Source organism: Priestia sp. SRI_019 (genome assembly GCF_057586255.1).
The window spans coordinates 1,380,658-1,496,000 of sequence record NZ_JBYCZN010000002.1; the positions used below are offsets into that span (position 1 = coordinate 1,380,658).

The window sequence follows — 115,343 nt, forward strand, 5'->3', positions numbered from 1 at the left end:
CCTTAACTTCTTTTTTATTAGAATTCCGAAAATTCCCCTGCCTATGCATATCCCTACAACCGACTGTCGTTCTCCTCTAAAAAAACATAAAAAACCGGCAACCACTTTTGCTGGTTGCCGGTTTAACTTTAACTTATTTATTCTCTACAAAACGTCTCTTTCGTATAAAAAAGAATATGAAATATCAAGGAATATATAGTGCATATTATCAATCGGATACGAAAAAGTCCGGATATTCTCACCTGTTTCAATATCATTATACAAATCTGATAATATGCCTTTTTTTTCATAGCTCATTCGAATAATATTCTCAAGAAAATATGGGCGCCAGCTCCAATTTTTCTTTACATATTCAGGTTCAAGAATCCAATCCTCGTTTTTCTTTACATAGTTAGAAGACTTTTGAAATCCGTTTTCATCGCAGATGTAAAGGCGAAAACACACGTTGGATAGTTCTTCTGCAATAACAGGCAGCATATCGTCATACGTTTCTAGCTTTCTGCACTTTGTCATTACCTGCTGCATTTTATCTTGAAAGCGTTCTGTCAGCTGGTAAACAGCAAGCAGCTTTTTCTTTTCGTGAGCGATATACATTTCAAAACGTTCCTTTAGTTTATCCTTTAAGATGTTCGGATCGACAAGTTCAGCAGCCGGCTTATGTAAATAATAACCTTGAAAATACCTGCCTCCGTTTCTCCATGCATATTGCAGCTGATAGGAGGCTTCTATATCTTCGTATAGAAGCGTAGCACCCATTTTTCTTGCTAACAGAGATAAAGAATACAATACGTCTTGATACGACTGCGCCATGTCCGTTTGTCTCAGAATATGTAAATCTACTTTTAAGATATCTGGTGAAAGCAACCCAATCCTGTCTAGATTACTACTTTCTTTTCCTATATTATCAATTGCAATCTTAATACCATATGTTTGATAATACTTTAGTAAGTGTTGAAGTGATTCCAAATCTCCACTAAAATTGTGTTCTGTAATTTCGAGAACAATTCGATCAAGCGATAATCCTTTATTTTCGAAAAGTTGCAATAATTCCAGCAAGGATTCTCCATGATCGTTCATTAATAAATTAGGGTTCTGATTAATAAAAATTAAAAATTGTTCTTCCTGGGTCAACATATGCTCGAGCGCTTGCGTTAAAACAGCATAATCAACTTCTATGCGATATTCATCCGGAATCGCATCATCATGAAAGAATGGGCCGAGACTTTCAATTTCCCCTTCATTTTGAAACCTCGCCAACACTTCATAGCCAATTACTCTATGTCCATCTGCACTAAAAATTGCTTGATAATACGGAAGAGTTTTCTCTATGTTTGTTAATACATCTAACGGGTCCACTCAACTCTCCCCTCTCCTTGTTCACTTTACGTTAGTATAATACGAATAGCATAATTTTGCTAGCCCTTCTCGGTTTGCTTTGTACTTTTTAGTGCGTATCCAACCTTAAAAAGGATGCTGATTTAGCCACTGTCCCCCGTCCATTGTGATGCATTCCCCATTGATATAAGATGCTTCATCGGAGAATAAGAAACTGGCTAATCCTGCTATTTCCTCAGGAGTTCCAAGGCGTCCTAGTGGTACAGAATTCAATGTACGCGCTTTCATTTTTTCTGACTCAAACAATTTATCGGCTCCTCCTGTTCGCTCGATCGGCCCTGGTGCAATCGCATTTACCCGTATACCATATTTCTTTCCCCACTCGACCGCGAGCGTGCGCGTCATGGTTAAAACTCCTGACTTGGCACAAGCTGAATGAATAACACCTGCTCCTGCATTCCAGGCATATGTAGCCACAATGTTTGTAATGGCCCCTTTTGTACCTTTATCGATCCAATATTTTCCTACTGCGGAACTGCAATAAAATGTACCATTTAATACGATATTAATTACGCTGTTCCATCCGTTAATGGATAAGTCTTCAGCTGCACATATAAAATTGCCTGCAGCGTTATTAACTAAAAAATCAATTTGGCCAAATGCCTTGTCCGTTTCTTGAACCATTCGTTCCACATCTTCTGGATTGCGTACATCCATTACCACTGAAAGTACCTGTCCATCAAACGTTTTAATTTCATTTTCTGTCTCTTGTAATCGATCGGCTGACCTGCCTGTGATTACCACATGAGCACCTTGTTCTGAAAATCGCTTCGCCATGTGTTTTCCCATTCCACTTGAACCGCCAGTAACAATTACGACCTTGTTCTTCAATTTATATTCCTCCCCAAAACATAAGTGTTTTACAACTATCATTTTACTATTTTTTCTGAATAAAGTGAAACTTTTATCCATTTAACTTAAAAGCAGACTTCTCGTTGTGATGATAAAAAAAACAATGCTATAATGAAGACTTGAAAACTATAAGGAATAGGTTGATTTTGCATGAAAAAGACGTATACAAGACGATCTTTTTTGAAAGGACTAGCGTCTATTTCGTTAGGGTCTTTGCTCACCACGTCTTTTGGGTATACATATGCCAAATATATTGAGCCTAGACGTCTGCAAATTGTTCGTCATACAATTACTTCTAAAAACATTCCGAAAAGCTTTGACGGAATAAAAATTTTACAATTTAGTGATATTCATCTTGGACTCTCTTATGATTTATTACAACTGGAACAGCTTATGGTGACCATAAATAATTTGAAGCCTACTATTATATTATTTACCGGAGATTTAATGGATGTACCTAATGAATACCCGCATCCAGAAAGAATTCCCCCGATTTTACAGAGGCTTCAGGCCCCTCTTGGAAAATATGCCATATATGGTAATCATGATCACGGGGGATATGGAACAAATATCTACAAACAAGCCATTGAAGACGCAGGATTTAGACTTTTAGTAAATGAAGTTGACACGGTTTCCATGCCCGATAAAAGCTACATTCATATTTGTGGACTCGATGATATTATGCTTGGGAACCCACAATATGAAGGAACGCTAGGGCAATTACAGCCGGATATCTTTTCTATTGCTATGATTCATGAACCTGACGTTGCTGTCAAAGCAGCTCCTTTTCCAGTAGATCTTCAGCTCTCCGGCCATAGTCATGGAGGCCAAATTCAAATTCCTTTTTACGGTCCTTTGATTACACCGCCCTTTGGGACGGTTTACCCCGAAGGAATGTACGAAGTTGGAGATTCTAAAATGAAGCTTTATGTGAATAGAGGCTTAGGAACCACTCGCATTCCTTTTCGTTTTTTAGCTACGCCTGAAATTACGCTTTTCACCTTGCAATCAACATAAAAACGCCCTGTAAGGGCGTTTTTATGTTTTTTGTCTTTTTTTAGCTGATCATGACCGCCTAATTCTAGTCTTAAAGAAATAAACCAGGCTCAAAAGCTTCCGTTCAGCCATACACTACAAAGACAACTGACAAGGAGGTTAAATTATGTACTATCAATATCCCTATACAGGATATCGTAATATTCCAAATGGTGACGAGCGCTTTTTTGGATTTCCTTTTGTTGCTGGCTTAGCTGGTGGGCTGCTTGGCGGACTAGCTGTTGGCGGTTTTGGAGGCAGACCTGGGTGCTGTCCACCACCTTATCCTTATCCAGTTCCGTTTTACGGCGGTGGATTTCCTGGAGGAGGCTACCCTGGTGCCGGCTATGGAGGCGGTGCTCCTGTTTATAACACATACTACGGACCTGGATACGGTCCTGTTGGTCCCATTCCTAGATAATAACATGACTAAAAAGCCGAGTCTTCGGCTTTTTTTATGTTATTCTTGATCGCCGCAAAGAGCATATTGACAAAAGATCTCTTGACTGTTAATAGAGAGCTCATGTTCTTTTTTTATGACGTAATGATAATTCCCTTCTTGGTCTTGTTCTCGTGCTTTTACATTATCAGCAAGCATAACTTCAAGCCACTTCCACACCCTTTTTTTCAAATGTGTATCCAAGATAGGAAATAAAATTTCTACTCGTTTCACCATGTTTCTTGTCATCATATCTGCAGATGAAAAGAAAAACTTTTCCTGTTTATTATGATGAAAATAATAGATTCGGCTATGCTCTAAAAATCGTCCGACAATGCTTCTTACTCTTATATTCTCACTAACGCCTTGAATTTGAGGGCGCAAGCAGCACGCTCCTCTAACAATGAGTTCGATTGTCACACCAGCTATAGAAGCTTCATATAGCTTCATAATTAAAACCTTATCCGTCAATGAATTCATTTTCCCAATGATTCTTCCATTTCCATACCTTCTGTGATAATGGATTTCCTGATCAATGAGATGCAAAAAATCGTTTCTTATATCAAATGGTGCAACGGATAAATGATGATATACTGGTTTTTGCGTATAGCCACTTAAGTAATTAAAAAAATTGGCCGCATCTATCCCGATGTTTAGGTTGACAGTAAAAAGACTTATATCCGTATAGATCTTTGCCGTCGCATCGTTGTAATTCCCAGTACCAAGATGAACAAATCGTTTAATATGCTCTCCTTCTCTTCTCACCACGAGCGTAATTTTACCATGCGTTTTTAAATGAGTCATTCCATATATCACGTGGCACCCTGCCCGCTCTAGCTCTTTAGCCCATTGCACATTATTCTCTTCATCAAACCTCGCTTTTAGTTCAACTAGTACCGTCACTTGCTTACCTTTTGCAGCCGCTCGTTTTAATGCTTTAATAACGGGAGAATCTCCGCTTACCCTGTATAACGTTTGCTTAATAGCAAGCACATTTTCATCGTCTGCTGCACGGTTAACAAAATCAAGTACCGGCTTAAATGATTCATAAGGATGGTGAAGCAAAATATCTCTTTGCATTATTTGGTCGAAAACATTTTGATCGGGATGTAACTCTGTTGTAAGCTGAGGAATAAAGGCTTTTTCAGCCAACTCTTCATGCGTAGATTTAAGTAATCTATAAAACGAAAATAAACTGGTTAAATCCAGCTGTCCTTCGATCTCATACACATCTTCATCGTCAATTTCAAGTACTGACTTTAAATACGCTAGTACACCCTGATCATATGGATTCTTAATCTCAAGCCGAACAGCCGCTCCCCATTTTCGCTTCTGTAACTCTTCTTCAATTTCTTTTAGTAAATCCTGAGCGTCTTCTTCGTGAATAGTCATATCTGCGTTGCGGGTAATTCGAAATTGAGAAACGGAAGAAACGCAGTATCCCTTAAACAACTTTTTAATAAAATAGACAATTACATCCTCTAGCAATACAAATAGACGGGTAGAATCTGACGTGGCTATTTCAATGTAGCGCGTTAGCATCGAAGGTACTTGAACGATAGCTAATTTTCCTTTTACCTCGGCAATTTGCTTCTCATCATTTAAATTTTCTGAAAGGACGACTGCTAAGTTCAAGCTTTTATTCATCAACATAGGAAACGGGCGGTAGGCATCAATGGCTATAGGAGTTAAGACGGGAAAGATTTGCTCGTCAAAATACTGTTCAAGCTTATCTAGATTTAATTTCTCCAGCTTTTCAACCGTAATGATTTCCACGCCGTATTTCTGTAATTCGGGAAGAAGTGTGTGAATATACGTATCATACTGCTGCTTGACTAGATCGTGGTTTTGTTTGGAGATAGAAAATAGCTGCTGTTTAGGAGTTAAGCCTGCTTTGTTCTCAGGTTTGCTAAATCCAGCTTTCACTTGATCTTTTAATCCGGCTACCCGAATCATAAAAAACTCATCCAGATTTGAACTGAAAATTCCTAGAAATTTAAACCGCTCAAGCAAAGGGTTTTTCTTATCTACTGCTTCTTCCAGCACCCGCTTATTAAAAGCCAGCCAGCTCAATTCACGATTATTGTAATAAGCTGAATCAGCCACTTGTATGGTTTGCTTATAAGTGCGATTACTTTCTAACATTAGCCTCACCTTCCAGGATAATGGATTTAATCTAGTTAGCTATACTGAATATTCTAACCGATTCAGCGTTATTCTAAAGCTTAGTAAATTCAAGAACAATATTTTTTTTCACTACTTTTTCTAGATGCTTTTTCTGTTTTTCAGCCTGATATTGTTCAGGACGAAAGGTTTTTGTACATAATAGTTTAATCGTAACTGTGTTTTCATCGCTTTTCATGTCAATATGTTGAACAACATTTCGCTTTGTTGCATGTAAACCGTCAGCTATTTTTAAAACCGCACCGAGCAGCTGGACTTTTTTTTGTTCTTCTTTTGTTAACCACTTTTTAAAAGGAGCAACATATTGCCTAAAAGAAGACTTCCCTTTATATGAAGAAACAAGTGCGAGCTTTAAACGTTCTATATGTGAAATACCATCAATTGTACGATTAGCAAGCACATAAAACGTATGCTGGCTGCTTGATTCCGCATCAATATACTTTCCTATATCATACACTTGCGCAGCTCTTATAAGAAGCGCTAAGTCATCCTCTTTTAAATCAACCGGCCCCTGCTCCCTAAAATGCTGAAACATCATAATAGCTGTGCGCGTAAGCTGTTTGACGTAATCTTTACTTACTTCAAACTCTTCCATTATTTCTTGAAAACTTTGCTGTATGACATCGGGGTACATTGGCTGGATATTAGCATCAGACGCTTCCTTAAATAACACCCCTTCTCTTAAGCCTTTGCGGCTTAAGATGAAGCGAGTCGCGTTCACTGTTTCATATAATGATTGAAATACTTCAATCGCTGGCAAAATTGTATCCGCACGATCTTTTGACAAGCGGTCTAGCTTTTGAAGATTGTGATAAGACAATAAGCCTATAGCAGATTTCACATGCAATATATCAGCTAAATTCATTTCATATTGATGCAGACCGGCGAGAGGATAGTGGATAAAACCTTGATGCACTTGCACCATACTTCTTGCACTTCCTCCAATTGCTACAATCGGAACTTGGCGATTTAAAAGCCACGGGACAGTATGGAAATGCCGGATTACAAAATTGCGGATTTTCATTTTTTCTTCTGCAGTGGGGATATTGCCTTTGACGAACTGCAGACGCAGAGATAAGGCACCGAACGGAAAGCTGTGGCACTCCACTAACTCTCGATTGCGAAAATACGTAACTTCCGTACTTCCCCCTCCAATGTCAATTGTAATGGCTTCTTCGATCGAAGTGGAATGAATAACGGCAACAAAGCCGTAGTACGCTTCTTCATATTCAGACAATAGTTGAATAGAAAAGTCGGTTTCTTTTTTTACAAGCGCTAGAACTTCTTTTGCATTAGCCGCTTGACGGATCGTAGCTGTGGCCACACAGGTAACGTGCGGGAGCTGCTGATGCTTGGTAATAACTCCAAACGTTTTAAGCGTATCAAGCAAGGTATATATTCCTTTAGCTGTTAACACTCCTTCTTTACTTAAATAATTTCGAAGCCGTGCAGCTACTTTCACGTTTTCAATTTGCTTAAACCCTCTGCCTTTTTTGTATTCATAAATAACAAGGCGTATCGTATTTGAACCTATATCAATCAGTCCATGCTTATAAGTCAATGTAATTTCAACACCTTTTTCAAAATAACTTTATGCTCACAAAGGTCACTTTTACTTTTTTCAATCGTATACTGTTACAATATAGTCATACATCAAAGGAGCGAAGCTAATGATATATATAGTAAAGCACGGTGAAACCTGGCAAAGCGTTTCAGGTGACTACCGGATTCCGGTTGAAGACCTGTGGATGGCTAATCCTTTTGTAAGCCATAGCACGCTGAAGCCTGGGCAAGTAATCATCATTCCAAACCTCCCTGATAAAGAGCTCATTCCTTACACAATCCACGTGTTTATTGCTGAAAAACAGCTTGAATTACGAAAAAATAATATCGTACAAAAAGTCTATCCCATTGCAGCAGGAAAAATGCTGAGCGCAACACCTACTGGAGACTTTGTTATCGTTAACCGGGAGCCAAACCCCGGGGGGCCTTTTGGCACTATGTGGCTAAGCTTGTCTAAAAAGTCATATGGCATTCACGGAACAAATGATCCAAGTTCTATTGGAAAAGCCGTATCCAAAGGGTGCATTCGCATGTATAATGCCCAAGTAAATGAGCTAGCTCAAATTGTGCCAAATGGTACTGGTGTTTATATTCGCCCTTCTCGACGAATGGCTCAATAGTTCAGGATTTACTAATTAATGATTGTTTAACTGTGCGAGCAGCATTTTTTAAAATAGAAAGTATAGCGTGCTGTTCCACTTTACTTGTATAAGGAAGCGTAACAAAACAAACCCTATACATAGGAAATTTCATTAATTACCAAAATACTTCTTCGTGTAATTATTTTCAAATGGGACAAGACACGCTATAATGAACGTATCAGCTTTCAGCTTATAGGTTGAACAGCTGATATGATAGAAAGGGAGTGAACGTATGTCTCAAGCAAATGGACAAGGCTCTTTGACCCCGTCTGTATCTGAGATTGCACAAGCTATTTTCACTGTAAATCGTCACGCAAAAGCTGCTCCTGATCCTAAGCAGTTATATACGTTAAAGAAAATTGCATTAGATCAACTAATTTTAGAAGGAAAAGCAAAAAAAGAAGGACTTCACTTTTCGCCAAACCCTGGTAAAAGTCAACAAAAATCAGATGTACTTGTATCAGTTGGAGACTACTTTTTCCATATGCCTCCAAAGAAAGAAGACTTCAAAGAGTTATCACACCTCGGCCATTTAAACCATCAGTATCGAAATCCCAAAACGACTATGTCATTATCTTATGCAAAGCGCTTATTATCTAAATATACGGGTCATCTCATACAGCCGGCCAAAAGCCCTGTTTCGACTCCAAGAAAACGGCAAGCACCTGTGTTTAAACCGCTGGGTAAAAGTTATTTTTAAAAAAAAGTGCCTGAAGTGGAGCAATCTGCGTTCAGGCACTTTTTTGTGATTCTACAAAATATAGAGATCGATCAACTCAACAAGCTCTCCGATTTCTGGCTTACTTACTTGTCCTTCCGCTCCTACCATCTTTCCTTTGTGACGTAAATCTTCTGTGATAAGAGAAGAGAAGATAATGACTGGAAGTATAGAAAGCTGAGGATTTTCTTTCACTTTTTTAGTTAAATGATGCCCATCCATTTGCGGCATTTCTATGTCTGTAATAAGCAGCTGGACTTGATCACTGATTTCCATTCCTTCATCGATCACCGAGCTTAGATAGTGCCATGCTTCCTCACCGTTCTCAAAAAATTCCGTGTTCTCATAACCCGCTTGTGCAAGAGTATCTTCAATCATTCGGCGCAGCAGCGGCGAGTCTTCAGCCACGACAATCTTTTTATTAGAGCGTTCCCTAGCCCCTAGCTTTTTTATTTTCGACTGATTAATACCCGCATCAGGGTTCACGTCAGAAATCAACTTTTCAAAGTCTAACAGCAGAATCATTTGACCGTTTAATTTCACCACTCCAGTAATCTGCGTTTCCAAACCTTGATACAAATCCGAAGGCTTCTCAATTTCTTTCCAAGAAATACGGTGAATTTGCGTCACTGCATGGGTATGAAAGACAATTTTTTGCTGATTGAACTCTGTAACAATTAACTTATCTTTTTCCGGCGTATTTGAAGGTTCCATTTTCAACGCTTTTGCTATGTCAACGACAGGAAGTACTTCCCCTCTTAGTTCTATAATACCTTCTATGTAAGAATGCGCATTTGGAACAGGTGTAATAGATACGGGATTAATAATCTCTCTAACTTTTACTACATTGATGCCAAACCAAACATTTCCTATCTCAAATTCGACAATTTCCAGTTCGTTTGTACCACTTTCCAACAGTATTCCTTTATCTCGATTCATATCACTTACTCCTCTCATCTCACCTGCTTATCTAATAGTCCATATTTCCTATTATAGTGACCGCCTCTTATATCCGTAAAGAAAAATTTTCTTATTTTGTTATCCTTTTTCCCTAAAACATATACATAAAATATTGTTTTACGAATTAACAGAATATTATATACTATATAAAAACATGAGCGTTGATCCCTTTCGTCTTATCCTCTGCTCAGTTTTTTAATTGCTCTGCTTTACTTCTCTATACTAGCTTATGAACTTGAGTCAAACGACTACTCCTATTCAAACGAGGTGTAATTTATGAACAGAGGATTACAAAAAGAAGAAACAAAAAAACGCATCCAAAAAGCAGCTATCTCTTTATTCCAACAGCAGGGATATCAAAAAACGACTGTGTCTCAAATTACCCATGAAGCGGGTGTAGCAAAGGGAACATTTTTTAATTACTTTAAAACAAAAGAAGAAGTTCTTCACTACCTTGGAATTAATTTTACAAACCGTATCTCCTATAAATTAGAACAGCTCCTCCAAACCGAAGAATCAACTGCTGCCATTGTTAAACAACTGTTTTTATTACTAGCACAATCAAACGAAGAAGCGAACCCTCACCTAATCCGTTCTTGGTTTCATATTGCTATTACCAACAGTTCCTTTCAACAATCTGAAATTCTTCAAATTGAAAAAATGCGCGCTCATTTTACAAAAGTTTTTCAAACAGGACAAGACCGAGGCGAACTTATAGTCGATATCCCTGCCGAAGAAATGGCTTCTATTGCTATACTTAATTTTTTTGGCACACTTCTCTACTGGTGTACCAACCAACCCGACTCTACTGCCCTTCAAGAAAGAATAGACAAGTCGGTTACTCTTCTATTTAGAGGGTTTCTTATTCATTCCTAAAAGCCTGTTCACAAATTTTCAACAAGAAATCGAAGATAGCTGTGGACTCTACAGCCAAAACGGTTTATACTACACAAAGTGAATGAATAATCTTAAAAGAAGGTGTTCGTAATATGAAAGGCTCCGTCATTCTTTTTAATGACGATAATGAAATGACCATTATTGAAAACGTAGAAGAAGCTGTATATCAAGATATTAAAGAACAAGAAGGCTCTGATCACTGCGTTGTAACATTGGACGATCATGAAGTTGATTTTGGCTACGTTTCCCCCGTTTATTGGCGTGAAGGCCAAATACACACTGACTAATATACAAGACCTGCATATATATGCAGGTCTTTTTATGCGCTTATTTTTTTGAATCTAGAATTGAACGTAAAGCAAGGAACCTCTGATTTCCTAACACATACCTTAGCACATTCGCAGCTAAAAACAGGGTTAACAACTATATAGAAAGGGTACATTTCAAGTAATAGAAGCTGCGTTTTATTTTAAAAAAGGAGGTTTATGTTATGAGTTCTTATCGAAAAAATATGAATCACTATCCTCACTCATCTCAGTACACACCTTACCAACACTATTACGCGAAAGAAGCTGATCGTATTTTAACGGCTATGAGTACAAACTTTAATAAACAGCATTTGAAATCTCTTATCGACGATGCGTTAGATAACAGAGACGAAGAACAATTTTATGAACTAACAACTGCTTATAATAAGCTATATAACACCTAACTTAAAACCACTATTTGCAAAATGCGCAAATAGTGGTTTTTTACCTATTTTCATTGTGATAAAATGAGTTGAAAATACGCGGAAGGATTTGAAACCATGGAGCATTTAATCAATAAACGTGTCAAAGAAATTGAACTATCAGGAATACGTACATTTTATAATATGGTCTCACAATACCAAGATGTTTTATCCCTCACAATTGGACAACCTGACTTCTTAACACCACAGCATGTAAAAGAAGCGGCAAAATCTGCAATTGATGATAACCAAACTTCTTATACCCACAATGCTGGAACAATAGAACTGCGCGAGGCAGCAGCTCAATTTGTCAAAGAAAAATATGACTTGCACTATAACCCAGCTGATGAAGTGATTGTGACCATTGGAGCTAGCCAAGCAATTGATATTGCTCTTCGCACCATTTTAGAAGAAGATTCCGAAGTTATTTTACCTGGACCTGTTTACCCAGGATACGAACCGCTTATCCGGTTAAACGGCGCTAAACCTGTACATATTGATACAACCGAAACAGGATTTCGACTAACAGCGGATTTAATCCAACAACATTTGACGTCTAAAACAAGATGCGTCATCTTACCTTATCCGTCTAATCCTACAGGCGTGACGTTGTCACAGCAAGAATTAGAAGAAATTGCTGCTCTTTTAAGCGATAAAAATATTTTTGTACTATCTGATGAAATATACAGCGAGCTCGTTTTTGATAAAAAACATCAGTCCATTGCCTCCATTTCCTCTATGAGAGAGAAAACAATTGTTATTAACGGAGTATCAAAGTCTCATTCCATGACGGGCTGGCGAATTGGCCTTTTATTTGCTCCTTCTTATTTAGCCAAACATATTTTAAAAGTTCATCAATACAACGTGAGCTGTGCTTCTTCTGTCTCTCAAGCAGCTGCACTCGAAGCACTGACAGCAGGTAAAAACGATGCGGTGGATATGAAAAAAGAATACGAACAAAGGCTGAATTATGTGTATGATCGATTAGTAAACATGGGATTTGACGTAGAAAAGCCGACTGGTGCTTTTTATATCTTCCCTTCTATTCAGAACTTCCACAGCAATTCATTTGATTTTGCCCTGGAGTTAGTAAAAGAAGCAGGTGTTGCACTAGTACCCGGCAGCGCTTTTTCTTCCCACGGTGAAGGATATGTACGCCTGTCGTATGCGTATTCCATGAACACACTGCGTGAAGCCTGTGATCGAATTGAAGCTTATCTTACATCTCGTCAATCACGCTAAGCCGATGGTAAGAAGTGTATGCATTTTTTTCTGAGTGATAGCACATAAGAGCGGGTATACTAGAAGCATATAAATTGACTTCAATAGTGTATCATTATAAAATGTGCATCGATTCACTAAAGAAATACATACTTTTAACGGAGGTTTTTATTATGACAAAAGATTTTTTTGATGTGGTAAATGAACGTACATCGATTCGAGAATATGACTCTTCAGCTAAATTAAGCAAAGAAGAATTAACGGAACTTTTAGAAGCAACAGTGAAGTCACCATCAGCTTGGAACTTACAGCACTGGCATTTCGTTGTTATTACAGACCAAGATGCGAAAGAACGTCTACTTCCAATTGCTTATAACCAAAAACAAATTACAGAAGCAGGCGCTGTAGTAGCTGTCTTAGGTGATTTAGAAGCCAATAAAAATGTAGATGACGTGTACAACCCACTAGTCGAAGCAGGTCACATGACAGAAGACGTTAAAAACATTTTGTCAGGACAAATTAACGGCGCTTATAAAAATGGTGCTTTTGCCCGCGATGCCGCGTTTACGAATGCTTCTCTTGCATCTATGACATTCATGCTTGCAGCAAAAGCAAAAGGATATGACACATGTTCAATGGGCGGATTTAACGCACAAAAATTTGTAGAAGAGTTTAAAATTGAGGATCGATACATTCCAGTTATGCTTATTTCAGTTGGAAAAGCAGCTAAAGAAGCACATGCTAGCGATCGTTTACCATTAGATCAAGTTACAACTTGGATTTAACAAAAAACCCTGCAGCTGCAGGGTTTTTCTATGTAACTAAATGGATTTAACCATGCCTCCGTCGATTAGAAATGACTGGCCCGTCATATATGAATTCGCTCCTGAGACAAAGAAAGCAACGGCTTTAGCAAACTCTTCAGGCTGACCGTAGCGCTTAAGAGGAATTTGGTTTCTCATCTCTTCTTCAATTTCTGAAACGCCTACTCCCAATTTTTCAGCACGAATGGTATCTAGCTCTTTCACTCGGTCTGTTGCAATTCTTCCTGGCGCAACCGTGTTGATTAAGATACCGTCCTCTGCCAACTCTGAAGCAAGGGTTTTGGTGAGCCCTACAATTCCTGTACGGAATGTATTGGATAGAATCAGCCCAGGGATTGGCTCTTTAATGGAAGAAGAAGCAATATTGACAATACGTCCTCCGCCCTTTTTCATAACGGGCACTACCTCACGGATAATACGAATATAGCTGAGGAGATTTAACTCAAATGCATGCTTCCAATCATCATCTGTTAACGAAAGGAAGTTCCCAGCTTTAGGACCTCCTGTATTATTAATTAAAATATCAATGGTTCCAAACTTATCTACTGTATATTGAATAACATCTTGAATGTCTTGAGTTTTCGTGACATCTGCCGTTTTATGTAACACTTGTCCGCTTCCAAGATATGAAATCTCTTCTGCTACTTGAATTAGTTTCTCTTCTGAGCGACTTGCAATCATAACGTTTGCGCCTTCTTCAGCAAGTCTGGCAGCAATCGCTTTACCAAGCCCTTGGCTGGCCGCAAATACAAGCGCTGTTTTTCCTTTTAATTCAACATCCATTTCTTTCACCTCGTCTAATAGTTCGAATCTTTTTAACTTTATCACGTTCTCGTCAAATTCTTCAATAAATATGAAATAGTTTCTTTTTTCCATATGGTATACTTAATTATCTGAAAATTTTTTCTAAAGGAGGCAAAAAAGCAGTGTATAAAAAGCAATGCTTTGTCTTTCATCAAAATAAGCCTGTAACATGTACATTACGATCATATACATCAAGCGACTTCGATGAGTTGATTCGGATTCAAGAAGAAAGTTTTCCCCCTCCTTTCCCTTCTGAATTATTATGGAGCAAAGATCAGTTAAATAACCATGTTTCCCTTTTTCCCGATGGAGCGCTATGCGTGGAGATAGACGGAACAATATGCGGATCTATCACAAGCACGATTGTTTCAGTGGAAGGAAATGCGGCTCACACATGGGATGAAGTAACAGGAAGCGGATATATTCATACGCACGACCCTTCTGGTAATACGCTTTATGTAGTGGACGTATGCGTCACTCCTTCGCATCGATCGATGGGGCTTGGGAAGCTTCTTTTGCAGTCTTTATATGAAGTCGTGATTCACTACAAGTTAGAAAGGCTGCTCGGCGGATGCCGCATCCCTGGATACGCATCAGTGTCTTCCTTATACACGCCCGTTGAATACATGAACCTTGTATCAGCCGGAACTCTCTACGACCCGGTTATGACCTTTTTAATGCGCTGTGGCAGAACGCCTATTGGTCTCGCAGCAAACTATATTGAAGATGAAGATTCACACAACTACGCCGTACTAATGGAATGGAAAAATCCATTTTATACGGCTATTCAAAAAGAGGCTGGGACAAAGGTATTTTAGCCCAAGTAAAAAACGAACCATTAATCAACATGTTTGATTAGTGGTTCGTTTTTTTGTGATGGTGAATATAGTTTTATCTGTTTCGTTCCTTCTAGCAGTTGATTGGGTTCATTTCGTTATGTCTCAACCTCTTTTTAGATTATTGAACTTCTTCAATGCTCCACTCTAGTTCTTTATGAGTGAGAACAAGATGCGCCTGCAATTTACTCATCTCTTTGTGCTCAAACCGATCGTTATACATTTCATTCATATCGTCAAAATCACCGATTGTATACAAAGGAATTTTAATATCTTTACGGGATTGAACCATATGTTCGAAATCAATAAACAAACCGTCATTCGTTAAAGTAAGAAGCGTATTTGCTAACACGAGCGGCAATATTGGATACTCTAACTTCTTCCTTCTAAATACAAATCTTTTTTGCTTAATTTCTGACATTTTTAACGGAATGATTCGGCTTAAAATATGCTTCATATCATATACATCTCGAAAATAGATTTTGTTATAAAATCCATCATCATGAGCTAAATAAACAAATTGATTACCGAGTTTATTATTAAATGGTGAATTGAGCGGTTTTTTTAAATGACCTAAATACAGCAGCGCTGCAATATCTTGAGGTTCTAACAAATCCAACGAAGATATATCCTCAAAATCAATCCAACAAAAGTCACCATAATTATAAACATCATCTTCTGCTAAAAGATGAATTTGTTCTTCTTCTACGTAGTCCATATGGGTTTGGTAGTGGTAATCACTGTCTTCAAAACCATGCTTTAACAATAATATATTTGCAAGCGGCGTAGGAAGGGAATGATAAAACTCTTTAAATTCAATTCCATATGTAATAAAGCATTTTTTATTTACATGGCCATTAATATAAACGATATCTCTTATTTCATCTGCTTTACTCAACCGTTCTAACCACCTTATTGATTGATTCTGTGATCGATATGTAACCGTTCTACTGATTTATATATTATACTTCTAAAATAAACAATGTGTAAATATATATTGTTGGCAATTTCTTTTGTATTCACTGCCTCTTCTACTGATCATTTTATTTGATAGAAAAGAAAGGTATAGAGCTGATTGTGAATGTGGTAGAATGTGTGTATCTTATTAATTAGCATGTATAAACACGGAGGTATACAAAATGGATGTCCGCCATTTGCATTATTTAACAGAAGTGGCTAAACATAAAAATTTCACAAGAGCTTCTGAAGCCCTGCATATTTCTCAACCTTCTCTCAGTAAAATGGTTAAATCATTAGAAGAAGAGCTCGGCACCCCTTTGTTTGATCGCGCTGGCAAACAAGTTCAGCTTACCGATGCAGGAATAATCGTGTACGAGCAAGCTGAAAGCATTTTATCTTCTCTCCGAGATTTATCGGATTCCCTCTATGATTTAATGCATTTAAAAAGAGGAACCATCAAAATAGGTATTCCCCCTATTATTGGTACATTGTTTTTTCCTACTATCATTAAAGCATTTCGAGAGCAATACCCTGAGATTCATATTCAATTAGTGGAATATGGAGCTAAAAGAATGCAAAAATTTGTGGAACAAGGAGAAGTGGATGTGGGCGTAGTTTTACTTCCAGTTGATGAAAACATGTTTTTTACGACTCCTTTAGCTCGAGAAACACTGCAGCTTGTTGTGCATAAATCTCATCCGTTGGCTCAGCATTCTACGATTTCATTAAAAGAGTTAAAAGACGAAACGCTTATTTCCTTTCATGAAGACTTCACCATGCATGAAATGGTCTATAACGAATGTTTAAAAAATGGATTTACACCTAATATTGCTTTTAAAAGCTCTCAGTGGGACTTCATTGGAGAGCTGGTAGCTGCTAATCTCGGCATTGCTCTTTTCCCTTATTCATTATGTGAAAAGCTTGATTTGGAGCATATGAAAGTAATTAATCTCGAGAATGCTATTCCATGGGAAATTGCTTTAATCGTTAAAAAAGATCGCTATATCTCTTATGCTACACAGGCTTTTATTGATTATATTAAAAGTACAGTTTAACAAAGCTGAGACAAAAGTAGTTTAATTAAAAATTCGAATGAGTTTGATTCTTGATAGAAAATCAAACTCGTTCGGATTTTTTTCATGGCGGTGTAACAAGTCATTCATACTAAATCATTTATCCTATTGGTTCGTTTTGAGATGGAATTAATTTAGGCATGTCTCCATCTCTTTTTTTGATTGCCTTTTATTAAATAATTGCACCTTATATTTCACAAACTCTTTTTTGAAAAGGTTACCAACGCATTTGTAAAGAGATTTCTTTCAACTATAACTAAAAAGAATAGTTATCATAGTTATTATATATTTCATATTATAGTCGTTTTTTTGTAAGATAAGTATGTAGCATTCATTTACTTAAGTTGTATCCCCATTTGCAAAATCCAAATAGTTTCTCTTTTCCCATGATGGAGTCGTCTTTTCAGCATAGACGACTCCATTATTGTCTCAACAAACTAGGAATGAATGAATAAAAACATAAATAAAGGAGGCTAATCATGAAATTGATTATGGTGATTTTACAGATTTTATTACTAACGGCTCTGTTTTTAATAGGAGAAAGTATTTCACAGTGGTTTGACCTCCCAGTGCCAGGTAGTATCATCGGATTTTTCTTACTGTTTTTCTTACTGTACTTTAAAGTAATTAAATTAAGCTGGGTTGAACAAGGTGGAACACTGTTAGTGGGAGAACTATTATTATTTTTCATACCAGCCGTCGTTGGACTCATCAATTATGGAGATGTATTGATGCATTTTGGAATCCAGATTGTGATTATTATCACAATCAGTACAATTATTGTGATGTCTATAACGGGAATCATTGCAGAACATATTTCAAGAAGAAAGGAAGGTTCGCTAAAATGACATTACTCACATGGATTGCTCTTCCGCTTACACTGCTCGTTTATGTCGGCACAAAAGTGCTCTATAAAAAATATAAGTCTATGCTAGTTTCCCCTATTTTACTAGCCCCCATTCTTTTAATTGGCATCTTATTAGTAACGAATGGCTCTTATGATCATTATAAGCAAGGTGCCAGTGCTATTAGCTTTATGCTAGGACCAGCAACCGTTGCTTTTGCTGTTCCTATGTTTAAGTATTTTGATTTACTCAAAAAACATCGTGTTGAAATCAGCTTAAGCGTAGGGCTCGGCACGTTTGCTGCCATGATATCTTCCATGCTGTTAGCATTAGTGTTTCATTTACAATCAACGCTGGTTCATAGCTTGATTCCAAGATCGGTTACGATTCCTATTGCCGTGAATGTATCTCAGACGCTAGGAGGAGATCCAAATATCACCATTATGTTTGTGATTATAACCGGTGTAGTAGGATGTATGGTCGCTCCAAAACTGATTAAGCTCCTCGCACTGCACTCTTCTTTGGCAAGAGGTCTTCTTTTAGGAGTAGCTTCTCATGGGACAGGTACAGCAAGAGCTTTTGAATTTGGAAAAATTGAAGGTACTTTTTCTAGCCTTGGCATGATCGTAGCAGCACTTCTTACAATGCTGTTTGCGAATATGCTTCTGCCTACTATTTTCGCTTAAAAGATAAAAAAGGTGTGATCATATATGATCACACCTTTTTATTATCCAATATGAAAAGTTGATTTTACGAACTCAATAACTTCTTCCGTAGAAGACATTGATAGAATTGTATCTAAATGAGGTTCGATATCAGCTTTTGATAATTGACGGATTTGAGAACGAGCTTTCAGAATAGATGTTGCACTCATTGAGAATTCATCTAAGCCTAAACCTAAAAGAATTGGGATTGCAATCTCATCTCCTGCCATCTCTCCGCACATGCCTACCCATTTACCTTCTTTGTGAGCCGCTTTGATTACCATATTCACCAAGCGAAGAATCGCTGGGTTATACGGTTGATATAAATAAGACACGCGCTCATTCATGCGGTCAGCTGCAAGCGTGTATTGAATTAAATCGTTTGTTCCGATAGAGAAGAAATCTACTTCTTTAGCAAATAAATCTGCGATTACCGCTGAGGAAGGAATCTCTACCATCATCCCTACTTCGATGTCTTCCGAAACTTGTACGCCTTCTTGTTGAAGTTTAGCTTTTTCTTCTAAAAGAATAGCTTTTGCTTGACGGAACTCATCAACAGTAGCAATCATAGGAAACATAATTTTCAGATTACCGTATACGCTTGCACGTAGAAGCGCACGAAGCTGTGTACGGAACATGTCTTGCATCTCTAGACATAAGCGAATAGCACGGAATCCTAAGAATGGGTTCATTTCTTTTGGTAGATTTAAATAAGGAAGCTCTTTGTCTCCACCAATGTCAAGAGTACGAACAACCACTGGTTTACCTTCCATACGTTCAAGAACTGTTTTATAAGAAGTAAACTGCTCTTCTTCTGTCGGAAGCTCTTCGCGGCCCATATATAAGAATTCTGTACGATAAAGGCCAACGCCTTCCCCGCCGTTTTCTAATACGCCTTTTACATCTTCTGGTGTACCAATGTTAGCTGCAAGTTCAACGTGATGATCATCAGCTGAAACCGTTTTTTCATTTACAAGCTTAGCCCACTCAGCTTTTTGTTCTGCATACTCAGCGGCTTTTTTCTCGTAAGCTTTTACTGTTTCTTCGCTTGGATCAACGATAACTTCGCCATCTAAACCATCAACAATTACTAATACGCCGTTTTGAATGTCTTCCATAACTGTTTTTGTACCTACAACAGCTGGAATCTCCATTGAACGCGCCATAATTGCTGAGTGAGAAGTACGTCCGCCAATATCTGTTGTAAATCCTTTTACGAACTTACGATTTAACTGTGCTGTATCAGACGGCGTTAAATCTTCTGCGATAATGACAACTTCTTCTGAAATTAAGCTTGGATTTGAAACGTTTACACCTAAAAGATGAGCTAATACACGTTTTGTTACGTCACGGATATCAGCAGCACGTTCTTTCATATATTCATTGTCCATTGACTCAAACATATTAATAAACATTGCCGCTACTTCATCAAGTGCATGTTCAGCGTTTACATTTTCATTTGTAATTTTATCTTTAATTGGATTAATAAGTTCAGGATCGCTTAGAACTAATAAGTGAGCTTCAAAGATTTCTGCTTTGTCATCTCCAAGTTCTTTACGAGCGTGCTCTCTAATAATTTCAAGTTCTGATTTTGACTTTTCTAGCGCAGCTTCTAGACGTGCTACTTCTGCTTCAACTTCAGTTACTGATTTTTTTTCAACGGTTAATTCTGGATTTTCTAGACGAAATGCTTTAGCAATAGCAATGCCGCTAGAAGCGGCAATGCCTTGAATTTCCTTTGTCATTATTCGCCTAATCCTTCTTTGCTCATTGTATCTTCAAGAGCAGCAAGTGCATCTGCTTCGTCAGAACCTTCTGCAGAGATAGTGATTGTAGCGCCTTTTTGAATACCTAAAGACATAACGCCCATGATTGATTTTAAGTTTACAGTTTTACCGTTGAATTCTAAGTTGATATCAGAATCAAATTTGCTTGCTGCTTGTACTAAAGTTGTTGCTGGACGTGCGTGAATTCCTGAGTCTGCTGTTACTGTAAATGTTTTTTGTGCCATGTTAAATCAATCTCCTTTTTACTTTGAAATGTTAATAATATTTGCTTCTTGTTGAGAAACTTGGCCCTGCTTTAAGATATCAATTTTTTCATCAGCTTGTAAATTCGTGAAAATGATCGGCGTAATCGTCGATGGCGCATTTTCTTTTACAAAGTCTAAATCAATTTTCAATAGAGGCTGTCCTTTTTTCACTTCATCGCCTTGGGCAACTAAAGCTTCAAAACCTTCGCCTTTTAAATTAACTGTATCAATACCAACGTGAATTAAAATTTCACGTCCAGTCGTTGATTCAATACCTAAAGCATGTTTCGTCGGGAATAAGTTTACTATTTTTCCGTCCACTGGCGCAACTACTGTGCCTGTTTTCGGAATAATTGCAAAACCGTCACCCATTAATTTTTGTGAAAATACCTGATCTGGTACTTCCGATAAAGGTACCAATTCTCCCTCAATCGGTGAAACAATATCATTACCATTATCGCTTCCTACTTCAGATGTTGCAACAGGTTTTTCAATTGTTTTTGTCTCTTCTTTTGTGACAACCGGCGTTTTGCCATTCATAATGTCTTGAATTTGACCTTTTAACGTGTCAGATTTCGGACCGAAAATAGCTTGAATATTGTTACCAACTTCAAGAACACCAGCTGCTCCAAGTTTTTTCAAGCGGTCTTTATCAACGTGACCCACATCATCTACTGAAACACGTAAACGCGTAATACAAGCATCTAAATGTGTAATATTTTCTCTACCGCCAAGTGCAGCTAAAACATTTGTTGGAAGCTCTGCTGCTTCTACTTTCTCATCATCTGCACCTTCTTCTTTATCTTCGCGTCCCGGTGTTTTTAAGTTAAATTTACGGATTGCAAAGCGGAAACCGAAGTAGTAGATAACTGCTAGAACTAAACCTACTGGAATAACTAGCCACCATGCTGTACGGTTTTGTAGAACCCCGAATAGAATGTAGTCAATGACTCCCCCGGAGAACGTCATACCGATTTTAACATTTAATAATTGCATAACCATAAACGACAAACCAGCAAATACTGCGTGGATTGCAAATAGTATTGGCGCTACGAATAAGAATGAGAACTCAAGCGGCTCTGTAATACCCGTTAAGAAAGATGTTAAAGCAGCTGAACCCATAATACCAGCTACATATTTTTTGTTTTCAGGACGAGCTTCGTGATAAATTGCAAGAGCTGCTGCTGGTAATCCGAACATCATGAACGGGAATTTACCAACTTGGAATGTTCCTGCTGTTAAAGGCACGCCATCTTTTAATTGTGCAAAGAAAATACGTTGATCCCCGTGAACCACATTACCTGCTTTATCTACATATTGCCCAAATTCAAACCAGAAAGGTGAATAGAAAATATGATGTAGCCCAAATGGAATTAATGAACGTTCAATTAACCCAAAGATAAATGCTGATAAGGTTAAGTTTGAATCAATCATATTTGTTGAGAAAGTGTTCAGACCACTTTGAATTACTGGCCATACTACTACCATAATTAACCCTACGATAATAGCTGAAACTCCAGTTACAATTGGAACAAAACGTTTTCCAGCAAAGAAACCTAAATATGCTGGTAAATCAATATTAAAGAATCGATTATACATTGAAGCTGCAAGTACCCCGATGATAATACCACCGAATACTCCCGTTTGCAGTGTATGAATACCTAGTACACTTGCATATGCTGGGCTTTCCTTCAATAACTTGCTAAATTCTACTGCGTCTAATGTATCTAACCCTTTTACTGTACCCATTGTTACGTTCATAATTAAATAACCAACAATGGCCGCAATTCCTGCTACTCCATCACCGCCAGCTAATCCAACGGCTACCCCAACGGCAAACAATAGCGGTAAATTACCAAAAATAATGTCGCCGGCATTAGCCATTACGTGAGCAATGAGCTGGAACCAATCTGCATTTAAGGCTGGTAATAAGTCTAATAATGTTTCATTTTGAAACGCTGTACCGAAGCCTAATAAAATACCTGCTGCCGGTAAAATCGCAACCGGTAGCATAAGTGCTTTACCAACTTTTTGTAAGACGCCAAAAAGCTTTTTGAACATGGCGTTTACCCCCTTTTATATACTTAGTGTGCAACAAGCTATTTATTTGATACGTGAATCATTAACGCGCTTTCATAAAACGTTTTCTTTAACTAGAAAACTCATTACATCTCCTTGTGTCCTGAAGCCTAAGCTTTAAATGATTGCGCTTTCTTATAACAAAAAAAGGCATGAGGAAAAAGAAACGATAAATGGATACACTCATCCAATTACACATCGCTTCATTTCTCACTCATGCCTGATCGTATCAGTAACACGTATTGAAATGATTTTATAAATCCGTTTTTGTTATAAGTCGCTGCAGATGCATCGTTAAGTAAACGGCTTCTGCTTCATACACAGGTAAATGTAACGCTTGCTGCATTACTTTTATCACTTTCCAAGACACATTGTAACACAGGGGATATTCTTCTTTCAATAGCAAAGCAATTTTTTTTGGCTCTTCTATTTTTTCTCCTGTTTTTACTCGATCAATCGCAAAATGCAAATGACGAATCAATCTCATATAGTGCACAGATTCTTTGTCTACCTGCAGATGAAGCGATTCTTCAATCACATTAATAATCGTTTGAATAAGCTGCGAGTCTTGATTCACTTCAAGCAGGTTTTTTTCAGTCAGCGCACTGTGGATATGAAGCGCAATAAAACCAATCTCTCCTACTGGAAGCTGCACGCCTATTTTGCGACTAATAATTTCTACCACTTCAGACGCGATCGTATATTCCTCTGGATATAAAGCTTTTGTTTCAAGTAAAAATGGATTTTTAAGCCCCATTCCCTGCTGAAAACGTTTTATCGCAAACGCGATATGATCCGTCAATGAAATGTGTATATGCTCATTCAAAGGAATGTTAACACGCTTTTGAATGTGCGTTACAATATCATTCATCATTTCAATCACGTCTTCATCCACTTGCGCTAAAAGCTGCTTGTACTGTTCTTGCTCTTCTTCACTCTTTAACAAAAACATTTTCTCCACGGCTTTTGCATTGATTTCATCGCCTTTTTTCTTATTGAACCCTATTCCTTTCCCAATTAGCACAACTTCATCATAGGTAAGGTGTTTAGCAATTAATACATTATTATTAAGTACCTTTTCTACAAAAAAGGACTCTTTCACGAATCCTTCACTCCCCTGTTTCGGCTTTCTATTATTTGCTTTCCTATCTTACAAATAATACGCATAACCGTCAATTCATTTTTCTTTGTTTCAAATATTATTGAACTAAACTATTTGAGTTACGTATTATCTTAGTAGTTCTTCGCTGGAAACGCAACGTCTTTTTTGCTCGTCCCATAACAATTTTTCATAATAAAGTTTTGAAGCATAACGCTCAGAATGAATGCACCCGCTTGTAGAAGCGTAAAAAGAACAAGTGAAGTGGTAATAGATACCAGCAAAACCCCGTAGTGAATCAGCAAAATATCTACTATACGCAGCCCTGCTATAATCATTCCAGCTCCCACAAAAAATTCTTTAGCTACACTCCAAACGAGGAGAATCGTAACAATACAAACGTAAATCATCGTTGCATTTACGGAATCATGAGTAGCCGACGCAAACCATCCTGTATAAAACCAATTATTATGAAAATATGCTAACAGCATAAACATAATAGTAGAAGTAATGGCGAGCATTCCGAGAAAAAATGTAGCGTAATGCACAAATATCATATACCGTTCTGTTAGCCATACATACCAAATCTTTGAAATGCTAAAGCCTATAGTCATTAAAGCGCCTGTATAAACTGTTTTCCACCAGTGATGTGTATAAATATCCCAGTGTAAAAATAATTCTTCAACCCCCATAAACATAGCTGAAATAATTAAAATATAGCGAAATTTTAATTGATAAGCAGCTACCACCATAGCCATGATTGGAAAAGCAAACGCTTGAGAAGTTAAGGACCCAAACAAATTATCAAAATATTCATTGGTCATAAAATCAGGATCGTAATTGTAACTTTCAAACAACACAAATACAACATACTCTAGTACATAAGCCATTCCAATGATAAAGAAAAGCAAAACGACTAGCTTTTTATCTTTTTTACGTATGAATACCGTAAGCAAAACGGCTGTGCTGATAATAATCAATGCAAAAAAAGCAGTATAATGAGGCATAGACGTCTCCCTTTTACGACCTAATTATTACTTAGAGTAAGACGTTTTAGCCAAATTATACATAGCTAGCTTCTATTCAAAAGAGCTTGAGACATAACTACATCAATTCAATCTAAAGGCGAACAAACGGGATACATGAGATAGTATGGATCGCTTTTTACACGGCAGTTGAGTTCCGTGCAAGACTTCGCTTTCCGCAGGCGGCCGCTGAGCCTCCTCGTCGCTTACGCTTCTTCTGCGGGGTCACACTTCTTCCGCTTTTCCCGCAGGAGTCTTTGCCTTAGACTTTAATCTACAGTTAGAAGCCACCATATAAATGAAACCTACGTTCACTCTACTAATGAAAAGATCCGAACGATGAATCGTTCGGATCTTCCTTCAACTAACATACTTTTGTTTCAGCCTCTTTTAACTCTTCAGCTTATAAAAACTGGAATGGTATCTATTATCCTTCAATCATTTTTGAAAGGTTAGCCATTTCGATAGCTGATGCTGCAGCTTCCCATCCTTTATTTCCTGCTTTTGTTCCTGCACGTTCAATTGCTTGCTCAATTGTTTCAGTCGTTAATACACCAAAGATAATTGGCACGCCTGTTTGTAAGCTTTGAGATGCAACGCCTTTTGCTACTTCATTACATACAAAATCAAAGTGTGGAGTAGCTCCTCGAATAACGGTTCCTAGCGTAATCACTGCATCATATTTTTTAGATTCAGCTAATTTTTTGGCGATTAATGGGATTTCATAAGCGCCCGGCACCCAAGCCACGTCTACGTCTTCATCAGCTACGCCGTGACGTTTGAGCGCATCTTCTGCTCCACTAAGTAAACGGCCTGTAATAAATTCATTAAAACGCCCTACCACGATTCCAATTTTTAATCCTGTGCCTACTAAATTTCCTTCATATAAATGATTCATCTTTTGTTCCTCCTGCTAGTAGTAATATATAGTTATTTACATTTCTTTTCATGAATTAGCTTCACTTGTTATAACGAAAAAAAGTGTAAAATTATAAATGTAATAAATGACCTAATTTTTTAGCTTTTGTATCTAAGTATTTTTTATTGGCATCCACTGCCGGCATTTGAAGAGGCACTCGCTCGACCACTTCAAGGTCGTAGCCTTTTAGCCCGGTAATTTTACGAGGGTTATTCGTTAAAAGCTTCATTTGTTTGACTCCAAGATCTTTTAAGATTTGAGCACCGATTCCATACTCTCGTAAATCTGCCGCAAACCCGAGTTTTTCATTCGCTTCTACCGTATCGTATCCTTCTTCCTGCAGCTTATATGCTCTTAGCTTATTTAATAAGCCAATCCCTCTGCCCTCTTGACGCATATACAGCAGAATGCCGCGTCCTTCTTCTTCAATTTGCGTAAGAGCTGCGTGAAGCTGAGGACCGCAGTCGCAGCGTTCAGAACCAAACACATCTCCAGTCAAACACTCAGAGTGAACGCGAACGAGAACGGGGCTATTATGATCAATATCGCCTTTGATAAGAGCCACATGTTCTTTATTATCAAGTTTATTTGTATATCCTACAGCTTTAAACTCACCAAATGCAGTAGGTAAGCTCACTTCTACTTCACGGCTAATAAGCTGGTCATGTTTGCGGCGGTAGGCAATCAAATCTTTTATTGTGATCATTTTTAAATCAAATTGCTCTGCAATTTTTGTTAAATCCGGTACGCGTGCCATTGTTCCATCTTCATTCATAATTTCACAAATAACACCCGCAGGCTTTCCTCCTGCTAATACTGCTAAATCAACAGCAGCCTCTGTATGACCTGCACGCTGGAGAACGCCCCCGTCTTTTGCAATCAATGGGAAAATATGTCCTGGGCGTTGAAAATCACTTGCTACCGTCGCTTCATTCACAAGAGCCATAACGGTAGCAGAGCGTTCGTATGCACTGATACCTGTTGTACTTGAAATATGATCAATACTTACTGTAAATGCTGTTCCATGTACATCCGTATTGTTCGCTACCATCGGGTGAAGATTCAATTTATGTGCAATTTCTTCATTAACAGGTGTACAAATTAATCCTCTTCCATGAGTAGCCATAAAGTTAATAACCTCAGGCGTCGTTTTTTCGGCTAATGCAATAAAATCTCCTTCGTTTTCTCGATCTTCATCATCGCATACAATAACCACTTTTCCCTTTTTTAACTCTTCAATGGCTTCTTCTACTTTATGAAACATCTCTTTCACCTCACTGTTAATTTGTAAAACCATGCTGCTGCAATAAATCCTTCATGTTACCTGAACGATTCGAGGCCCCAGGGGTTGACTTATTTGTCATCATCTGATGCATATATTTAGCTAACATATCGCATTCGATATTCACTTTGTCTCCTCGCTGTTTGTCTCCAACGACCGTGTGAAGCACCGTATGAGGAATAAGAGAAATAGTAAATGATTGGTTGCTGACATCAAAAATAGTAAGACTTGTTCCGTCTACGGAAACAGATCCTTTTAACATCATAAATTCACGAAGTTCAGGATCGACTTGAATTTCATAATAAAAGGCATTTCCTTTGCGTGTTTTGCTGACAATGGTTCCAATTCCATCAACGTGTCCGCTAACGAAATGCCCTCCAAACCGGCCATTTGCAGCCATCGCCCTCTCTAAGTTAACACGTGATCCAACGGTTAGAAGCTGAAGGGTACTTGCTTTAATCGTCTCCGGCATGACATCGACCGTAAATTCATTTTGAGAGTAAGCCGTTACGGTTAAACACACGCCGTTAACTGAAATACTGTCCCCTAAGTTCACATCTTCTAACACGGTCTTCGCATCAATCGTAAGAACAATTGCTTCTGTGGCCTTTTGAATACGTTTTATTTTTCCAATTTCTTCAATGATACCTGTGAACATTTTCTTCACCTGCTTTGGCGCTATTCCAACTTCTTATACCGTTTTGAAATAGCAGCTGCTTTTTTTTCATATTTATCTTTCCCCCAACCACTGAAAATAAAAAAGCCCCTTGAACAAATGTCCAAGGGGTCGGCTGAGCTGAATCAGTTTTATCTATGCAAAATTCCGCTAATTGTATACGAAATAAACAGTTATATTTTGTGTACAAAAACAAGGGTAGCTTTAAAAAAGGCAAGCGTGTCCCTTATTAATTCAACACAAAAAAACAACTGTGCTTCCTGATCCTTCTCCCATCCAGACTTTTACTGTCGGCTCTAGATTTTAACTAGATCCACCGCTAACATACATCATATGAAAACGGGTCACGGGCTTAAAAGCATACGCTTTATCACCGCCGGTTGGGACTTACACCCGACCCCGAAGGATAATATATTCGACTGCTAGAGTCTCATTTGTTTTACATTATAGCAAAGTAAAATCGACTTGTCACATCATTTAACTTCGTTTTTTCACATCTATTCTTTAAAATCCAGCTTTTAGCTTATTTTTTCTTTTTTAATACATAGCATCCATACAAAAGCTAGTCCAATATAGCCAAATATCGGATACAAAAACTCAAGAAGCTGGGCATATCCGAATTGCCCAATAATAAAGCAAGCCAAGATAATAAACGCAAAAGCTTGTTTGTCATTCAGGGGAAGAAATGACTGAAGCTGCTTAGCGATTCCAAATACATTTCCAATCAATGTAGTAAAAATCTCCCCTAACACAACTACCGTAAATAAAACATTCACCCACGCTGAGATATTTTTAACAACGGCACTCATCGGAATATCAAGTTGAAATGAATAAGGCAAATTGGAAAGGGCAAGATGAGTAGAAACAAGCATAAACGTAAGTACACATCCTCCAATTACGGCCCCTTTTTTAATCACGCTCCTATCTTTCACGGAGCTTCCTAATGGAACCAAAACGGCCTGAGCCAAAGCTAGATTTAGGGAAATATATAAAAAGGGACTAACCGCCCACTTCCACTGCGTGACGAGCATTAAATCCGGCTTCGTTTGAATCAGTGAGAAATAGCTGATATTTGGCACAAAGATGATAAAAGCAAATGAAAGCATCATCGGCACAACAAGAGAATTAACCATTAAAATACCGTTAATTCCTCTTGCGATAAATATATAAGTTAAAACAATTGTAAAAATCATCCCAACAGGAGGCCACAGCCCGAACTGTTCTTTTCCTATTGCTCCCGTACTCGCTAGCATGACTGAAGTTACTCCAAATAAAATGACAATCATTACGCCGTTTACCGCTTTTCCAAGCACATCACCAAATAAATATGTATTAAGCTGCTGATAAGAAGAAGCCCCTATTGCGTGCGAAAGCAGCATCATTTTCGAACCTAGCCAAATAAAAAACAAGCCGCTGACCAAAATTCCAACCATTCCAAGTTCCCCGTACTGTGTAAAAAATTGAACGATTTCCTTGCCTGTTGCAAAACCGGCTCCTACAACGGTGCCTACATACGTAGCAGCAACCTGCAGCGTGAGTTTCCACCTTTTCATGCCCATCACCCTTCTACCCTTCATAGTTCACTATATGTAGAAACGGTTAAAAAAAGACGAGCCTTTTTACGTGTAAATCTACGCATATCCCGGCGCTTGTACCTTTTCGTTTATTTTTTCTTTTTTATTTTCTTTTTGTATTTCTCACAATAAACTCCTTAACCCCTAACATAATAGTCATTTTCAAACAAAATATACGGATATTTTCCCTTTAGCTTTTAAATTTTCCTCAATATTTGCTGGAAATTCACAATTTACTGTTGTATAATTTCTAAAAATCAGATAAATTATTAAATAAGTATTCTTTCTATTTAAAAAAATATGTTTCAATTATATACAATTGATTCTTATCATGAGAGGTGGAGGGACTGGCCCTTTGAAACCTCAGCAACCAGTCGTTAGAGACATGGTGCTAAATCCAGCAAGCAATTTATTGCTTGGAAGATAAGAAGGCGAAAAAAGTCTTCTTCTTAAGAAGACTTTTTCTATTTTATCGGCATATTGCATAAAACGAATCACTCGTGAAATAGAAGCGGAACAATTTAAGGAGGTTTTGACATGGGGTTACTTGAAGATTTAAAGTCTAAAATTTTAATTGGGGATGGTGCCACTGGTACCCTCCTTTACTCACACGGTATTGACAGCTGTTTTGAAGAACTAAACATCACCAAACCAGAAGAGGTTTCTCGTATTCACAGAGCCTATGTAGAAGCTGGTGCAAACGTTATTCAAACAAATACGTACGCTGCTAATTATCAAAAACTTGCCCGTTATGGATTAGAAGATTCAGTCAAAGACATCAATGTTGCTGGTGTAAAATTAGCGAAACAAGCTGCAAAAGATCAGGCTTACGTGGTTGGTACACTCGGTGGAATTCGTTCTTTCCAAAAAAACGCTATTAGTTTAGAAGAAGTTAAACGAAGCATTCGTGAACAAATGTTTTGGCTTTTAAATGAAGGCGTGGATGGCCTTTTGTTTGAAACATACTATGATTTCGAAGAATTAAAAACCGTTCTTACACTGGCAAGAAAAGAAACGGATAAGCCTATTATTACCCACGTTTCCCTGCATGATATTGGCGTACTGCAAGATGGGCGTCCTTTAGCAGATGCATTAAAAGAATTAGAAGACTTAGGAGCAGATGTTGTCGGGCTAAACTGCCGTTTAGGTCCTTACCATATGATTCAGTCTCTTGAAGAAGTACCGCTTCCTGATCGTGCTTTCTTATCTGCTTACCCTAATGCCAGCCTTCCTGCGTATGTGGAAGGAAAGCTGGAGTATGAAACGAATGAAGACTACTTTGTAGAAAGCGCACGTTTATTCCGCGAACAGGGGGTTCGCTTAATTGGAGGATGCTGCGGTACAACACCAGCTCACGTACGCGCAATGTCATCTGCCTTAAAAGACCTGCCTCCGATTACAAGTAAAGTCGTTAAAATGAGACCAGCCGTTACGGTTCAAGAGCGTGAGCAGCAGGATAAACCTCATATGCATGAAATTGTGAAGAAGCGCCGCTCGGTTATCGTCGAGCTAGATCCGCCTAAACAGCTGGGTCCGACGAAATTTTTAGAAGGCGCAAAAGCACTCGATAAAGTCGGCGTAGATGCTATTACATTAGCTGATAATTCTCTTGCCTCACCTCGCATCAGCAACTTGGCAATGGCAACACTGATGCAGCAAGAAACAAAAGCACGACCGCTTATTCATATTACCTGTCGCGATCGAAATTTAATTGGACTTCAATCTCATTTAATGGGACTTCATACGCTAGGAATGAATCAAGTTCTTGCAATTACCGGTGATCCGTCAAAAGTTGGCGATTTCCCTGGCGCCACTTCGGTCTACGATTTATCTTCATTTGACTTGATTAGTTTAATCGCTCAATTTAATGAAGGACTATCTTATTCGGGTAAACCACTTGGTCAAAAAACCAATTTTTCCATCGCAGCTGCCTTTAACCCAAACGTGCGTCACTTAGACCGAGCCGTTCAGCGTTTGGAAAAGAAAATCGACTGCGGGGCTCACTATTTCATTACTCAGCCTCTCTATTCAACTAAGCAAATTGAAGAGGTATATGAAGCAACCAAACATTTAACAACACCGGTATACATCGGGATCATGCCGTTAACAAGCGCGAGAAACGCTCGATTTATTCACCATGAAGTACCTGGAATTAAATTATCAGAAGATATTCTAGAACGCATGGACGCAACGGGAAATGACCGAATTCGCGGTGAAGTCGAAGGTCTTGCGATTGCAAAAAACTTAATTGATACAGCATATGAGCTTTTTGACGGTATTTACTTAATTACGCCGTTTATGCGCTATGAAATGACCGAAATTCTAACACGCTATATTCATGACAAGCAACTTGTTACATCAGAAAGGAAGATATAAATGAGCTCACTTATCGAACAACAACTAAAGAAGCGAATACTCGTCATCGATGGAGCAATGGGAACGATGATTCAAGATGCTGATTTAACCGCTGAAGATTTTGGCGGCGAAGAATATGAAGGCTGCAACGAATATTTGACTCGAACAGCGCCTCATGTGATTCAGCGCATTCATGAAGAGTACTTTGCAGCAGGTGCTGACATCATTGAAACCAATACGTTTGGCTCAACATCTACCGTACTTGATGAATACGATTTAGGTCACTTGGCGTATGAATTGAATATCGAAGCTGTGAAGCTTGCTTGTGCAGCCCGCGATAAATATTCAACTCCCGAATGGCCTAGGTTCGTAGCTGGAGCTATCGGTCCTACGACTAAAACACTCTCTGTTACCGGCGGTATTACATTCCCTGAGCTAGTCGAAACGTACGAAGAGCAAGCTCGGGGTTTGTTAGACGGCGGCGTTGACTTACTTTTAGTCGAAACCTGTCAAGACATGCTGAACGTAAAAGCCGCGTTTCTAGGCATTACAGCAGCGTTTGAAAAACTAAAAACCGAAGTTCCTATTATGATTTCAGGAACAATTGAGCCGATGGGAACAACTCTCGCTGGTCAAGATATCGAATCTTTTTACTTATCACTGGAACACATGAAGCCTCTTTCAGTCGGACTTAACTGCGCGACAGGCCCTGAATTTATGACGGATCATATTCGCTCTCTTTCAGACCTAGCCACTTCAGCAGTTAGCTGTTATCCAAACGCTGGACTTCCGGATGAAGAAGGCAATTATCATGAATCCCCTGAGCTGCTTGCTCAAAAAATTAAAGGGTTTGCTGATAAAGGCTGGCTGAACTTTGTAGGCGGATGCTGCGGTACAACGCCGGCTCATATTAAAGCACTGGCTGAAGCGGTAAAAGAGGTTGCGCCTCGTTCGCTTGATCGCTCCGAGCATAACCATGCTGTAACCGGTATTGAACCACTTGTATATGACGATTCTATGCGCCCTCTTTTTGTGGGAGAACGTACGAATGTAATCGGTTCTCGCAAGTTCAAGCGTCTGATTGCAGAAGGAAAAATTGAAGAAGCATCTGAAATTGCGCGTGCTCAAGTTAAAAATGGTGCTCACGTTATTGATATTTGCTTAGCAGATCCAGACCGTGAAGAAATGGAAGACATGGAGGAGTTTATTCAAGAAGTTGTAAAAAAAGTGAAGGTTCCTCTTGTAATCGATTCAACGGACGAGAAAGTTATTGAAAAAGCTTTAACGTACTCACAAGGTAAGGTCATTATTAACTCCATTAACTTAGAAGATGGTGAAGAGCGTTTTGATGCAATCTTACCGCTAGTAAAAAAATTCGGTGCAGCTCTGGTTGTTGGTACAATCGATGAAACGGGCATGGCCGTTACTGCAGAACGAAAAGTAGAAATTGCTAAACGCTCACATGATTTGCTTGTTGAAAAACATGGATTTAATCCAAAAGATATTATTTTTGACCCTCTTGTGTTTCCTGTAGGGACTGGTGATGAACAATATATTGGTTCTGCTGAAGAAACAGTTAAGGGAATTAAAATGATTAAAGAAGCCCTGCCTGATTGCCTGACCATTCTCGGCGTAAGTAACGTGTCATTCGGTCTTCCTCCAGTCGGACGTGAAGTACTAAATGCGGTTTACCTTTATCACTGTACGCAGGCTGGACTGGATTATGCCATTGTTAATACAGAAAAATTAGAGCGCTATGCTTCTATTCCAGAAGCTGAAATTGAGCTTGCTAATGCGTTATTATTTAACACAACTGATGAAACGTTAAGCACGTTTACCGACTTTTATCGTGATAAAAAGAAAGAAGCAAAAGTAGAAATTTCTACGCTAACGCTCGAAGAACGATTGGCAATGTATATTGTCGAAGGTACAAAAGAAGGATTGCTTCCTGATTTAGAACAGGCTTTAGCTCAATATGATGATCCTTTAGATATTATTAACGGACCGCTTATGAAGGGGATGGCGGAAGTTGGACGTTTGTTTAATGACAACCAGCTGATTGTAGCTGAAGTGCTTCAAAGTGCGGAAGTGATGAAAGCATCCGTTGCCTTTTTAGAACCTCATATGGAAGCAACTGAAAATGATTCTGGAAAAGGCAAAGTGATTCTTGCGACGGTTAAAGGCGACGTGCACGATATCGGTAAAAACTTAGTAGACATCATTTTAAGCAACAATGGTTTTAAAGTAATTGATTTAGGGATTAAAGTAACGCCGCAGCAGCTGATTGAAGCAGTAAAAGACGAAAAGCCAGACATCATTGGCCTGTCAGGTCTTCTAGTAAAGTCAGCTCAGCAAATGGTTTTAACTGCACAAGATTTAACACAATCAAGCATTGATGTTCCAATTATGGTAGGAGGGGCTGCTCTTTCCCGTAAATTTACTGACTTTAAAATTGCCCCGGAATATGAAGGTGCGGTCCTCTACGCCAAAGATGCGATGGACGGATTAGCGTTAGCAAATAAGCTGCAGAATAAAGAAGAAGTTATTCAGCTTTTAGCAGATTTAAAAACGCGGCAAGAAAAGAAAGTAACGGTTCGAGAACGCCAGCCTCAAACCACTCAAGCAGCTACGGCTGTTTTAGAAAGATCCGCCATTTCAACGGACGCTCCTGTTTTTGTACCGGCTGATTTAAAGCGGCACGTTGTCAAACACTACGATTTGGCACAGGTTCTTCCGTATATTAACTGGCAGATGCTTTTAGGCCATCACTTAGGACTAAAAGGAAAAGTGAATAAGCTGCTTGCTGAAAAAGACGAGCGTGCTGTTCAATTAAAAGAAACCGTTGATGACCTGCTCGAACTGGCCCTAAAAGAAAACTTAATTAAGCCAGCGGTTATTTATCAGTTCTTCCCTGCTCAAGCAGACGGAAATGATTTAATTATTTATGATCCTGCTGATGAGAAAACAGAAATTGAACGCTTTACCTTCCCTCGACAAGCAAAAGGACAGTTCCTGTGCTTATCTGATTTTGCAAAGCCTAAAGAAAAAGAGATGGACTATGTATGTTTCTTCTCTGTAACAGCAGGAACAGGCATTCGCGAACGCGCGGCGAAATTCAAAGAAAACGGCGAATTTTTAAAGAGTCACGTGTTCCAAGCTCTTGCGCTTGAACTGGCTGAAGGATTAGCAGAACGTGTTCATCAGCAAATTCGTGACCGCTGGGGATTCCCTGATTCGCCTGACTTTACAATGGCGGAGCGTTTTTCAGCCAAATACCAAGGTCAGCGTTTTTCATTCGGATATCCTGCATGTCCAGACCTTGAAGACCAAGCAAAACTGTTTAAATTACTTAAACCTGAAGACATCGGCATTCAGTTAACAGACGGTTTCATGATGGAACCAGAAGCTTCTGTTACAGCCCTTGTTTTTGCACATCCTGAAGCGAAATATTTTAACGTATTGTAAAATATGGCCGCGGTCTTTTAGACAGCGGCTGTTTTTTACAGTGAACAAACCTGAAAAAAAGGCTGCGACAAATGGATTGTAGCTGAAGAAAGATCCGAACGGTAAATCCAGATTCTTAATTGAGAATCAACTGCGTTCGGATTTTTTTCATTGTGATCGTGAACTGGATTTCATGTAGCTGTTTCTAGCTGTTTGAAGGGCAAAGCGAAGACTCCTGCGGAAAGAATTGATGTAGTTATGTCTTAATCTCTTTGAATTCACAGCCGGTTTGAGCTTTTTTTATGAGTTTCTTGGGAAACACTGATAGAATAAGGAATGTAATAAATTTGTAACGCTCTTATCACAGCAAATTTTTCGGGGAAAGGAATTTTCAAGAAATGATCAAATTATTTGTAAGCGACTTAGATGGCACTCTTTTACACGAAGAAAAATACGTAGAACAGCATAATGCAGACGCACTTAGTGAACTTCAGCGCCAAGGAGTAGAGGTTTGTATTGCTTCGGGACGAATGGATACGGAAATTTTAAAAATTTCTACTGATATTAATAATACTTTTCATCGCATAAGCCAAAACGGAGGATTTGTGTGGACCAAAGAAAATCAAGAACTTCATGGAAAAGTGTTTGAAGATGATTTAGCAGTTCAACTTTATAAAAAAACGATAGATCCTAACCGTATTACGCTTGTCTGTTCAAACGACACGAATTATGTAGAGCAGCGAAATGAAATTATTGAAGCAATTGAAAATCACATGTTTTTCCCTATCGAAGAACAAATTGAAATGACAGATTCATTTGGTCACGCTCTTTCTCCATCTAAAATCACGGTCCTTGGAGATCACGATGAAATGGTAGCTCTGCAAAAAGAAGTGAACGAAGAGTTTGGTGATTATATTGATACATATATTTCTGCCAAGCAGTGTTTGGATATTATGCCTAAGCATATCAGCAAAGGAAATGCCATTGAAATTTTATTAAATCATCTTCAGCTAAAACCAGAGGAAATTGCATGTGTGGGGGATTCATTTAATGATATTCCTATGTTTCAATTAACGCCGAACAGTTTCGCTATGGCTACAGCTCCTGAAGCCGTTCAGCGCCACGCCTCTGCTGTTGTGTCATCTGTTAGTGAAGCAGCGCGTATTGTTTTAGAAAAAAATAAGCAAACAACCTAAAAAAAGCGGTCAACGTTTAAATTGACCGCTTTTATCTATTTAATGAGAAAACTTAATAAGAAAACGGTAGTTATTTTTTTCGTAAAGAACGAAAAAATTCACCTAAGCTTTTTTGCTTCCCATCTGCATGCTCTCCGTGATTAACCAAGCTGCTGATTCTTTCTCGTCGAACAACAACCATAATAAGAGTGGCAAAAAAGATAATGGAAACGGCAATGACAATCAGTGCAAGAACGGATGCTACAATAGCTTCAGAAGTCGTTAGTGACGATAGCATCTGCCTCGTACACCTCCATTTCGTTTGTGGCGAAAAGGAGCCTAGCAATTAGAAATGCAAATAATCTTTTTTCTCAGCTTGATGCATGTTATTATACACCATTTTCATTTTAGAAGCTGTAGCTTTTAAAGACGTAGAAGAATCCACATCTTCGGCTAAAATAATGTTTACTAAGTCAACCACAGAACGAGACAACAACTCTACATTATTTTGCAACTCTAATTCGTCATAAGTTGTACGGTCTTGAAGACGAAGTCGAATAATTTCATTTGCTAGCTCCCTAACACGCACTAATTGTTGATGTTCTCCCATAGTATCTCCGCCGCAAGAAACTTATAATCAGCCCTTTTATTGGCTTTTATAAGAGCTAGAAATCCCTGCAGCTTACCCCTCCTTATAAAGATGCCTAGCACACCTTTATGTAAATCACACTTTCACCTTGTTTACATGTATATTCGCTATAGCTGGTTCTTTTTCCTTTTGAAATTAGCAGCCATCGTCACCGACCTTCTTCGTTTATCCTTCAGATTTCAAATTTTTAAGGATGTGATATACGAAAATTAAAACGCCAATAGCCGTAAGTGTTGCTCCTGCTGCCAATACGGGTGTAAAAGCTGGGTTTTCTAGTACGATCATGAAAAATAAACCAATCATCATGACCGGTAATCCTATATTATGCAACCATACGTGCAGTTTGGCTAATTTACTTTCGCTAAACGTAGGAAACAAATAATAAATAATTCCCGCTAACGTAAGCGACGTCCATCCTAATAAATTGATGTGCACGTGAACAGGTGTCAAAGCGTAGTTGTGAACAATTGACATATAATAACCCAATACGATGCCAATTCCAAAATAAACGGCTGATATTTTAATTAATTTAATTCCCAACGTTTTCTCCCCCTTATATCCCCCTCCGACTTCTGTACTACTTTACGCAGGAAACGTCATTTTAGAAGCGGCAGATTAGCCAAAGGACACGAAATACGGAGTATGATATCTAAAAAGAGGATTCTTTACCGCAAACACAAAAAACAGCTGAGCAAAAGTACTCAGCTGTCTATTTTAAGCAATATAATGCAGCACAAAATTCAAGAAAAACAACAGCGCGCTTACATACATAAACATCGATACTTCACGCATTTTACCAAGGAATAATTTAAGCAGTGGATACGCAATGAACCCAAATGCAATTCCATCAGCAATGCTGTACGTAAGAGGAATAAGCGCAATAATTAAAAATGCAGGGAAACCTTCTGTTAAGTCCTGTAAATTGATGTTTTTGATATTTTGAATCATCAATGCTCCAATAACAATGAGAATAGGTGCAATAGCACTATCTGGAACCAGCTTGATAAATGGAATAAACAGAAGTGAACTTAAAAATAAAACTCCTGTAATCAGCGATGTTAAACCCGTTCGCCCTCCTGCTGCAATACCAGATGCTCCTTCTACAGAAGACACCGTTGGACTTGTTCCAAACACGCCGCTTAGCAAAGCTGAGGCGGCTGTTGCTTGAAAGGCCCGCGGAAATTTGCTATCTTGATTTATCATACCTAGCTGACCATGCAGCAAACCGATATTTTCAAAAATCAATACCATTGTTAATGAAAAGACAGCTGCCCAAAACGCAACGTCTCCAATAGCTCCAAACGACAATGTGCCAAAGCTGCTAAAGAAGTCGTTCACGCTCCCAGCGGACTGTCCTTTTTCTGCACCGCTTCTTACACCAAGTAAGAAGGCAAGGACTGATCCAGCAATCATGCTTAACAAAAAGTTACCTTTCACATTTCGGATAAACAGTACGATTGTGATAATTAACGTCAACAGCGTACTGATCACAAACGGATCTGACAAGTCTCCAAGTGCTACAAAAGTGTTTTCGCTTGGAACTACAAGCTTCCCTTTTTGCAAACCGATAAATGTTAAAAATAAGCCAACACCGACTGTTATCGCTTCTTTTAGCGAATGCGGAATTGAAGAGACAATTTTGGCAGACAGTCGTGAAAAAGCTAATGCTATAAAAAGAAAGCCGGATATCACTACTGCCAATAACCCTTCTTGCCAAGATAACCCCATTGATTGAACCATCGTATACGTAAACAATGCATTAATCCCCATACCTGGCACCAGAATAAGAGGCGCATTTGCCCAAAAAGCCATAATAACACAGCCTACAAAAGCCGAAGCTACTGTTGCGAATATTCCTGCTTCAAGCGGAATACCGGCATCAGACAAAATGGTTGAATTAACAGCAATAATATACACGATGGAAAGAAATGAAATGACCCCAGCTAAGCTTTCTTTTCCGACAGTTGTTTGATGGTCGTTTAAACGAAACAACTTTTCAAATAATGCGTTCAATCTAATTTCCTTCTTTTCATCTATCCCTCGCCCACCCAGTGACCAAAAATGCCACCGAAGTTATTATAGCAAAATCAACAATTGTTGCAAGGAAAACTTGTCTCCTTTAGCTTAAGCGTTCATTCCTTATTTAAAACTGTTATCATTTTCTAAACGTAACGTCTTGCATTCATTCTATATATACCTTGGATTGGACATAATAAAAGAGCGCTTTATCAGCGCTCACTGTTTTAATAATAATAAGGATAATATGGTGGGTACGGCGGATAATATGGTGCTGGATAACCGTAATAACCTGGACCTCCTAGTGCACTTCCAAGAACTAATCCTCCAAGAAATGGAGCTCCAAAGCCCCAACCCCAAGGGCGACCAAAGCCAAAGCCGAACCCCGGACGGCCGAAGCCAAAACCAGGACGACCGAAACCAAAACCTGGACGACCGAAACCGAATCCTGGACGACCAAAGCCTCCAAAACCACCGAATGGTCTTCTTAAGTCATTAATATCAAATTCTTGCATGATACATGCCTCCTCAAATTATATTTCATTCTCTTTATTACATATGTTATTCACCTACTTCTTGCATAGGCAATCGCCTCTTTTTTTGTGATTTCTTAAAAAATATTCCTTTTCTACTACCTCATTAGGATTAAACAAGCGTACAAACATATATTTTTTAAGGCTTTGAAACATACTACATGTAACTTATGTAAAATAAGAGAGATAAAACGAGGAATGCACCTTTATAATTTTCAGCAGCTGCTGCAATGAGAAATAAACATAATGTGAACGCATAAAAAGAACGCTCAACAAAAATGTTGACCGTTCTTCTTATGAAAATCCATAGCGATTTTTTATTAATTTATCTGACCCTTTGCTTGACCGTATATGCCCTAAAGCTATATAATCCCCTTTTTATACAATGCGCTTTGAACATAAAATCATAGGAGCGTCTCCCCAAACGCTGCTATGTATGTATATCTGTAATCGCTTACAAACCTTTAATAAAAAACCGATATGATTTTCTATCTATTTACATTAAACAATATTTCAGGCTAAATTTCAACACATTTTTTGTTTTTCTTTGTACTCAGCAAAAAAAACAGGTGATATAGCACAGCGATTTTCCTTTTTTCCTGTCCCTTTTACTTATAGCCATAATCGTTTATAGTTTATAACGAAAGGAAGTGACGCAATGTCTGATCAACTAGAAGAATACTTAGAACGAGGAATGTACGGAGCAAAGGAAACAAAAAGAGACGAAAGAAGATATTTCTTAACTGCTCTACGTGAAAATATTGAACTTGCGCTAAAAAAAGGGCAAGTCATGAAAAAGGATGCAGCAAAAATAAAGCCTCTTTTAAAAAAAGTGAAAGACGGTCATTTGTTTTTAAATGGCTCCTTGTCTTATTCATACCTCTCCCCCTATATTCAAGCGGCTAACCAACATAAAGTGCCTTTTACTATCGTTCAGAACTTAGAAGCTGATACCGATATTGGTCTGGTTTTAACGGGTTCTGAAGGCAGTTTGGAACGAGATATTTTTTTAGACTAAAAAAAAGAGCCAGAACGGCTCTTTTTTATTTAGCAAATACATGATGATCAATTGTTTTAATTACAGCACGTGAACGAATCCAGTTATCGGTAGCTGTTTTTGGATTATAAAAGTAAATGGAATCGTCTAAACGATCTTTTCTAGTCAATGCTTGCTCTACTGCTTTTTTCGAATCTTCTGAAGCAGGTTTGTTAATTGATCCGTTTTGGACCGGTGAAAAAGCGTATGCTTTTCCGACAACTTGTTTAATAACTCCTGTTACCGTATCTGGAAACTTCGGAGAATCTACACGGTTTAACACCACTGTTGCTACCCCTACTTTTCCTTCATATGATTCGCCTTTTGCTTCAGCTTCTACTAAGCGTGCTAATAAATCTTTTTCACTTGCTGAAATCGAAACTGCAGGTGTTTGCTGTTCCGTCGGTTTCGCTTCTGGTTTTGGTTCTGACTTGGCTGTATTAGCCGGTGCTGCCGTTGAAGGTTCCGTTGTTTCAGCAGCCAGCACTTTTGTCTTACTCGGAATCGCTAATGTTTCACCAATATAAATCATATCTCCTTGACGATTGTTTAATTTTTTAATATCGTCAATTGTTACACTATATCTTTTACCTAACTTCCAAAGACTATCGCCTTTGACTACTTTATAATTAGTTGCAGCCGTAGCTGTTGCATTAAAACCTATAAATGAAAGAGTAGCTAAACAAGCTACTACCATTGATTTCATATAACTATGTTTCATAGGTAATACCTCCTGAAATTTCGTATGGTATTACTCTATCATAGCTATATAGGGGTTTCACCGAACGATTCAATTACATTTCTTTAAGTTTGATGAACAAAATTACGTTCGGAACACAATTATGACATTGTACCTTGTTTTTTGTCATAATAACGGTAATTTTTCTGAAATACAGGTATATTTTCCCGGTTTATTTCAGTTTAATCAGAAATTTCTTCATTTGTCTTTCCCTTATAATTCTTATGATAAACATTTAAATTCATCTACTTTTACACAAAAGAGCTGAATGTTGTAATCAACATTCAGCTCTTTTTAATCTTCGATCTCAATTTCTACAACATCATAGAAATCAATCACTAGCTTAGCACCCGTATCATCCATAAACGTAAAGACGTCTTGATCATCTGATAAATGTATCACGTATCCGGTCAACTGCTGTTCACTGTTGTCGTAAACAGTAGTAATTAGAATTTTTTTATGATCTACATATGCTTCTTCTAATAACGAATGGAGGTCATAGTCCCCGTCATCTTCGGGCCGGTTCGTTAACAGCATCCCATAAGTCGTCATTCCATTTTTATCTTTCCATATATGATCTGCAAAATAAAAAGGTGCTGTACTTTTTCGAAACTCATCCATAATATCCCTCCTATAACTAAACACGTTTATTCGCTCTTACCGTACGTTACTAAATAAACGCACAAGCACTTGTAACAGTATATTCTCTACTGTACAGGCTCATACATCCATTATATAAGGCATAATCAAATAATGCCATCATTTCGTTTAGCTCCTAGGAATTTCTAGATACGTATAGGTAAAATTCCCACCGCGTCCAGCTATTCCACGAAAATGTTTGAAATCAGGGCGATTTACTAAAAAAGGGCGAAAAGCAAGAAAGTCTTCTTTTTTGACTTTAATTTCGGTTACTTTTCCTTCACTTAACTCATTCAACATGTTTATGGCTGTTTGTTCATCCATTCAGTTTCACCTCGCTTTTAACTGTTCAGCCAATTTTGCAGAGATGCAAATTGAGCTTCAGCTTCTTTATATCCTTGGTTGTAAAGAGCGTCAAGACGCTCACGATTCTTCTCAATCCGCCCTACTACAAGAGGGGTTTGCGGACGAATCACAAAGATATTCCCCTGTCTTTCCTGTTCTTCAATATATGACAATGTTTCATTATACAATTTATAGCGGTTCTCAAGCGCACGAGTCAGCCCATCATAATGACGATATTTGCGCTTCAATAACCAAAGCATATTTGATTTCTTTTTTCGATATCCTTCGTTTCGCGTTAGCACAACAATATTTTTTCTATATCCATCCTGCACTGCTTTTTTGATTGGAATCGGATCACTGATTCCTCCGTCTAACAGCTCTTTTCCTTTATATGTAACGACAGGTGCTAAAAATGGAAGGGAACTAGAAGCGCGAACCGCTGTCAGAATGTCCCGGTCATACTCATCAAAATAAACGGGTTCTCCAGTCACACAATCCGTTGCTCCTACTACAAGCTTCTCTGTACGCTCAGCAAATGCCTCAAAGTCAAATGGAAGAAGCTGATTAGGAATTTCATCAAAAACGAAATCCATTCCAAATATCTCTTTTGTTTTAAAATAATTTTTCCACGACAAGTAGCGAGGATCTTCTAAAAAATCTAAATTAGCTTTGCGACTTCTTCCTATTTGTCTAGATAAATAAGAAGTGGCATGACAAGCGCCGGCTGAAACGCCAATTACATACGGAAGGTACAGATTTCTTTCCATAAAGTAATCTAAAACTCCAGTTGTATAAAGGCCTCTCATACCGCCTCCTTCGAGCACGAGTCCAGTATCTTTCAATTTCTACACCTTCTAATTCTTATAATTTATGACAAGATTATACCTCGTTTATTATAACGAAAGATACACAAAGATGGAACTGTCCTGCTTCTCTCTTTCATTAAAGCTACCACTTCAAAGCTACCAATTCCTTTTATTTCTCAGCACATTTTACTTATTTTTTCAATTTTATTTTATATTTTTTCAAAAAACTCTTTACTAATTCCCAGTTTTAAGGCAAAATTGTAAAAAAGAAAACGCTAACTAGTTTTACTATTTTTAAAATTAAAATTATTCAAAAAATTATAATGAACTAATTTAAAACAAAGGAGCGATAAATCATGAAAATAGCAGAGGTAGGAAACTTGATAGAATTTAAAAATGGCTTACAGGGCATTGTCGAAAAAGTAAATGAAAACTCCGTGATTGTAGATTTGACTTACATGACAAACTACCGTGATTTAGACTTAGAACAGCGAACTGTTGTCAACCACAAAAACTACACCATCATTAATCCAGCTATGTAAAGGAAAAAAGCAGCCGGAAAGCAAAAGCGGTTGCTTTTTTATTGGTTTTGAAAGAATTGATTCTTTTGTTCTTCTGTAATAATCCCCAGCTTATACATGAGGTAAATATACTGTTGCACCTTAACATCCTTCGAACTTTTTTTCACTGTACTCCCTCTTTTCTAAAATGTTTCTTTATACAATAATATATGGCTGAGATAAAAAAAGTTTCCTTAAAGAAACAAAAACAGGCCCCATTTTTTCTTGAAAGGGGCTTATTTTCGTGTGACAATAAGAACAAGCTACTACTATCTTCTTACCGAAAGGAATTACTAGCATGTTTGATACTGTATTGTTTATCGTTGCTCTTATTGTCATTCTTTTTTTCATCGTGCAGTTCGTTTTTAAACGCAAACAAACTTCAAATAAAAAAACATCCGTTGAACCCATGAATTATGCCGAGGAAGATTCTAACTCCTACACAAGCTGGAGTGAATCTGCTTCTAACCACGATCATGATGGCGATGGAGATAGCGGTGGAGATGCGGATGGTGACGGAAGATAGAAAAAAAGCCCCTTCTTATGAAGAGGCTTTTCTTTATTTTGATAATACTCGCTTGCCGTTGGTAAACGAATAATAGCATTCACCTGTATAAATGTCTTGACTTTCATGTACATGAACGCCACATTTATCTTCAAGAGCAGCTTTCATCATCGATTTGGCTACGTTATACGCTTTAATTGGACGATACTTTCTCCACTTTCCTACAAGGCAAAATGAACACGACTTTAACGTGTATCCCCCAATTTTTTCAAATAGGCGAAACTCTTGGCGCTTGCCTAATAATAACGATGGGCGGAAAAAGTGAGTAGAACGGATATATAAGCTTGCGATATCTTCTTCTACTTGCCCCTTTACTTTACTGTAAAAGAATGGCGAACGAAGATCAGCACCAATTGCTGTAATCGTTAAAAAGTTTTTGCAGCGATATTTTTCTGCACATTTAGCCGCTTTTAAAGGAAATTCGTAGTCCACTTTAATGAATTTCGCTTTTGTTTTTGCTTTTTTCATTGTCGTGCCTAAACAGCAATATACATCATCAACTGCAAAGCATTCTTCGTGCTTATCAAGCTCTGAAAAATCAATTTCAAGCTGACGTAGCTTTGTGTGTTCGATTGGTAGCTTTTTTCGAACAAACACTGTCACATGGTTATATAAGCTGTTGCTTAATAACATTTTTAAAAGTTCTTGACCAACAAGTCCGCTTGCACCTAATACTAATGCTGATCTCTGTGACATTCTTTCACCTTCTCACCTGTTGTTTTTGCAATGGAAAACAGGTTGCATACACAACCTGTTTGTTCGAATTAACGATTATCAATTGTTTCTGGGTATAAATCATGATTCATCAGGCGATAATTAGCCATTTCTTCATACTTCGTACCGGGACGGCCATAGTTTGTATATGGATCAATTGAAATCCCGCCGCGTGGTGTGAATTTTCCCCATACTTCAATATATCTTGGATTCATCAGTTTAATTAAGTCATTCATAATAATATTCATACAGTCTTCATGGAAATCTCCATGGTTACGGAAGCTGAACAAATAAAGCTTTAACGACTTGCTTTCTACCATTTTTTCATCTGGAATGTAGCTAATATAAATGGTTGCGAAATCCGGCTGACCTGTTTTTGGACATAAGCTCGTAAATTCCGGACAGTTGAATTTCACAAAATAATCACGATTTGGATGTTTGTTATCAAATGCTTCTAGAATCTCTGGTGAATATTCAAACAAATAATTTGTTCCTTGATTTCCAAGGAGTGATACACCTTCTAATTCTTCATCTTTTCGACCGCTCATTTGCATTTCCTCTCTTTCTACGATTGTCATTCTAACAGCGTTTTTTTATTTTGTATATATCTGTTTTTATTTTTCTTTGTAAATTTTTTGCTATGCGCTTACACGCCTCGTTTATTTCCCCAAACAAGGGCGTGAACCTGCGGCAGAACTCTTACATCGTTCATGTTTTTAGCTGCCACTGCCTTATCGATTAACCACTCATACTTTTTAAGCAATTCTTGTGTTAACGACGCATTATCGATTGTCGTTAAGTCCTCGTTGCCTACCTGAACAAAAAATGGAACCTCAGGATAACGTTCATGAACAGACGCTGCATACTCAAAGTCCTCATCATTAAATACAACGACTTTTATGCTTATATGTGCCATGCGTTTTTCCTTTATTAATGTCTCTATAATATCGTCCAATACGGGGAAATTTGTTTTCATTAATGAACTTGGAGGCTTAGGGGAAATCGTTAAATCATCGATCTTTAGGAACCAATCCTGATAACGGCTTCCCTGTGTTTCAAGAGCTGCTTTTACCCCTTGACTGTGCAAAAGCTCTACAAGTGAACCAATCGCCTTGATAAGCGCAGGGTTCCCTCCAGAAATGGTGACGTGATCAAAGCACTCGCCTCCAATTTCTTTTAGCTCCGTCCAAATTTGTTCTGCTGTTAGCTGACGAATATCGTTTTTAGCTGATCCATCCCACGTAAAAGCTGAATCACACCAGCTGCAGGAATAATCACAGCCTGCGGTACGAACAAACATCGTCTTACGTCCTACAACCATTCCTTCCCCTTGAATCGTTGGTCCGAATATTTCAAGTACTGGAATTGTATTAGCCACGTTTTTTCACCTTCTTTGGGCGGTAAACTACGTAACTTGTCGGCGTTTCCCGCACGAATACTTGTACGCAAGAAGGCTTATTTGGTAGTGTGTCTAGATATTCTTGAACCAACTCATAAATTTTACGAGCAACAACTTCAGTTGTAGGAAAATCATTTGGATTTTCTTCGTTAAAGATAGAATGATCGTTCAATAATGTATGATCAAATTGACCAGAAACAATTTTTTTCAATAGCGCAAAGTTTACTAAAAAGCCCGCTTCGTCTAATGTATCTCCGGCAACAGTTAGATTTACAAAATACGTATGTCCATGGACTTGACGGCATTTACCTGCTTCTGTGTGAGGAACAAAATGTGCCGCAGCAAACTGCATATCTTTGTTCAGTTCATATTCATAGTTATGAAATACTTGAGGATACATTTGTTGCAACATTATTTCTCTCCTCCTTCTTTTGTTTGCAGGTATTGATCTAACCCGCGTTTTCGCAATTGACATGCAGGACATTCGCCGCATCCGTCAGCAACAATACCGTTGTAGCACGTTAATGTTTTTTCACGCACATATTCAAGCGCTCCTAGCTCATCCGCTAACGCCCACGTTTCTGCTTTATCAATCCACATAAGCGGCGTGTGAATCACAAACTCAAAGTCCATTGATAAATTAAGCGTGACGTTTAACGATTTCACAAATACGTCTCGACAGTCTGGATATCCCGAAAAATCAGTTTCACAAACGCCTGTTACGATATGACGGCCTCCGCTGTTTTTAGCCAGCACGGATGCAAATGATAAAAATAACAGATTGCGGCCGTCCACAAACGTTGTAGGCAACTCTCCTTCTTTTTGCTCGATCTCAATATCATCTCGCGTTAAGGCATTTGGTGCTAATTGATTTAAAAGTGACATATCTAGTACGGTATGCTTCACACCTAAATCAGCTGCGATAGCTTTTGCTACCTCTATCTCTTGGCTATGACGCTGACCGTATTGAAAAGTAACCGTTTCTACTTCTTTAAAGTTTTTCAAAGCCCAAAATAGACATGTTGTGCTATCTTGACCTCCGCTAAATACAACAATCGCTTTTTCATTTTTCATCATTACTGTTCGTCTCCTTTTTGATTGAAATCAAAAGAAGAAGAAACTTTATTGAACCGTTCGTTCCCTTTGTGACTAATTTTATAACACAAAAAAGAGACTGCTCTTTTCCAGCAATCTCCCTAAAAAGCAACTAAGATACACGTCCTCGCCAGCATACACGTCACAAAGACGTGTTGATAGAAAAGCACGTGAAAGAAGACACGCTAAAACCGTGTCTTTTGTCATCAACGATGATCTTAGTTTTTTATAGAGGGAGTTTTCGAACCTCTCCCGTACGTATACAAACGTGTACGGCGTTTCTTCTTGAATTGTCATCGTATTATACCACATGCTTATAAATAATGCTATGTTTGTTGGCTTCTATCGCCTTTAGCTGCCTTATTTTTCTTTATATAAGAAAGAGCAATAAATAACAACGGAAAACAAACGCTTAGTACAAATAAATAAAACGGCCAGTAATATTTTTCAAAATAATTGAAGTACGCTGTATTGGGAATAATGTAATACGCCACGCCTGTAATAATTAGACCTAAAGGAAAGCTTAAAAAATTGCGCACCCGTAAATTACACAATTGGACGATACTTAACTGAATAGCATAGAACACAATGACAACTTTGAAAAAGATAGATAACATCCAAATAATAGCTACTAATACTTCAACATGCTGAATCGTTGCACCTAACGAAATCATTTTTCCTAATAAATAAACTGGGTAGCTGTGCATCGACGCAATATTCGCACCAAGAGCTAATATACAAGCCGCAACTGCAATCGTAATCGTCAAACCCGATGCGACAGTGCCGATAACAAACATTCTTTTTACCTTTTTGCCATCTTTTATATGAGGCGTAATCATTAGCACAAAAATCAATTCCATAAACGGATTTCCTAAGAAATACGTGGTCCCTAACACTAAATCAGCCATGCGGAATTCAAACAAAGGGTAAAGACGATCAATTTTCATCTGAGGAACATTTAAAACAATTAACAATAAAAAGGGGACCACAATCCACGGCAAAAAGATTTCCGCGGTTCTCGCTACCACTTCAATACCTAGATACCCTCCGTATATAACAGCTAAAAGAACAAGGGCATGAATCCACGTAGGCAGCGTTTCAGGGACAATTTGAGTGGTCATAAATGTACTGATGTCTCGAAGCGAAAACGTAGATTGAATGAACATAAAGAAAATGTAAATAAGAGAAATACACGTTCCGGCATAAGGACCTAGCGCCTGTTTAGCTATTTGAATGAACGTTTGCTGAGGGTAACGCTGAATCAGCCATAAAAGCACCGCAACGATTAAAAGTGCAAAGCCAATAGCAAGCACACCGCAAAACCACGCATTTTGTCTATTCGTCTCTAATAACGTAGCCGGAACTGCCAAGATGGCGCTTCCGATACAAAAAACATAAATTAAAAAAAGAAATTGTTTTGGACTAATAAATTCCTTTATTTGCATCATACACACCTTCTCTCCTACATGCTTGCTCACGTGAATAACAGATGATGAATGGTTCTAGTAAGAGGCTTAATTACTGCCTCTAAAAAGTACAGAGGCGTAGGAACTTCTTTACGGAGTGTAATCGATCCCCAAAAGAATAGACCCAAACCTATAAGACAAAGGTAGACGGCTATTTCACGATAATACTTTTCCTTTCGGAAGTTGATCATTGTTTTTTTAGTCAAATAAGCAAGCAGTACAAGTAAGGCGATAAATCCCTCCATTTTCTTTCTCCTTAATGCTTCATTTGCTTCATATATGAGTTATTTAACGTGCCTAAGCGACGGATTTGAACTTTTGCATCTAAATCGACGGTTAAATCCTCTGCGTAAATTCTGTTCCAGTCTCTTTTCATTTTGTACCATTTCTTTACATCTTGTCTGTAAAACGCTTCGCCGAAACCAAAGATATCGCTTTTATAGGTTTTTTGAGCTTTTTCTACTGCATCATTCATTTTTTCTTTTACGTCAGCTGCTGTTTTTCGTTCGAGCATATTGATTACAGCTGGGTCCTGTAAATTCACTTGACACTCTACATCAGCCACGTTCGCTTCTCCTTTTAAATCAACGTGAATATGAGGTTTATGATTTTTCATAGTAGCTGTCACCTTGACATTCGTTCGAAGCATTTCTACTCCAATGATATCATGCTGTTTTTCTTTTTTTTCGCATGGAATAACAATTAACGTACTTTTTACATTTCCTGTAATATAGTTATATCCTTTACTTTCGTCTTCATTGAACCAGCCGATAAGCTTATCATTTTGAAAGACACCTAACCCTTTGAAATTTAGCAGGGTGGAAAGATTGGTGCGAGAAATACTAGACATATCGCCTGCATTTTTCACATTGCCTTTTAACAATACTCCTGATAACACCGCCTGCTTTCCTTCGCTGGTTAAATTACTGATCAGTTCATTTAACTTTACTCCTCTAGTTGGTGCCCAAATACGCTGTGATACGTCTAATGAAGCAAACATGTGGTTAGCTGGTATTTTTTCGATTGTTGTTAATACGTTCAGCACGCTCGCTGCTTTCGTGTTTTTAGCAATAACAACAAAATAATCGGTACGCACTTCATGATCCCGAGCAAAGAAATCAAGCACTTCAGCGATACCGTCTTCCGCCATGCTTTCGCTAATGACAAGCATTCGTAAATGAGAAAGATAAATTTTCCGCGGAGATTTTGTCGTTATTTTTCTTAACCCTTCCATTACAGACGAAGCCTTAATAGAAAATGTGGTAACAGAAGGCCCGTTTGTAGGGGTTTTGGCCTGAATATCACCAGGGTTAATCAGCTGAACTGTAACAATGATGCCATCTTCTGCTTTATCAATTCCGACAGCAACCGTAATGGCTAGTTCATTCAACTCTCGACTGCTCCAGCAGCCGCTTAATAGCACTGAACAGATACATAACATTAGAAATGCTTTCATAGTAAACGGCCACCTTTACACAGTTTAGTTTTTTTGCGTCTTTTGACGTGAAATATTCTTCTCGTTAATAAGCTTTGGCCTTGTTTTCATTTTTTTGATCGAACGTCTAATCAGAACATCCTTTTGATCACGCTTCACAAATGGAGCCATAGGTGTCATATAAGGGACTCCAAATGACCTTAAGCTGCATAAATGTAGAATCATTAAAATTAACCCCAGGATAATACCGAACAAGCCAAAAGTAGCTGCTAACACCATTAAAATAAAGCGCAGCATCCTTACTGCAATAGCCATATCATACACAGGTGACACAAAGTTACTAATAGCGGTGATGGATACAACGATAACCATTGCAGGTGAAACTAATCCCGCTTGTACGGCGGCTTCTCCTAAAACGAGTGCTCCCACAATCGAAATCGCTGAACCTACTGCTCGAGGCAATCGGACTCCTGCTTCTCGCAAAATTTCAAACGTGATTTCCATAATAAACGCTTCAATAATAGCTGGAAAAGGAACACCTTCCCTTTGAGCTGCAATACTAATTAACAAAGCAAAAGGAAGCATCTCTTGATGAAAAGTAGTTAAAGCAATATAAGCAGAAGGTGTTAAAAGAGCTAAGAAAAATGCCATGTAGCGCATTAAGCGAATCAATGTACTAATATCTGCGCGCTGGTAATAATCTTCGGCCGCTTGAAAAAATTGAATAAATAGGGCAGGAACCATTAATACAAAAGGTGTACCGTCTACTAAAATGGCTATTCGCCCCTCTAAAAGACCTGCTGCCACGGAGTCTGGACGCTCCGTGTTATGCATAGTAGGAAAAGGTGTATAATCTTCATCTTGAATCAACTCTTCGATATATCCGCTCTCCAAAATACCGTCTATATCAATTTTAGAAAGACGCTCCTTTACCTCTTGAATGATCTGTTCATCCGCAATGCCGTCTATATAAACGAGCGCAATATCCGTTTTTGTAAACTCTCCTATTTGCTGTGATTCAATCCAAAGTTTTGGAGATTTTATTCGGCGCCGAATCAATGCGGTATTCGTTCGCAGTGTTTCTGTAAAACTGTCTCGAGGCCCTCTTACAACGGTTTGAGACTGTGGTTCAGAAACAGCCCTGTCTCTCCACCCTCTTGTACTTGCCACAATACACGTTTGATACCCTTCTAAAAACAGTACGGTGTCTCCTGATAACACATGAAGAAGAGCATCATCCAGTGTCTTTGCTTCCATGATTTCACCCGCTGCCAAACTATAGCTTTTAATCAATTCGTACATATTAACGATGCCATCATCATGTGTTAAATGTTCATCGTGATAGTGCATAATGGAGTCCAGCGCATAGTGTTCAACTTCGTCTTTATTTACTAATCCGTCGATGTAAGCAACACCTAAAGTAAATTTTTCTTCAATCGAAATTCGAAACTCTCGCACAACTAAATCCGTGCTCTGTCCCAGTGCTTTTTTCATGCGGGATAAATTATCTCCCACCCTCTCCGATAATTTCTGCTCTTCCTGTGTAGAAGAAGCACTAGTATCCTTAGTGTCCTTAGAGTCCTTCGATTCATCAGCTTTTTCTTTCCGCTGTTTGGATTTATTCGTTAACTCAGATAGTTTTTTTATACGCATTGTTCATCCTCCACTACATTGAACGAAAAGAAACGGAATTTCTTCTTTTTAGTCTCTATAGTTTTTGTATGAAAAGGAAATTTATACTTGAAGCCATTTTAATAATCTTTATTTTTGACATCATTTGTGCATTTCTATAGGATAGTAATGGATAATTCTTTGTTATTATGAAGAATGTTTATGCGGAACATTGAAAGGAGTCTATACATGGCACAATCACTTAAAGGCAAAGTAGCTCTTATTACAGGAGCAGGAAAAGGCATCGGTCGTTCAACTGCGATTGAATTAGCAAAAGAAGGCGTAAATATCGGTTTAATTGCTCGTACAGAGGCAGATTTAAAGGCTGTTGCTTCTGAACTAGAAGCATTTGATGTACAAGTTGCTTATGCAACAGCAGATGTTTCTTCTATGGAAGAAGTAAACGCAGCAGTTGAGCATCTACATACAAAATTAGGGGCAACGGATATCTTGATCAACAACGCGGGAATCGGTAAATTCGGAAGCTTTTTAGAGCTAGACCCAGCTGAGTGGAAACAAATCATTGATGTGAATTTAATGGGCGTTTACTACGTAACGCGCGCCGTTCTACCTCAATTAATCGAAAAAAACGGTGGAGACATCATCAATATTTCATCCACTGCTGGTCAAAAAGGCGCTCCCGTTACAAGTGCTTACAGCGCTTCAAAATTTGGCGTGCTCGGCTTAACTGAATCTCTAGCGTTAGAAGTGCGCAAACACAATATTCGTGTAACAGCGCTAACACCAAGTACAGTAGCAACGGAATTAGCATATAAAGAAAACTTAACGGATGGCAATCCTGATAAAGTGATGCAGCCTGAAGACCTAGCAGAAATTATGGTAGCACAATTAAAACTGCATCCGCGTATTTTTATCAAATCTGCGGGCATGTGGTCCACAAATCCATAAACAAACATAGAAAAAGGAGAGCGTCAGCTCTCCTTTTTTGTGTCTTTCTTTATATGATGGTTACCTTATTTACGTTTAGGCGTGATTTCTTCTGATAGTTCTTCAAAAGATTTTACTTTTCCATGCGATGGGTTTTGTGATTGTTTTCGTACATTCCACTGACGCTCTTTTTGACTTTTAGACTGAGTCATTTTGCTTCATCCCCTTTTTATATGCTTACATGTAGTAGGATAAAACAAGCTGCTCTTTTCCATTCATCAAAACTGCTTCCAATTTCTTTACTGCTTAGCTAAATGTATTTTAAACCATTTATCAATTTCCGCGTTATATTGATCATAATATGCAGTTAGCGGATGGTCTCCGTTTTTGTACAGTACATATTTGTATTCTTTTCCCTGCTCATCTAGTTGTTTCACAAGCTTTTCAGCCTGAGTGTGGTGAACTTTACGATCATGATCACCCTGTAAAATTAAAAGAGGTGAATTTACTTTATCGCTCCAATAGACAACAGAACGACTTTTATACCTCTCTGGATATTGTGCCGGATCTCCTACAATTGTCCGCAGCACTTGTTTCATTTCAGTCCCTCTTTGATCATAAAATTGAAACATATCGGTAATACCTGATTGTACGACAACTGCATCAAATTTAACGCCGTTTTTCATCGTCAAATACGTCATCATGCCGCCGCGTGAATATCCTAGCGCTACCTTTCGCTGGTGATTTACATAAGGAAGCTGTTCTCCCCATTTAATAAGATTTAATACGTCGTCAATATCTTTACCGCCGTACGTCTCTGTTCCTTCACTTCCGCCATTTCCCCTGTATTGAGTCGCAACAACGACGTAGCCTTTACTTGCCCAGTATGACAAATACTGAAGTGTTTTTGCGCGAATCATGCCATGTTCGCGATTTCCTCCGCGATTATATACTAAAAGCGGATAATGTTTGTCTGCAATGTCTTTAGGCTGTACTAAAAACCCTTTTATCTTTAAATTATCACTAGGATACGTAATGCTATATACATCTACTTTATTTGAATAAGGCGATAATAAATTCAATTTTTCTTTATTTACATCATCACTTTCAGCTCGGTTAAAAACCGCTGTCACACCGAGCACAGCTACAGTGATTAATGCAATGATGCCCCATTTTTTCAACAGAAACCCTCTCCTCAATAAATATCTTTTCTCTTTTATAATGAGTGTTTTCATTTCGCTTTACCCTTCTTAAATGTTTGCTAAAAAGGGCATTCATCCCATCGCCAATACAGCTTATTTATCATACCGCAAAACCCAAATTTCTTCATCTGTAAAGAAATAAGAATTCATACAAATACATTAACAAGAAAGACGTATAGTAAATTGTATTATTAAATTATAGATTTGAAAAGTGGAATGATACTTTTTTTGTCGTTTTTTACCTGTCCTTTTTCAAAAAAAAAAAGCCCAGTTAAGACTGAGCTTTTTTCTTGGCAATGCCAATGCCTGTATATGCTAAAATAATTGAAAAAATAGGACATAAAATGCTAAAGAATGTAAATGGAACATAATCAGCTGCTGGAATATTTAATGCAGTTGAAATAAAAGCGCCGCTGACACCCCACGGAATAATAGCATTAATAACCGTTCCGCCGTCTTCAAGCGTTCGTGATAAGTTTTTTGGATCTAAATTCCACTTTTCATACAGCGGCTTAAACGTCTGTCCAGGTAAGAGAATCGATAAATACTGTTCTCCTGTAATAACGTTCACTCCAATTGAAGATAGAAGCGTAGCAAAAATAACGTCTCCGCTGCGGCGAATTTGTTTTGCTAATCCTTCTAACAAAGCATCAATAATTCCAACGGCTCTCATCAAGCCACCTAGCGACAAGGCAATCATGATAAGGGAAATAGAAAACATCATGGACTGCAGTCCGCCTTTATTTACGATCGCATCCACTACTTTATTTCCTGACTCTACTGCCGGCCCGCTTTGAAGAACGCCTAGCAATTGACTCAGCGTAAATTCATGCTGTGTGATCATTCCTGTAATGATGGCCGTTACAATACCTAAAACTAACGTTGGCAGTACATCGACTCTTCTCATCGAAAAAATAAGAACTAAAAGTGGAGAAAGCAACGTTAACACGTGTAAATTAAACGTATGTTTTAATGCGTCTTGAATTCCTTGAATTTCCCCGTAATTGACGCTTTCCTGATTTCCGTTGATTCCGATTACCAGTGCAATGATTGCTGTAATAACAATACTTGGAACCGTCGTCCACGTAATGTGCTGAATATGTTTAGGAAGCGGCACTCCAACGATACCAGAAGCAAAATTTGTTGTATCAGACAAGGGAGACATCTTATCTCCAAACACAGCTCCTGAAACAATCATCCCCGCTGCTAGCCCTGGGTGTACACCAATAGCAGTTCCTACGCCAAATAAAGCGACCCCTACCGTACTGACGGTTGTTAATGAACTTCCCGTGAATGTTGAAACTAATACGGTAATAACCAAAGCACTAATTAAAAAGTACTGCGGTGAAATCCAGTGGAAACCGTAGGATAAAATCGTCGGTATCGTTCCTCCTACCATCCAAATCGCAATAAGCATCCCGATCAGCATTAAAATAAGGATAGGCTTAATGCCCAGTCTAACACCGTCTAAAATCCCTTTCTCCATTTCTGTCCACTTATATTTCAACAAAAAGCCAATCACACTAATAAATGCTACACCAAATATCAGCGGAATATGAGGCGGCAGCTTTAACGTAAATAATGAAACAAAAATAATAGCTAATAGCACCAGAACCACCGCTATTGATTGTATAAATGAAATTTCTTTTTTCATAAGGTATTCCCTTTCTATCTTTCTTTTTCACTTAAACGCTTTTATGCTTTTACGCAGTTAAGTGCAAACCTTCTTGAGTATAATTTTTATCCTTCTTGCTGTCAATAACTTATTTTATCCAACGGTAAGCTCTGCACTCATTTTCCCACTTTTCTTCTTATTAATATTAATTCCCTCTCCAAGCAGATCATTGTACAAAATGCCTCTTATGTTTTTACATGTATAGAACGGGTACACATAAAACACATCTTTTTTTAATGTACTACCTTTTGTACATAAGCGAGGAACTTCCCTCAAAATTTTTTAAGCAAAAGACTTGAAAGTCAGAAAAGGTCAAAGTATAATGAAATTACGAAAGGTCAAGAAAGGTCAAACACCTGCTGATCTTCGATTAAAATCATTTAGGGAGGCTAATTAAATGATTTGTCAAAACTGTAATAAACGTGAAGCATCTATTCAATTAAATGTACAAACAAATAATCAAAAATCTCAATATCGTTTATGTCATACATGTTATCAAGCACTTATGAAAGAACATAAAATCCCATCTGGTTTTGGAGGTGGCGGCTTTATGAACATCGATGATTTATTCAAGCAAATGGCGCACGAACAAGCTGCACCGGAGCAGCCACAGCAAGGAAATGGCGGCGGCGGCTTTTTAGATCAATTTGGTCGAAACTTAACTCAAATTGCGAAAACGGGATTGATTGACCCTGTTATTGGCCGCGAAGAAGAAGTAGAGCGCGTCATTGAAATTTTAAATAGAAGAAACAAAAACAACCCGGTGCTAATCGGAGAACCTGGTGTTGGTAAAACAGCTGTTGTTGAAGGGTTAGCTTTAAAAATTGCGGAAGGAAAAGTTCCTGCCAAGCTGCTAAATAAAGATGTATATCTGTTAGATGTAGCATCTCTCGTAGCTAATACCGGCGTGCGCGGTCAATTTGAAGAGCGCATGAAGCAGTTAATTTCTGAGCTTCAACAGCGAAAAAACGTGATTTTATTTATCGATGAAATTCACCTTCTTGTAGGAGCTGGTTCAGCGGAAGGTTCAATGGACGCAAGCAATATTTTAAAACCAGCTCTTGCACGAGGCGAACTTCAAGTAGTCGGAGCTACAACTTTAAAAGAGTACCGTTCCATTGAAAAAGATGCGGCTCTTGAACGACGCTTCCAGCCGGTTATGGTTCACGAACCGTCTGTAGAAGAAGCCGTTGAAATTCTAAAAGGAATCCAAAGTAAATATGAAGATTATCACGGCGTTAGCTATACAGATGAAGCGATCCGCGCTTGTGTAAATTTATCACACCGCTACATTCAAGATCGCTTCTTGCCTGATAAAGCAATTGACTTGCTAGATGAAGCAGGTTCAAAAATGAACTTACAGGCAGGCATTACAAATAAAGACGATGCGGCCGCTCGCTTAAAAGAAATTACAAAAGAAAAAGAGCAGGCGTTAAAGAATGAAAAATATGAAGTAGCGGCAAAACTGCGGGATGAAGAAGCTGCTCTTGAAAAACAATTGAACGAAGAACAGCAAAAAATGAATGTGGATATTGCTGACATTCAAGCAATTATTGAAAAGAAAACGGGTATCCCTGTTGGTAAACTTCAAGAAAATGAATCAGCAAAAATGAAACATTTAGCGGAGCACTTAGCTCAAAAAGTAATCGGACAGCAGGAAGCTGTAGAAAAAGTAGCAAAAGCGATTCGACGTTCTCGCGCTGGATTAAAAGCGAAGCATCGCCCAATTGGTTCATTCTTATTTGTCGGTCCAACAGGTGTCGGTAAAACAGAGTTAACCAAAACATTAGCTGAAGAACTATTCGGCTCAAAAGATGCTATGGTTCGTCTAGATATGAGTGAATATATGGAAAAACACGCGGTGTCTAAATTAATCGGTTCACCTCCTGGCTACGTAGGTCACGAAGAGGCAGGACAATTAACAGAGAAAGTACGCCGTAACCCTTATTCCATCATCTTACTAGACGAAATTGAAAAAGCTCATCCAGACGTTCAGCATATGTTTCTGCAAATTCTAGAAGACGGACGTCTAACAGATAGTCAAGGTCGCACAGTAAGCTTTAAAGACACAGTTATCATTATGACAAGTAACGCTGGTGTAGGTGAAAAGAAAATTACGGTTGGGTTTGACGCAGAAAATGACGCTCTTAAACAGGCATCCGTTTTAGATTCACTTTCATCTTATTTCAAACCAGAGTTTTTAAATCGATTTGATACAATCATTGAGTTTAATCACCTTGAAAAAGATAACTTGATTAAAATCGTTGACCTTATGCTTGCTGAATTAAAAGAAACATTACAAGAACAAAACATCACGCTGAGCGTAGCGGATGAGGTAAAAGAAAAACTGGCTGAACTTGGCTATCACCCTGCATTCGGTGCTAGACCGCTCCGCCGAGCAATTCAAGAACAGCTTGAAGATCGAATTACAGATTTACTGTTAGATGACGGAGACGTATCTACAGTGAACGTAACGTTAAATGAAGCAAGCGAAATCACCGTACAAAACTAATAGAAAAAGCGACTCTACTTGAGTCGCTTTTTTTTATAGAAATACTTACGTTTATTTACTTTCGTCTGTTTTTTCATCAGCACTATCCGTTGATTCTTCTTGATCATCAGCTGCTTCATCCCCAGATGAATCATCTGCTTCGTCTTGCTTCATTGTTTCCTGTGAATCATCTGTAGTTGTATCCTCCGCTTGAGTATCACCCGACTGTTCTGTTTGCTGTTCTGTGGCATCTTTTTCATCCGTTTGTGAGTTGCATGCTGTGATTAACATAATTGCTAGAAGTGATCCAAATAACTTGACTAATAAACTTTTGTTCATTTTACCGTCTCCCTTCGAATCATCTGAGCCTCTATGTAGTCACCATTCATATGGCTCTACTGGCAGTATAGCCTATCCAATTAGAAAAAAGTTCATTTTTACAAGGTTATCACAAAAGCTTTACATCCCCTTCATTTCGTTCATATTCCCCTCATATTTCCTTAATAGTTTATGACTAGCTGTATTCTAGATCTATCTTCCTTGGTCTAAGTGCTCAATTCAGCTATTCACACAGTTGTAACTATGCTAATATGAGTGATATATCACTATATCGTGCGACTAGCTGACTATAAAGTTATTCTCCTATAAAATTATTCACCATTTAAGAAAGGGATTTTTTATGGAATCACACAACCTCATAAAAAAACGGAATTTTATTCTTTTACTTATTTTTTGGCTGCTATATTTTGTCCACATTGTGTTATACCACTTTATTGCAGCTGATCCTCATATGATTGTTTTTATAAGCGGAGGAATTTTATTATTGGTAGTGACGGCTATGTACTACTTTCGTTTTCATCCTGCTATCATTATGTATTCTTTTTTTATATGCTATTATGCCTATATTGCGTACATGACATCTATTGAACCTGCCGTTATTAATTATTTATTTTTGTTTCTTGGAATTATTGTTAGCTTTATTTATTATAGCTATGTCGCTATTGTAATTTCTACATTAATGTCCATGATGATTGTTTTGTACTTTTATGTAAGCAACACTCTTTTTACATCTGTGACTTTCGTGAAATTAGATATCGTTTATTTCATTTTGTTTACGCTGATCACAATGATTATTTTGTTGTACTGTGCTCATTTCTCTAAAAAACTGATTGCTATTACGACGGTCAAAATGAACAAAACCGAAGATGAACTGTATTCAGCTCAAGAGTATTTACAATCTTTTTTTACATACAATCGCGACGCCATTGCCGTGTTCAGTCTAGACGGTAAAGTGATTAAAGTAAACGATGCTTTTGAGCAAATATACGGATGGAAAGCGGAAGAAATTGTCGGAAAAGCCATTCCATTTATTCCTGCCGGCTTAAAAGGCGACGCTGAAAGCCGATTAGAAAGGGTTAAAAAAGGAGAAAAGCTAGTAGCCTTTGAAACCCAGGACAAGCGAAAAGACGGAAAAATAATTGATGTAGAAAGTACTGTTTCACCTATTTTTAATCGTGATAAACAGGTCGTTGCGCTTTTTGGTATTTCACGCGATCTTACCGAAGAAAAGGAAACAGAAAAATTTCTTCGTCAAACCGATAAGTTATCTCTAGCCGGCGAAATGGCAGCGGGAATCGCTCATGAAATTCGAAATCCGCTTACTTCTCTGAATGGGTTTATTCAGCTTATTCATGAAGACAGCAGCCGCTATCATTCTTATACAACCATCATGCTTAGTGAACTGAATCGTATTAACTCAATCGTTGGAGAATTTTTATTGCTCGCTAAACCTCATGACACGGTTATGAAAAAGCACGCATTCTCTACTATTTTAAATGACGTTATTCTTCTGTATGAATCAGAATGTGTATTAAAAAATGTCGTAGTTAAAACGCAGGTGGAAGCCCCGCATACATACATCTGCTGTGATGCAAATCAAATTAAGCAAGTACTTATTAATTTGTTAAAAAATGCGCTCGAAGCTATGCCTAGCGGAGGAGAAATTCATTTAAACGTTACTCAGCATACTAAAGATCTTACTATTTTCATTAAAGATACAGGAGTCGGCATTCCTTCACATTTGCTTACGCACATTCAAAAGCCCTTTTTTACCACGAAGCCCTCAGGTACCGGTCTTGGACTTGTTGTGATTAAAAACATTTTGTATCAGCATAAAGGAACATTTGAGATTAAAAGCACTGTTGGCAAAGGAACCAGCGTTACCCTTACGATTCCTTTATGGGAACAAGAAATTAATCATTAAAAAAAGAGGCTGGAACAAAAGTATGTTAGCTGAAGAAAGATCCGAACGAGTTTGTTTCTTGATTAAGAATCAAACTCATTCGGATTTTTTATTATGAGGGTGAACGTAGATTTAATCTAGGCGCTTCTAGCTGTTGATTGAAGGGCAAGGCGAAGACTCCTGCGGGAAAAGCGGAATAGGTGAGACCCCGCAGGAGCATAAGCGCTGAGGAGGCTCACCGCCCGCCCGCGGAAAGCGAAGCCTTGCACGGAAATCAACGGCGGTGCAACAAGCGATTCATACTAGATTGTTTATCCCATTTGTTCGTCTTTAGATTGGATTGATTTTGTTGTGTCTCAATCTCTTTTTTTATAGCTTTTTATCGTCAATACTATTTAAATAGTTTTCAATTTCATCTACTACAGACTGCACGCAGCCCTCTTCGAATGGAGAGATCAAATTCGCTTCCTCTACTAATTCTAAAAACGGCTTACTTCCGCCAAGCTTACACAAATGAACGTAATCTTGCCATGCTTGTTCATGGTTTTCTCGATCTTTTTTCCAAAATTGAAATGCACAAATTTGAGCGAGCGTGTAATCAATATAATAAAACGGAGACGTGTAAATATGAAGCTGGCGCTGCCAGAAGCCCCCGCTTTCTAGATAGTGATGGCCGTCATAGTTTTTAGAAGGCATATATTTCTTTTCAATTTCTCGCCACGTTTGTTTTCGTTCCGAAGGCGTCATCTCAGGGCGTTCGTATACAGCATGCTGAAATTCGTCTACCGCTACTCCGTAAGGCAAGAAAGTTAATCCTGAGCTTAAATGAGAAAACTGGTATTTATCTTTGTCTTCTTTAAAGAACAACTCCATCCAAGGCCATGTAAAATACTCCATGCTCATCGAATGAATTTCAGCTCCTTCATGCGTAGGCCAGTGATACTCATTGGTTTCCATATCTCGGCTGGAATACACTTGAAAAGCATGCCCTGCTTCATGCGTTAACACATCAATATCGCCTGATGTTCCATTAAAATTCGAAAAAATAAACGGCGCTTTGTATTCTTCAATAAACGTACAGTAGCCTCCGCCTGCTTTGCCCTTTTTAGCGACTAAATCCATCAAATTATTTTCAAGCATAAAGGAAAAAAATTCGTCCGTCTCTTTAGAAAGCTCCTTATACATAATCCATCCATTTTCAATAATCCACTTTTCATCACCTTTTGGCACTGCGTTTCCTGTTTCAAACTGAAACGGTTCATCATAATAAGTTAAGCTCTCTACTTGAATTCTTTCCTGCTGACGCTTTTTTAGTTTTTCAGTAAGGGGAACAATATACTCTTTTACTTGTTTGCGAAAAGCGGCAACCATTTCAGCATCGTAGCCTATTCTAGACATACGAGCATAGCCCACTTCTACGAAATTTTTATAGCCTAATTTTTCAGCAAGCTTGGTCCGCACTTTTACAAGTTTGTCGTAAATATCATCAAATTCCTCTTCATGATCGGTAAAAAATTGAAACTTCGCTTCTGCTGCTTTTTTTCTCATTTCTCGATCAGGTGACTCCATAAACGGATCGAGCTGAGCTAACGTTCTTTCTTCTCCTTCAAATAAAATTTTAGCTGACGCCACTAGTTTCGTATATTGAGACGATAGCTTATTTTCTTCCTGCAGCTCTTTTACTATTTCAGGAGAGAACGTTTTTAACTGCATTTCAGCAAGAGAAAACAGCTGCTTGCCCCACTTTTCTTCTAGTTTCTCTTTAAAAGGCGAAGAGATTAACGCTTTGTAAAATTTCTCTACATATCCTTCTAAAAGCGGCTGTGTTTCGTCAAAATAGTCTTGTTCTTCTTTATAAAATTCATTCGCTGTGTCGATAGAATGACGAATATAGCAGATGTTCCCCATTGTGCTGTACTGGGAATACGCATCATTTGCTAGACGAATTGCCTCGTTTTGCTGACTGACTGACGCTGCTTCCGTAAAGTGTGTAATGGCCTTTTCAAACTGCTTTTCAATTTCATTCATATCAGGTCGCGTATATGTATAATTCTCAAATTTCATCATTTGTACCCCTTCCTCTATTGTCTGTATGTAACCTAATTCGTTTTTATCCAGCTGTATTCCTGTTAATTTCAATTTTTTGTCACTTTTTATTTTTTATGTCGATGGGTTATGAAAGAAGTCATAGAAAAAACTCGTTTGTTTAACAGAAACAAACGAGCTTTCTTTAATTAATTAGTCGATTCCGGTAAAAATTCATCTGCATAGTGCCCCAGTTTCTTAAGCATCGAAATAGCAACTTCCTTTTCTTCGCTAGACAGGACGGATAAAATATCATGAATTCTTTTTTCATGACTCGGAAACATACTTTCAATCATTTCCTTGCCTTGCTGAGTGATCGCTGCGTAGGTTACACGGCGATCGTTCGGACAAGCAACGCGCTCTAAGAAGCCTTTTTTCTCAAGCTTGTCTACTACATACGTAATACTGCCGCTTGCGAGTAAAATTTTTCCGCCAATTTGCTGCAGAGGCTGTTGACCTTTGTGATACAATAACTCTAGGACAGCAAATTCGGTTGGATTCATTCCATGCTGTTGAATAAATTTATGCACATGATCATTAATTGAACGATTGGCACGAGATAGTACAATAAATAATTTAAGAGATTGGTCTAACTCTTCTCTAGTTACATCATTCGTCATTTTAATCAGTTCCTTTAATATTATCTTGATATCAAGATAATACTAAAATTTCCCTTCAAAGTCAATCAAAGCAGACTTATTTCATCGGTTATTCTCTCCGCTTGTACAATTTTTTTGATAAAAAATGTATATAAGTGGATTTATACATATGCTTTTAATACAATAAACATATGACCATTACATAAAAAGGTGAATGATTATGAAACCAACCCATTTATTATTTAATTCCGCGATTGGTTCACAAAAGCCTGAAACAATCGTTAACCGGCAAAACCCCTGTCCCTTTTGCGACGTAGAATCTCTTACTGGCATTATTGAAAAACAAGGACCTATCATTTGGCTAAAAAATAAATTTCCCGTTCTGCAAGATGCTTATCAGACGGTTATTATTGAGACCGATGAGTGTTCTTCAGAACTGTCTATTTATCCAAAAGAACATCTGTACACCTTGCTGAGCTTTGCTACTGAACGATGGATATCGATGATGAACAGCGGTGAATATGCTTCTGTTCTTTTCTTCAAAAACCATGGACCTATGTCTGGGGGGTCGTTACGGCATCCTCATATGCAAATTATTGGTTTAAATGAGATGGATGTCAATGAAAATGTTAAGCTAGAGCAGTTTGAAGGAGTCACAATTGCAAAAAATGAACACGTCACATTTAATTTATCTGTAAAACCTAGAATGGGCTTTTTTGAATTTAACGTGATAACGGATCAGCTTGACAAAGAGCTGCACACATTTGCAGATTATCTTCAAACGGCTGCTCACTATTTATTAAATCATTTTCATCGTAGCTGCACGAGCTATAACTTATTTTTTTATAACCTTAAAAACGGCAAAATTGCGGCGAAAATCATTCCTCGCTTTGCCACATCTCCTTTGTATGTAGGATATGGCATTCCTCAAGTTTCCAATAAGCTTGAGCACATTGCTAACCAAGTTCAGGAGCTGTACTTTACCTAAAAAGTTGAACCTTCACTGGTTCAACTTTTTTGTAAGGTTATTGCATAAAGCTATTCATTTTTAAAATAGTCATGCTCATAGAAAACAAAAAAACATACACTAAAAGAACGATGTGAATTGAGGATAAAAAGAAGAATACGGAAAAGGAGACGGTTTATGACTGAGGTACTAATTGGAAGCATTCTTTCTGCGCTATCGACTGGAGTAGGCGCTTTGCCTATTATGTTTTTGAATCAAGAACTCACTCATCGCTGGAAAGATATACTTCTTGCGCTCACTGCAGGTATTATGACAGCTGCTTCTACTATGAGCTTGATTCCAGAATCTCTTCAAAGCGGCGGATTTTTTTCCTTAGCAATTGGCTTACTGCTTGGAGTTGTAACATTAACACTCTTGGAGCAGAATATTCCTCACATTGACCTTGAGCATTCTAAAACCGGCATTCAATTTGATGAAAAAGCACTTTTAATTGTTTCCGCTATTACTTTGCACAACCTTCCTGAAGGATTGTCTGTTGGTGTTAGCTACGCTTCAAATGTTGAAAATACAGGGAACTTAATCGCCCTTGCAATCGGTCTTCAAAATGCACCTGAAGGACTGTTGGTCGCGCTATTTTTAGCTCAGCAAAATATCAGTAAAATAAAAGCATTTTTAATTGCTACCCTTACAGGCTCCGTTGAGATTGTAACATCTTTACTCGGGTTTTATTTAACTAATTTTGTTGATTCTCTCGTTTCATATGGATTAGCTTTTGCTGCTGGAGCCATGCTGTTTATTATTTATAAAGAGTTGATTCCGGAAAGTCACGGCGATGGAAACGAAAGATTTGCTACTTATTCGTTTATTTTTGGTATTTTGTTTATGATCTTTTTAATTAACATTTTTTAAAGGTGAAGAGAGGCCACGGGCAGCATAATTGTTTTACTGCCCGATCCCGAATGCTTGTCCTGCATTACAGCTTTGAAAAAGATAAAAAGCGGCTAATCAGTGTGGCAAACGATGTCTTTTCTTCCTCTTCTTTTAAACGCTGCTTTTGATAAACGAGTAAGAGCTGATCAAGCTCTTGACTACAGGTAACGGTTTCTTCATTAGTCAAACCTTTTTCTTCTCCGAGCTGCACCATCTTTTGTCTTTTTTGGACGATTTCTACTAATAATCTCTCTGATTTCGTTCTATTTCTCACTCCAAACACAAAATCCTCTCCTATGACAAAGAAATTAGCTTATAACGCATTATTACAAATTCTACTAAATATGTAAATAGAGTCGCAATAATAGACATTTTTTTTGCAAAAAAATTATTTTGTCGGAATTTACAAACGCTTACATTACTATAGGAATACCATTTATCTTTTTTTTACAACTTGTTTTTCGACAAAAGATGCTGCTTGTCGAATCGAAAAAAGATTGAAACATAACGAAATAAATCTAATCGAAAGACGAACAAATGAGATACATGAGCTGGACTGCTTATGACACCGCAATTGATTTCCGTGCAAGGCTTCGCTTTCCGCGGGCGGCCGCTGAGCCTCCTCGTCGCTTGCGCTCCTGCGGGGTCTCACCTGTTCCGCTTTTCCCTCAGGAGCCTTCGCCTTGCCCTCCAATCAACTGCTAGAAGGAACGAAACAAATAAAACGATGTGCACCATCACAAAAAAAAACGAACCACTCATCAAACAGGTTGATGAATGGTTCGTTTTTTACTTGGACTCAACTACTTTTGTCCCAGCCTCTTTTTTATTCAGCTTTCTGAGCAGCAATTTGTACAGCATCCCATACCGTAGCAAAAGGAGGAGCGTACGAAAGATCTAGCATGGTTATTTCATCTGTTGTGAGGCGGCAAGTAATAGCTGTCGCAAATACATCGATTCGTTTTGATACTCCTTCTTTCCCAATCATTTGAACCCCCAAAATCTCTTTTGTTTCAGGATGATAAACAAGTTTTATCACAATCTTTTCAGCTCCTGGATAGTAAGAAGCATGACTCGGAGCCTCGGCCGTGATGGCTTTATATAAAAGAGAATTTTCTCTTGCTTCTCTTTCTGAAATGCCGGTTTTTCCGATTTCATAGTCCATCACTTTGACAATACTTGTACCTATAACACCGGGAAATTCTCGACTTTCTCCCCCTAATCGGTAACCAAGAACCCTTCCCTGCTTATTGGCAATGGTTCCAAGAGCAATATGAACATCTTTTTTTAATACGCGGTGATGGCTCGTTGCACAATCTCCTGCTGCGTAGATATGTGGCACGTTGGTTTCCAACTTCTCATTTACTAAAATAGCTCCATTTTCAAGCATCCTTAGTCCGTTTCTTTCTAAGAATTGCGTATTCGGATGAACTCCTACATTTACAATCACTAAATCTGTTTGATACGTTTGACGGTTTGTTTGAACGTGAGTGACGGAACCATCTGAATGCAGCAATGCTTCCACTTCTTCTTCGAAATGAAATAAAATATCGTCATCTAGCTGCTTTTGTAAATGCTCTGCCATTTCTTGATCTAAAATAGATAGAATCTGCTTTCCCTGTTCAATAACCCGTACTTCTTTTCCCAAAGCCTTCATTGCTTCAGCTACTTCCATTCCGACATATCCTCCGCCGATAATGGTGACTTTCTCTACGGAGTGAGCCTGTAGATATGTATAGATTCTTTCGCTGTCTTCTAATGACTTTAATGTGCATACATTCGGCATGTGATCCCTCATAAAATTGGGTTTAACAGCCGTTGTTCCAGTTGCAATGATGAGTTCATCATATGTTATCTCTTTTTCCGTTGACGTCTTTACATCTTGCACTACTATGTATTTTTTTGTATGATTTACTTCTTTAACTTCGTGGAAAAGATGGACGGAGATGTTTCGCTCTTCAAATTCTTGTTTCGTCCGAGCAATCAAATCGTCTTTTTCTTTTACAACTCCTGACAGATAATAAGGCATGCCACATGCGCTGTAAGAGATATCTCCACCTTTTTCAAACACAAGGATTTCCACTTCTTCTTTTTCTTTCATCCGGCGAAGCTGTGAAGCTGCGCTCATTCCGGCGGCTACTCCTCCTATAATGACGACACGTTTCATCTATACTCCCTCTTTCTACATAAATAATAAGCTATACTATTGTTTTTCCTTATTCTTCCCGATTTCAAACGAAAAAAAACGGCTGTTTACACAGCCGTAGATGTTTGTTTCGAGCGGTAATATGTTAAAGCCAAGGCTCCTGCTAATACAGCTCCTTTAATAATGTCTTGCATATAATACGGAACATTTAGCATCGTTAACCCATTTAACAGCACACCAATTAAAATAGAGCCAATCAGCGTCCCGAATACATTCGGTTTCCCTGCTCCAAATACGGAAAAGCCAATGTATGTAGCAGCTACGGCATCCATTAAAAATGGTGAACCCGCGTTTACTTCTCCTACTCCAATACGGGCAGCTAAAACGACTCCTCCAATTCCAGCAAGCAAACCTGAAAACATATAGGCATACATACGGTAACGATTAACCGGTACGCCCGAAAGTCTTGCTGCTTCTATGTTCCCTCCTGTTACGTAGAAAAAACGCCCAAACTTCGTATAGGAAAAAATGATATGAACAAGCAGCACAGTCAGCAGCATAATGATAACAGGAACAGGAATACCTAGTAAGTGACCTTGCCCCAGTGCAAGGAAAGATGGAATAAAAATTCCCGGAGCTCTGTCTCCGCTTGGTAAAGGCATATTGGTATAAATAGCTGAGCCTTTTGTATACGTTAATAAAATCCCCTGTACGATGAACATCATGGAAAGAGTGGCTAAAATATCAGGAATCTTTACTTTCACTACTAAAAAAGCATTTATTAACCCGATAAGAAGCGATGCAATAATCGGAACAATGATAGCGACTGCAATTTCTTGTCTGTGTAAAACAAGCATAGAGGCTGATAAAATAGTGGCTAACCCAGCCGTAGACCCTACAGATAAATCGAGTCCGTTGACGGTTAACGATATCGTTACACCAAGCGCTATTAAGGTAACAATGGAAATAGAGCGCAGGATATCACTAATGTTTTCTCCTGTTAAAAAGTTAGGTGTGGCAATGGAGAAAATAATCATAATAACAAAAATCATTAAGACTGTCCCATATTTATAAAAAAAGTCGAAAACGCTTATTTTTCTCTTTGGTTTCGCTACAGGTTCTGTTACATACTCCGCACTCATCCTTTTACTCCTCCTGCTGTATAATAAAATAATTTTTCACTAGTTGCTTCTTCTTTGGATAATTCTTTCACGATTTTCCCGTTGTACATAACATAAATTCGATCCGCTACCCCTAGCAGCTCCTCGAATTCACAGGTTGCATAAACAACGCCTTTTTGCTGTGACACAAGATTTGTAATTAAGTCGAATATTTCTCGTTTGGAGCCCACATCGACCCCTTTAGTTGGTTCATCAAACAACAGCACGCTAGAGTCCGTAACAAGCCATTTTCCGATTGCTACTTTCTGCTGATTTCCACCGCTTAACGTTCCAACTGACTGCTCGATAGAATGAGACTTTACGCCAACTTGCCCAGTCGTTTTCTGCGCTTTTTCTTTGATCTTTCCTCGCTTTAGAAATGAATAATTTGTAAAGCGGGACAGACTTGGCAAAACTAAGTTATCGGCAATCGATTCATGAACAAAAATTCCTTCTTTTCTTCGTTCTTCAGGAACAAGAGAAAGACCTTGTGCAATATAATAATACGGCTGCTTATTCAACTTTAATTTCTTGCCTTTTAACCGAACGCTGCCGCTCACATATTGCTCTAAACCAAATAGACTGCGGCAAAGCTCCGTTTTCCCCGCTCCGACAAGCCCTGCAATACCGACTACTTCTCCTTCTTTTACATGAAAAGAGATAGTAGAAAGGCGCCCTGGAAGAGATAATGCTTCTACATGTAAAAGTTCGTTTCCAATTTCTACTGATTTTTTGACCCACTGTTTTACAGAAGACGTTCCTAACATGAGCGTAATCACGTCTTCAATTGATGTATGTGCAGTTTCTTTTGTAGCTACATAGCGTCCGTCTTTTAAAACCGTTAAGCGGTCGCAAATATCAACCACTTCTTGAAGGCGATGTGAAATGTAAATAATGCCTACTCCGCTTTTCTTTAACTCTCTCATCACAGAAAACAATTGTTTCGTCTCTTCCACACTAAGAGGTGCGGTTGGTTCATCCAAAATTAAATAATCAACATTCTGTACAATTGCACGTGCAATAAGCACCTGCTGTTTTTCTGATAGAGTTAGGTCAACGACATTTTTTTTAACGGATAGAGAAGAGCCAAGTAAAGAAAGAGCTTCTTCCGCTTTCTTATAAATAGATTTCCAGTTTACAAATGTCTTACTTTTATTAGAAGTCTGCACGTCTAACACAATGTTTTCAGCTACTGACAGCGAAGGAACCAGCGCTACATCTACTTCTTGATGTACAATACCGATGCCGTGGCGCTTAGCTTCTTTAGGAGAAGAAATGGAGATCTCTTCTCCGTTTTTGAATATTTTTCCTTCGTACTCATCGTAAGCTCCGCACAATATTTTCATCAGCGTACTTTTACCGGCACCATTGGCTCCCAATAAAGCATGGATTTCCCCTTTTTGAACAGTAAAATCAACTTTGTTCAGCGCTTGAAAAGAACCAAAGTTTTTTGTAATGTTCTTCATTGAAAGCTCGTTCGTCATATCTGTCCCCCCATTTCTATTCTTTATTGCCCCATTCTTTTACGTACTGACTAAGCTGATCCATATTAATCGTTTGATTAGGCAAATCTGTTTGTTTGACTAAAACCGGATCAAAGGAATAATAACGAGGGATCTCTTGACCAGAAATCTTTTTAAGAAGCAAATCAACCTGCTTTTCTCCTACTGAAGCTGGGTTTACAGCAGCTGACGCTTTCCACGGACTGTTTTTTGCCTGCATCATTTGCAGATCTTCATCAGATAAGTCTACTCCGTACACTTTAATCTCGTCTCGTCCTGCTTCTTTAATCGCTCTTGTTACTCCTTTTGCAAATTCGTCCCAAGGTGCCCAAACGGCCGCAATGTCTCCTTTATTTGGATACTGCTTCAACACAGCTGCCATTTTATTTTGTGTGTCTAATGAGGTGTTGTCCGTTGCGCTTCCAAACGTAGCAATTTGTTTTACATCTGGGTAGCGATTCATCATAATTTTATAAATGCTGTCGCGCTTTTCCATCGGCGCAAAGCCTCCAACAAACGCATATACAATGTTTCCTTTTCCATTAATGTCCTGCATCATTTGTTTTAGACCCTGCAGCGCAAGCATATAATCGTCTTGGTCAATTGTTGTAACGCCTTCTACTTTTAATTCTACGTCTGTTGCAATAACGGGAATTCCTTTTGCAATCGCACGTTTCACGCCAGGTTCAAGAGTTTCAGCCCGGCCGTGGTCAATCATAATACCGTCAACATTTTGGTTAATAGCCGTGTCTAAATAAGCAGCCATTTTGGATTGATCATTGTTTGAATCAGAAACGGATAGCTGTACCCCTGCTTTTTTAGCCGCTTTTGTCACACCTGTTATGTACTGAGCAGCGTGAGTGCCTGACGTAAATTCAGAAATAAGCGCAATTTTTGTATCTTTCGTAACCTTTTTTCCTTCTTGCTGTACAGGTTTAGCAGAAGCCGCTTGCTGCGCTGGAGCTGCCTGTGCTTTCTCGTTTAGACTTGGCTGTTCTTTCGTGCAGGCAGCCAGCGCAAAGACTAGAAGCACGAGCAAAGTAAGTGGCCACAGCATTTTTTCACTCTTTTTCATGATGTTCCTCCCATTAAACTTATTATTCATATAAAAATAGTTAGTTTTATAATAATCCAAAGAATACCCCGCTTTTAGATGTAAAAGCGGGGTGATGATGACCTATGCTTTACAAGTAATTGTTATGCGTAAATAGGTACCCATCCTTCAGTTGTCACGAAAATTCGGACAGCGACTACTTTACGATCTTCCATTAGTGTAAAGTAATGAAGAATATTTTCTGGTACTGAAATTAAATCGCCCGGCTCTAATTCAACATCAAAAAATTCGCCGTCTTTTCCTTGGATAACAAAGATTCCATGACCGCTTACAATAAAGCGAACTTCGTCATCTGTGTGAATATGCTTGCGCTGAAAGTTTTTTAACAATTCATCAATATTTGGTGTAGATTCCGATAACGAGATAACATCTTGAGCTTTATAGCCGCGGCGTTCAGAAATATCTTTAATATCCTCACCAAAAGCGTTTAAAATTTCTGTTTTTTCTTCATCAGTTAAATCATATTTTTCACGAAGATTTTCTGGAAGTTTTGTAATGTCCCAGTTTTCATAAATAACTTCATTGTTTGCCAGAAAAGCTGATACTTCCTCTTGAGTTTCAATTCTTTTATTGTTTACATGTAAGCGAATGTGCGCCATTGTTGTTTCCTCCTTTTATAAATGCACCTTTGGCTTAATGCCTTTAAGTGACAGTAATTTGACGTGGTAGCTAAATAGAAATTCATAGGCTTCTAGCGCTTTTTTTGTTTCAAATGCATTTTTCCCCCATACCGTAATCCCGTGGTTACGAATCAAAATCGCGCCTTGATCGCCTTTTATATGATGAGAAAACTCTTCTGCTAGTGTCGGAATATCTGCGTAATTCGGAATAATCGGAACAGTAATTTCCGCATCTTCTTCCCAAATACCTAGCGCCTTAATAATTTCTTGACCTTTGAATGAAATAACGCCTTCATCTCCGTACAGTTCAGAGATCACGTTGTTGTCGATTGTATGTACATGAAGGCTGCACCCAGCATTCGTTAAATTGTAAATCTTAACGTGCAGAAGCGTTTCAGCAGAAGGCTTTAAATGCGTGTCTTCTGCAGGCTTTCCGTATTGATCAACTAATAAAAAATCTTCATTTGTACGTTTTCGTTTGTCTTTTCCACTTGCTGATACAAAGAAAGTTGTCGGGTTTTGGTCCACTTTAATTGCTAAGTTTCCGCTTGTACCAAAGAACCAATCGCGCTCTGCCAGCTCATCTTTTATATCCGCAAGCTCGTGTAATCGCTGCTGAGCCATAATACTCATGCTTTCACCTCTTCTGTTAATTCTTGTAAATGGCGAATCACATCATAAAAAGTAGAAAAAGGACGATACGGTAGAGATAGCTCTTCACATTTTTTGATTAAAAAGTCACGTGCAATGACCGTATCAGCTAATTTGGCAGCCTGCAAATCCGTAATGGAATCGCCAATAACAACCGTATGATCTCTTTCATCTGAAAGATGGCGAATAATCGTTGGCTTACAGCAGCCGCAGTCATTTGTACACTGTTTATCACATGTATGAGGCCACGTAATGGAAATATGCTCACCGGAAAAATCAGATCCGTTGCAGTAGAGCATTTCCTCTGCAACTCGATTTCCCAAAAGTGGTTTTACAAAAAAGTCAATTCCTCCGCTTACAATATAAAGCGGAATATGGTGCTCTTTTGTATAGGCAATAAAATCATCAAATCCATCTCGAATAGCAGACGTCTCTAAAATATAAGAAATAATATCTTCTTTTAATTCCACGGGGAGCAAGGCAAACATTTGCCCTACTCCTTCTTGAATGGAGACACGCTGTGCCAACACGTCGTCTTTAATACTTTCCCACTCCGGAGGAGCAAATTGTTTCATAATAGCAATAATGTTATCGCTATTTGTAATTGTTCCATCAAAGTCACAAAAGATTTTTAACGATGTCATGCTTTCACCTCTACTGTTCCCCATAGTTGCAAAGCTTTTTGCAACTCTTTTGATTCTTCAGCTTTTTCGGCTAATGTTTGATGAGAGAGTACTGCATCTATCGCCGCACGGAATGCTTTTCCTCCTCCGATAGCTCCGTCTGGATGACCGTGAACTCCGCCTCCTGCATTAATAATGCTGTCGATTCCAAAGTCCTTCACAAGCTGCGGTACCATTCCAGGATGAATTCCTGCTGAAGGAACCGGGAAAGACTGCTTATATTTGTATACAGGACGCGTTAATTCGTAGGCAATGCCTGTCGTATCTTCAAGAGAAAGCGCTACGCTTCCGTATGGTGATGGAAACAGAGAGAAATCCGCTCCGGCTAAACGCAATAGCTTTCCAAGCAGTAATGAATTTGAAAAACCGTAAAACTCTGATGGCGTAAGCGCTCCGCTAACAGCTGGGTGTGCCATAATCGGCAAGTTAATTTCATCGTCTTCTCGAAGTGCCTGCAGTACGTCTAACCCGTAAGCAAATACATTGAATAAAAGAGCATCGGCTCCTAGCTCAGCTGCTTTTCTCGCTTTTTCTTTTAATTCAAACGTTCGACCCGTTAAATTAACAGCATACAGCGTGCGGTGTCCCGTTTTTTCGTATACTTCATTCAGTACTTTTTTCCCTTCTGTAACGCGAGCTTCAAAAGGTGTTCGTTCACTATCAAACAAAATCTCGTCGTCTTTAACCAAATCCACTCCGCCAAGCGCTTGCTCACGCAGCTGAGTTGTTATGTACGTCATATCTCTTCCAATCACGCCTTTAAAAATACTCATCACAAGCGGACGGTCATAAACGCTTAGTTTCTCTCGGATACCTTCTATTCCAAAGCGCGGGCCTGGGAATTGAGCTAATAATTCAGCAGGAAAATCCAAGTCTAATAATTTCACTTTTCCATCAAGTGATAGTTTTCCGAAAACCGTAACTAGAATAGCCGGTAAATCTTTTGAAAAGTTGGCAGTTGGATACGCAATTTTGACAATTGCCTGCTTAATTTCTCCGCCTAAATATCCGTTTACACGTTCGCAATCTTGAAGCTCAGTTACGGAAACGACGCGCCCTTTATGCTTTTGAAGCTGCTGTTGATCTAAAAGCGGCAGATCTGTCCATGAGCCGACGGTTAGTCCTAAAGCAATTCCTTCCGCTTTTTTATGAAAATTTCTTTTATTATCGTGTAGTAAGTAGCTTGCAACGATTTCACTCATTATGCTAAAAACTCCCTTGCTGTTTAATATCGTTAATAAAAAAACCTCTTCTGTGATTAAGAAGAGGCTTTCGTTGCTCTTCTTATCTCTCAGCTGCTGCTGCAAGAATTAGCACCGTGCTTAACATGCGTTAAGTCGGTTGCCGGGCTTCATCGGGCTAGTCCCTCCACCTACTCTTAATAAGAAAGTTGCTATTTATTTAAATTAAATTCATAGATTATATACTAAATAAAAAATACCGCTAGGATTTATCGGTTATTAATCTCGTTAACTTCTTACATATTAAGCCAACTCAAAAAGGATTGTCAATGCGTTTTTAAAATAAATCTAATTTTTTTATTCGAGATACAGCTTCTCTCATGCGCTCTTCATCCGTCAGCAGTCCTACGCGCACATAGCCTTCACCATATGTTCCAAAGCCTACTCCAGGCGCCACTACAACGTGAGCTTTTTCAAGAAGTAAATCTGAAAACTGTTCAGAAGTATATCCTTCAGGAACTTTTAGCCATGCAAAAAAGGAGCCCGCTGGAGATGTAACATCCCAACCAATTTCTCGAAGCCCTTGAATAAAGGTATTGCGTCTAGATTCATAGCGCTTAACTAAATCATTTACACATTGTTGAGACTCCAACAGAGCTGCGGCGGCTGCCTCTTGAACCGCCCCAAAGAGGCTGACATACATATGATCTTGAAGAAGATTAATAGCTTCTACAACACTTTCATTTCCTACAGCAAATCCAACTCGCCATCCCGCCATGTTATACGTTTTAGAAAGAGTATAAATTTCAATTCCCGTCTCTTTTGCACCAGGAGTCTGTAAAAAGCTGATTGGCTTTTTACCATCAAATCCAATTGCTCCGTAGGCAAAGTCGTGTACCACACAAATATCGTGCTTGGCAGCAAACGCCACGGTGTCTTCAAAAAATTCTGCCGTTGCCACTGCACCGGTAGGATTATTGGGATAGTTTAAAAACATGAGCTTTGCCTGTTCTTTAGCACGTTCACTTACCTCTTCGTATACGGGTAGAAAATGATTTTCAGCCGTGAGCGGCATCACTTCCATCTTTGCTTTTGCAAGCTCTACTCCAGACCAGTAATCAGGATACCCAGGATCCGGAACCAGCACCGTATCTCCAGGGTTTAATAAGCACTGCGGGATTTCAACAAGTCCACCCTTTCCGCCAAATAAAATAGCTACTTCTTTTTCAGGATCCACATCAACGCCATATTCTCGTTTATAAAAAGTCGCAACGGCCTCTTTTAAAAACTGGTGCCCCCGAAATGGAGAATATTTATGATGCATAGGATTAGCACTTGCTTTTTGCAGTGTTTCTACAATATGTGAAGGAGTAGGCTGATCAGGATTTCCCTGCCCTAAGTTAATAACGTCGTGCCCTTGGGCCATTACTTTTCCTACCTTGCCTACAAGTGATGCAAAAAATTGTTTTGGTAAACTTTTTAATAGTTCCGATTGCTCAAATTGTTTCATCATCGCACACCTTCTCAAAAAATTCTTGAAATTCTAGTCACAAATAATATATTGTAATACTCAACTTGTAAAGTCATTTTTTTCAACTACTAAAAAAAGGACGGATGATAAAGTGAGTGTAAAAATTACGTGTTTGCAGCTTGATATTGCGTTTGGAAACCCAACTAAAAACCGAAAATATATCGAACAAAAAATGACGGAAGCCCTGAAAGAAAACCCTGATATCCTTGTGCTTCCTGAGCTATGGGATACAGCTTATGATTTGACGCGGCTAGACGAAATTGCAGATGATGAAGGGCAGCAAGCCAAGCAATTAATCTCTCAGTTTGCTAAAACGAACGAAGTAAATATCGTGGCAGGTTCGATCGCGAAAAAAACAGAGCAAGGCGTCACGAATACGATGTATATTTTTGACCGAAAAGGTCGTGAAGTATCACAATACAGTAAGCTGCACTTATTTAAATTAATGGATGAACACCTGTATTTAGAAGCAGGAACAGCAAAAAATCTTTTTACACTTGAACAGTCTTTATGCGCAGGAGTTATTTGTTACGATATTCGTTTTCCAGAATGGATTCGGGTTCATACTAGCAGCGGAGCAGAAGTCTTGTTTGTTGTCGCTCAGTGGCCGGCTCCAAGACTTGCCCACTGGAAAGCACTGCTTATTAGCCGTGCAATCGAAAATCAATGCTACGTAATCGCATGTAATCGTGTAGGCCAAGATCCTAATAACACATTTGCCGGACATTCCTTAGTCATCGATCCGTGGGGAGAAATAATCGCTGAAGCTGGCGATAGCGAAGAACTTTTAAGTGCTGACGTTAACCTGGAACTTGTAAAAGAAATTCGCAAACAAATTCCTGTCTTTACAGATCGCCGTACAGAATTTTATTAATTATGTATTGACAGCCGTTTTTTTGCATGATACGATTTTCACCAGATATCATAAAATATTCAAACAAATCAAAATTGAATAAGTAATCGTACTCTTATCAAGAGTTGGCTGAGGGATTTGGCCCTGTGAAGCCCAGCAACCGACCGTCATTCCATCCTAAGATGGATCACACCCGTAAAACATGTTTTACAAAGGCACGGTGCTAATTCCAACAGAAAGTAATTCTTTCTGGCAGATAAGAGGTTTGAACACTACAATCAAGCCTCTTTCCAACGAAAGAGGCTTTTATATTTTCTAAAATTATAAAAGCCTCCATATACTCTTAAACCTATTAACTTAGTAAACAAATCAGTTTAATAAACTATGGAGGGATTCCGATGTCAACAACAAAAACAGAGAAGTATCAGCCTTTAACAGAAATTTCAGCAATCAAACTTGTGAAAAAGCTAGGTCTTTTTGATGCCACAGAAGCACTGACTGCCCGTGAAATTGGTGACGGCAACTTAAATCTCGTCTTTCACATCATAAATGATCAAACGAATAAATCCATTATCGTCAAACAAGCGCTTCCCTATGCAAAAGTTGTAGGCGAAAGCTGGCCTCTATCCTTGAACCGTGCCACAATTGAAAGCAATGCGCTCAAGCAATTTGGTGCATTTACGCCAGAACTTGTGCCCGCTGTTTATTACCACGATGAAACGCTTGCTGTTACGGTCATGGAAGACCTGTCTCATTTAACGATTTCTCGCGCCGGACTTATTCAAGGTGAAAGTTATCCTCTGCTCTCACAGCATATCGGTTCTTTTTTAGGACATATTGCGTTCAAAACGTCTGATTTCGCCTTAAAGCCTCAGGATAAAAAAGAAGAAGTTGTTAAGTACAGCAACCCAGACTTATGCAATATTACGGAAGATTTAGTTTTTACAGATCCTTTTTTTGATATTGATACAAATGAATTCGAAAAAGCGTTGCGTCCTGATGTAGAAGAATTGTGGAATGATAGTGATGTAAAGCTACAAGCAGCAAAATTAAAATATAAATTTTTAACAAATGCGCAAACGCTAATCCACGGTGATTTACATACGGGCAGCATCTTTGCTAGCAGTCAAGAAACGAAAGTGATTGATCCAGAGTTTGCTTTTTACGGTCCGTTTGGATTCGATTTAGGACAATTTGTTGCGAATTTGTTTTTAAATGCTCTTTCTCGAGAAACAAATCGCGAACCGTTATTTGCACACATTACGAACACATGGAACGTATTTAAAGATACATTTACTGTGCTTTGGCATTCTGAAAACACTGAACCTTTCGCTAAAGATGAGCGCTTATTACATGAAATTCTAACGCAAACGTGGCAAGATGCTGTTGGATATGCAGGATGTGAAATCATTCGACGTACAATTGGCTTAGCTCACGTGGCGGACTTAGACGAAATTTCTTCAGAGGAAAGAAAAATTAACACTAAACGTACTGCGTTAAAAATTGGACGCTATTTGCTTCTGCACCAACAAGACGTTTCACCAAATGAATTTGAACATTTACTTCGATAACGAATAATGTACACAATGAAAGGATCGGTATCACCATGACAAATACACTATCACTTCCGCGCTCAGTGGAATGGAATGAATCATATATTACTTTATTAGATCAGCAGCAGCTTCCTGGCAAAGTTGAATATATTAAGCTGCAAACCATTAAAGACGTATGGGATGCTATCACTACCTTGAAAGTACGCGGAGCCCCTGCAATTGGCATTACGGCGGCTTTTGGTCTTGCTCTTTCTGCGCTTAGCTATGACACAGATTCAGTCAAGGAATTTAACAAAAAGCTAGCTCTTGATCAACAGTATTTAGCTAGTTCACGCCCTACTGCCGTCAATTTATTTTGGGCATTGGAACGCGTAGCGAAAAGCGCTGAGTCCGCTTCGTCCGTTAATGAAGCTAAAACAAAAGTTGTTCATGAAGCTATTCAAATTCAAGTAGAAGATGAAGAAACGTGCTACCGAATTGGAGATCATGCTCTTTCTTTATTTAAAAAGAAAGATAAAATCATGACAATATGTAATGCTGGTTCAATTGCTACAGCTTATTATGGAACAGCCTTAGCACCTTTTCACTTGTCTAAGCAGCGCGATATTCCGCTTGAAGTATTTGCCTGTGAAACAAGACCCGTTCTTCAAGGTTCTCGCTTAACAGCATGGGAACTTCAGCAGTCGGGAGTGGACGTTACGCTGATTACGGATAATATGGCCGCTCATACCATTAAAACAAAAGGAATTAATGGGATTATTGTAGGTGCTGACCGCATTGCAGCAAATGGCGATACGGCTAACAAAATTGGAACATATGGACTTGCTCTTTTAGCGAAAGCATTCGGTATTCCATTTTACGTAGCAGCGCCGCAGTCCACGTTTGATTTATCGATTCAAGACGGCAGCAGCATCCCTATTGAAGAACGTTCACCTAAAGAAGTAACACACATTGGAGATACGCAAATTGCTCCAGACGGAATCTCTGTATACAATCCAGCTTTTGATGTGACGCCAAGCGAACTGATTACGGCCATTATTACAGAGCATGGAATTATCCATTCTCCATCTTTGGAATCCATTCAAAAAGTTTTGCTGCAATCCGCTCAATAAAAAAAGCCGCTGCTATGCGGCTTTTTTTGTTGAGCACTGGTTTTCACCTGCATTTGTAACACAATTGTAACAGTACTCTCTTCTTTTTCTACATATATTATAGGGGATTCTTTTTGAATAAGGGGGAGTAAATATGAGTTCAGAGCAAAACACGGATAAAAACAAAGCGCTGAATCGTAAGCAGCACTATCAGCTATTCGATTTATCCAAAGATGAAGAACTAAATTCCCTTCCTTCTCCTCAGCAAATTGACGGTGTTTTTGTGCAAGGAGAAGGCTGGAAATTGGACGGTGAATAGTTATTTTAACTCCAGAGCGCCTTTTGCTACATTTCTTTCAAGCATTAATAGTTTCTCTTTTATATGAGTTTGGGAACCTGCATAACCTGTTAAAGCTCCATTTTTTCCAATCACACGGTGACAAGGTAAAATAATAGGCAGTGGATTTCGACGATTCGCTTGTCCCACAGCCCTTACGGCTTTAGAGCGATTAACAGACTCTGCTACATCACTATAAGACCACGTTTGTCCATAAGGTATACCTTTAAGCGTTAACCACACTTCTTTTTGGAAGTCTGTTCCTTTTATATCCAAAGGCAAATCAAATGTTAACGTGCGCCCTTCAGCATAATCCTGCAGCTGTCGCTTTGCTTCTTTCACATGATGATAATTCTCGTCATGGACAAGTTTTTTAAGCTGCTCGTTGTGATCATCGCTATCAAACCAAATATGTTGAACCCCTTTTTCCGAGGCTACAATATAAATTTTCAAATCAGAAAATAAATTCATTTCTCCGTAGTACATATTTTTTATCCTTTCTAATTAAGCTGGAAGAATAACATGAAAAGCTGTGCCTTCTCCTATTTTGCTTTCCACTTCAATTCGCCCTTTATGTTCTTCGATAATTTTATATGAGACCATCAAACCGAGTCCCGTTCCTTTTTCTTTTGTCGTATAAAATGGTTCTCCTAAGCGCTTGATGCGCTCTTCGGGCATTCCGTCCCCTTGATCTCGAATGGAGACCGTCACGTAGTGCGGCTCTGTAGAGTAAACTTCAACAATAATTCTTCCTCCGTTTGACGTGACTTCAATTGCATTTTTAATGACATTTATTAGTACTTGCTTAATTTGGTTCGGCTCGCAGTATACCATTGGCAGCTGAGGGGACACACTTAGTTCAAACTGAATATTTTCTAAAAGCGCTTGAGCATTTAATAAATCAATCGTTTCTTTCACAACCGCAGCTAGATTTTTCTTTTCAAACTTTACGGCCTGTGGCTTAGCCAGTACTAGAAACTCTGTAATAATGGTTTCAATTCTTTTTAATTCGGATTTAATAATATCAAAATAAAGAGAGTGGTCTTCTTGAATGCTGCTTTCTAACAGCTGCACAAACCCTTTTAAAGCTGTCATTGGGTTGCGGATTTCATGCGCAATCCCAGCTGCTAACTGGCCGACTACTTGAAGCGTATCCGATTTTCGAATCTGCTCTTGCATTTGATTTCGTTCCGTTACGTCTCTTAAAAGCGTCATATATAGACCTGGCAAGATATCTTTTTTCGTGGAAAATTCAATATTTTTAACTTTTTCGTTCCCCGTAACGTACGTAATCTCTCCTTCAGCTTCCCCTTTTTGCTCAATTGTTTCTTTATGCTCAATGACCGCATCTAAATTCGCTGAAGAAATAAAATCCTCCATGGAGTGTGCACAAATCTCCTCTTTGCTGAGTTCTAGAATATCACAAAGAGAAGAATTCACATCAATAATATTTCGCTTGCCGTCCCATAAAACTAACCCATCGATCGAACCATTAAAAATCTGTCTGAATTTCTCTTCGTTATTTCGAAGCTCCTGTTCGATTTTTGTACGTTCACTGATGTTTCGAAAAATGGTTAAATGGTCTCCTTCTATAATGCCTTTTTTCCCTGTGAATTCCAACTGTTTGATTTCTCCATTTGGCATGTAAAAAGGAAGCTGATTGCGAATTTCTCCTTTTGTTTGAAACGTTTGGAGCACCTTTAACGCACTAAAGCTTTTTGTATCGATAAATGTATACAAATTGCTTCCAATTAATTTGTTTAACGGCAGCTCAAATGTACGCGAAGAAGCAAGATTAGCGTTCAAGATTTCACCATCGTCTCTCCAAATCAAGATCGCTTCAATCGCATTTTCAAAAATAGCCCTGAAATTTTTTTCGCTTCTCAACAGCTGCTGCTCCATCAGCCGTTTTTCCGTCACGTCTCTCATAATGGACATATAGTATTGACTGTATATATTAGCCGTTGTGGTAAATTCAAAAAAAGTAACGTCTCCATTTTCGAGCCTGATCGGTAGCTCACCGCTTGTCTTTCCTTCTTGATGCAGAGTTCTCCATAATTTTTTCACCTTATAATGATAAGTAGGTTCTACAAGCTCTTCTAATGTTTTGGTTAGAAGCTGTGCTCTTGTATAATTTAATCGTTCGCAAAATGAAGGGTTCGCGTCGATAAGCTGACCCGTTCGATCAAAAATGACAATTCCGTCTACCGCTTCATTAAATACATCCATAAACATATGATGGCTAATAAACCGTTCATTTTCCATCATTTTGTGCTGCGTAATATCTCGAAATGTACACACAATAATGCCCGACATGTGACTATGTTTGTGTGAAGTAAATTCAACATGCTTCATCATGCCGCTTCGAAGCGTCATCGCGCCTTCATATTTGAAATAGCTTTCTTCTAAAAGTGCTGGATAATACGCTTCAATCATGTCATACGGAAAATACATCAGAAAATCTTTCATTTGATATGTTAATAGCTCATCCTTTGTTTTTTCAAACAGCCCGCAGGCTGATTCATTTGCATTTATAACTTGAAAATACTCATCAAATACGACAATGGCATCTAATACGTCATTAAAAATAGCTCGTAGCTGCTGTAATTCACCTTGCTGCTTTTGCGCAGCTTCAGATGTTAATTCTCTGTGTGGTGACATGCTCATTGCTCCTTTCTTTTGCACTTCCCATTTCCCCACCTTTTATCTATAGACTTAATATTCTACAAGATTTGCTTTTTACCTTTTTAAAATTAGGCACGTTTATTCAAAATGCGACATTTCTTCACATTATCCCGCTATTTAGAAATGTAGCATGAATAAAAGAGGCTCATAACTAAATCAATCTAATCTAAAGACAAACAAATTGGATACATGAGCTGAACAGCTCGTTACACCGCTGTTGATTTCCGTGCAAGGCTTTTCTTTCCGCAGGAGTCTTCGCCTTGCCCTCCAATCAACTGCTAGAAGGAATGAAACAGCTAAAACCTATGCTCAACATAACAAAGAAAACGAACCGTGAATCAAACATGTTGATTCACGGTTCGTTTTTCACTTCGGCTAAAATACGTTTGTCACAGTCTCATCGATCATTCACTACAATATAAGTTGCTTGAATAGGTCCATGCACGCCAACGACTAAATTCATTTCAATATCAGCTGAATTGCTCGGTCCCGTAATAAAGTTAATGCAAGAAGCAATCGTTTCTCCTCGCTCTACTTTTTCATGAATCATTTCAGCGGCTTGTGTCATGCGAGGAACAATTGAGCTTTGAGGTATGATTGCAATATAAGTGGCGGGCAGCAAGCTTACCGCTCGTCCTTTTTCAGCACTGCTAAACAAAACAACCGTTCCAGATTCTGCCAGCGTCAAATCACTGAACGTGATGCCGACGTTTGCTTGTTCAGCTAGTTTAACATTCTCATTGCCTTTTACCGAATTCCATACGTGAAGGTTACGGTTTGTTTCCCATTTCTCCATCAGCGGATTCAATCCATATTCGGAAAACCTGGGATCATTCCACGTGCAGACAAGACCATTTCCATAGTTCGCTACGGCTTCCTCAAGGGCATCTGGCAAGTGTTGTGATGAGGTTTCTACATAGCGAGTATGAATACGTTCGCAATGGTTTTCAAGCTCTTTCTTTAATTGATCCGGCGAATAGTTGCGGTAGACCTCATGCTGAGGAGCATGCTTCCATTGTGGCTTCACTACACCGCCTGTTCTCCTGCTTCGCTTAAGATTAGCAGCAATGTTGTCTAAAAAACTGTCTCTATTTTGAATGCTTCCGTTCATCACCATCACTCCTTTTATCAAACCAATCTCGTAAGCGCTCTTTTGTAGGGGCTGGAAACTCTCTGCTTTCCGTCCACGCTTTTAATGGACCAGGTCCTTTGGAAATACTGCTCCCTGACATAAAAGGAGTAAGGGCTGCCGGTGCTACTTTAGCGCCCACTGTATATAGAGAAGAAGAAGCTGCTCCCAAGCCAAATGCTTTCATCGCCAGCTTTTCCGAAATAGGTGCTTTTCCTTCTTTCTCGACAATTCGCTGACGGTGCTTGTGCAATAGCTCATGCAGCGGAATTTTGACCGGACAGGCATCTGTACAGGCTGCACATAGCGTTGAGGCATATGGAAGCTCTTTGTAGTCTTCATAGCCTCCAAGCAAAGGAGATAATACAGCTCCAATAGGACCTGAATAAATAGATCCATATGAATGTCCTCCAATATGGCGATACACGGGACATACATTCACACATGCCGCACAGCGAATACACTGTAAAACAGATTGAAACTCAGTTCCTAAAATCGCAGATCGCCCGTTATCCACAATCACTAGGTGAAATTCTTCCGGTCCGTCTACTTCCCCTGGAAGTCTAGGCCCTGTAAGCGCTGTTACGTAACTTGTAAGCCGCTGACCTACTGCACTTCTAGTTAACAGGCTTACCAACACTTCAAACTCTTCAAATGTGGGCACAATCCGTTCCATTCCCATAACCGTAATTTGCGTTTTAGGAAGTGCTGTTGTTAGCCTTGCATTTCCTTCATTCGTAACAAGTGAAATAGATCCAGATTCTGCAATCGCAAAATTACATCCCGTGATGCCAATATCTGCTGATAAGAATTCTTTTCTCAGCATTTCCCGGGCATGAAGAGCTAGTTCTTCAGGTTTTTCTGTCTTTTTATAAGAAAGCTTTTCCTGAAATACATCTCTAATTTGTTCTTTATTTTTATGAAGCGCAGGAGCTACGATATGAGAAGGCGGATCGTGATCATCTACTTGCAGGATATATTCTCCTAAGTCCGTTTCAATAACTTCACAGCCTAGTTCTTCTAAAGCAGCGTTCATATGAATTTCTTCTGTAACCATTGACTTGGATTTAACCACTTTCTTTGCCTGTTTTTGCTTCGCTACATTTTTTATGTACTCATTCGCTTCTTCAGCTGTTTGAGCGAAAAAAACGTGGCCTCCGCGTTTTGCTACATTATCAGTCAGCTGTTCTAAATAGTAATCTAAATTTTCAAGCGTATGCTGACGAATTTCTTCGCCAAGCGCTCTCCATTCTTCCCAGTTTCCTAACTCTTCTGCGGCATCTAGTCTACGGCTTCTTAAGCGCTCTTGAGCACCTGAAACCGCAAAGCGCATAAACGCATTATTGACTCCATCATCGACGCGTTTTTTAAACTGTTCGTTTCCTATTTTCATAGACATTCGGTATTCTCCTTTCTTTACATTCTGCTATTTAACACTTCAGCGATATGCATCACTTTTACAGGCTGTCCTTTTCGTTCAATTCTTCCTCCAATATTCATAAGACAGCCGCAGTCAGCTCCAATTAAATAATCCGCGTTTGTCTTAGCTATACAGCCTACTTTTTCATCTACCATTTGTTCAGAGATTTGCCCCATTTTAACCGAAAACGTCCCGCCGAATCCGCAGCAGTTATGACTGTTTTCAAGGTTTTCCATTTCAAGACCCTTTACATTGTTTAATAGTGTAAAAGGTTCTTTTTTTACGTTTAGCAAACGCGTCATATGACAGGAAGAATGATAAGTGGCTTTCCCATTTAAGCTGGCTCCTACATCTTCCACTTTTAAAACGTTTACAATAAAATCTGTTAGCTCATACGTTTTATCAGCAAGCTTCACGGCAGGTTCATGCCATGCAGCATCACCTTCAAAAAGATGAGGATACTCTTTGAACATTGTCACACACGATCCAGACGGAGATACAACGTACTCTGCATGCTGAAACGCTTTTATCATGTTTTTCATTGCTTCTTTTGATTCTTTTACGTAACCGCTGTTATATGCAGGCTGGCCGCAGCAAACTTGACTCTTTGGAAAATCCACTTCGCATCCTAATCGTTCTAACAATTCTACCGTCGCTTTTCCTACATTTGTTTGAAACATATCAATCAAACATGTGGCAAATAAAGATACTTTCATCATTTGCTCCCTCCAAGCTGATCATTTTACTTCTTTTAGTTAACAGGTCATCAGATGACTTAATGCTATTATACTCCTATGTTTTTCTAATTTCACTAGTTTTTCAAAAATACCTTTCTTTGTTTGCTATCTTTTTTTCATAAAAAATAAGAAATTGAGATACGTGAAACCTACGTTTGCCATAACATTAAAAAATCCGACCGGTGAAGATTCTCTATCAAGAATCTTCACCGGTCGGATCTTCCTTTAACTAAACTACTTTTGTCTTAGCTTCTTACTTATTTATTTCCAAAAATCATCAAATACTGTGATTGGCAATTGGCGTTTATGCTGCGTCTTTAAAAAGTGACCTTCAATGACGTTACTTGCATGTTCACCTACATCTTTGCCTTCTAAATAATCGTCGATTTGCTCATACGTTACGCCAAGCGCTTCTTCATCCGGAAGCTGTGGACGATCTTCTTCCAAATCAGCCGTTGGTTTTTTCATATATAGATGCTCGGGACAGCCTAATTCTTTTAGCATTTGTTTTCCTTGTCGCTTGTTCAGACGGAAGATAGGTACTAAGTCAGCTCCTCCGTCACCGAATTTTGTATAAAATCCTGTAACAGCTTCAGCAGAGTGATCCGTTCCGAGTACGACTCCACTGTACATGCCCGCTACCGTATATTGCGCAATCATTCGTTCACGTGCTTTTACATTTCCTTTATTGAAGTCGGAAACTTTATCATCTGCCGCTTCTTCAACAGCAGAAAGCATCGCATCTACTGCTGGTTTTACGTTAATAGAAATAGATTTTGTTGGTTGAATAAAAGCAAGTGCATCTTGACAGTCTGCTTCATCTGCCTGCACACCGTATGGAAGACGAACAGCAATAAACTGATAGCGCTCTTCTCCCGCTTCTTCGTTCAACTCATTAACCGCTAGCTGCGCCAGCTTTCCCGTTAACGTAGAATCTTGGCCGCCGGAAATACCTAGTACAAACGAACGTAAAAAAGGATATTTGTTCATGTAAGATTTCAGAAAATCAACGCTGCGGCGAATTTCTTCCACGGGATTAATTTCTTTTTGGACGTGCATTTCTTCAATAATTTGCTTTTGTAGCTCTTTCATAAAAAAACTCTCCTCTCATTACTAGCTGACGGAATCTACACAAGTACGGTATCAGATAGTAACTTGCTTCTAGTCTCTTCAATATTTTGCATTTTGTTATCCCAGCAGTTTGTACTCAAGTCTACTGGATACTCTGTAGGACGGAATACATCTTCGTTCGATTTTGTAATGACCTTGTAGTCATCCCATAGATGCTTTAAGTTTTGTAAGCAGTAGGCTCTCATTTCTTCAATTGTAGGCTGTTCATACACAAGCTTTCCCTGTGAAAAGATTGGCTGGTGAATTTTACGTGCGTTAAAGTTCGTGACAAACTTGCTGACGTGTGTATGAATCGGATGAAACATTTTTAAGTGCTGCTCTTCGTTCGGCACTTCGTCTTGCATCGTAATATAATCGCCTTCCCATTTGTGGTTCACTTGATTTACAATTCGGTATACTTCTTTTAGACCAGGAGTTGAAATTTTCTCTGGATTTTCTGACAGCTTAATTGTATCCACCATGTTTCCATGATCATCTTCAATCGAAACCAGCTTGTACACCGCTCCTAGCGCAGGCTGATCAAAGGACGTCATGAGTTTTGTTCCAACTCCCCATCCATCAATTTTGGCACCTTGCGCTTTCAAGTCTAGAATGCTGTACTCATCAAGGTCATTCGAAGCAAAAATTTTCACATCATGATAGCCAGCTTCATCAAGCATCTTTCTTGCTTCTTGAGAAAGATATGGAAGTCTTCCACTGTCTAACCGAATACCGATAAAATTAATGCGATCCCCCATTTCTTTTGCTACTTTAATAGCATTGGGAATACCTGATTTTAACGTATTATATGTGTCTACTAAAAAGATACAGTTACGGTGTGATTCCGCATACTTTTTAAACGCGCTGTACTCATCACGATAGACTTGAACAAGCGCATGAGCGTGAGTGCCGGACACGGGGATTCCAAATACTTTTCCCGCTCTGACATTACTCGTTGCGTCAAAGCCTCCGATATAAGCAGCTCTTGCTCCGTAAAAAGCAGCGTCCAGCTCATGTGCTCTTCTTGAGCCAAATTCCATAAGTTGATTTGTACCCGTATGCTCGTATAAATTATCTTCTCCCGCCGCCAAGCGAATACGCGATGCTTTTGTCGCAATCAGCGGATGGAAATTTAAAATATTTAAAAGCGGCGTTTCAATAAGCTGCGCTTCTGCTAAAGGAGCGTCAATTTGTAGCATCGGTTCATTAGCAAAAATCATTTCGCCTTCTACGACCGAACGAATATTACCGCTAAATCGAACTTGCTTTAAATAGTCGATAAACTCCGCTTCATAATGCAATTCTTCATATAAATAATCTAAATCCGTTTCGCTAAATCTGAAATTAGCAATAAAATCAATTACTCTTTCTAGGCCGGCAAACACCGCATAACCGCTTTCAAACGGCATACGACGAAAGTAAGCTTCAAATACAGAACGACGTTTATGAATGTGGTCTTTAAAATACGTATGCGCCATATTCAGTTCGTATAGATCTGTATGCAAAGCTAAACTATCATCACTATATTGCTTTTTCATACTTTGTAACCCTCCATTTGACAATCCTAGTTTCTATTATGTAAATCTTTTCACAATAGAGCAAGCATAAATTATCGGAAGGTGCTTGAATTTTAGTTTTTCTGTTATTTGGTGCACACTTTTCTACCTGAAATGGCATTATTTTTCTTCCGGTATGTATTTCATTAATACGTGTTCAACATTATCAAGATGACTCATCATAAAATGCTGAGCGTCTTCTGCATGCTGAGAAAGAATAGCTTCATAAATTTGCTGATGCTCTTTATAAATCCGTTCAGCCGTTTTTTCTTCTGCATAAAGCCAGATGCGTCTTGTCTCTTTCATTGTTTCAATCATCATTTCTGATACGTTATTCATAAGCTTCACTAAAAGAGGGTTTTGCGAGGCTTTGGCAATAGCTAAATGAAAAGCAAAATCTGCTTTCTCTCCCAGCTCTTCATTGCCAAACGCTCCTTTCATTTGTTCCAGGCTATCGGACAGCTGGTTGAGGTCCGCATCCGTCCGCTTTTGAGCTGCAGCACGAACAGCCCCAATTTCTAATACTTTTCTCACTTCAAGCAAATGTTCAATATCATTTTTATTCATTAATACAGCGCTAGTTACAGGCAAAGACAGCATATCAGAGTTAAATTCGCGTACAAATGTGCCTTCTCCTTGCTTCATCTCCAGCAGCCCCATCGCTCGCAAAGCGCTAAGAGCTTCACGAATAGCTGAGCGCCCTACCTGAAAGTTTTCTGCGAGCTGCTGCACTGAATCCAAACGGTCACCAGGCTTTAAGCTGCCTTCTTTTATATTCTCAAGAAGCGTTTCAGCTACTTCTTCGTATATTTTTTTTGGCTTAATTCGCTTATATTCCACGTTTTCCACCTCATTTTTTTCGTTCACCAAGGTTTACATTAACCGAGACTCTTTCTTCTTTTACGTTTCTGTTACATTTTACCGAAATCCTTTCCCCTCCACAACAAAAGTGCCAAGGTATTTATACTTTATTTCTCAAATGTGCTAAAATAGTAAATTGATTTCATATTACGAGTTAAAAGGAGCTTTTTGAATGAACATTGTTGTCAGTACATTGAATGCGAAGTATATCCATACTTCTTTAGCCCTTCGATGTTTAAAAGCCTATGCAGAGCCTGACTATAAAGTGGATATGGCCGAATATACGATTAAAGATCCTGCTATGAACATTGTCACGGATTTATATAAACGCAACCCAGATATTATTGGTTTCAGCTGTTACATTTGGAATATTGAAGAAACGATTAAAGTGGCACAAATGCTTAAAAAGATCAATCCCGAGCTCATCATTATATTCGGTGGACCAGAAGTAACCTATGATGTAACTCACTGGCTAGAGCGTATTCCTGAAGCTGACTTTATCGCGATCGGTGAAGGAGAAGAAACATTCAAGCAGCTGTTGGACGAACTTCACGGAGAGCGTCAATTTGAAAACGTAAGCGGCGTGGCTTTCCGAAAAGAAGGAAAACCAGTTGTAAACCCGCAGCGCAATAAAATTGACCTGCGCGAAATGCCTTCTCCTTTCCGTTTTGAAGAAGACCGCCAAGAACTTTCAAAACGCGTTGTGTATATTGAAACGAGCCGCGGCTGTCCGTTTAGCTGTCAGTTCTGTCTCTCTTCTATTGAAGTAGGCGTTCGTTATTTCGATAGAGAAAAGGTAAAAGAGGATATTCGCTATTTGATGGATAACGGAGCGCGCACGATTAAGTTCGTAGACCGCACGTTCAACATCAGCCGCAGCTACGCCATGGAAATGTTCCAATTTTTAATTGATGAACACCGTGAAGACACCGTATTTCAATTTGAAATTACTGCCGATATTATGCGCCCAGAAGTTATTCAGTTCTTAAACGATCATGCGCCAAAAGGATTATTCCGCTTTGAAATTGGCGTTCAATCTACAAATGATGCTGTCAATGAACTAGTCAAACGCAAACAAAACTTTAAAAAGTTAACGCGTACCGTAACAATGGTAAAAGAAGGCGGAAAGATCGACCAGCATTTAGACTTAATCGCGGGACTGCCAGACGAAGATTATAACTCATTTAAAAATACGTTTAATGATGTATTTGCACTTCGCCCTGAAGAGCTTCAGCTAGGCTTTTTGAAAATGCTTCGCGGCACCGGCTTACGCTTAAGTGCGCCTCGCTATAATTATCAATACATGGATCAGTCGCCTTATGAAATTTTAAGCAATAACGTCTTGCCATTTTCAGATGTCGTACGTATTAAACATGTAGAAGATATTTTAGAAAAGTTTTGGAATGACCATCGAATGGATGAAACAATAGAGTTTTTAGTAGAGCACTGCTATGATACACCTTTTGATTTCTTCCAAAACTTCGGGACTTATTGGGATGAAATGGGCTGGGTTCGAATCGGCCATCAGCTTGAAGATTTATTCAGACGCCTTAGACAGTATATTGAAACAGAGAATTTTTCAAATGAAGAAATGATTGAAGGGTTTATGAAAATTGATTATTTACAAAACCAAAAGCATAAGCCTCGTAAACCTTGGTGGGACGATAAAGTAGAAAAACAAATCCGCTCTCATTACTATCAGCAAATGCTTGCTAACCCTTCTATTATGGGACAGGCTTTTGAAGCTGAGCAGCTCGCTGAAAAAGAATTATACAAGCACACTGTTTTAGAGATTCTGCCATTTGACTATATGTATTATAAACAAACGGGAAAAATAAATGAACAACCATCTGTTCTTCTTGCTTATTATGATCAAAAAGCAAATGATACAAAACTTTATTCAGCACCTGTAGAGGCATTTGGCCTTCCAGTTGTAAGCTAAAACCTCGGATATCCGAGGTTTTTTCTTTAACATTCTTTTTTCTTTTTTTGCTCTTTATCAGACTTTGTCTTTCCTAAAGATTCATATATTTTAGCTGCGTTAGGATCGCCCATTTCCGCTCCGAACTCTTCTTGCAGTAACTGTTTTTGCTTCGCTTCAGTGCTTGCGATATGCTTATTATTTTGTTTATGTTTGCTCATCGTTATTTACCTTGCTTTCCTTTTTTCGAATTACGATTCGCGCCTTTAGCCGGCTCCTCGCCGCCAGCATATTCAGCCGCAAATTCTGCATCTGAAAGGCTCTCTTTTGGTGTATTATTGTTAGTCAGTGCTGATTTGTACCCTACTTTACGCTTTGCCATCATATATCCCTCCTATGCTTGGAAGTCCATTGAACTTCCTTTTCTTAGAATGCACTTTCTGATGCGTAATATAAGCAGAAAAAGCTGTAAAAAAGCTGTTGAAACATAACGAAATCACTTTAATCTAAAGACAAACAAATGGGATAAATGAGTTCATCTGAACAGCTGGAAGCAGCTAAACATATGAGACCTATGTTTTACCATCATAAAAAGATCCGAACGAGCTTGATTAAGAATTAAGCTCGTTCGGATCCTTCTTCAATTAACATATTTTTACCTCAGCCCCTTTTATCCAATAATAATACGTTCTTTCGGATAGTGATAATCCGGTCCAGACGTTGGACGGCGAAGCATTAAAATAAATGAAAACATGCCGATTCGGCCAATAAACATTAAAATCATAATAACGCATTTACCGATATCAGAAAGCCCTCCTGTAATTCCCATTGATAAACCTGTTGTCCCAAAAGCTGAACACACTTCAAAAATAAGCTCAATGAGAGAAAAATGTTCTGTAATACTTAAAATAAGAAGAGAAATCGAGCAAATGATTACCGCTAACATCGATACAGCTACTGATTTAATAATGTCATCTTCATGAATTTCGCGGCGAAAAATTTTAATCGTCTTATTTCCTCTTACGTAATAAAACAGGAAAAGAATATTTAATGCAAACGTCGTCGTACGAATTCCTCCCCCTACTGAGCTCGGTGAAGCCCCGATAAACATCATCGCGCTCATCATAATTAACGTAGGAAGCGAAAACTCATTAATATTCATGGTCGCCACTCCTCCGCTCCTTGTAGCAGCGGATTGGAAAAACGCATAAAAAAACGATTCATCCCAAGACTTATCTGCTAAAAATCCTGAATGCTCTAGCACAAGAATCAAGATTGTCCCCCCTGCTAACAGCAGAAAAAACATAATAGTCGTTAGCTTCGTAAATAGCGAAAACTGAAATTTACGCTTATCTTTAAATGTTAAAAAATAGTGCTTAATTTCAATTAATACAGGGAATCCAATCGCTCCAAGCGTAATTAAAATAACGGTTACCACTTGTACAAAATAATCATGGGCATACGGAATAAATGAAGATCCTGTAATATCAAAGCCAGCATTTGTTGTAGCGCTGACAGAAGCAAAGAAACCATGCAGAAACGCATCTGTCCAGCTCGAATAATAACGGAGAAAATGTAATCCCAAAACAATGGCGCCAACTAGTTCAATGGCAAAAATAATAAATAAAATATTTCTCATCAAGTCAACTAATCCTGATAAGCGGGATTGGTTATGGTCTGTCATAATGAGCTGACGTTCCTTTAAACCGATTTTTTTACCCAAAATCATCCAAATAAATGTACTCAGTGTCATTACACCAATACCACCGATTTGAAAAATAAAAGCGAGCAAAAAATAGCCCGTCGTACTAAATGTATCCGGAGTAGAGACAGGTGTCAGCCCTGTTACACTTACCGCACTGACGGCAATAAATAAGCGATCAATAAATGCTAACTTCACTCCCGGCTTTAAAGCTTCTGGAATACTAAGTAATAGAAATCCAAGCGTAACAGCCACTATGTAAAATGTAACAATAATTTGAGCTGAAGACATCTGCCTTACTCGTCGTTTCCATGGTTGCGGCATAATCTGACATTCCTTTTTTGTTATAATACTAATAGTTTTCTTCTTTCTTCCCAAAGCATACTCATTGTTACACGGATCGCAATATCCATGTAAAAAATCCCATGTTTAAGAAGGTGACTACATTAGTATAAAAGAAGTCACCTCACTTGTCATTAGATATCATAAATCCCGACAGCCCGCATAAAGAATCATCACTCAATATTGTCTGCTTACACAAAAAAACGAACCACTAATATCAGTGGTTCGTTTTTCACTTAGGCTAAAATACTTTTGTCCCAGCCTCGTCTTTATTTTATTTAGAGCGTTTTTCTAGCCAATCGCCGATTGAAGGATATGTTTCCTTCACTGCTTTTGGACCAAATACAACAGATACGTGACCTGTTTGCAACAATTTATACTCTTTATCTTCACTTGAAACAGCGTCCATTAAAGCTGCCACTTGATGCGGCATCGCAATATGATCACGGCTAGCAGCAATGTTTAAAATATTAGCTTTAATATTTTTCAAATCTACTTTGCGTCCGCGAACTTCAAGTTCACCATTGATTAATTTGTTTTGTTGATAGAAGTCACGAATCCACTGACGATAAGCTTCACCAGCAAATGGGATGCCGTCAGCCACCCACTTTTGCATGAGCTTCCAGCTTTCAACAAAACGCTGATTTTCCGAACGGTCCACCAATGTTACATATGGACCGTAGAAATTCGTGATTGGCTTTAACATCTTGTTTCCAAAGTCAATCATCTCTGGAGGGATATTTCCAAATGTATCTACTGCTTTATCTAAATTAAAGTAGCGATCGTCTAGGAATGCCCCGTATAAACCTGTATCCGAGAAATCAAATGGACTTGTCATAAAAATTAAGTTTTTAATCGGCAAGTCTTCATTTAATGCAGCAAAAATAGATGTCATGGTTCCGCCCATGCAGTAACCAAGAACAGACAACTCAGGAGATTTAGAAGTGCGGAGCACCTTTTTCGCCGCTTTTGGAATATAATCCACAATATAATCATCTAGCTTCATATTGCTGTCTTCAAGCCCAGGAGTTCCCCAGTCAAGTAAATACACGTCAAAACCGCGATTTAATAAGTATTCAACAAGGCTGTTTCCAGGCGTTAAATCTAAAATATACGGTTTATTGATCAGTGCATATACGAGTAAAATTGGTGTTTTATGCAGGTTATCTTTTACTGGCGTATAGCGATATAATTTCGCTTTATTCTTTTTCCAAATAACCTCTTTTGGTGTTAATCCAACTTCCGGTTCCGCTTCTGTTGTCATAATTTCATATGCACGCTTAAAACGTCTTGCAGAACTTTTATATTCACTTGGCATTGATTTGATTAATTTTTCCCACTCTTGCACGTAAGGAATTGCCACGAATATACACACCCTTTCATTTCATTAGTAGTTAGTTAACAAGCACAGCCCCGACAAAAGTCAGGGCCAGCATCTATTACATGTATAAGCCGCCGTTAATGTTTAACTGTTGTCCTGTAATGTACGCGCCGTCTTTTGCTAAGTAAACCACTCCGCGTGCAATTTCTTCAGCGTGGCCTAAGCGACGAGTTGGGATTTTTGCTACAACTTTTGCACGAACTTCTTCTGGCATTGCCATTACCATTTCCGTTTCAATAAATCCTGGGCAAATTGCATTAACTGTTACGCCTGACTTAGCTAATTCAAGAGCTAATGATTTAGTGAATCCTAGCATACCTGCTTTAGCAGCTGAGTAGTTTGTTTGACCAAATCCGCCCGCTTGACCAATAATTGATGAAATATTGATAACACGACCGCCTTCAGATTCTAAAAGGTGCGTTAGCGCAGCTGATGTTGTGTTGTATACGCTATGTAAGTTTACATCAATTACTTTTTTCCAATCTTCTTCACCTAACTTCTTGAATGAACGGTCGCGCGTAATTCCAGCATTGTTTACTAGAATGTCTAATTGACCAAACGCAGCTTTTGTTTCTTCGATTAGGTGTTTTGCTTGATCTACATAAGACACGTCAGCTTGAACCGCAATAGCTTCTCCGCCGTTGTCTTTAATTTCTTTGACAATTGCTTCTGCAGATTCTTTACTGCTGTTATAGTTTACTGCTACTTTTACTCCATTAGAAGCAAGCTCACGTGTAATTGCTGCCCCGATACCTTTAGATCCGCCTGTTACGATTGCTACTTTACCTTGTAATGTTGTCATGAAAAATTTCCCCCTTGCTTCTTCAGCGATGATTTTTACTGTAAATACAGCAGTTAATGTTGTTATAAAATCCCCTATACCTTACTTGCGAGCCGGCTGCTCAGTTTTTTGAGCGTTTGACGGTTTTGCTTCAGATTTATCTTCTGCCTTTGGCTTTTCAGCTAATTTTTCTTGTTTTTCTAAAAGCTGAGCCTGAAGCTGCTCACCTTGAGTTTTAATTTGTTTTTGAATAGTTTCTTTTAACTCGTCTTGTGTTTTTTGCTGCCCTTCAAGAAGAGACAAAACTTTGTCGAGTTTTTTGTCTAACGATTTGACATCAGATTTCAGCTTAGTGACGTCTTTTTTCAAAGCAGATGCACTTTCTTGCTGTGCTTCTAGTTCATCAAAACGATCGTCAAATTGCTCTTCTAATAATTCTACTTTTTCTTCCACATTGATAACTAATGACGCAACGTTTGCTACATCTTCTTTTGTGGGTACATTTACTTGGTGCAGATAGCGCCCCGTTACTTCATTTACTGCTTGTTGATATTGAAGGTTCATATTTAGCACATTTCCCATGAGCTGGGAAAATTCTTCACGATTCATATTGTCCCCAATAACTTTACCCCAGTAAGATTCGGTTTTGTCATATACGTCTTTCCATGCTTGAAACGGATCAAATACTTTTTGCTGTTCCAAAACTCCATCTCCTTTCTTGTGTACGTTAAAAGTGATGGCTTTCAATATGGACACTTAATGTGACAAGCGACATATTAGAAGCTCTAAGTAAACGCAACCAATTTTGCGTTTATTTATTGGATAATGTAAATCTTTTCACAATTCACTTACCAACAAATTATAAATGTTATAAAAATTACCTACATGTACTATTATAAATACGTTTTCCAAAATAAACAATTCTAAATCTTTGTTTATTTTTGAATTTTTTTGACGCTTTTTGTCGAAATCCAAAAAATCGTTCTTTTTTCCTGTATTTGAAAGACCTGTTTTAAAGTGTTGACAATTTTTTCATCTAGGTGTAAATTACACATATGGAAAACAAATTCTCTTTTTTCGAAGGGGTGATTACCTTGGGATCAAGTGAAAAAGATAACACCTCTAATTCAAACAACTTAGAAAAATCGATTAGCGGTGCACCAAAAAACTTGATGGTTCCTTTTCTTCTTTTAAGTTTGAGAGGTTGGAATCTACATGGTTACAAGCTCATTCAGCAACTAATGAGCTTTGGATTCACATCAGTTGATCAGGGAAATGTCTACCGCACGCTGAGACAGCTTGAAAAAGACAACTTGATTACATCGCAATGGGATACGTCAGCTGAAGGACCTGCACGCCGGATTTATTCATTAACAGATGCCGGCGAACAATATTTAAGCATGTGGGCTAATTCACTTGAACAGTATCAAAACATGTTAGATTCATTTTTTCACATGTATACCGACATGTTGTTCCCTTTTAGCTCTTCTTCTTCTAAAAAGTCAAAAGAATCAAAAGAGGAAGAAAACGATTAAAGGGATTCACGCAGTACATCTGCGTTTCCTAATATAATGTTAAATTTCACGGTCAACCAGCGAGCGCGGAATGTTAGGTTTATCACACAACTACGAATTTCTTCTTTAACGTTTTGTTCATTACGATAACTGTTCGCCAGACCAAATTATTCAAGGAGGAATTTGATTATGTCAACAGTAAAGTATGATACAGTAATTGATGCAATGTGGGAACAATGGACAAAGGGGTTACAAAACATTGCAGACGGAAACAAACAAATTGAGCAATGGACGTTAAAAGCACTTGAGCAACAGCAAGAATTTGTAACAAAAGCAGTTGAACAACTTCAAGCAACAGACAAACAATGGAAAGCTGAATTAGAAGATCTTCAACAAAAAACAGTTGAAAACTTACGTAAAACAGCTGGAAACGCTGTTGCCGATTCTTATGAAGAATGGACAAACCGCACGCATGAAGCATTAAATAAATTACAAGAGCTTTCTCTTAACCAAAGCAAATCAAGCTATTCTTTAGTAAAGCAAGCTCAAGAACAATATCATCAAGTAGTAACACAATTAGTAGAAGAGCAAAAGAAAACGCGCCAAGAATTCCAACACGTATCTGATGCATACGTAGAACAAGTAAAATCTCTTCAAAAGTCATTTGCTCAGTCTCTTGAGCAATATGCAGTTGTAAAATAATATATAAAAAAGCCCAGCTTCTTTGAAAGCTGGGCTTTTTTATACTTTCTTGCAAACCATTACCAGTATGCAAAATAGGAAACAACAAATAATACAGATACAGCAGTGAACTGCTGTACCACTAAAAAAGGAGATGACTAATCATGGCTAGAACAAATAAACTATTAACACCAGGCGTAGAACAATTTTTAGATCAATATAAATATGAAATCGCTCAAGAATTTGGGGTAACTCTAGGTTCTGACACTGCTGCACGCAGCAACGGTTCAGTAGGCGGAGAAATCACAAAACGCTTGGTGCAACAAGCTCAAGCTCACTTAAGCGGCAGCACACAAAAATAAAACATAACTTCATAACATGGCTAAAAAAAGGCACCTGCGTGTGCCTTTTTCTTACATAATATAATCTTTTAAATACACGTAGTCCCCCGCTAATATAATAACCATCGCGATAATATATTTACGGTTTCTTTCAATTGTTTTCCGGCTCACTTTGACATGTTTTTCAATCAAGCGAATAGGAAGCTGCCGCTTTAAAAACAGCTTATCTTTTAATTCTTTTTCATTGACGATAAATGATGCAACTTCGACTGCATTTCCCCTTGCATCCTTATGTTTAGGAGACGTGTTGATAATGTCTTCAAGAGTTAATTTAAACAATTTTAACGCTTGACAAAAATAAGTCATTTCCTCTTGAATACATGAAGTTTCACTTTGCTTTTTATAGTTAGAAAGCGATATATCCCTCTCTACCTTACCTTGAATAAAACCTTCATTTTCAATTCGGCTATAGAGCAGCGTTTGATTTCTCTTTTCTTTTCGAATATAGTCGATGACTCTTCTTTTAATAATAAGTTCCGCAAATGCAAGAAGAGATCGTCCTTTTTGGATTGTGTAGTTTTCAATGGCTTCATTAAATGCAATCAGACCAATGCTAAATTCATCGTCAGCTTCACTTATATAACGTTTACATACAGCTGAAACAACTTTAGCAATAAACGGTTTATATTGTTGAATCATTTCGTTATGTAATTGTTTATCCCCTTGCTGAATCGTCAGTACAAGCGTTTCAAGCGATGGAGGCGTTTGAACTTTTGTGAGCATTGGCTTCACCTCTTTTACTATACTCAGTTGCTTTATACCATGTTAATATCCATTCTTTTGATGACAAACAGGGTTGAGAAGCGCTATGCTCCTTTTAATTTCCCTTTATTATAACCCATAATAGCTCAATTTTACCAATTAACATACATTTGAAATATATGTTTATAAACTGAAATAAACTTCATTGAACTGAATTACTCACGGCTGCTTCTGTTCTCTACAGAATATGAACGAAAAAGCAAAACATTCGGATATAAAATAATTAAACAGCAGTTAGTTCTTTTACCCTTTATCTAAACAATCTAAACTAGGTATTTTATCTCAATATAGAAAACGCGCCTTCAATTGACATTGAAGGCGCGTTTTTTTGTATTATTGATTTTCAATTTTCTTTAATGAATCTTTTTCTTTCTCTGAGCCTTCAAGATCAGTTTGTTCTTTGTTTTTAGATAGAAACCAGCCTGAAGCTGCTATGCCAAGTAACACAACCCAAAACGTAATTTTCCATACTTTTGATTCAGGAAAGTGTTCACTAATAATACCTAACTCCGGATGAGCAAGAGTGTAAACTGCTAGCTTAACCCCTACCCAGCCTACGATAGCAAAAGCTGCCGTTTCTAGCCCCGGGCGCGTATTTAATAGTTTGACGAACCAAGTTGCAGCAAAACGCATAATAATTAATCCCATAATTCCTCCGGCGAAGATCACCAAGAATTGTCCGCCATCGAGTCCGCCAATTTGAGGAAGATTTGTTGTTGGCAACGTAACGGCGAGAGCCACAGCGGCCAAAATTGAATCAACGGCAAAAGCAATGTCTGCTATTTCTACTTTTAAAACCGTCATCCAGAAACTTGAGCCCTTTTTCCCGTCTGCTTCTTTCACTTTTTCATGATCATCTTTTTTTACATATCGCTTCACAATATGATTAATGGAAATGAACAATAAGTAAATGGCTCCTATAGCTTGAAGCTGCCATACGTCGACTAAAAATGAAATTAAGAACAACGAACCAAATCTAAAAATAAAGGCACCGGCTAGTCCGTAAAATAATGCCTTCTTGCGTTTTTCTTCTGGTAAATGTTTGACCATAATAGCCATCACAAGAGCATTATCCGCCGCCAAAATCCCTTCTAATGCAACCAGCACTAGCAATACCCATCCATACTCTAACAAAAGCGATGCATCCATAAAAATCCCCTCTCGTTTCTTGTATAAGTTTATTTATTCTCATTACCGGAATAAAACACAAAAAGACCTTTGCCAAATATGGCAAAGGTCTTGCTAAGCATAATCATTATGCCAACAAAGCCGATGGAATGCTCCATGTAATGACGACTTTGTTTCAGGTTTCCCTGACGCTACTCCCCTTTACTCCTTAAGAAGTAAATGTATTAAGTTGTTTTTATTTTACAAAAGGTCCACTAATAAGTCAATTAAAAGCCTTCTAAACTTTTGTTAAGCTTTTGTTAAGCTTTTTAATACATTCAAAAACGTTACAATATGAATAGGCTTTGTTACGTATTCACTAAAACCGACTAAAAAAGCTTGATCGATATCGCTTTGCATCGCGCTTGCACTCAAGGCGACTCGCGGAATATGCTTCAACTCTTTTTCCAGCTGAAGCTGTGTGCATACCTCAAAACCATTCATATCAGGCAGATCAATATCAATTAAGATCATATCTGGTAAAATGGACCTGATCAGCCCGATGCCGTTTTCTCCTGTTTTGGCAACTAGGAGCTCAACGTTTTTATATGGAGAAAGAATCGATTGCATAAGCTCAATATTTGTATCGTTATCCTCAATATACACAATTGAAATCGGCATGGAAAAACCCAAAAACGGCTCGGCTTCTCCTTCATCAGATAATTGTTTAGGAACAGGTGAATGTACTAAGGGAAAACGAACCCAAAATGTACTGCCTTTTCCTTCTTCACTTCGCACTCCGCACGTACCATTCATTAATACAACAAGCTGCTTTACAAGCGCCAACCCAATTCCTGTTCCGTCTTTTTCTAGTCTATTTACACGGTAGAAAGGTTCAAAAATCCGATTTAATTCTGAAGCTGGAATTCCAAAGCCCCTATCTTTAATCAATATGGTGACGTGATGCTGAGTGATCTCAGTATAGATAGTGATATTGCGATAAGCGGGCGAATATTTAATGGCGTTTGTAAGCAGATTTAATAAGATCTGCTGAAACCGAAGTTCATCTACTTCAACAAAGACTTCTTGGTATGCGTGAAAGCGAGTATAAAATATACTATGCTTATCTTTTGCTAATGGTTTCATAATTTTAAGTGCGTCTTCAATTGCTTCTTTTACCGACACTGGTTCAAGGTTAATCGCTAAGTGACCTGATTCAATCTTCGATAAATCAAGCGTTTCATTTATTAAATAAAGAAGATGATTACCTGCTTTTAAAATTTTTCGTATACGATTCAATTGTTTTTCTGTTAAATCTTTTTCCCCTTGCTCTTCCAATATTTGTGCATAACCTAAAATACTGTTCAAAGGCGTTCGAAGTTCATGACTTACCTTTGATAAAAATTCTGACTTAGCTTGATTTGCTTTTTCAGCTTCTTCTTTGGCTATAATCATTTGCTGATTGGAATGAAGCAGGTCTTGTTCTTGTTCCTGCTGCTTTGTAATATCATAAAATGTGACAACTACGCCTTTATAATATTTGCTTTCTTGAAGAGGTTCAGCATTCACCGAAAGCCAAGTCAACTTTTTCTCATTTAAATAAATGCCCATGACTGTATTTCGCACAGGCTCTTTTGTATGAAGACAGCGGACAGATGGAATATCTTCGAGTGCAAAAGCTGTGCCATCAGGATGAATAATTTCCCAGTCTAAACCAAACGGGTTAACCGATAACATTTGGTCATAAGGCACGTTTAGAATCTTAGCAGCGTATGCATTGGCAGCAATTAAGTTACCTTCAAGGTCATGAAACACCACCCCTTCTGACATTGTAGAAAGAACGGATCGATACATGCTTTCACTTTTAGCCAGCTTTTCTCTTGCTTCGTGAAGATCAGTAATATCTACTATAGAACCAATAACTTCTTGTACTTCTCCTTTGTAGATATGAGGCGTTAACTTCGTATAGTAAGCAAAGTCGTTCAAAAGTATTTCATACGACACTTTCTCTCCCGCCCATGCTTTATCATAATAACTCCTATTATCTCTTGCGTAGGATTCAGGTAAAAATTCATCAGATGTTTTTCCGACAACATCTGTTTCCTCATATCCCATTTCACGAATCATTTTGCCTTCGCACATCGTATAGACATATCCTTTACTGTTCTTCACAAATTTAAAAATAGTACCATCTTGCTGTGAAAGCGTGCGTTTTAAATCTTTTTGCAAATCCAAAAGCTGCTGTTGAGCCATTTTTCGATCTGTCACATCTTTGGCGATGACGTAACTGCCTTTAATTTGATCATGAACAATAATGGGCATTTGCGTTACTTCAACGTATACAGGCTGATTATCTTTTCGAATCAGCGTTGCCTCATAATATACAGAGTCTCCGCTCAGGGATTTCCACATATATTCTTCAGCTTTTTCAGCTTCTCTGAACATAGAAGGAAACAGGATTGTCTCCATTTTATTCAACGTGTATCCTGTTAGCTCGATTCCTTTTGGATTAATCGTTTGAATATTGCCGTACAAATCAACTGCACACACAATGTTAGGGTTGTAGTTAAAAAGAGATTGATAATACTCTTCTTTTAATTGACTTTCCCTCACTTCTTCCTGACGCTTAAAAGCAGCAACGAGCAGGAAGACAATGAGTAGCGTAATTGTGATGCTTGCAATAATATTGGAAAATGGCGCTTGATACGGCAGCCACTGGCCCCACCTTCTAGCAACTGAATGTGCAATATGCAGCTTCATTCCATACATACTGATGAAATGCATAGCTGAAATTCCAATACCCAGCAAAATAGAGCTAACAAGTTTAAGAAACGGATTAGCTTTCACGCTTTTCGAACGAAAAAACAAGTGCATCGCATAAAATGCAACGACCAGGGCGATGATGATGGAAAGCAAAACAGATAGCACGGCATAATGAATGTGTGCTTCTGTTTCGATTGCTGTCATTGCAATATAATGCGTACCCAGAATGCTGCTTCCTAAAATAAGCCCTGACCATACCGACGTGCGCCATTTCCAGAATGTCCAAAACGCAACTAATGATCCGCTAATTGCTGTTATTAAAGCAAGGACAGAAAGTACAGCATCAAAATGAAAGCTAACAGGAACATAATAAGCAAGCATCGCAATATAATGCATCGCCCCCACCCCAAGCCCCATTGAAGTTGCTGACAGTGTGAGCCACAAATAATTGTTCCGCTTCTTTTTCATCATTTTGCTCATAATATCAAGTGCTGTATAAGAGGCAAGAATCCCTACAATGACAGCAAGAAATACGGTAAATTCATTATAGTGACCAGTAATTGAAATCATTTTCTTTCCTTTCACTTTAACGTTACTTCTTCTATCTAACTCTCCTCATAAGAATTATATTACGATCATTTATTCCGAAAGCAGACACATGAAATAGACGAAACTTACATAAGCTTCGTCCTTTCATCAACATAGCTATTTTAGAAGCAGCAGCATCTTTTAATTCGTCATTAACTGATGCAGCTGTTTTTGAACGTCTTGGATTTTTAATTTTGAGATATGAGCATATTCATCAATTTCTAAGAAATAAACAAGATATGTTTCGTTTTTTGGTGTGATGTGCGAAACTTTCTGTAAATTCACGATATAAGACCGGTGTGTTTGACTAAATACAGAAGGGTTCAAATACATATAGATATCACTAATATTTTCATATGTCTCATAGACACGTGATTGAGTATAAATCAAGCATTTTTTTCCGGATTTCTCGATAAAAATAATTTGATCAATTGGAATGTAATAAGTAGAACCATTAAATTTTACAGGCAGTCTTTTTAATTGCTCACCTGGCTTTTTTGACTGATTTTTATCAATTCCAATGGAGTTTTTTGCGCGCTCTAACGCCATATAAAGTCTGGTTTTTTCAATCGGTTTTACAATGTAATCCAGTGCTGACAGCTCAAATGCCTTCACAGCAAATTCATCATAACCGGTGATAAAAATGAAATTTAAATTCGGCTTAATGCGCAGGCACTTTTTTATGGCATCTACACCGTTAATCGTAGGCATATTAATGTCTACGAGCAAAAGGTCTGGACTCTTAGCCATCACTTCCTGTACAAGCTGCTCTCCGTCTTTGCAGGTGCTAATTACTTCAAATTCCGGAAGCTGTTCTATAAAATAATCTAAAATTTCAACCGAATCTTCGTTATCATCGGCAATAATTAAGTTAATTTTGTTCATCCTGACTCCCCCTAGGATACAATGTTAAAGTATAGTACGAACTATTGCCCATTCTGTTTTATGCATGTCTACACATAGTTATAGTGTTTTTATGTTGAGATGAATGATCTACACGGACGCTAATCGTTAATGGAACGCACAACGATTGTTCATGGGGAATATTGCAATAATTGTAGGTTTTCTAGAAGAAGACATAAAAACCGTTTATCTATTATCATTTATTTTCCTAACAATGATTTAATACCCTTTTTATAATCTGTAAATCAGCATGCCAAAATCTTTATTTAACATTTTCAATAAAGGCGACACGCTTTTTTCAATCATTTTGTTTTCTCTTACTATTAAAACATGTTCTACGCTCTTTCACCCATACTTTTATTCGTTTTTTTACTTTTCAATAAAGGTAATTAATTACATTCGCAATATGTATAGTCTATTTATTCACGAAATTTATCCAAAAAGTGTAGGTATTTATTTTATTGGATTTACTATAAAAATTTTAGCATACAAAGCGACCAACTTACATATGTATTCTGGACTAGTTACATTTTGAACTATGACTATTATATCACCACATCCAGTAAATAACATGCATTAAGACTATTAAAATTACCATTTTTATAAGTCTATAGACCCTTATATCAATAAAGCAAAGTACCCTGTTCATTTACTTAATATAGAATAGATGCACCCTCCCTTTGCTTCTTGTAAAAAAATGGACTGAAAGATTCACTTTCAGCCCGTTTTTAATAAAATTTTTATTTGTTTTTTGTGACGATTTGCTGTGCTTGTTTCGGTACAAAAAAGCGATTCTTTTTATCTTGTACCACCACGCTGTCCATTTGAATTTCTTTTCCGTTTACAATAGCAATATTTTTATTTACTGGAAAACGCACCGTTCGCTTATCGTTTGTAACAACCAGCACAGGGTTGTTTTTGTCTTTTGAGTCAACCGCTACCTTTGAGCCTTTAAAAGCTTTATTTGCTTCAATAAATAATTTATTCGTTAACTCATTTAAGTTAATATTCATTGATTTAGCCATATGTTTGGCAATATCCGTATTATCAAAGTGCCCCGTTGGTCGATTTACGCCGTACGAATACAGAAATACATCCTCACCCGTATGGCCGCCCGTTGTGAATCCAAGGTTTGCTCGGTTGGCTAATAACTTGGATAGTGTAGCACTGATTTCTTTTTTATCTCTTGCTTTAGCCAGCTGCGCTTTTTCCTCTGAAGTTAGATTTGATAACCCATACAAAGCAGCTACTTCTTCTTTGTTTGATAAATCTTCTTTTAATTTAGACGTAGCACCTTCTAACGTCATTTTTGCTTTTTTTAATGGATCAATATACGCAGAAACAGGTGTGGTATCATATCCTTTTGTTGTATTTGCATTACCAATTGAAAGGCCGCTGTTTCCGTGATCGGCAATCGCAATAACCATCGTATTTCCATCTTTTTTAGCGAACTCTACTGCTTTGCCCACTGCTTCATCAAACGCTAGTACATCGCTAATCATTCCTACTGGATCATTCGCATGAGCTGCCCAATCCGTTTTGCTTCCTTCAACAAATAAGAAAAACCCGTCTTTATCTTTTGATAGTGTTGTTATTGCTTTATTTGTCATCTCGGACAACTTCGGCTGTTCTGCTTTTGTCTGTGGGCGGTCCATATCATACGCCAAGTCTCGGTCAGCGAAGCTCCCCCAGATTTTTTTGGCGCGTGACTGCTCTAATTCTTTTTTGTTTTCTACAAAGTCATATCCTCTTTTGTTCAATACATTGACTAAGTTTTCACCGTCTTTCCGGCTTTTTTCTTCTGCTCCTGGAAGAAGAGACTGCTTACCTCCTCCAAGTACTACATCCATGTTTTGATATACTTGCTGCTCTGCTAGCGTTTGAAAATCATCACGGCTATAGTTATGAGCTGAAAAACCAGCTGGTGTGGCATGCTGGATTTCAGAAGTAGCCACGATTCCTGTCGCGCGCCCTGAAAGTTTTGCTCCTTCTAGAATGTTTGCTACCGGACGAAATTGATCTTCTTTTTCTACGGATTTAACCCCAGGCGTATTTACTACCGAAGGCAACACGCCTACATAGCCTGAATTTGATTTATTTCCTGTTGCTAAAGCAGTAGCTGCCGGAGCGGAATCGGTAATAGCAGATTCTGCCGAATATGCCCGTACTCCCCCGGCCATTAGCTGATCCATGTGTAACGGTTTTCCTTTGTACCATCTTGCGAGTGTAGTAGCATTTGAACTCGTTCCGTCCATTACCATCATAATGACATTTTTAGGTTTCTTAGCTGACTTATGCTCCACTTGTGCTTCCGTTTGAATAAGTGAGTTTCCTACACCAAACGAGGCCAATGCTACTGCTCCTGCCAGTGTAATACCTGCTAATTTTTTCTTCATATCAATGTACCCGCTCCTTTATGTAATTATCTTTGACATTTCTAAAGTTATCATTTAAACGTAAACCCACTGTTTATCCATTGTAAAAGAGTGTAAAGTTTGTCTTTATATTCTTTCTTTCTTCTTGAGAAAAAATAGTCGAATAAAAAGGAAGTACATGAACAAACTACCAGTAATAGAAAGTCATGCGAGGGGCACGGTTATGTTTAAACATTTATTTAAAAAAAAGAATGCAGACGATCAGCCCAAAAAAACATTGGATGAACTGATTAAACAATTTAAAAAATCAAGTGATTTCACAACATTAGCCATTGGTTCGCAGCATCGCAAATACATCATTACTTATTTTAAGCAGCTCGTAAATATGCAGAGTGTTGAAGATAAAATACTTGAGCCTTTTCAAAAACTAGACTTCACCTTAAGCAGCGTATATGAAGTCGAAAATGTTCTGCCGATTGAAGATATTTCTGTTACAAAAGATACAAAAGAAATTTTAGAAAAACTGCTGCGCGGCTATGTGATGTTTCAATTGCATAAAGACGATAAGCTAGTAGCGCTTATTAAAGTTCAAAGTTTTGATACAGGGTTTCGAAAAGAAAATGAAACGGAAAATGAGTTCAGCGTTGTTGGTCCTAAAATTGGTTTTGTAGAGGATTTAGATGTCAATCTCTACTTAATGAGAAAAACGGTCATTTCCGAAAACCTTATTTTTAAAGAACTCACCGTAGGAAATAAATCGAAAACGCGCGTGGTGCTTGTTTACTTAGAAGGCGTAACGAACCCTCAGCACGTGGACACTATGACCCAGCGCCTTGAAGATATAGATTTCGACGTCATTTTTGATAGTACAATGCTTGATCAATTAATTTCCGATAATTCTTCTACAGCGTTTCCGCTTTTTTTAACAACAGAGCGGATTGATCGAGTCTTGTTTAGTCTGTTAAACGGGCAAGCTGCCTTCTTTTCAAGCGGTTCACCCTACGCAGTTACAGGGCCGTCAACGCTGCTTGACTTCTTTATTTCACCTGAAGACTACTATTTACCATGGGTTCTAGGATCGTTTTTCCGAGTTATTCGTATTTTAGGCGTCTTTTTCTCTATTTTTGCTACGCCTCTTTATGTAGCCATTGTTACGTATCATTATGAGATGCTTCCAAAAGACCTGCTGGGTCCTATTATCTTTTCAAGGACCAACGTTCCTTTTCCACCCGTCATCGAAGTACTTTTTTTAGAAATCACCATTGAACTGCTTCGTGAGGCCGGGGCCAGACTTCCAACAAAAGTAGGTCAAACACTGGGAATCGTAGGCGGGATTGTTATTGGGCAAGCAACAGTCGAAGCGGCGTTAACAAGCAATATTTTGCTTATTATTGTTTCACTGACAGCTTTAGCTTCTTTTACAACGCCAATTTTTAAAATGTCTAATACCATCCGACTGCTACGTTTTCCGTTTATTTTGTTTGCCACTGCGTTCGGTTTAGTCGGCATCACCTTTGGTTTTTGTTTCTTACTGGTTCATTTGCTTCGTTTAAAATCTTTGGGCATGCCTTATCTTGTTCCGCTTTTTCCGTTTCGTCCAACAGAGTATAGGGATACCTTTCTGCGATTGCCCTATAGTCATACGGCTAAGCGGCCAAGCTACTTGCGTCCTTTAGAACGCTTCCGCTATAACCCTAATAAAGCGAATAAGACTAAAAGAAAAAGTAATTTAGATAACGAGTAAAGCGGGGAAACGTCATGAAGAGAATACTTATTTTATGCACTTGCCTTACTTTCTTAACAAGCTGTGCAGACCGTGAAACGATTGACGAAATTCAAGTAGTCAACTCCATAGGATATGATTATATTCCTCAAAGCAATAAAGTCAGAGGAACGATTTTATACCCTATCTATAAATATGGACCAACGGAAGAACCAAGTATTATTGCGGCTACTGCTAATTCATCGTTTGATATTCCACTTCGCTTAAACAATAAATCATCTCTTCCGGTGGCTTTTGGGCAGCTGAGGAGCATCGTCATGGGAAAAGAATTTGCAACACATGGCGTGAATGAATTAGTAAATACAATTGCTAGAAATCCAGACCTTGGACGTAATATTAAATTAAGCATTGCAGATGGCAACGCACATGAATTATTGAGCTCCGTTACGAAAAAGAAAATTAAAGACTATCAGTTTATTTCTAATTTGATTGAACAAAATATCCGAACAGAAAACTTGCCTAACACCAATTTACAAATTTTTTTATTCAGTTTTTTTAGCGACGACCGCGACCCTTATCTTCCTGTTTTAGCCCAGCAAAAAGATGCCATTAAATTAAAGGGACTGGCGCTTTTTAAAGAACAAAAAGTCGTTACAACCATCGGAATGAAAGAAACATTTTTATTCAAGCTGCTAACGAGCGGAACAAAGCACGGCCGCTACTCAGTAAAAATTAAAGAAAGTGACCGTAAAGGCGAAATTATACTGCAAAACTTGCGCACCAAAACAAAGTATGAAATTAAAGGAAATCATCAGCATCCAAGTATTGTCGCGCACTTAACTGTTGACGGCCTTGTAAAAGAATTTCCTGGATGGATAGATTTAACAGACCCGGCTCGTATTAAAATGGTTGAAAAAACGCTTCAAAAAGAGATTGAAAAAGACGGGGATGCCTTTATTAAGAAGCTTCAGCGGCACAAAATCGACCCCATTTGTTTTACAGATTATGTTCGAAGTAAAACGCGAGGGTTTAACAGTGAAAAATTCAAAGCGCAATATCCGGATATGAATATTGAAGTAAAAGCTCGCGTTCATCTTATTCAAACCGGTATTAGCAACTAGGAGGAAGAAAAGATGCACAATACAATTAAAGAAGAAAATCAAGTTTCCCCTTCTTTTCTTTTTTTCTTAGTTCACTCTACTCAGATTGGCGTTGGAATACTAGGATTTCAGCGTTATGTTATTAAAGGTGCTGGATATGAAGCGTGGATATCTATCTTTCTTGCTGCGATCAGCGTCTGTATTTTATTAGCGATGATCTTTAATATCTTAACCCGCGAAAACAGCGATATTATTGATATTCACCGGCTATATTTTGGAAAATACCTTGGAGGAGCTTTAACTCTTGCGGCATCGGCTTATTATTTTATTTTTGCGTTAACGATTTATCGAACGTACGTAGAGATTTTACAAATATGGATGTTTCCACAGCTGGAAACATGGGTTGTATCACTTGTTTACTTGCCCATTATTTACTATACAGTTTCCGGTGGGTTTCGTGTGATCACTGGGATTGCTTTTTTTGGGGTTATGCTCCCCTTGCCGCTCATATTTGCATTGATTTACCCATTAAAATATGGGCACCTTAATAATTTATTTCCTTTATTTGACCACACGATATGGGAATTTTTAATTTCAACTAAAATGATGACTTTTGAGAATTTAGGATTTGAATCCGTGCTTTTTTTCTATCCTTTTATAAAAAATGGCTCTACTAGTCAGAAGTGGGGGCAATATGGCATTTTGTTCAGCACTTTTTTATACTTGTGCACAGCATTAGTCTCATTTGCCTACTTTAGTCAAGGACAGTTAGCTCGTACCATATGGCCAACTTTAACGATGGCCAAAATTATTGAAATTCCATTTTTACAGCGTTTTGAATATATTTTAATTTCTCTGTGGCTTTTAGTCGTTCTTCCTACTATTGCTGTCAGCGTATGGTGTACAATTCGTGGATTTAGTAAAACATTTAATAAGCCGCCTACGATTTTTCTCATATTAGTTCTTATTGCCCTTCTTGGTTTCTCTATTTTCTTTGATGATCGGGAAACCATCGATCAGCTTAATACACGATTATCCATGACTGGCTTTTACTTTATTTATGGCTACATTCCCTTCCTTTTTCTCTATAGCCTCATTCGAGCCAAAATAAAACAAAAGAAAGCACAAAAAGAAGAGCGTGAGCCAACTTTAAGTTGAATCACGCTCTTTTTTTCATATTATTTTATTTATTAAATAAAACAGCGTATTCCCCGTATCCTTCTTTTTCTAAATCTTCCTTCGGAACAAAACGAAGAGCTGCTGAGTTGATGCAGTAACGCAAGCCGCCTGCATCTTGCGGACCATCATCAAATAAATGACCTAAATGAGAGTTAGCCGTTTTGCTTCTTACTTCTGTACGAACCATATTATGACTAACGTCCATGTTTTCTTTTACTTCATCTTTATTAATCGCTTTTGTGAAAGACGGCCATCCACATCCGGCATCATACTTATCAGTTGAACTAAACAACGGCTCTCCTGATACGATATCTACATAAATACCATCTTCTGTATGATCCCAAAATTCATTGCGAAACGGAGGTTCCGTTGCATCGTTTTGAGTCACTTCATACTGAATGGGCGTTAATGTCGTTTTCAGCTGCTCGTCGCGTCCAAAGTCTTTCCAGTTTTCTTTAATAAAACGATCACGTCCAGATCCGCGTCGATACATAGCATAGCGGAATTTATTTTTCTTATAGTAACCTTGATGGTATTCTTCGGCTTCATAAAACGGTTTTGCCGGTAGAATTTGGGTAGCAATCGGCTCAGAAAAACGACCGCTTGCTTCTAATTGCTGCTTCGATTCTTCAGCTAGTGCCTTTTGGTGTTCATTGTGGTAAAAGATAGCTGTTCGATACGAGTCGCCTCGATCCGCAAATTGTCCGCCTGCATCCGTTGGATCAATTTGCGGCCAGTATAGTTCCAAAAGCTTTTCATATGGAAAAACTTCTGGGTCAAATGTAATTTGGACCGCTTCATAGTGGCCCGTTGTTTCTGAGCATACTTCTTTGTACGTCGGGTTCTCTTTGTGACCGCCTGTATAGCCAGATACAACTTTTATAATGCCTGGCTGTTCATCAAAAGGCTTCACCATACACCAAAAACAGCCGCCCGCAAAAGTTGCTACTTCATATTGTTCTGTCAAAAAGATGACCTCCTTCATGTGTTCTTTCTATTATTATACGCTGATTTTATGTTCTCACCAACTAACTTGCCTTTTATACTCTTTGCGTTTTAAAACAAAAAAATAATCAGTGAAGCTCATATTCACTGATTATTCTTCCGTATTTAAAGCGCTTTATTTTTGATCACCTTTAATTTTGTGAAACAGCTGATTCATCGTTTCAATTTCTTTATCTGTAAAGTGCTCAAAACGCTCAAGGAAATAGGCTCGTTTCTTCTCTTGAATAGCATTAAAAATATCCTGTCCTTCCTTGGTCAGTTCGATATCAATAATACGCCGATCGTTTTCAGACCGTTTGCGTGCAATGTAGCCTTTTGATAAAAGCAAGTCGGTTACCGCCGTAATGTGGCTTGCTGACACTTGAAGATACTTGGATAAATCAGTTGATCGCTGTCTGCCTGAACCAACCAGCATACGAAGCACCATAAATTCATTTGTTGATAGCTCTGAATTGTATACTTCATTAATTTCTTGGCGAAGCTGTCTGAACACAAAGCGAAACAGCGTCTCCATTTCTTGAACGAGCTCTTCTCTTTTTTTCACTTGTCACTCTCCTTATCGCTATCACATGATAACGAATATGTATTTACGAAAGTATTTCACTTTCTTAACTTAATTAGTTTTATCAAATTACTAAGCGTTTCGTCAACTATTATTGAGATTTTTTTCCACAAACCTGTACGAATTGATGTATTTTTCATAAAATTCCATAAAAAAAGCAATTTACCGTTATGGTAAATTGCCGCTAGTAGCTAAAAATACCGGTTAAAAAGCTTCTCCATCTCGGAACAGGCTTTTTGGCTTTTAAGCTATCTTCACTTTTTAACTGACTTTCAAGTTCCACTACTCGATTTTCTAATTTCGTAATAACTTTATTTAATCGATCGATTTCTGAACGATGCTCTAAAATTTGAAAGGTCACTACTTCTCCCGCTTTTTCTTCTGTACGCTTTTCATTTTCAATCAGCCTTAAAAAAAGCTGATCAAGCTGCTTTTGCATGTCTTGCGCACGTTCATCAGATATAACGACTTCCTCTTTTTCTACTACTTTTTCTACCACTTTGACGACGGCTTGACGATTGCGGTTTTTTTGAAAGTTTCTAAGTGCTTCAATATTTTCTTCTGTAAACTCACAGTGTCCCGATTCATTTCTCTCTAGCTCGATATCCGCCATTTTGACCCACTTTAATACCGTACTTGGATGTATTCCCAGCGACTTTGCCACATCTACCGTTTTCATCGTCATGTTCCATCCCTCCATTTTTTTCATTTACTAGCCATTTCGAGAGAAATTTTTAAATCCCTTCATACGTGACAAAACTAGTATGAATTCGTCAAAGAAAGTGGACGTTCAACAAATGAAGAAAATGATGTCATTATTGCTTAGAAAAACTCGTACAATCCTTCTGCAAAATAACAAAATTCGTGCTGTGAAATCTGCTTGCCGTATCCCTTAAAAAAAGCAGCGCGCTCTTTACCGGTAAAAATTCCGCCTTCAAAGCGAACAGCAAGGGCCATATCATACGGGCATCTCCGCAGGTTCCTCCGCTCCAGCCAATAACAGCTGTTTGAACAAATTTGTAAGCACTCGGGCTTTGAAAGTCCGCCAGTGCCTGTATATTTTTTAATACATAATATTCCTTATATAACCATTTTCTGTACTTTTCCCTTTTTGCCCGCTTTAAAACATATCTCCCTTTAGCGGTATGAAGGATCCCAACATCCGATGTACATCCTTGCTTTGGAAACGTCACTTTTTCGATTTGCTTTACATACTTTTTTATCGAATGAGGAATTTCTTCTACTATAATAGGATGCAACTGTTTCACTCTCCTTTCTTTCTACATTCTCTTTCGATTGCTCTTTCCCTACAAAAAAAGTTGAGACATAGCGAAATTAATTCAATCTAAGACAAACAAATGAGGTAAATGAGCTATTATGAAGAGCTTATAACGCCGCTGTTGATTTCCGTGCAAGACTTCGCTTTCCGCGGGCGGCCGGTGAGCCTCCTCGTCGCTTCCGCTCCTGCGGGGTCTCACCTGTTCCGCTTTTCCCGCAGGAGGCTCCGTCTTTCCCTCCAATCAACAGCTAGAAGCAGCTAACTACATACATAAAACCTACGCTCACCATTCCAATGAAAAAATCCGAACGATTACTCGTTCGGATTTTCCTTCAACTAAAATACTTTTGTCCCAGTCTTTTACCCTTTACCAAGCACCCAGCGGCTTTTGGTAAACATCGTATAACCAATCGTAAATAAAACAACTGTACAAACCGACAAGCTTCCTATTGTATAGACAAGACTCTGCATGTCATAGACACCGTAGAGAAGCTGTTTCATGAGTGCAAATACGTTATAAATAGGAATTAAAAATCCGCTGGGCTGCAGTTCGTGTACGGATTTTCCCATCAGTAAAAAGTATGGAAGTACCGCTACCATCATAATTTGGGATGTATAGCTTTGCGCTTCTTTAACCGAACTTGCCAAAAGACTAAGAATACATAATACCATAGCTCCTAGCAGCGCTAGCAGGGTAAGGGTGACTAAAAAAGATAAAATAAAGGTTGTAAAATGACCGCTAAGCTGCAGTGCATCATTTAATACAGTTGTTAAATAACGTACAGAGAAAACAAATGCCAATGTAGACAAAAGGCCGCTTATTATACCGAATGTAGAGATAGTAAGCCATTTTCCAACCAGTAATTGAGTTCTTTTGACAGGAGCCATCAATAAAGCTTCCATTGTCTTTCGTTCTTTTTCACCTGCAAAAATATCATTGGCAGAAGGAAGAATGCCACCTAAAACGCCCATAATGATAATCATTGGCGCAAACATCGCAATCATTGTTAAAGAGCCGTCATCTTCTTTAGACACTCCTTTTTCAACCACATTAAACGGAGTTATCGTTTGACTATTCACATTTAGTTGGTCTAAGCGTTCGCTAACTATAGCTTCTCGATGTTTATTCAGTATGTTTTGTATATACTCTGCGGTAGCACCTGAGTTCATGCTCGCTGAATCTGTATAAACAGTAACTTCTGGCGATTTCATCTTACGCACTTCTGAAGAAAAATCGTCTGGTACCTTTAACGCCGCTAACGCTTTCCCTTGTTCTACAGCACTGAGTGGGTTTCTGCTTTCAATTACTTTAATATTGTCATCGTTTTTTAACCAGTCGATTACACTGGCATCAGGATCCTTTGCAACAGCTACAGACATGGAATCTGTTTGATTACTAGCCATCATTTTGTCGGCAAAAAAGATAATTCCTACATTTAATAAAATCGGCATCAACACGCTAAAGATAATCGTCTTTCGATCTCGCAAACAATCAATTAACTCTTTTTTATAAATGTGCCAAATCATATTAAGCCCCCCTCACGATACGCGACATAAAGATGTAGTTTAAGTCTCTGCTTTCTTCTTCTTTATACAGCTGTTCGTTTGTTCCTTGGTAAATCATTTTCCCTTTATGAATCATGATGATAGACTGACACAGCATCTCCACTTCTTCCATAATGTGACTGGAAAAAATAATCGTTTTTCCTTCTCTTTGCAGACTTTTAATAAGCTCACGAAACATGTTTGCTGATGTAATGTCTAATCCTGTAGTTGGCTCATCAAATAGGATAACGTCCGGGTTATGAAGAATAGTGCGTGCAATGGCTACTTTTTGACGCATTCCTTTTGAAAAGCCTCCGACCCGGCGATCCAAGTAGTCTTTCATTCCAAAACGTTTGGCCAGTTCCTCGATCCTTGTCTTCGTTTCATGTTTGCTCATGCCATAAAACTTAGCAAAATAAGCTAAGTTTTCACGAGCTGTCAAACGGTCGTATAAACCTGTTTCACCGCCAAATAGCACGCCAATTCTTTGTTTGATTTTATCAGGCTGTTTATGAATGTTAATTCCATGAATGAACATATTACCTTCCGATGGTTCAAGTACAGTCGATAGCATACGTAAAAGAGTTGTTTTCCCCGCTCCATTTTCACCTAATAGCCCTATAATTTCTCCTTGTGCGATGGTTACATGAATATCTTGAACAGCTGCAATTGTTTGCTTTTTCTCTTTAAAATATTTCGTCACACCTTTGATTTCAATCAT

General features: G+C 38.4%; 112 protein-coding genes and 6 riboswitches. Of the genes, 36 read left to right on the plus strand and 76 right to left on the minus strand.

Annotated elements, in window-relative coordinates; genetic code table 11:
* Positions 1 to 144: 144 nt before the first annotated feature.
* The gene (locus tag AC2YJL_RS17280) at positions 145 to 1,356 is read right to left on the minus strand and encodes an EAL domain-containing protein (protein WP_013056032.1); all 1,212 of its coding nucleotides are present in this window, start codon (positions 1,354 to 1,356) and stop codon (positions 145 to 147) included.
* Between the two features lie 105 nt (positions 1,357 to 1,461).
* On the minus strand, positions 1,462 to 2,226 hold the full coding sequence (gene fadH / locus AC2YJL_RS17285; protein WP_230932068.1) for a 2,4-dienoyl-CoA reductase: 765 nt from the start codon (positions 2,224 to 2,226) through the stop codon (positions 1,462 to 1,464).
* Between the two features lie 171 nt (positions 2,227 to 2,397).
* Here fadH and AC2YJL_RS17290 point away from each other — a divergent pair, with 171 nt between their 5' ends.
* Positions 2,398 to 3,264 carry a metallophosphoesterase gene (locus tag AC2YJL_RS17290; RefSeq protein WP_153251871.1) on the plus strand — a complete coding sequence of 289 codons (867 nt, stop codon included), beginning with the start codon at positions 2,398 to 2,400 and terminating at the stop codon, positions 3,262 to 3,264.
* A gap of 145 nt (positions 3,265 to 3,409) precedes the next feature.
* Entirely contained in the window at positions 3,410 to 3,703 is a 294-nt protein-coding gene (locus AC2YJL_RS17295) for a hypothetical protein (protein WP_013082274.1), read from the plus strand.
* A gap of 39 nt (positions 3,704 to 3,742) precedes the next feature.
* On the opposite strand, the gene AC2YJL_RS17300 is transcribed toward AC2YJL_RS17295, so the two are convergent.
* Both AC2YJL_RS17300 and AC2YJL_RS17305 read right to left on the minus strand, forming a co-directional pair.
* A complete protein-coding gene (locus AC2YJL_RS17300) occupies positions 3,743 to 5,866 on the minus strand; it encodes an RNA degradosome polyphosphate kinase (RefSeq protein ID WP_230932067.1) in 2,124 nt (707 codons plus the stop codon).
* Between the two features lie 73 nt (positions 5,867 to 5,939).
* Positions 5,940 to 7,466, minus strand: a complete 1,527-nt coding sequence (locus tag AC2YJL_RS17305) for a Ppx/GppA family phosphatase (protein ID WP_230932066.1) — start codon at positions 7,464 to 7,466, stop codon at positions 5,940 to 5,942.
* Between the two features lie 109 nt (positions 7,467 to 7,575).
* Here AC2YJL_RS17305 and AC2YJL_RS17310 point away from each other — a divergent pair, with 109 nt between their 5' ends.
* Positions 7,576 to 8,088, plus strand: a complete 513-nt coding sequence (locus AC2YJL_RS17310; protein WP_230932065.1) for a L,D-transpeptidase family protein — start codon at positions 7,576 to 7,578, stop codon at positions 8,086 to 8,088.
* 253 nt (positions 8,089 to 8,341) lie between these two features.
* Positions 8,342 to 8,809, plus strand: coding sequence for a YkyB family protein (locus AC2YJL_RS17315; protein WP_195695027.1), 468 nt, complete (start codon positions 8,342 to 8,344; stop codon positions 8,807 to 8,809).
* A gap of 51 nt (positions 8,810 to 8,860) precedes the next feature.
* Here the strand turns inward: AC2YJL_RS17315 and AC2YJL_RS17320 are convergent, their stop codons facing one another.
* Positions 8,861 to 9,766: a chemotaxis protein gene (locus AC2YJL_RS17320; RefSeq protein WP_230932064.1), complete on the minus strand. Its 906-nt coding sequence runs from the start codon at positions 9,764 to 9,766 to the stop codon at positions 8,861 to 8,863.
* A gap of 297 nt (positions 9,767 to 10,063) precedes the next feature.
* Between AC2YJL_RS17320 and AC2YJL_RS17325 the strand changes: the two genes are divergently transcribed.
* The 5 genes from AC2YJL_RS17325 (at position 10,064) to AC2YJL_RS17345 (ending at position 13,420) form a co-directional block, all read left to right on the plus strand.
* Positions 10,064 to 10,663 carry a TetR/AcrR family transcriptional regulator gene (locus AC2YJL_RS17325; protein WP_025749405.1) on the plus strand — a complete coding sequence of 200 codons (600 nt, stop codon included), beginning with the start codon at positions 10,064 to 10,066 and terminating at the stop codon, positions 10,661 to 10,663.
* Between the two features lie 113 nt (positions 10,664 to 10,776).
* Positions 10,777 to 10,971, plus strand: a complete 195-nt coding sequence (locus AC2YJL_RS17330; protein ID WP_013056022.1) for a hypothetical protein — start codon at positions 10,777 to 10,779, stop codon at positions 10,969 to 10,971.
* Positions 10,972 to 11,174: 203 nt separating this feature from the next.
* The gene (locus AC2YJL_RS17335; protein ID WP_028414125.1) at positions 11,175 to 11,396 is read left to right on the plus strand and encodes an IDEAL domain-containing protein; all 222 of its coding nucleotides are present in this window, start codon (positions 11,175 to 11,177) and stop codon (positions 11,394 to 11,396) included.
* A 96-nt stretch (positions 11,397 to 11,492) separates the two neighbouring features.
* A complete protein-coding gene (locus tag AC2YJL_RS17340) occupies positions 11,493 to 12,656 on the plus strand; it encodes an aminotransferase A (RefSeq protein ID WP_116074125.1) in 1,164 nt (387 codons plus the stop codon).
* A gap of 152 nt (positions 12,657 to 12,808) precedes the next feature.
* A complete protein-coding gene (locus tag AC2YJL_RS17345; RefSeq protein WP_014461024.1) occupies positions 12,809 to 13,420 on the plus strand; it encodes a nitroreductase family protein in 612 nt (203 codons plus the stop codon).
* 36 nt (positions 13,421 to 13,456) lie between these two features.
* Here AC2YJL_RS17345 and AC2YJL_RS17350 read toward each other — a convergent pair whose 3' ends face one another.
* The gene (locus tag AC2YJL_RS17350; protein WP_195695029.1) at positions 13,457 to 14,242 is read right to left on the minus strand and encodes an SDR family oxidoreductase; all 786 of its coding nucleotides are present in this window, start codon (positions 14,240 to 14,242) and stop codon (positions 13,457 to 13,459) included.
* Between the two features lie 143 nt (positions 14,243 to 14,385).
* On the opposite strand from AC2YJL_RS17350, the gene AC2YJL_RS17355 reads away from it, so the two are divergent.
* Positions 14,386 to 15,081 (plus strand): GNAT family N-acetyltransferase, encoded by a 696-nt coding sequence (locus AC2YJL_RS17355; RefSeq protein ID WP_195695030.1) that lies wholly within the window; start codon positions 14,386 to 14,388, stop codon positions 15,079 to 15,081.
* 139 nt (positions 15,082 to 15,220) lie between these two features.
* Here AC2YJL_RS17355 and AC2YJL_RS17360 read toward each other — a convergent pair whose 3' ends face one another.
* Positions 15,221 to 15,997 (minus strand): hypothetical protein, encoded by a 777-nt coding sequence (locus AC2YJL_RS17360; protein ID WP_045292759.1) that lies wholly within the window; start codon positions 15,995 to 15,997, stop codon positions 15,221 to 15,223.
* Between the two features lie 241 nt (positions 15,998 to 16,238).
* Here AC2YJL_RS17360 and AC2YJL_RS17365 point away from each other — a divergent pair, with 241 nt between their 5' ends.
* The 3 genes from AC2YJL_RS17365 (at position 16,239) to AC2YJL_RS17375 (ending at position 18,663) form a co-directional block, all read left to right on the plus strand.
* Positions 16,239 to 17,114: a LysR family transcriptional regulator gene (locus tag AC2YJL_RS17365; RefSeq protein WP_014461028.1), complete on the plus strand. Its 876-nt coding sequence runs from the start codon at positions 16,239 to 16,241 to the stop codon at positions 17,112 to 17,114.
* A gap of 497 nt (positions 17,115 to 17,611) precedes the next feature.
* Positions 17,612 to 17,980: a CidA/LrgA family holin-like protein gene (locus tag AC2YJL_RS17370; protein ID WP_013082263.1), complete on the plus strand. Its 369-nt coding sequence runs from the start codon at positions 17,612 to 17,614 to the stop codon at positions 17,978 to 17,980.
* Entirely contained in the window at positions 17,977 to 18,663 is a 687-nt protein-coding gene (locus AC2YJL_RS17375) for an LrgB family protein (protein WP_013056013.1), read from the plus strand. The genes AC2YJL_RS17370 and AC2YJL_RS17375 overlap by 4 nt, the downstream gene beginning before the upstream one ends.
* A 41-nt stretch (positions 18,664 to 18,704) precedes the next feature.
* Here the strand turns inward: AC2YJL_RS17375 and ptsP are convergent, their stop codons facing one another.
* From ptsP to AC2YJL_RS17420, 9 genes are all read right to left on the minus strand, one after another.
* Positions 18,705 to 20,426, minus strand: coding sequence for a phosphoenolpyruvate--protein phosphotransferase (ptsP, locus tag AC2YJL_RS17380; RefSeq protein WP_045292764.1), 1,722 nt, complete (start codon positions 20,424 to 20,426; stop codon positions 18,705 to 18,707).
* Positions 20,426 to 20,692 (minus strand): phosphocarrier protein HPr, encoded by a 267-nt coding sequence (locus tag AC2YJL_RS17385; RefSeq protein ID WP_013056011.1) that lies wholly within the window; start codon positions 20,690 to 20,692, stop codon positions 20,426 to 20,428. Before AC2YJL_RS17385 ends, ptsP begins: the two co-directional genes overlap by 1 nt.
* An 18-nt stretch (positions 20,693 to 20,710) precedes the next feature.
* Positions 20,711 to 22,774 (minus strand): glucose-specific PTS transporter subunit IIBC, encoded by a 2,064-nt coding sequence (ptsG, locus tag AC2YJL_RS17390; protein ID WP_025749413.1) that lies wholly within the window; start codon positions 22,772 to 22,774, stop codon positions 20,711 to 20,713.
* 271 nt (positions 22,775 to 23,045) lie between these two features.
* Complete coding sequence (gene glcT, locus AC2YJL_RS17395) at positions 23,046 to 23,894, minus strand: glucose PTS transporter transcription antiterminator GlcT (protein WP_251567608.1); 849 nt, start codon at positions 23,892 to 23,894, stop codon at positions 23,046 to 23,048.
* A gap of 131 nt (positions 23,895 to 24,025) precedes the next feature.
* Positions 24,026 to 24,898, minus strand: coding sequence for a hypothetical protein (locus AC2YJL_RS17400; protein WP_251567607.1), 873 nt, complete (start codon positions 24,896 to 24,898; stop codon positions 24,026 to 24,028).
* Between the two features lie 445 nt (positions 24,899 to 25,343).
* Positions 25,344 to 25,814: a 6,7-dimethyl-8-ribityllumazine synthase gene (gene ribH, locus AC2YJL_RS17405; protein ID WP_013056007.1), complete on the minus strand. Its 471-nt coding sequence runs from the start codon at positions 25,812 to 25,814 to the stop codon at positions 25,344 to 25,346.
* 91 nt (positions 25,815 to 25,905) lie between these two features.
* A complete protein-coding gene (locus AC2YJL_RS17410; protein ID WP_097824380.1) occupies positions 25,906 to 27,099 on the minus strand; it encodes a bifunctional 3,4-dihydroxy-2-butanone-4-phosphate synthase/GTP cyclohydrolase II in 1,194 nt (397 codons plus the stop codon).
* 16 nt (positions 27,100 to 27,115) lie between these two features.
* Positions 27,116 to 27,775, minus strand: a complete 660-nt coding sequence (gene ribE, locus AC2YJL_RS17415) for a riboflavin synthase (protein WP_013056005.1) — start codon at positions 27,773 to 27,775, stop codon at positions 27,116 to 27,118.
* 278 nt (positions 27,776 to 28,053) lie between these two features.
* Positions 28,054 to 28,204: riboswitch (FMN riboswitch) on the minus strand.
* 107 nt (positions 28,205 to 28,311) lie between these two features.
* On the minus strand, positions 28,312 to 29,346 hold the full coding sequence (locus AC2YJL_RS17420; protein WP_230932061.1) for a YkvI family membrane protein: 1,035 nt from the start codon (positions 29,344 to 29,346) through the stop codon (positions 28,312 to 28,314).
* A 344-nt stretch (positions 29,347 to 29,690) separates the two neighbouring features.
* A riboswitch (SAM riboswitch) is annotated at positions 29,691 to 29,797 on the plus strand.
* A gap of 107 nt (positions 29,798 to 29,904) precedes the next feature.
* On the opposite strand from AC2YJL_RS17420, the gene AC2YJL_RS17425 reads away from it, so the two are divergent.
* From AC2YJL_RS17425 to AC2YJL_RS17435, 3 genes are all read left to right on the plus strand, one after another.
* Complete coding sequence (locus AC2YJL_RS17425) at positions 29,905 to 31,743, plus strand: bifunctional homocysteine S-methyltransferase/methylenetetrahydrofolate reductase (protein WP_014461038.1); 1,839 nt, start codon at positions 29,905 to 29,907, stop codon at positions 31,741 to 31,743.
* Positions 31,744 to 35,187, plus strand: a complete 3,444-nt coding sequence (gene metH / locus AC2YJL_RS17430) for a methionine synthase (RefSeq protein WP_050689412.1) — start codon at positions 31,744 to 31,746, stop codon at positions 35,185 to 35,187.
* Positions 35,188 to 35,564: 377 nt separating this feature from the next.
* Positions 35,565 to 36,362 (plus strand): HAD family hydrolase, encoded by a 798-nt coding sequence (locus tag AC2YJL_RS17435; protein WP_251567606.1) that lies wholly within the window; start codon positions 35,565 to 35,567, stop codon positions 36,360 to 36,362.
* Between the two features lie 70 nt (positions 36,363 to 36,432).
* Here AC2YJL_RS17435 and AC2YJL_RS17440 read toward each other — a convergent pair whose 3' ends face one another.
* From AC2YJL_RS17440 to AC2YJL_RS17460, 5 genes are all read right to left on the minus strand, one after another.
* Positions 36,433 to 36,639 (minus strand): hypothetical protein, encoded by a 207-nt coding sequence (locus AC2YJL_RS17440; RefSeq protein WP_050689414.1) that lies wholly within the window; start codon positions 36,637 to 36,639, stop codon positions 36,433 to 36,435.
* A 48-nt stretch (positions 36,640 to 36,687) separates the two neighbouring features.
* A complete protein-coding gene (locus AC2YJL_RS17445; RefSeq protein ID WP_251567605.1) occupies positions 36,688 to 36,951 on the minus strand; it encodes a hypothetical protein in 264 nt (87 codons plus the stop codon).
* Between the two features lie 204 nt (positions 36,952 to 37,155).
* Positions 37,156 to 37,530, minus strand: a complete 375-nt coding sequence (locus AC2YJL_RS17450; RefSeq protein WP_251567604.1) for a cbb3-type cytochrome c oxidase subunit I — start codon at positions 37,528 to 37,530, stop codon at positions 37,156 to 37,158.
* A gap of 174 nt (positions 37,531 to 37,704) precedes the next feature.
* A complete protein-coding gene (locus AC2YJL_RS17455; protein WP_251567602.1) occupies positions 37,705 to 39,003 on the minus strand; it encodes an NCS2 family permease in 1,299 nt (432 codons plus the stop codon).
* Positions 39,004 to 39,233: 230 nt separating this feature from the next.
* Positions 39,234 to 39,521, minus strand: coding sequence for a hypothetical protein (locus tag AC2YJL_RS17460; protein ID WP_230932055.1), 288 nt, complete (start codon positions 39,519 to 39,521; stop codon positions 39,234 to 39,236).
* Between the two features lie 676 nt (positions 39,522 to 40,197).
* On the opposite strand from AC2YJL_RS17460, the gene AC2YJL_RS17465 reads away from it, so the two are divergent.
* Complete coding sequence (locus tag AC2YJL_RS17465) at positions 40,198 to 40,557, plus strand: YueI family protein (protein WP_013082250.1); 360 nt, start codon at positions 40,198 to 40,200, stop codon at positions 40,555 to 40,557.
* Between the two features lie 25 nt (positions 40,558 to 40,582).
* Here the strand turns inward: AC2YJL_RS17465 and AC2YJL_RS17470 are convergent, their stop codons facing one another.
* From AC2YJL_RS17470 to AC2YJL_RS17485, 4 genes are all read right to left on the minus strand, one after another.
* Complete coding sequence (locus tag AC2YJL_RS17470) at positions 40,583 to 41,296, minus strand: cell wall hydrolase (RefSeq protein WP_251567600.1); 714 nt, start codon at positions 41,294 to 41,296, stop codon at positions 40,583 to 40,585.
* Positions 41,297 to 41,608: 312 nt separating this feature from the next.
* Positions 41,609 to 41,935, minus strand: coding sequence for a hypothetical protein (locus AC2YJL_RS17475; RefSeq protein ID WP_013082248.1), 327 nt, complete (start codon positions 41,933 to 41,935; stop codon positions 41,609 to 41,611).
* A gap of 147 nt (positions 41,936 to 42,082) precedes the next feature.
* A complete protein-coding gene (locus tag AC2YJL_RS17480; protein WP_028407908.1) occupies positions 42,083 to 42,277 on the minus strand; it encodes a hypothetical protein in 195 nt (64 codons plus the stop codon).
* 17 nt (positions 42,278 to 42,294) lie between these two features.
* Complete coding sequence (locus tag AC2YJL_RS17485) at positions 42,295 to 43,140, minus strand: patatin-like phospholipase family protein (protein WP_013055989.1); 846 nt, start codon at positions 43,138 to 43,140, stop codon at positions 42,295 to 42,297.
* Positions 43,141 to 43,460: 320 nt separating this feature from the next.
* On the opposite strand from AC2YJL_RS17485, the gene AC2YJL_RS17490 reads away from it, so the two are divergent.
* Positions 43,461 to 43,646 carry a YkvS family protein gene (locus tag AC2YJL_RS17490; RefSeq protein ID WP_013055988.1) on the plus strand — a complete coding sequence of 62 codons (186 nt, stop codon included), beginning with the start codon at positions 43,461 to 43,463 and terminating at the stop codon, positions 43,644 to 43,646.
* A gap of 316 nt (positions 43,647 to 43,962) precedes the next feature.
* On the plus strand, positions 43,963 to 44,190 hold the full coding sequence (locus AC2YJL_RS17495) for a hypothetical protein (protein WP_029325093.1): 228 nt from the start codon (positions 43,963 to 43,965) through the stop codon (positions 44,188 to 44,190).
* 33 nt (positions 44,191 to 44,223) lie between these two features.
* Here AC2YJL_RS17495 and AC2YJL_RS17500 read toward each other — a convergent pair whose 3' ends face one another.
* The 9 genes from AC2YJL_RS17500 to AC2YJL_RS17540 all read right to left on the minus strand — a co-directional run bounded on the left by AC2YJL_RS17500 (position 44,224) and on the right by AC2YJL_RS17540 (position 51,991).
* A complete protein-coding gene (locus AC2YJL_RS17500; protein WP_013055986.1) occupies positions 44,224 to 44,925 on the minus strand; it encodes an NAD(P)H-binding protein in 702 nt (233 codons plus the stop codon).
* Between the two features lie 68 nt (positions 44,926 to 44,993).
* Positions 44,994 to 45,491: a preQ(1) synthase gene (gene queF / locus AC2YJL_RS17505; protein WP_013055985.1), complete on the minus strand. Its 498-nt coding sequence runs from the start codon at positions 45,489 to 45,491 to the stop codon at positions 44,994 to 44,996.
* 98 nt (positions 45,492 to 45,589) lie between these two features.
* On the minus strand, positions 45,590 to 46,321 hold the full coding sequence (queE, locus tag AC2YJL_RS17510; RefSeq protein ID WP_308201942.1) for a 7-carboxy-7-deazaguanine synthase QueE: 732 nt from the start codon (positions 46,319 to 46,321) through the stop codon (positions 45,590 to 45,592).
* Entirely contained in the window at positions 46,314 to 46,754 is a 441-nt protein-coding gene (gene queD / locus AC2YJL_RS17515) for a 6-carboxytetrahydropterin synthase QueD (protein ID WP_195695037.1), read from the minus strand. The genes queE and queD overlap by 8 nt, the downstream gene beginning before the upstream one ends.
* Positions 46,754 to 47,419, minus strand: a complete 666-nt coding sequence (gene queC / locus AC2YJL_RS17520) for a 7-cyano-7-deazaguanine synthase QueC (RefSeq protein ID WP_211110573.1) — start codon at positions 47,417 to 47,419, stop codon at positions 46,754 to 46,756. The genes queD and queC overlap by 1 nt, the downstream gene beginning before the upstream one ends.
* 230 nt (positions 47,420 to 47,649) lie before the next feature.
* Positions 47,650 to 47,693, minus strand: a riboswitch (PreQ1 riboswitch).
* Positions 47,694 to 47,763: 70 nt separating this feature from the next.
* Positions 47,764 to 48,885: a GerAB/ArcD/ProY family transporter gene (locus tag AC2YJL_RS17525; protein ID WP_251567598.1), complete on the minus strand. Its 1,122-nt coding sequence runs from the start codon at positions 48,883 to 48,885 to the stop codon at positions 47,764 to 47,766.
* Positions 48,886 to 48,911: 26 nt separating this feature from the next.
* On the minus strand, positions 48,912 to 49,148 hold the full coding sequence (locus AC2YJL_RS17530; RefSeq protein WP_251567596.1) for a hypothetical protein: 237 nt from the start codon (positions 49,146 to 49,148) through the stop codon (positions 48,912 to 48,914).
* A gap of 11 nt (positions 49,149 to 49,159) precedes the next feature.
* Positions 49,160 to 50,359 carry a Ger(x)C family spore germination protein gene (locus AC2YJL_RS17535; RefSeq protein ID WP_050689420.1) on the minus strand — a complete coding sequence of 400 codons (1,200 nt, stop codon included), beginning with the start codon at positions 50,357 to 50,359 and terminating at the stop codon, positions 49,160 to 49,162.
* A gap of 24 nt (positions 50,360 to 50,383) precedes the next feature.
* Positions 50,384 to 51,991, minus strand: a complete 1,608-nt coding sequence (locus AC2YJL_RS17540) for a spore germination protein (protein ID WP_195695040.1) — start codon at positions 51,989 to 51,991, stop codon at positions 50,384 to 50,386.
* A 207-nt stretch (positions 51,992 to 52,198) separates the two neighbouring features.
* On the opposite strand from AC2YJL_RS17540, the gene AC2YJL_RS17545 reads away from it, so the two are divergent.
* Positions 52,199 to 52,918: a 3-ketoacyl-ACP reductase gene (locus tag AC2YJL_RS17545; protein ID WP_013082239.1), complete on the plus strand. Its 720-nt coding sequence runs from the start codon at positions 52,199 to 52,201 to the stop codon at positions 52,916 to 52,918.
* Positions 52,919 to 52,983: 65 nt separating this feature from the next.
* On the opposite strand, the gene AC2YJL_RS17550 is transcribed toward AC2YJL_RS17545, so the two are convergent.
* From AC2YJL_RS17550 to nhaC, 3 genes are all read right to left on the minus strand, one after another.
* The gene (locus tag AC2YJL_RS17550; protein WP_013082238.1) at positions 52,984 to 53,109 is read right to left on the minus strand and encodes a DUF6254 family protein; all 126 of its coding nucleotides are present in this window, start codon (positions 53,107 to 53,109) and stop codon (positions 52,984 to 52,986) included.
* A gap of 87 nt (positions 53,110 to 53,196) precedes the next feature.
* Positions 53,197 to 54,078 (minus strand): alpha/beta hydrolase family protein, encoded by an 882-nt coding sequence (locus tag AC2YJL_RS17555; RefSeq protein WP_195695041.1) that lies wholly within the window; start codon positions 54,076 to 54,078, stop codon positions 53,197 to 53,199.
* 292 nt (positions 54,079 to 54,370) lie between these two features.
* Positions 54,371 to 55,753 carry a Na+/H+ antiporter NhaC gene (nhaC, locus tag AC2YJL_RS17560; RefSeq protein ID WP_230932052.1) on the minus strand — a complete coding sequence of 461 codons (1,383 nt, stop codon included), beginning with the start codon at positions 55,751 to 55,753 and terminating at the stop codon, positions 54,371 to 54,373.
* A gap of 418 nt (positions 55,754 to 56,171) precedes the next feature.
* Here nhaC and AC2YJL_RS17565 point away from each other — a divergent pair, with 418 nt between their 5' ends.
* On the plus strand, positions 56,172 to 58,286 hold the full coding sequence (locus AC2YJL_RS17565; protein ID WP_230932051.1) for an ATP-dependent Clp protease ATP-binding subunit: 2,115 nt from the start codon (positions 56,172 to 56,174) through the stop codon (positions 58,284 to 58,286).
* A gap of 51 nt (positions 58,287 to 58,337) precedes the next feature.
* Here the strand turns inward: AC2YJL_RS17565 and AC2YJL_RS17570 are convergent, their stop codons facing one another.
* Entirely contained in the window at positions 58,338 to 58,604 is a 267-nt protein-coding gene (locus AC2YJL_RS17570; protein WP_221780614.1) for a hypothetical protein, read from the minus strand.
* 340 nt (positions 58,605 to 58,944) lie between these two features.
* Here AC2YJL_RS17570 and AC2YJL_RS17575 point away from each other — a divergent pair, with 340 nt between their 5' ends.
* A complete protein-coding gene (locus tag AC2YJL_RS17575) occupies positions 58,945 to 60,528 on the plus strand; it encodes a PAS domain S-box protein (protein WP_251567594.1) in 1,584 nt (527 codons plus the stop codon).
* Positions 60,529 to 60,876: 348 nt separating this feature from the next.
* Here AC2YJL_RS17575 and AC2YJL_RS17580 read toward each other — a convergent pair whose 3' ends face one another.
* Both AC2YJL_RS17580 and AC2YJL_RS17585 read right to left on the minus strand, forming a co-directional pair.
* Complete coding sequence (locus AC2YJL_RS17580) at positions 60,877 to 62,571, minus strand: M3 family oligoendopeptidase (RefSeq protein WP_251568345.1); 1,695 nt, start codon at positions 62,569 to 62,571, stop codon at positions 60,877 to 60,879.
* A gap of 170 nt (positions 62,572 to 62,741) precedes the next feature.
* Positions 62,742 to 63,212 (minus strand): MarR family winged helix-turn-helix transcriptional regulator, encoded by a 471-nt coding sequence (locus tag AC2YJL_RS17585; protein WP_028407897.1) that lies wholly within the window; start codon positions 63,210 to 63,212, stop codon positions 62,742 to 62,744.
* Positions 63,213 to 63,411: 199 nt separating this feature from the next.
* On the opposite strand from AC2YJL_RS17585, the gene AC2YJL_RS17590 reads away from it, so the two are divergent.
* Positions 63,412 to 64,179 (plus strand): DUF4931 domain-containing protein, encoded by a 768-nt coding sequence (locus tag AC2YJL_RS17590; RefSeq protein ID WP_028414160.1) that lies wholly within the window; start codon positions 63,412 to 63,414, stop codon positions 64,177 to 64,179.
* 156 nt (positions 64,180 to 64,335) lie between these two features.
* Entirely contained in the window at positions 64,336 to 65,067 is a 732-nt protein-coding gene (locus AC2YJL_RS17595) for a ZIP family metal transporter (protein WP_251567592.1), read from the plus strand.
* Positions 65,068 to 65,131: 64 nt separating this feature from the next.
* Here the strand turns inward: AC2YJL_RS17595 and AC2YJL_RS17600 are convergent, their stop codons facing one another.
* Positions 65,132 to 65,371, minus strand: a complete 240-nt coding sequence (locus AC2YJL_RS17600) for an aspartyl-phosphate phosphatase Spo0E family protein (protein WP_013082228.1) — start codon at positions 65,369 to 65,371, stop codon at positions 65,132 to 65,134.
* Positions 65,372 to 65,634: 263 nt separating this feature from the next.
* Here AC2YJL_RS17600 and AC2YJL_RS17605 point away from each other — a divergent pair, with 263 nt between their 5' ends.
* Positions 65,635 to 65,793 (plus strand): hypothetical protein, encoded by a 159-nt coding sequence (locus AC2YJL_RS17605; protein ID WP_230932049.1) that lies wholly within the window; start codon positions 65,635 to 65,637, stop codon positions 65,791 to 65,793.
* A 121-nt stretch (positions 65,794 to 65,914) separates the two neighbouring features.
* Here the strand turns inward: AC2YJL_RS17605 and AC2YJL_RS17610 are convergent, their stop codons facing one another.
* From AC2YJL_RS17610 to AC2YJL_RS17650, 9 genes are all read right to left on the minus strand, one after another.
* Positions 65,915 to 67,255, minus strand: a complete 1,341-nt coding sequence (locus AC2YJL_RS17610) for a CoA-disulfide reductase (protein WP_251567590.1) — start codon at positions 67,253 to 67,255, stop codon at positions 65,915 to 65,917.
* A gap of 86 nt (positions 67,256 to 67,341) precedes the next feature.
* Positions 67,342 to 68,376 (minus strand): ABC transporter permease, encoded by a 1,035-nt coding sequence (locus AC2YJL_RS17615; protein ID WP_230932047.1) that lies wholly within the window; start codon positions 68,374 to 68,376, stop codon positions 67,342 to 67,344.
* A complete protein-coding gene (locus AC2YJL_RS17620) occupies positions 68,373 to 69,878 on the minus strand; it encodes a sugar ABC transporter ATP-binding protein (protein WP_251567572.1) in 1,506 nt (501 codons plus the stop codon). Before AC2YJL_RS17620 ends, AC2YJL_RS17615 begins: the two co-directional genes overlap by 4 nt.
* A 16-nt stretch (positions 69,879 to 69,894) precedes the next feature.
* The gene (locus AC2YJL_RS17625; RefSeq protein WP_230932045.1) at positions 69,895 to 70,971 is read right to left on the minus strand and encodes a sugar ABC transporter substrate-binding protein; all 1,077 of its coding nucleotides are present in this window, start codon (positions 70,969 to 70,971) and stop codon (positions 69,895 to 69,897) included.
* A gap of 122 nt (positions 70,972 to 71,093) precedes the next feature.
* The gene (locus AC2YJL_RS17630; RefSeq protein ID WP_013082223.1) at positions 71,094 to 71,609 is read right to left on the minus strand and encodes a 1,2-dihydroxy-3-keto-5-methylthiopentene dioxygenase; all 516 of its coding nucleotides are present in this window, start codon (positions 71,607 to 71,609) and stop codon (positions 71,094 to 71,096) included.
* Positions 71,610 to 71,624: 15 nt separating this feature from the next.
* Complete coding sequence (locus AC2YJL_RS17635; protein WP_028407891.1) at positions 71,625 to 72,263, minus strand: methylthioribulose 1-phosphate dehydratase; 639 nt, start codon at positions 72,261 to 72,263, stop codon at positions 71,625 to 71,627.
* Entirely contained in the window at positions 72,260 to 72,925 is a 666-nt protein-coding gene (locus tag AC2YJL_RS17640) for a 2-hydroxy-3-keto-5-methylthiopentenyl-1-phosphate phosphatase (protein ID WP_230932044.1), read from the minus strand. The genes AC2YJL_RS17635 and AC2YJL_RS17640 overlap by 4 nt, the downstream gene beginning before the upstream one ends.
* Positions 72,922 to 74,166 carry a 2,3-diketo-5-methylthiopentyl-1-phosphate enolase gene (gene mtnW, locus AC2YJL_RS17645; protein ID WP_251567570.1) on the minus strand — a complete coding sequence of 415 codons (1,245 nt, stop codon included), beginning with the start codon at positions 74,164 to 74,166 and terminating at the stop codon, positions 72,922 to 72,924. Before mtnW ends, AC2YJL_RS17640 begins: the two co-directional genes overlap by 4 nt.
* Positions 74,167 to 74,245: 79 nt before the next feature.
* Positions 74,246 to 74,352: riboswitch (SAM riboswitch) on the minus strand.
* Between the two features lie 130 nt (positions 74,353 to 74,482).
* Complete coding sequence (locus AC2YJL_RS17650) at positions 74,483 to 75,655, minus strand: pyridoxal phosphate-dependent aminotransferase (protein WP_195697104.1); 1,173 nt, start codon at positions 75,653 to 75,655, stop codon at positions 74,483 to 74,485.
* A 112-nt stretch (positions 75,656 to 75,767) separates the two neighbouring features.
* On the opposite strand from AC2YJL_RS17650, the gene AC2YJL_RS17655 reads away from it, so the two are divergent.
* The 4 genes from AC2YJL_RS17655 (at position 75,768) to AC2YJL_RS17670 (ending at position 79,492) form a co-directional block, all read left to right on the plus strand.
* Positions 75,768 to 76,550: a carbon-nitrogen family hydrolase gene (locus AC2YJL_RS17655; protein WP_013055956.1), complete on the plus strand. Its 783-nt coding sequence runs from the start codon at positions 75,768 to 75,770 to the stop codon at positions 76,548 to 76,550.
* A gap of 91 nt (positions 76,551 to 76,641) precedes the next feature.
* Positions 76,642 to 76,792, plus strand: a riboswitch (SAM riboswitch).
* A 135-nt stretch (positions 76,793 to 76,927) separates the two neighbouring features.
* Positions 76,928 to 78,100, plus strand: a complete 1,173-nt coding sequence (gene mtnK / locus AC2YJL_RS17660) for an S-methyl-5-thioribose kinase (RefSeq protein ID WP_195695051.1) — start codon at positions 76,928 to 76,930, stop codon at positions 78,098 to 78,100.
* A 35-nt stretch (positions 78,101 to 78,135) separates the two neighbouring features.
* Positions 78,136 to 79,194, plus strand: coding sequence for an S-methyl-5-thioribose-1-phosphate isomerase (mtnA, locus tag AC2YJL_RS17665; protein WP_043979675.1), 1,059 nt, complete (start codon positions 78,136 to 78,138; stop codon positions 79,192 to 79,194).
* Positions 79,195 to 79,327: 133 nt separating this feature from the next.
* The gene (locus tag AC2YJL_RS17670) at positions 79,328 to 79,492 is read left to right on the plus strand and encodes a hypothetical protein (protein ID WP_165592283.1); all 165 of its coding nucleotides are present in this window, start codon (positions 79,328 to 79,330) and stop codon (positions 79,490 to 79,492) included.
* On the opposite strand, the gene AC2YJL_RS17675 is transcribed toward AC2YJL_RS17670, so the two are convergent.
* From AC2YJL_RS17675 to AC2YJL_RS17710, 8 genes are all read right to left on the minus strand, one after another.
* Entirely contained in the window at positions 79,493 to 79,996 is a 504-nt protein-coding gene (locus AC2YJL_RS17675) for a methylated-DNA--[protein]-cysteine S-methyltransferase (RefSeq protein ID WP_116515939.1), read from the minus strand.
* A gap of 18 nt (positions 79,997 to 80,014) precedes the next feature.
* Entirely contained in the window at positions 80,015 to 82,171 is a 2,157-nt protein-coding gene (locus AC2YJL_RS17680) for a PAS domain S-box protein (protein ID WP_244658379.1), read from the minus strand.
* A gap of 421 nt (positions 82,172 to 82,592) precedes the next feature.
* Positions 82,593 to 83,306, minus strand: coding sequence for a LutC/YkgG family protein (locus tag AC2YJL_RS17685; RefSeq protein WP_407819072.1), 714 nt, complete (start codon positions 83,304 to 83,306; stop codon positions 82,593 to 82,595).
* Entirely contained in the window at positions 83,284 to 84,723 is a 1,440-nt protein-coding gene (locus tag AC2YJL_RS17690) for a LutB/LldF family L-lactate oxidation iron-sulfur protein (RefSeq protein WP_369361431.1), read from the minus strand. Before AC2YJL_RS17690 ends, AC2YJL_RS17685 begins: the two co-directional genes overlap by 23 nt.
* A 17-nt stretch (positions 84,724 to 84,740) precedes the next feature.
* A complete protein-coding gene (locus AC2YJL_RS17695; protein ID WP_195697105.1) occupies positions 84,741 to 85,460 on the minus strand; it encodes a (Fe-S)-binding protein in 720 nt (239 codons plus the stop codon).
* 282 nt (positions 85,461 to 85,742) lie between these two features.
* Positions 85,743 to 86,573 (minus strand): NAD(+) synthase, encoded by an 831-nt coding sequence (nadE, locus tag AC2YJL_RS17700; RefSeq protein ID WP_013082209.1) that lies wholly within the window; start codon positions 86,571 to 86,573, stop codon positions 85,743 to 85,745.
* A 35-nt stretch (positions 86,574 to 86,608) separates the two neighbouring features.
* Positions 86,609 to 88,129, minus strand: a complete 1,521-nt coding sequence (locus tag AC2YJL_RS17705) for a nicotinate phosphoribosyltransferase (protein ID WP_050689440.1) — start codon at positions 88,127 to 88,129, stop codon at positions 86,609 to 86,611.
* 138 nt (positions 88,130 to 88,267) lie between these two features.
* Positions 88,268 to 88,987, minus strand: coding sequence for a FadR/GntR family transcriptional regulator (locus tag AC2YJL_RS17710; RefSeq protein WP_014461089.1), 720 nt, complete (start codon positions 88,985 to 88,987; stop codon positions 88,268 to 88,270).
* A 193-nt stretch (positions 88,988 to 89,180) separates the two neighbouring features.
* Between AC2YJL_RS17710 and AC2YJL_RS17715 the strand changes: the two genes are divergently transcribed.
* The gene (locus AC2YJL_RS17715) at positions 89,181 to 90,950 is read left to right on the plus strand and encodes a B12-binding domain-containing radical SAM protein (protein ID WP_230932040.1); all 1,770 of its coding nucleotides are present in this window, start codon (positions 89,181 to 89,183) and stop codon (positions 90,948 to 90,950) included.
* A gap of 26 nt (positions 90,951 to 90,976) precedes the next feature.
* Here AC2YJL_RS17715 and AC2YJL_RS17720 read toward each other — a convergent pair whose 3' ends face one another.
* From AC2YJL_RS17720 to phaR, 6 genes are all read right to left on the minus strand, one after another.
* Complete coding sequence (locus AC2YJL_RS17720) at positions 90,977 to 91,150, minus strand: thiamine pyrophosphate-dependent enzyme (RefSeq protein ID WP_013055943.1); 174 nt, start codon at positions 91,148 to 91,150, stop codon at positions 90,977 to 90,979.
* 2 nt (positions 91,151 to 91,152) lie between these two features.
* Positions 91,153 to 91,314, minus strand: a complete 162-nt coding sequence (locus AC2YJL_RS17725; RefSeq protein WP_013055942.1) for a hypothetical protein — start codon at positions 91,312 to 91,314, stop codon at positions 91,153 to 91,155.
* Between the two features lie 285 nt (positions 91,315 to 91,599).
* The gene (locus AC2YJL_RS17730; RefSeq protein ID WP_256656514.1) at positions 91,600 to 92,979 is read right to left on the minus strand and encodes a TrkH family potassium uptake protein; all 1,380 of its coding nucleotides are present in this window, start codon (positions 92,977 to 92,979) and stop codon (positions 91,600 to 91,602) included.
* A 268-nt stretch (positions 92,980 to 93,247) separates the two neighbouring features.
* A complete protein-coding gene (locus AC2YJL_RS17735; RefSeq protein WP_028407874.1) occupies positions 93,248 to 94,336 on the minus strand; it encodes a class III poly(R)-hydroxyalkanoic acid synthase subunit PhaC in 1,089 nt (362 codons plus the stop codon).
* A 76-nt stretch (positions 94,337 to 94,412) separates the two neighbouring features.
* Positions 94,413 to 95,156: an acetoacetyl-CoA reductase gene (gene phbB, locus AC2YJL_RS17740; protein WP_014461095.1), complete on the minus strand. Its 744-nt coding sequence runs from the start codon at positions 95,154 to 95,156 to the stop codon at positions 94,413 to 94,415.
* A gap of 81 nt (positions 95,157 to 95,237) precedes the next feature.
* Positions 95,238 to 95,837, minus strand: coding sequence for a polyhydroxyalkanoic acid synthase subunit PhaR (phaR, locus tag AC2YJL_RS17745; protein WP_251567561.1), 600 nt, complete (start codon positions 95,835 to 95,837; stop codon positions 95,238 to 95,240).
* A gap of 353 nt (positions 95,838 to 96,190) precedes the next feature.
* On the opposite strand from phaR, the gene phaQ reads away from it, so the two are divergent.
* The 3 genes from phaQ (at position 96,191) to AC2YJL_RS17760 (ending at position 97,692) form a co-directional block, all read left to right on the plus strand.
* Positions 96,191 to 96,670 carry a poly-beta-hydroxybutyrate-responsive repressor gene (gene phaQ, locus AC2YJL_RS17750; protein ID WP_013082201.1) on the plus strand — a complete coding sequence of 160 codons (480 nt, stop codon included), beginning with the start codon at positions 96,191 to 96,193 and terminating at the stop codon, positions 96,668 to 96,670.
* 168 nt (positions 96,671 to 96,838) lie between these two features.
* On the plus strand, positions 96,839 to 97,351 hold the full coding sequence (phaP, locus tag AC2YJL_RS17755; protein ID WP_014461097.1) for a polyhydroxyalkanoic acid inclusion protein PhaP: 513 nt from the start codon (positions 96,839 to 96,841) through the stop codon (positions 97,349 to 97,351).
* A 143-nt stretch (positions 97,352 to 97,494) separates the two neighbouring features.
* Positions 97,495 to 97,692, plus strand: a complete 198-nt coding sequence (locus AC2YJL_RS17760) for an alpha/beta-type small acid-soluble spore protein (protein WP_013055933.1) — start codon at positions 97,495 to 97,497, stop codon at positions 97,690 to 97,692.
* Between the two features lie 51 nt (positions 97,693 to 97,743).
* On the opposite strand, the gene sigI is transcribed toward AC2YJL_RS17760, so the two are convergent.
* The 5 genes from sigI to AC2YJL_RS17785 all read right to left on the minus strand — a co-directional run bounded on the left by sigI (position 97,744) and on the right by AC2YJL_RS17785 (position 106,250).
* Positions 97,744 to 98,454, minus strand: a complete 711-nt coding sequence (sigI, locus tag AC2YJL_RS17765; protein WP_230932039.1) for an RNA polymerase sigma factor SigI — start codon at positions 98,452 to 98,454, stop codon at positions 97,744 to 97,746.
* A 372-nt stretch (positions 98,455 to 98,826) separates the two neighbouring features.
* Positions 98,827 to 99,642: a TerC family protein gene (locus AC2YJL_RS17770; RefSeq protein ID WP_230932038.1), complete on the minus strand. Its 816-nt coding sequence runs from the start codon at positions 99,640 to 99,642 to the stop codon at positions 98,827 to 98,829.
* Positions 99,643 to 99,737: 95 nt separating this feature from the next.
* Positions 99,738 to 99,833, minus strand: a riboswitch (yybP-ykoY riboswitch).
* Positions 99,834 to 99,909: 76 nt separating this feature from the next.
* Positions 99,910 to 102,933, minus strand: coding sequence for a PAS domain S-box protein (locus AC2YJL_RS17775; protein WP_487374819.1), 3,024 nt, complete (start codon positions 102,931 to 102,933; stop codon positions 99,910 to 99,912).
* Positions 102,934 to 103,092: 159 nt separating this feature from the next.
* Positions 103,093 to 103,836: a LytR/AlgR family response regulator transcription factor gene (locus tag AC2YJL_RS17780; protein WP_028407869.1), complete on the minus strand. Its 744-nt coding sequence runs from the start codon at positions 103,834 to 103,836 to the stop codon at positions 103,093 to 103,095.
* Between the two features lie 758 nt (positions 103,837 to 104,594).
* The gene (locus tag AC2YJL_RS17785; RefSeq protein ID WP_487374820.1) at positions 104,595 to 106,250 is read right to left on the minus strand and encodes an alkaline phosphatase; all 1,656 of its coding nucleotides are present in this window, start codon (positions 106,248 to 106,250) and stop codon (positions 104,595 to 104,597) included.
* A gap of 202 nt (positions 106,251 to 106,452) precedes the next feature.
* On the opposite strand from AC2YJL_RS17785, the gene AC2YJL_RS17790 reads away from it, so the two are divergent.
* Genes AC2YJL_RS17790 through AC2YJL_RS17800 form a run of 3 tightly spaced genes read left to right on the plus strand, consistent with a single transcriptional unit; the run spans position 106,453 to position 110,210 of the window.
* Positions 106,453 to 107,973: a spore germination protein gene (locus AC2YJL_RS17790; RefSeq protein WP_050688226.1), complete on the plus strand. Its 1,521-nt coding sequence runs from the start codon at positions 106,453 to 106,455 to the stop codon at positions 107,971 to 107,973.
* Between the two features lie 14 nt (positions 107,974 to 107,987).
* A complete protein-coding gene (locus AC2YJL_RS17795; RefSeq protein ID WP_230932034.1) occupies positions 107,988 to 109,073 on the plus strand; it encodes a Ger(x)C family spore germination protein in 1,086 nt (361 codons plus the stop codon).
* A 12-nt stretch (positions 109,074 to 109,085) separates the two neighbouring features.
* Positions 109,086 to 110,210 carry a GerAB/ArcD/ProY family transporter gene (locus tag AC2YJL_RS17800; protein WP_230932033.1) on the plus strand — a complete coding sequence of 375 codons (1,125 nt, stop codon included), beginning with the start codon at positions 109,086 to 109,088 and terminating at the stop codon, positions 110,208 to 110,210.
* Positions 110,211 to 110,235: 25 nt separating this feature from the next.
* Here the strand turns inward: AC2YJL_RS17800 and msrA are convergent, their stop codons facing one another.
* The 7 genes from msrA to AC2YJL_RS17835 form a co-directional block, all read right to left on the minus strand.
* On the minus strand, positions 110,236 to 111,198 hold the full coding sequence (gene msrA, locus AC2YJL_RS17805; protein WP_080754393.1) for a peptide-methionine (S)-S-oxide reductase MsrA: 963 nt from the start codon (positions 111,196 to 111,198) through the stop codon (positions 110,236 to 110,238).
* 153 nt (positions 111,199 to 111,351) lie between these two features.
* Entirely contained in the window at positions 111,352 to 111,780 is a 429-nt protein-coding gene (locus AC2YJL_RS17810; protein ID WP_407819076.1) for a MarR family winged helix-turn-helix transcriptional regulator, read from the minus strand.
* A gap of 202 nt (positions 111,781 to 111,982) precedes the next feature.
* Positions 111,983 to 112,483: a MerR family transcriptional regulator gene (locus AC2YJL_RS17815; RefSeq protein WP_195780864.1), complete on the minus strand. Its 501-nt coding sequence runs from the start codon at positions 112,481 to 112,483 to the stop codon at positions 111,983 to 111,985.
* A gap of 130 nt (positions 112,484 to 112,613) precedes the next feature.
* On the minus strand, positions 112,614 to 113,057 hold the full coding sequence (locus AC2YJL_RS17820) for a hypothetical protein (RefSeq protein ID WP_230932031.1): 444 nt from the start codon (positions 113,055 to 113,057) through the stop codon (positions 112,614 to 112,616).
* A gap of 127 nt (positions 113,058 to 113,184) precedes the next feature.
* On the minus strand, positions 113,185 to 113,322 hold the full coding sequence (locus tag AC2YJL_RS17825) for a hypothetical protein (RefSeq protein ID WP_194273332.1): 138 nt from the start codon (positions 113,320 to 113,322) through the stop codon (positions 113,185 to 113,187).
* 115 nt (positions 113,323 to 113,437) lie between these two features.
* Positions 113,438 to 114,604 carry an ABC transporter permease gene (locus tag AC2YJL_RS17830; protein ID WP_407819077.1) on the minus strand — a complete coding sequence of 389 codons (1,167 nt, stop codon included), beginning with the start codon at positions 114,602 to 114,604 and terminating at the stop codon, positions 113,438 to 113,440.
* 1 nt (position 114,605) lies between these two features.
* A complete protein-coding gene (locus tag AC2YJL_RS17835; protein WP_251567545.1) occupies positions 114,606 to 115,343 on the minus strand; it encodes an ABC transporter ATP-binding protein in 738 nt (245 codons plus the stop codon).

What these genes read in the sequence shown, in the direction of transcription:
- AC2YJL_RS17635 (WP_028407891.1), bottom strand. Translation starts at nt 72,263, where the DNA reads ATGAGTATTATGGCTCAGCAGCGATTACACGAGCTTGCGGATATAAAA.
- AC2YJL_RS17550 (WP_013082238.1), bottom strand. Translation starts at nt 53,109, where the DNA reads ATGACTCAGTCTAAAAGTCAAAAAGAGCGTCAGTGGAATGTACGAAAA.
- ribE (WP_013056005.1), bottom strand. Translation starts at nt 27,775, where the DNA reads ATGTTCACAGGTATCATTGAAGAAATTGGAAAAATAAAACGTATTCAA.
- AC2YJL_RS17775 (WP_487374819.1), bottom strand. Translation starts at nt 102,933, where the DNA reads ATGATTTCAATTACTGGTCACTATAATGAATTTACCGTATTTCTTGCT.
- AC2YJL_RS17435 (WP_251567606.1), top strand. Translation starts at nt 35,565, where the DNA reads ATGATCAAATTATTTGTAAGCGACTTAGATGGCACTCTTTTACACGAA.
- AC2YJL_RS17590 (WP_028414160.1), top strand. Translation starts at nt 63,412, where the DNA reads ATGAAACCAACCCATTTATTATTTAATTCCGCGATTGGTTCACAAAAG.
- AC2YJL_RS17295 (WP_013082274.1), top strand. Translation starts at nt 3,410, where the DNA reads ATGTACTATCAATATCCCTATACAGGATATCGTAATATTCCAAATGGT.
- AC2YJL_RS17500 (WP_013055986.1), bottom strand. Translation starts at nt 44,925, where the DNA reads ATGTCACAGAGATCAGCATTAGTATTAGGTGCAAGCGGACTTGTTGGT.
- AC2YJL_RS17835 (WP_251567545.1), bottom strand. Translation starts at nt 115,343, where the DNA reads ATGATTGAAATCAAAGGTGTGACGAAATATTTTAAAGAGAAAAAGCAA.
- phaQ (WP_013082201.1), top strand. Translation starts at nt 96,191, where the DNA reads ATGGAAAACAAATTCTCTTTTTTCGAAGGGGTGATTACCTTGGGATCA.
- AC2YJL_RS17315 (WP_195695027.1), top strand. Translation starts at nt 8,342, where the DNA reads ATGTCTCAAGCAAATGGACAAGGCTCTTTGACCCCGTCTGTATCTGAG.
- AC2YJL_RS17685 (WP_407819072.1), bottom strand. Translation starts at nt 83,306, where the DNA reads ATGAACGGAAGCATTCAAAATAGAGACAGTTTTTTAGACAACATTGCT.
- mtnA (WP_043979675.1), top strand. Translation starts at nt 78,136, where the DNA reads ATGACAAATACACTATCACTTCCGCGCTCAGTGGAATGGAATGAATCA.
- AC2YJL_RS17620 (WP_251567572.1), bottom strand. Translation starts at nt 69,878, where the DNA reads ATGACGAACGAGCTTTCAATGAAGAACATTACAAAAAACTTTGGTTCT.
- ribH (WP_013056007.1), bottom strand. Translation starts at nt 25,814, where the DNA reads ATGAATCATTTATATGAAGGAAATTTAGTAGGCACAGGATTAAAAATT.
- mtnK (WP_195695051.1), top strand. Translation starts at nt 76,928, where the DNA reads ATGTCAACAACAAAAACAGAGAAGTATCAGCCTTTAACAGAAATTTCA.
- AC2YJL_RS17650 (WP_195697104.1), bottom strand. Translation starts at nt 75,655, where the DNA reads ATGAAACAATTTGAGCAATCGGAACTATTAAAAAGTTTACCAAAACAA.
- metH (WP_050689412.1), top strand. Translation starts at nt 31,744, where the DNA reads ATGAGCTCACTTATCGAACAACAACTAAAGAAGCGAATACTCGTCATC.
- AC2YJL_RS17460 (WP_230932055.1), bottom strand. Translation starts at nt 39,521, where the DNA reads ATGCAAGAATTTGATATTAATGACTTAAGAAGACCATTCGGTGGTTTT.
- AC2YJL_RS17300 (WP_230932067.1), bottom strand. Translation starts at nt 5,866, where the DNA reads ATGTTAGAAAGTAATCGCACTTATAAGCAAACCATACAAGTGGCTGAT.
- AC2YJL_RS17615 (WP_230932047.1), bottom strand. Translation starts at nt 68,376, where the DNA reads ATGAGTGCGGAGTATGTAACAGAACCTGTAGCGAAACCAAAGAGAAAA.
- AC2YJL_RS17540 (WP_195695040.1), bottom strand. Translation starts at nt 51,991, where the DNA reads ATGCGTATAAAAAAACTATCTGAGTTAACGAATAAATCCAAACAGCGG.
- AC2YJL_RS17480 (WP_028407908.1), bottom strand. Translation starts at nt 42,277, where the DNA reads ATGGATGAACAAACAGCCATAAACATGTTGAATGAGTTAAGTGAAGGA.
- phbB (WP_014461095.1), bottom strand. Translation starts at nt 95,156, where the DNA reads ATGACAACATTACAAGGTAAAGTAGCAATCGTAACAGGCGGATCTAAA.
- AC2YJL_RS17375 (WP_013056013.1), top strand. Translation starts at nt 17,977, where the DNA reads ATGACATTACTCACATGGATTGCTCTTCCGCTTACACTGCTCGTTTAT.
- AC2YJL_RS17465 (WP_013082250.1), top strand. Translation starts at nt 40,198, where the DNA reads ATGTCTGATCAACTAGAAGAATACTTAGAACGAGGAATGTACGGAGCA.
- AC2YJL_RS17530 (WP_251567596.1), bottom strand. Translation starts at nt 49,148, where the DNA reads ATGGAGGGATTTATCGCCTTACTTGTACTGCTTGCTTATTTGACTAAA.
- AC2YJL_RS17610 (WP_251567590.1), bottom strand. Translation starts at nt 67,255, where the DNA reads ATGAAACGTGTCGTCATTATAGGAGGAGTAGCCGCCGGAATGAGCGCA.
- AC2YJL_RS17570 (WP_221780614.1), bottom strand. Translation starts at nt 58,604, where the DNA reads ATGAACAAAAGTTTATTAGTCAAGTTATTTGGATCACTTCTAGCAATT.
- AC2YJL_RS17780 (WP_028407869.1), bottom strand. Translation starts at nt 103,836, where the DNA reads ATGAACAAAATTAACTTAATTATTGCCGATGATAACGAAGATTCGGTT.
- AC2YJL_RS17325 (WP_025749405.1), top strand. Translation starts at nt 10,064, where the DNA reads ATGAACAGAGGATTACAAAAAGAAGAAACAAAAAAACGCATCCAAAAA.
- AC2YJL_RS17695 (WP_195697105.1), bottom strand. Translation starts at nt 85,460, where the DNA reads ATGAAAGTATCTTTATTTGCCACATGTTTGATTGATATGTTTCAAACA.
- AC2YJL_RS17715 (WP_230932040.1), top strand. Translation starts at nt 89,181, where the DNA reads ATGAACATTGTTGTCAGTACATTGAATGCGAAGTATATCCATACTTCT.
- AC2YJL_RS17345 (WP_014461024.1), top strand. Translation starts at nt 12,809, where the DNA reads ATGACAAAAGATTTTTTTGATGTGGTAAATGAACGTACATCGATTCGA.
- AC2YJL_RS17795 (WP_230932034.1), top strand. Translation starts at nt 107,988, where the DNA reads ATGAAGAGAATACTTATTTTATGCACTTGCCTTACTTTCTTAACAAGC.
- AC2YJL_RS17630 (WP_013082223.1), bottom strand. Translation starts at nt 71,609, where the DNA reads ATGGCGCACATTCGCTTACATGTAAACAATAAAAGAATTGAAACTCAA.
- AC2YJL_RS17290 (WP_153251871.1), top strand. Translation starts at nt 2,398, where the DNA reads ATGAAAAAGACGTATACAAGACGATCTTTTTTGAAAGGACTAGCGTCT.
- AC2YJL_RS17830 (WP_407819077.1), bottom strand. Translation starts at nt 114,604, where the DNA reads ATGATTTGGCACATTTATAAAAAAGAGTTAATTGATTGTTTGCGAGAT.
- AC2YJL_RS17475 (WP_013082248.1), bottom strand. Translation starts at nt 41,935, where the DNA reads ATGGATGAGTTTCGAAAAAGTACAGCACCTTTTTATTTTGCAGATCAT.
- AC2YJL_RS17525 (WP_251567598.1), bottom strand. Translation starts at nt 48,885, where the DNA reads ATGATGCAAATAAAGGAATTTATTAGTCCAAAACAATTTCTTTTTTTA.
- AC2YJL_RS17565 (WP_230932051.1), top strand. Translation starts at nt 56,172, where the DNA reads ATGATTTGTCAAAACTGTAATAAACGTGAAGCATCTATTCAATTAAAT.
- AC2YJL_RS17400 (WP_251567607.1), bottom strand. Translation starts at nt 24,898, where the DNA reads ATGCCTCATTATACTGCTTTTTTTGCATTGATTATTATCAGCACAGCC.
- AC2YJL_RS17705 (WP_050689440.1), bottom strand. Translation starts at nt 88,129, where the DNA reads ATGAAAAAGCAATATAGTGATGATAGTTTAGCTTTGCATACAGATCTA.
- AC2YJL_RS17425 (WP_014461038.1), top strand. Translation starts at nt 29,905, where the DNA reads ATGGGGTTACTTGAAGATTTAAAGTCTAAAATTTTAATTGGGGATGGT.
- AC2YJL_RS17625 (WP_230932045.1), bottom strand. Translation starts at nt 70,971, where the DNA reads ATGAAAAAGAGTGAAAAAATGCTGTGGCCACTTACTTTGCTCGTGCTT.
- queC (WP_211110573.1), bottom strand. Translation starts at nt 47,419, where the DNA reads ATGATGAAAAATGAAAAAGCGATTGTTGTATTTAGCGGAGGTCAAGAT.
- AC2YJL_RS17445 (WP_251567605.1), bottom strand. Translation starts at nt 36,951, where the DNA reads ATGGGAGAACATCAACAATTAGTGCGTGTTAGGGAGCTAGCAAATGAA.
- AC2YJL_RS17330 (WP_013056022.1), top strand. Translation starts at nt 10,777, where the DNA reads ATGAAAGGCTCCGTCATTCTTTTTAATGACGATAATGAAATGACCATT.
- AC2YJL_RS17350 (WP_195695029.1), bottom strand. Translation starts at nt 14,242, where the DNA reads ATGGATGTTGAATTAAAAGGAAAAACAGCGCTTGTATTTGCGGCCAGC.
- AC2YJL_RS17385 (WP_013056011.1), bottom strand. Translation starts at nt 20,692, where the DNA reads ATGGCACAAAAAACATTTACAGTAACAGCAGACTCAGGAATTCACGCA.
- AC2YJL_RS17575 (WP_251567594.1), top strand. Translation starts at nt 58,945, where the DNA reads ATGGAATCACACAACCTCATAAAAAAACGGAATTTTATTCTTTTACTT.
- AC2YJL_RS17815 (WP_195780864.1), bottom strand. Translation starts at nt 112,483, where the DNA reads ATGACGATGAAAACGGTAGATGTGGCAAAGTCGCTGGGAATACATCCA.
- AC2YJL_RS17495 (WP_029325093.1), top strand. Translation starts at nt 43,963, where the DNA reads ATGTTTGATACTGTATTGTTTATCGTTGCTCTTATTGTCATTCTTTTT.
- queD (WP_195695037.1), bottom strand. Translation starts at nt 46,754, where the DNA reads ATGTTGCAACAAATGTATCCTCAAGTATTTCATAACTATGAATATGAA.
- AC2YJL_RS17605 (WP_230932049.1), top strand. Translation starts at nt 65,635, where the DNA reads ATGAGCTGGACTGCTTATGACACCGCAATTGATTTCCGTGCAAGGCTT.
- mtnW (WP_251567570.1), bottom strand. Translation starts at nt 74,166, where the DNA reads ATGAGTGAAATCGTTGCAAGCTACTTACTACACGATAATAAAAGAAAT.
- AC2YJL_RS17770 (WP_230932038.1), bottom strand. Translation starts at nt 99,642, where the DNA reads ATGGATGCATCGCTTTTGTTAGAGTATGGATGGGTATTGCTAGTGCTG.
- AC2YJL_RS17370 (WP_013082263.1), top strand. Translation starts at nt 17,612, where the DNA reads ATGAAATTGATTATGGTGATTTTACAGATTTTATTACTAACGGCTCTG.
- AC2YJL_RS17690 (WP_369361431.1), bottom strand. Translation starts at nt 84,723, where the DNA reads ATGTCTATGAAAATAGGAAACGAACAGTTTAAAAAACGCGTCGATGAT.
- AC2YJL_RS17720 (WP_013055943.1), bottom strand. Translation starts at nt 91,150, where the DNA reads ATGAGCAAACATAAACAAAATAATAAGCATATCGCAAGCACTGAAGCG.
- queF (WP_013055985.1), bottom strand. Translation starts at nt 45,491, where the DNA reads ATGAGCGGTCGAAAAGATGAAGAATTAGAAGGTGTATCACTCCTTGGA.
- AC2YJL_RS17490 (WP_013055988.1), top strand. Translation starts at nt 43,461, where the DNA reads ATGAAAATAGCAGAGGTAGGAAACTTGATAGAATTTAAAAATGGCTTA.
- AC2YJL_RS17680 (WP_244658379.1), bottom strand. Translation starts at nt 82,171, where the DNA reads ATGTCACCACACAGAGAATTAACATCTGAAGCTGCGCAAAAGCAGCAA.
- AC2YJL_RS17675 (WP_116515939.1), bottom strand. Translation starts at nt 79,996, where the DNA reads ATGTACTACGGAGAAATGAATTTATTTTCTGATTTGAAAATTTATATT.
- AC2YJL_RS17545 (WP_013082239.1), top strand. Translation starts at nt 52,199, where the DNA reads ATGGCACAATCACTTAAAGGCAAAGTAGCTCTTATTACAGGAGCAGGA.
- AC2YJL_RS17320 (WP_230932064.1), bottom strand. Translation starts at nt 9,766, where the DNA reads ATGAATCGAGATAAAGGAATACTGTTGGAAAGTGGTACAAACGAACTG.
- nadE (WP_013082209.1), bottom strand. Translation starts at nt 86,573, where the DNA reads ATGAAAGAGCTACAAAAGCAAATTATTGAAGAAATGCACGTCCAAAAA.
- AC2YJL_RS17790 (WP_050688226.1), top strand. Translation starts at nt 106,453, where the DNA reads ATGTTTAAACATTTATTTAAAAAAAAGAATGCAGACGATCAGCCCAAA.
- AC2YJL_RS17760 (WP_013055933.1), top strand. Translation starts at nt 97,495, where the DNA reads ATGGCTAGAACAAATAAACTATTAACACCAGGCGTAGAACAATTTTTA.
- AC2YJL_RS17670 (WP_165592283.1), top strand. Translation starts at nt 79,328, where the DNA reads ATGAGTTCAGAGCAAAACACGGATAAAAACAAAGCGCTGAATCGTAAG.
- AC2YJL_RS17640 (WP_230932044.1), bottom strand. Translation starts at nt 72,925, where the DNA reads ATGACATCGTTAAAAATCTTTTGTGACTTTGATGGAACAATTACAAAT.
- AC2YJL_RS17595 (WP_251567592.1), top strand. Translation starts at nt 64,336, where the DNA reads ATGACTGAGGTACTAATTGGAAGCATTCTTTCTGCGCTATCGACTGGA.
- AC2YJL_RS17340 (WP_116074125.1), top strand. Translation starts at nt 11,493, where the DNA reads ATGGAGCATTTAATCAATAAACGTGTCAAAGAAATTGAACTATCAGGA.
- AC2YJL_RS17725 (WP_013055942.1), bottom strand. Translation starts at nt 91,314, where the DNA reads ATGATGGCAAAGCGTAAAGTAGGGTACAAATCAGCACTGACTAACAAT.
- AC2YJL_RS17800 (WP_230932033.1), top strand. Translation starts at nt 109,086, where the DNA reads ATGCACAATACAATTAAAGAAGAAAATCAAGTTTCCCCTTCTTTTCTT.
- ptsP (WP_045292764.1), bottom strand. Translation starts at nt 20,426, where the DNA reads ATGACAAAGGAAATTCAAGGCATTGCCGCTTCTAGCGGCATTGCTATT.
- AC2YJL_RS17585 (WP_028407897.1), bottom strand. Translation starts at nt 63,212, where the DNA reads ATGACGAATGATGTAACTAGAGAAGAGTTAGACCAATCTCTTAAATTA.
- AC2YJL_RS17335 (WP_028414125.1), top strand. Translation starts at nt 11,175, where the DNA reads ATGAGTTCTTATCGAAAAAATATGAATCACTATCCTCACTCATCTCAG.
- AC2YJL_RS17310 (WP_230932065.1), top strand. Translation starts at nt 7,576, where the DNA reads ATGATATATATAGTAAAGCACGGTGAAACCTGGCAAAGCGTTTCAGGT.
- AC2YJL_RS17785 (WP_487374820.1), bottom strand. Translation starts at nt 106,250, where the DNA reads ATGAAGAAAAAATTAGCAGGTATTACACTGGCAGGAGCAGTAGCATTG.
- AC2YJL_RS17580 (WP_251568345.1), bottom strand. Translation starts at nt 62,571, where the DNA reads ATGAAATTTGAGAATTATACATATACGCGACCTGATATGAATGAAATT.
- nhaC (WP_230932052.1), bottom strand. Translation starts at nt 55,753, where the DNA reads ATGAAAAAAGAAATTTCATTTATACAATCAATAGCGGTGGTTCTGGTG.
- AC2YJL_RS17410 (WP_097824380.1), bottom strand. Translation starts at nt 27,099, where the DNA reads ATGTTTCATAAAGTAGAAGAAGCCATTGAAGAGTTAAAAAAGGGAAAA.
- AC2YJL_RS17365 (WP_014461028.1), top strand. Translation starts at nt 16,239, where the DNA reads ATGGATGTCCGCCATTTGCATTATTTAACAGAAGTGGCTAAACATAAA.
- AC2YJL_RS17535 (WP_050689420.1), bottom strand. Translation starts at nt 50,359, where the DNA reads ATGAAAGCATTTCTAATGTTATGTATCTGTTCAGTGCTATTAAGCGGC.
- AC2YJL_RS17470 (WP_251567600.1), bottom strand. Translation starts at nt 41,296, where the DNA reads ATGAAACATAGTTATATGAAATCAATGGTAGTAGCTTGTTTAGCTACT.
- sigI (WP_230932039.1), bottom strand. Translation starts at nt 98,454, where the DNA reads ATGCTCACAAAAGTTCAAACGCCTCCATCGCTTGAAACGCTTGTACTG.
- AC2YJL_RS17420 (WP_230932061.1), bottom strand. Translation starts at nt 29,346, where the DNA reads ATGAAAAGGTGGAAACTCACGCTGCAGGTTGCTGCTACGTATGTAGGC.
- AC2YJL_RS17440 (WP_050689414.1), bottom strand. Translation starts at nt 36,639, where the DNA reads ATGCTATCGTCACTAACGACTTCTGAAGCTATTGTAGCATCCGTTCTT.
- phaP (WP_014461097.1), top strand. Translation starts at nt 96,839, where the DNA reads ATGTCAACAGTAAAGTATGATACAGTAATTGATGCAATGTGGGAACAA.
- ptsG (WP_025749413.1), bottom strand. Translation starts at nt 22,774, where the DNA reads ATGTTCAAAAAGCTTTTTGGCGTCTTACAAAAAGTTGGTAAAGCACTT.